98 protein-coding genes (2 of these 98 running past the window's edge) are annotated in these 115343 nt (G+C 73.0%); 71 read left to right on the forward strand and 27 right to left on the reverse strand.

The features are described 5' to 3' along the window. From secY to C1701_RS13420, 14 genes are all read left to right on the forward strand, one after another. Positions 1–180, forward strand: partial view of a preprotein translocase subunit SecY gene (gene secY, locus C1701_RS13355; RefSeq protein WP_026419515.1) — the 3' portion only. 1131 nt of this gene lie to the left of the window's left edge; 180 of the gene's 1311 nt are visible here — the last part of the coding sequence; its start codon lies off the left edge, out of view; its stop codon occupies positions 178–180. After that, complete coding sequence (locus C1701_RS13360; RefSeq protein WP_026419514.1) at positions 180–734, forward strand: adenylate kinase; 555 nt, start codon at positions 180–182, stop codon at positions 732–734. Before secY ends, C1701_RS13360 begins: the two co-directional genes overlap by 1 nt. A gap of 103 nt (positions 735–837) precedes the next feature. Beyond that, complete coding sequence (gene map / locus C1701_RS13365; RefSeq protein ID WP_103055976.1) at positions 838–1632, forward strand: type I methionyl aminopeptidase; 795 nt, start codon at positions 838–840, stop codon at positions 1630–1632. An 85-nt stretch (positions 1633–1717) separates the two neighbouring features. Continuing rightward, positions 1718–2137, forward strand: a complete 420-nt coding sequence (locus tag C1701_RS13370; protein WP_026419512.1) for a DUF1707 domain-containing protein — start codon at positions 1718–1720, stop codon at positions 2135–2137. 246 nt (positions 2138–2383) lie between these two features. Continuing rightward, the gene (locus C1701_RS13375; RefSeq protein WP_026419511.1) at positions 2384–2866 is read left to right on the forward strand and encodes a DUF1707 domain-containing protein; all 483 of its coding nucleotides are present in this window, start codon (positions 2384–2386) and stop codon (positions 2864–2866) included. Between the two features lie 301 nt (positions 2867–3167). Then, a complete protein-coding gene (gene infA, locus C1701_RS13380) occupies positions 3168–3389 on the forward strand; it encodes a translation initiation factor IF-1 (RefSeq protein WP_005166804.1) in 222 nt (73 codons plus the stop codon). 55 nt (positions 3390–3444) lie between these two features. Beyond that, positions 3445–3558: a 50S ribosomal protein L36 gene (rpmJ, locus tag C1701_RS13385; RefSeq protein WP_016698434.1), complete on the forward strand. Its 114-nt coding sequence runs from the start codon at positions 3445–3447 to the stop codon at positions 3556–3558. 199 nt (positions 3559–3757) lie between these two features. Further along, positions 3758–4138: a 30S ribosomal protein S13 gene (rpsM, locus tag C1701_RS13390; RefSeq protein ID WP_026419510.1), complete on the forward strand. Its 381-nt coding sequence runs from the start codon at positions 3758–3760 to the stop codon at positions 4136–4138. A 33-nt stretch (positions 4139–4171) separates the two neighbouring features. After that, on the forward strand, positions 4172–4576 hold the full coding sequence (rpsK, locus tag C1701_RS13395) for a 30S ribosomal protein S11 (protein WP_016698432.1): 405 nt from the start codon (positions 4172–4174) through the stop codon (positions 4574–4576). Positions 4577–4599: 23 nt separating this feature from the next. Continuing rightward, positions 4600–5208 (forward strand): 30S ribosomal protein S4, encoded by a 609-nt coding sequence (gene rpsD, locus C1701_RS13400; RefSeq protein WP_026419509.1) that lies wholly within the window; start codon positions 4600–4602, stop codon positions 5206–5208. A 124-nt stretch (positions 5209–5332) separates the two neighbouring features. Beyond that, positions 5333–6388 (forward strand): DNA-directed RNA polymerase subunit alpha, encoded by a 1056-nt coding sequence (locus tag C1701_RS13405; RefSeq protein ID WP_016698430.1) that lies wholly within the window; start codon positions 5333–5335, stop codon positions 6386–6388. 57 nt (positions 6389–6445) lie between these two features. Next, positions 6446–7012, forward strand: coding sequence for a 50S ribosomal protein L17 (rplQ, locus tag C1701_RS13410; RefSeq protein WP_026419508.1), 567 nt, complete (start codon positions 6446–6448; stop codon positions 7010–7012). Between the two features lie 66 nt (positions 7013–7078). Continuing rightward, the gene (gene truA, locus C1701_RS13415; RefSeq protein ID WP_026419507.1) at positions 7079–7903 is read left to right on the forward strand and encodes a tRNA pseudouridine(38-40) synthase TruA; all 825 of its coding nucleotides are present in this window, start codon (positions 7079–7081) and stop codon (positions 7901–7903) included. A gap of 418 nt (positions 7904–8321) precedes the next feature. Further along, positions 8322–9485, forward strand: a complete 1164-nt coding sequence (locus C1701_RS13420; protein WP_026419506.1) for a S1 family peptidase — start codon at positions 8322–8324, stop codon at positions 9483–9485. Here C1701_RS13420 and C1701_RS13425 read toward each other — a convergent pair. From C1701_RS13425 to C1701_RS13435, 3 genes are read right to left on the reverse strand one after another with little or no spacing between them, the layout of a single operon-like run. Further along, positions 9458–11200, reverse strand: coding sequence for an MDR family MFS transporter (locus C1701_RS13425; RefSeq protein ID WP_026419505.1), 1743 nt, complete (start codon positions 11198–11200; stop codon positions 9458–9460). The two genes, C1701_RS13420 and C1701_RS13425, sit on opposite strands and share 28 nt — an antisense overlap. 53 nt (positions 11201–11253) lie before the next feature. Next, a complete protein-coding gene (locus tag C1701_RS13430; protein WP_337662260.1) occupies positions 11254–12735 on the reverse strand; it encodes a UDP-glucose dehydrogenase family protein in 1482 nt (493 codons plus the stop codon). Positions 12736–12739: 4 nt separating this feature from the next. Then, complete coding sequence (locus C1701_RS13435) at positions 12740–13990, reverse strand: glycosyltransferase (protein WP_081715541.1); 1251 nt, start codon at positions 13988–13990, stop codon at positions 12740–12742. Positions 13991–14308: 318 nt separating this feature from the next. On the opposite strand from C1701_RS13435, the gene C1701_RS13440 reads away from it, so the two are divergent. Beyond that, positions 14309–14986 carry a TetR/AcrR family transcriptional regulator gene (locus C1701_RS13440; RefSeq protein ID WP_051314133.1) on the forward strand — a complete coding sequence of 226 codons (678 nt, stop codon included), beginning with the start codon at positions 14309–14311 and terminating at the stop codon, positions 14984–14986. Between the two features lie 223 nt (positions 14987–15209). On the opposite strand, the gene C1701_RS13445 is transcribed toward C1701_RS13440, so the two are convergent. Both C1701_RS13445 and eccE read right to left on the reverse strand, forming a co-directional pair. Next, positions 15210–15935, reverse strand: a complete 726-nt coding sequence (locus tag C1701_RS13445) for a hypothetical protein (protein ID WP_051314131.1) — start codon at positions 15933–15935, stop codon at positions 15210–15212. Further along, positions 15932–17113 carry a type VII secretion protein EccE gene (gene eccE / locus C1701_RS13450; RefSeq protein WP_026419503.1) on the reverse strand — a complete coding sequence of 394 codons (1182 nt, stop codon included), beginning with the start codon at positions 17111–17113 and terminating at the stop codon, positions 15932–15934. The genes C1701_RS13445 and eccE overlap by 4 nt, the downstream gene beginning before the upstream one ends. Positions 17114–17457: 344 nt before the next feature. On the opposite strand from eccE, the gene eccB reads away from it, so the two are divergent. The 3 genes from eccB to C1701_RS13465 all read left to right on the forward strand — a co-directional run bounded on the left by eccB (position 17458) and on the right by C1701_RS13465 (position 20800). Further along, positions 17458–19062, forward strand: coding sequence for a type VII secretion protein EccB (eccB, locus tag C1701_RS13455; RefSeq protein ID WP_051314129.1), 1605 nt, complete (start codon positions 17458–17460; stop codon positions 19060–19062). Between the two features lie 156 nt (positions 19063–19218). Then, on the forward strand, positions 19219–19539 hold the full coding sequence (locus tag C1701_RS13460) for a hypothetical protein (protein WP_026419502.1): 321 nt from the start codon (positions 19219–19221) through the stop codon (positions 19537–19539). Positions 19540–19558: 19 nt separating this feature from the next. Next, positions 19559–20800 carry a WXG100 family type VII secretion target gene (locus C1701_RS13465; RefSeq protein WP_051314128.1) on the forward strand — a complete coding sequence of 414 codons (1242 nt, stop codon included), beginning with the start codon at positions 19559–19561 and terminating at the stop codon, positions 20798–20800. 23 nt (positions 20801–20823) lie between these two features. Here the strand turns inward: C1701_RS13465 and C1701_RS13470 are convergent, their stop codons facing one another. From C1701_RS13470 to C1701_RS13485, 4 genes are all read right to left on the reverse strand, one after another. Continuing rightward, positions 20824–21903 (reverse strand): alcohol dehydrogenase catalytic domain-containing protein, encoded by a 1080-nt coding sequence (locus tag C1701_RS13470; RefSeq protein WP_103055977.1) that lies wholly within the window; start codon positions 21901–21903, stop codon positions 20824–20826. 116 nt (positions 21904–22019) lie between these two features. Further along, positions 22020–22793, reverse strand: coding sequence for an SDR family NAD(P)-dependent oxidoreductase (locus C1701_RS13475; RefSeq protein WP_026419499.1), 774 nt, complete (start codon positions 22791–22793; stop codon positions 22020–22022). Positions 22794–22882: 89 nt separating this feature from the next. Next, the gene (locus tag C1701_RS13480) at positions 22883–24265 is read right to left on the reverse strand and encodes a GntP family permease (RefSeq protein ID WP_026419498.1); all 1383 of its coding nucleotides are present in this window, start codon (positions 24263–24265) and stop codon (positions 22883–22885) included. Continuing rightward, the gene (locus tag C1701_RS13485; RefSeq protein WP_026419497.1) at positions 24262–24792 is read right to left on the reverse strand and encodes a gluconokinase; all 531 of its coding nucleotides are present in this window, start codon (positions 24790–24792) and stop codon (positions 24262–24264) included. Before C1701_RS13485 ends, C1701_RS13480 begins: the two co-directional genes overlap by 4 nt. Before the next feature lie 161 nt (positions 24793–24953). On the opposite strand from C1701_RS13485, the gene C1701_RS13490 reads away from it, so the two are divergent. Continuing rightward, positions 24954–25649, forward strand: coding sequence for a FadR/GntR family transcriptional regulator (locus C1701_RS13490; RefSeq protein ID WP_026419496.1), 696 nt, complete (start codon positions 24954–24956; stop codon positions 25647–25649). Between the two features lie 232 nt (positions 25650–25881). Here the strand turns inward: C1701_RS13490 and mycP are convergent, their stop codons facing one another. Both mycP and eccD read right to left on the reverse strand, forming a co-directional pair. Beyond that, entirely contained in the window at positions 25882–27534 is a 1653-nt protein-coding gene (mycP, locus tag C1701_RS13495; protein WP_103055978.1) for a type VII secretion-associated serine protease mycosin, read from the reverse strand. A gap of 52 nt (positions 27535–27586) precedes the next feature. Then, complete coding sequence (gene eccD, locus C1701_RS13500; RefSeq protein WP_026419495.1) at positions 27587–28975, reverse strand: type VII secretion integral membrane protein EccD; 1389 nt, start codon at positions 28973–28975, stop codon at positions 27587–27589. 294 nt (positions 28976–29269) lie between these two features. On the opposite strand from eccD, the gene C1701_RS13505 reads away from it, so the two are divergent. The 11 genes from C1701_RS13505 to C1701_RS13555 all read left to right on the forward strand — a co-directional run bounded on the left by C1701_RS13505 (position 29270) and on the right by C1701_RS13555 (position 44505). After that, positions 29270–33259: a type VII secretion protein EccC gene (locus C1701_RS13505; protein WP_026419494.1), complete on the forward strand. Its 3990-nt coding sequence runs from the start codon at positions 29270–29272 to the stop codon at positions 33257–33259. A 264-nt stretch (positions 33260–33523) separates the two neighbouring features. Next, positions 33524–35437, forward strand: a complete 1914-nt coding sequence (locus tag C1701_RS13510) for a type VII secretion-associated protein (protein WP_103055979.1) — start codon at positions 33524–33526, stop codon at positions 35435–35437. Between the two features lie 65 nt (positions 35438–35502). Further along, positions 35503–35880 carry a hypothetical protein gene (locus tag C1701_RS13515; RefSeq protein WP_103055980.1) on the forward strand — a complete coding sequence of 126 codons (378 nt, stop codon included), beginning with the start codon at positions 35503–35505 and terminating at the stop codon, positions 35878–35880. Positions 35881–36014: 134 nt separating this feature from the next. Continuing rightward, complete coding sequence (locus tag C1701_RS13520; RefSeq protein WP_035273667.1) at positions 36015–36326, forward strand: WXG100 family type VII secretion target; 312 nt, start codon at positions 36015–36017, stop codon at positions 36324–36326. Positions 36327–36397: 71 nt separating this feature from the next. Continuing rightward, the gene (locus tag C1701_RS13525; protein ID WP_026419491.1) at positions 36398–36685 is read left to right on the forward strand and encodes a WXG100 family type VII secretion target; all 288 of its coding nucleotides are present in this window, start codon (positions 36398–36400) and stop codon (positions 36683–36685) included. 683 nt (positions 36686–37368) lie between these two features. Next, entirely contained in the window at positions 37369–37812 is a 444-nt protein-coding gene (gene rplM / locus C1701_RS13530) for a 50S ribosomal protein L13 (RefSeq protein ID WP_026419490.1), read from the forward strand. An 89-nt stretch (positions 37813–37901) separates the two neighbouring features. Then, entirely contained in the window at positions 37902–38345 is a 444-nt protein-coding gene (rpsI, locus tag C1701_RS13535; RefSeq protein WP_372493019.1) for a 30S ribosomal protein S9, read from the forward strand. A 180-nt stretch (positions 38346–38525) separates the two neighbouring features. Beyond that, positions 38526–39863 carry a phosphoglucosamine mutase gene (glmM, locus tag C1701_RS13540; RefSeq protein ID WP_026419488.1) on the forward strand — a complete coding sequence of 446 codons (1338 nt, stop codon included), beginning with the start codon at positions 38526–38528 and terminating at the stop codon, positions 39861–39863. Between the two features lie 580 nt (positions 39864–40443). Further along, a complete protein-coding gene (locus C1701_RS27370) occupies positions 40444–40758 on the forward strand; it encodes a hypothetical protein (protein WP_155886199.1) in 315 nt (104 codons plus the stop codon). Further along, positions 40755–43952 (forward strand): WXG100 family type VII secretion target, encoded by a 3198-nt coding sequence (locus tag C1701_RS27375; protein WP_337662261.1) that lies wholly within the window; start codon positions 40755–40757, stop codon positions 43950–43952. The genes C1701_RS27370 and C1701_RS27375 overlap by 4 nt, the downstream gene beginning before the upstream one ends. 46 nt (positions 43953–43998) lie before the next feature. Further along, positions 43999–44505 carry a hypothetical protein gene (locus C1701_RS13555; protein ID WP_030104454.1) on the forward strand — a complete coding sequence of 169 codons (507 nt, stop codon included), beginning with the start codon at positions 43999–44001 and terminating at the stop codon, positions 44503–44505. A 460-nt stretch (positions 44506–44965) separates the two neighbouring features. On the opposite strand, the gene C1701_RS13560 is transcribed toward C1701_RS13555, so the two are convergent. Continuing rightward, complete coding sequence (locus C1701_RS13560; protein WP_035292502.1) at positions 44966–45793, reverse strand: dienelactone hydrolase family protein; 828 nt, start codon at positions 45791–45793, stop codon at positions 44966–44968. Between the two features lie 167 nt (positions 45794–45960). Here C1701_RS13560 and glmS point away from each other — a divergent pair, with 167 nt between their 5' ends. From glmS to tsaE, 5 genes are all read left to right on the forward strand, one after another. Next, the gene (gene glmS, locus C1701_RS13565; RefSeq protein WP_103055982.1) at positions 45961–47832 is read left to right on the forward strand and encodes a glutamine--fructose-6-phosphate transaminase (isomerizing); all 1872 of its coding nucleotides are present in this window, start codon (positions 45961–45963) and stop codon (positions 47830–47832) included. A gap of 188 nt (positions 47833–48020) precedes the next feature. Beyond that, a complete protein-coding gene (locus C1701_RS13570; RefSeq protein ID WP_103055983.1) occupies positions 48021–49496 on the forward strand; it encodes an NAD(P)H-hydrate dehydratase in 1476 nt (491 codons plus the stop codon). A 71-nt stretch (positions 49497–49567) separates the two neighbouring features. Continuing rightward, a complete protein-coding gene (gene alr / locus C1701_RS13575) occupies positions 49568–50755 on the forward strand; it encodes an alanine racemase (RefSeq protein WP_103055984.1) in 1188 nt (395 codons plus the stop codon). Further along, positions 50752–51840, forward strand: a complete 1089-nt coding sequence (locus C1701_RS13580; RefSeq protein WP_103055985.1) for an alpha/beta fold hydrolase — start codon at positions 50752–50754, stop codon at positions 51838–51840. The genes alr and C1701_RS13580 overlap by 4 nt, the downstream gene beginning before the upstream one ends. Before the next feature lie 187 nt (positions 51841–52027). After that, positions 52028–52549, forward strand: a complete 522-nt coding sequence (gene tsaE / locus C1701_RS13590; protein WP_051314125.1) for a tRNA (adenosine(37)-N6)-threonylcarbamoyltransferase complex ATPase subunit type 1 TsaE — start codon at positions 52028–52030, stop codon at positions 52547–52549. A 510-nt stretch (positions 52550–53059) separates the two neighbouring features. Here tsaE and C1701_RS13595 read toward each other — a convergent pair. Further along, positions 53060–53560: a MarR family winged helix-turn-helix transcriptional regulator gene (locus C1701_RS13595; RefSeq protein ID WP_035292498.1), complete on the reverse strand. Its 501-nt coding sequence runs from the start codon at positions 53558–53560 to the stop codon at positions 53060–53062. A gap of 141 nt (positions 53561–53701) precedes the next feature. Here C1701_RS13595 and C1701_RS13600 point away from each other — a divergent pair, with 141 nt between their 5' ends. The 4 genes from C1701_RS13600 (at position 53702) to C1701_RS13615 (ending at position 59107) form a co-directional block, all read left to right on the forward strand. Next, the gene (locus tag C1701_RS13600) at positions 53702–55216 is read left to right on the forward strand and encodes an amidohydrolase family protein (protein WP_103055987.1); all 1515 of its coding nucleotides are present in this window, start codon (positions 53702–53704) and stop codon (positions 55214–55216) included. Between the two features lie 420 nt (positions 55217–55636). Then, positions 55637–56908: a sensor histidine kinase gene (locus C1701_RS13605; RefSeq protein WP_337662262.1), complete on the forward strand. Its 1272-nt coding sequence runs from the start codon at positions 55637–55639 to the stop codon at positions 56906–56908. Beyond that, the gene (locus C1701_RS13610) at positions 56905–57588 is read left to right on the forward strand and encodes a response regulator (RefSeq protein ID WP_026419478.1); all 684 of its coding nucleotides are present in this window, start codon (positions 56905–56907) and stop codon (positions 57586–57588) included. Before C1701_RS13605 ends, C1701_RS13610 begins: the two co-directional genes overlap by 4 nt. Before the next feature lie 337 nt (positions 57589–57925). Further along, positions 57926–59107, forward strand: coding sequence for an alpha/beta hydrolase (locus C1701_RS13615; RefSeq protein ID WP_103055989.1), 1182 nt, complete (start codon positions 57926–57928; stop codon positions 59105–59107). Between the two features lie 424 nt (positions 59108–59531). Here C1701_RS13615 and C1701_RS13620 read toward each other — a convergent pair whose 3' ends face one another. After that, complete coding sequence (locus C1701_RS13620; RefSeq protein ID WP_103055990.1) at positions 59532–60014, reverse strand: hypothetical protein; 483 nt, start codon at positions 60012–60014, stop codon at positions 59532–59534. A 213-nt stretch (positions 60015–60227) separates the two neighbouring features. Here C1701_RS13620 and tsaB point away from each other — a divergent pair, with 213 nt between their 5' ends. The 5 genes from tsaB to groL all read left to right on the forward strand — a co-directional run bounded on the left by tsaB (position 60228) and on the right by groL (position 64879). Continuing rightward, entirely contained in the window at positions 60228–60950 is a 723-nt protein-coding gene (gene tsaB / locus C1701_RS13625) for a tRNA (adenosine(37)-N6)-threonylcarbamoyltransferase complex dimerization subunit type 1 TsaB (protein WP_103055991.1), read from the forward strand. Next, complete coding sequence (gene rimI / locus C1701_RS13630; protein WP_026419476.1) at positions 60947–61522, forward strand: ribosomal protein S18-alanine N-acetyltransferase; 576 nt, start codon at positions 60947–60949, stop codon at positions 61520–61522. The genes tsaB and rimI overlap by 4 nt, the downstream gene beginning before the upstream one ends. Next, positions 61519–62598 (forward strand): tRNA (adenosine(37)-N6)-threonylcarbamoyltransferase complex transferase subunit TsaD, encoded by a 1080-nt coding sequence (tsaD, locus tag C1701_RS13635; protein ID WP_103055992.1) that lies wholly within the window; start codon positions 61519–61521, stop codon positions 62596–62598. Before rimI ends, tsaD begins: the two co-directional genes overlap by 4 nt. Before the next feature lie 237 nt (positions 62599–62835). Next, positions 62836–63132, forward strand: a complete 297-nt coding sequence (gene groES, locus C1701_RS13640) for a co-chaperone GroES (RefSeq protein ID WP_016700712.1) — start codon at positions 62836–62838, stop codon at positions 63130–63132. Between the two features lie 133 nt (positions 63133–63265). Continuing rightward, entirely contained in the window at positions 63266–64879 is a 1614-nt protein-coding gene (gene groL, locus C1701_RS13645; RefSeq protein ID WP_026419474.1) for a chaperonin GroEL, read from the forward strand. Between the two features lie 93 nt (positions 64880–64972). On the opposite strand, the gene C1701_RS13650 is transcribed toward groL, so the two are convergent. Beyond that, positions 64973–65275, reverse strand: coding sequence for a WhiB family transcriptional regulator (locus C1701_RS13650; RefSeq protein WP_026065652.1), 303 nt, complete (start codon positions 65273–65275; stop codon positions 64973–64975). Between the two features lie 323 nt (positions 65276–65598). Between C1701_RS13650 and C1701_RS13655 the strand changes: the two genes are divergently transcribed. From C1701_RS13655 to C1701_RS13670, 4 genes are all read left to right on the forward strand, one after another. Next, positions 65599–66648 (forward strand): MerR family transcriptional regulator, encoded by a 1050-nt coding sequence (locus C1701_RS13655; protein WP_026419473.1) that lies wholly within the window; start codon positions 65599–65601, stop codon positions 66646–66648. Positions 66649–66993: 345 nt separating this feature from the next. After that, positions 66994–67590 carry a response regulator transcription factor gene (locus C1701_RS13660; RefSeq protein WP_026419472.1) on the forward strand — a complete coding sequence of 199 codons (597 nt, stop codon included), beginning with the start codon at positions 66994–66996 and terminating at the stop codon, positions 67588–67590. 625 nt (positions 67591–68215) lie between these two features. After that, positions 68216–68788, forward strand: coding sequence for a sigma-70 family RNA polymerase sigma factor (locus tag C1701_RS13665; protein ID WP_026419471.1), 573 nt, complete (start codon positions 68216–68218; stop codon positions 68786–68788). A gap of 1 nt (position 68789) precedes the next feature. Further along, complete coding sequence (locus C1701_RS13670) at positions 68790–69779, forward strand: anti-sigma-D factor RsdA (RefSeq protein ID WP_051712979.1); 990 nt, start codon at positions 68790–68792, stop codon at positions 69777–69779. A 190-nt stretch (positions 69780–69969) separates the two neighbouring features. Here the strand turns inward: C1701_RS13670 and C1701_RS13675 are convergent, their stop codons facing one another. Continuing rightward, positions 69970–70380, reverse strand: a complete 411-nt coding sequence (locus C1701_RS13675) for a DUF5319 domain-containing protein (RefSeq protein WP_103057047.1) — start codon at positions 70378–70380, stop codon at positions 69970–69972. 174 nt (positions 70381–70554) lie between these two features. On the opposite strand from C1701_RS13675, the gene guaB reads away from it, so the two are divergent. Together guaB and C1701_RS13685 are read left to right on the forward strand one after the other, a co-directional pair. Beyond that, on the forward strand, positions 70555–72099 hold the full coding sequence (gene guaB, locus C1701_RS13680; protein WP_030104435.1) for an IMP dehydrogenase: 1545 nt from the start codon (positions 70555–70557) through the stop codon (positions 72097–72099). Between the two features lie 151 nt (positions 72100–72250). After that, on the forward strand, positions 72251–73381 hold the full coding sequence (locus C1701_RS13685) for a GuaB3 family IMP dehydrogenase-related protein (protein WP_026419469.1): 1131 nt from the start codon (positions 72251–72253) through the stop codon (positions 73379–73381). A gap of 24 nt (positions 73382–73405) precedes the next feature. On the opposite strand, the gene C1701_RS13690 is transcribed toward C1701_RS13685, so the two are convergent. Genes C1701_RS13690 through C1701_RS13700 form a run of 3 tightly spaced genes read right to left on the reverse strand, consistent with a single transcriptional unit; the run spans position 73406 to position 76607 of the window. Continuing rightward, complete coding sequence (locus C1701_RS13690) at positions 73406–74884, reverse strand: aldehyde dehydrogenase family protein (protein ID WP_337662263.1); 1479 nt, start codon at positions 74882–74884, stop codon at positions 73406–73408. Positions 74885–74934: 50 nt separating this feature from the next. Next, entirely contained in the window at positions 74935–75150 is a 216-nt protein-coding gene (locus C1701_RS13695) for a hypothetical protein (RefSeq protein WP_026419468.1), read from the reverse strand. Continuing rightward, on the reverse strand, positions 75147–76607 hold the full coding sequence (locus tag C1701_RS13700; protein WP_103055994.1) for a PspC domain-containing protein: 1461 nt from the start codon (positions 76605–76607) through the stop codon (positions 75147–75149). The genes C1701_RS13695 and C1701_RS13700 overlap by 4 nt, the downstream gene beginning before the upstream one ends. Before the next feature lie 208 nt (positions 76608–76815). On the opposite strand from C1701_RS13700, the gene C1701_RS13705 reads away from it, so the two are divergent. Then, positions 76816–78237, forward strand: coding sequence for an ATP-binding protein (locus C1701_RS13705; RefSeq protein WP_245588882.1), 1422 nt, complete (start codon positions 76816–76818; stop codon positions 78235–78237). A gap of 51 nt (positions 78238–78288) precedes the next feature. Next, a complete protein-coding gene (locus C1701_RS13710; RefSeq protein ID WP_026419466.1) occupies positions 78289–78975 on the forward strand; it encodes a response regulator in 687 nt (228 codons plus the stop codon). A 205-nt stretch (positions 78976–79180) separates the two neighbouring features. Here C1701_RS13710 and C1701_RS13715 read toward each other — a convergent pair whose 3' ends face one another. From C1701_RS13715 to C1701_RS13735, 5 genes are all read right to left on the reverse strand, one after another. Beyond that, positions 79181–80947 (reverse strand): serine/threonine-protein kinase, encoded by a 1767-nt coding sequence (locus C1701_RS13715; protein WP_103055995.1) that lies wholly within the window; start codon positions 80945–80947, stop codon positions 79181–79183. A gap of 160 nt (positions 80948–81107) precedes the next feature. After that, a complete protein-coding gene (locus C1701_RS13720) occupies positions 81108–81839 on the reverse strand; it encodes a hypothetical protein (RefSeq protein WP_103055996.1) in 732 nt (243 codons plus the stop codon). A 157-nt stretch (positions 81840–81996) separates the two neighbouring features. Then, the gene (locus tag C1701_RS13725; protein WP_337662264.1) at positions 81997–82896 is read right to left on the reverse strand and encodes a hypothetical protein; all 900 of its coding nucleotides are present in this window, start codon (positions 82894–82896) and stop codon (positions 81997–81999) included. A 79-nt stretch (positions 82897–82975) separates the two neighbouring features. Next, complete coding sequence (locus C1701_RS13730) at positions 82976–83710, reverse strand: PIG-L deacetylase family protein (RefSeq protein ID WP_051712973.1); 735 nt, start codon at positions 83708–83710, stop codon at positions 82976–82978. A gap of 90 nt (positions 83711–83800) precedes the next feature. Continuing rightward, on the reverse strand, positions 83801–84103 hold the full coding sequence (locus C1701_RS13735) for a hypothetical protein (RefSeq protein ID WP_030104425.1): 303 nt from the start codon (positions 84101–84103) through the stop codon (positions 83801–83803). A 91-nt stretch (positions 84104–84194) separates the two neighbouring features. On the opposite strand from C1701_RS13735, the gene C1701_RS13740 reads away from it, so the two are divergent. After that, the gene (locus C1701_RS13740) at positions 84195–85352 is read left to right on the forward strand and encodes a histone deacetylase (protein ID WP_030226469.1); all 1158 of its coding nucleotides are present in this window, start codon (positions 84195–84197) and stop codon (positions 85350–85352) included. 34 nt (positions 85353–85386) lie between these two features. Here C1701_RS13740 and C1701_RS13745 read toward each other — a convergent pair whose 3' ends face one another. Next, the gene (locus C1701_RS13745) at positions 85387–85689 is read right to left on the reverse strand and encodes a chorismate mutase (protein ID WP_026419459.1); all 303 of its coding nucleotides are present in this window, start codon (positions 85687–85689) and stop codon (positions 85387–85389) included. Positions 85690–86035: 346 nt separating this feature from the next. Between C1701_RS13745 and pcrA the strand changes: the two genes are divergently transcribed. Both pcrA and C1701_RS13755 read left to right on the forward strand, forming a co-directional pair. Then, complete coding sequence (pcrA, locus tag C1701_RS13750; RefSeq protein ID WP_103055998.1) at positions 86036–88537, forward strand: DNA helicase PcrA; 2502 nt, start codon at positions 86036–86038, stop codon at positions 88535–88537. 437 nt (positions 88538–88974) lie between these two features. Next, positions 88975–90321 carry an MFS transporter gene (locus C1701_RS13755; RefSeq protein WP_211237564.1) on the forward strand — a complete coding sequence of 449 codons (1347 nt, stop codon included), beginning with the start codon at positions 88975–88977 and terminating at the stop codon, positions 90319–90321. 591 nt (positions 90322–90912) lie between these two features. On the opposite strand, the gene C1701_RS13760 is transcribed toward C1701_RS13755, so the two are convergent. Further along, positions 90913–91596, reverse strand: coding sequence for a M23 family metallopeptidase (locus C1701_RS13760; RefSeq protein ID WP_026419457.1), 684 nt, complete (start codon positions 91594–91596; stop codon positions 90913–90915). A 955-nt stretch (positions 91597–92551) separates the two neighbouring features. Here C1701_RS13760 and C1701_RS13765 point away from each other — a divergent pair. From C1701_RS13765 to purH, 8 genes are all read left to right on the forward strand, one after another. Continuing rightward, a complete protein-coding gene (locus C1701_RS13765) occupies positions 92552–94258 on the forward strand; it encodes a hypothetical protein (protein WP_051314117.1) in 1707 nt (568 codons plus the stop codon). Positions 94259–94418: 160 nt separating this feature from the next. After that, entirely contained in the window at positions 94419–94826 is a 408-nt protein-coding gene (locus tag C1701_RS13770) for a cobalamin B12-binding domain-containing protein (protein WP_026419456.1), read from the forward strand. A gap of 185 nt (positions 94827–95011) precedes the next feature. Beyond that, complete coding sequence (sucC, locus tag C1701_RS13775; protein ID WP_030104420.1) at positions 95012–96190, forward strand: ADP-forming succinate--CoA ligase subunit beta; 1179 nt, start codon at positions 95012–95014, stop codon at positions 96188–96190. Positions 96191–96198: 8 nt separating this feature from the next. Further along, positions 96199–97089 carry a succinate--CoA ligase subunit alpha gene (sucD, locus tag C1701_RS13780; protein WP_026419454.1) on the forward strand — a complete coding sequence of 297 codons (891 nt, stop codon included), beginning with the start codon at positions 96199–96201 and terminating at the stop codon, positions 97087–97089. A 185-nt stretch (positions 97090–97274) separates the two neighbouring features. Further along, positions 97275–97928: a DUF5336 domain-containing protein gene (locus C1701_RS13785; protein WP_030226463.1), complete on the forward strand. Its 654-nt coding sequence runs from the start codon at positions 97275–97277 to the stop codon at positions 97926–97928. A 180-nt stretch (positions 97929–98108) separates the two neighbouring features. Further along, a complete protein-coding gene (locus C1701_RS13790; RefSeq protein WP_051314116.1) occupies positions 98109–100232 on the forward strand; it encodes a cell division protein PerM in 2124 nt (707 codons plus the stop codon). Between the two features lie 222 nt (positions 100233–100454). Further along, positions 100455–101060 carry a phosphoribosylglycinamide formyltransferase gene (gene purN / locus C1701_RS13795; protein WP_026419452.1) on the forward strand — a complete coding sequence of 202 codons (606 nt, stop codon included), beginning with the start codon at positions 100455–100457 and terminating at the stop codon, positions 101058–101060. After that, positions 101057–102661 (forward strand): bifunctional phosphoribosylaminoimidazolecarboxamide formyltransferase/IMP cyclohydrolase, encoded by a 1605-nt coding sequence (gene purH / locus C1701_RS13800; protein WP_051314114.1) that lies wholly within the window; start codon positions 101057–101059, stop codon positions 102659–102661. The genes purN and purH overlap by 4 nt, the downstream gene beginning before the upstream one ends. A gap of 379 nt (positions 102662–103040) precedes the next feature. Here purH and C1701_RS13805 read toward each other — a convergent pair whose 3' ends face one another. Next, a complete protein-coding gene (locus C1701_RS13805; RefSeq protein ID WP_026419450.1) occupies positions 103041–103790 on the reverse strand; it encodes a hypothetical protein in 750 nt (249 codons plus the stop codon). 276 nt (positions 103791–104066) lie between these two features. Between C1701_RS13805 and C1701_RS13810 the strand changes: the two genes are divergently transcribed. The 8 genes from C1701_RS13810 to C1701_RS13845 all read left to right on the forward strand — a co-directional run. Then, positions 104067–104873 carry a hypothetical protein gene (locus C1701_RS13810; protein WP_245588859.1) on the forward strand — a complete coding sequence of 269 codons (807 nt, stop codon included), beginning with the start codon at positions 104067–104069 and terminating at the stop codon, positions 104871–104873. Between the two features lie 490 nt (positions 104874–105363). Further along, positions 105364–106950, forward strand: a complete 1587-nt coding sequence (locus C1701_RS13815; RefSeq protein ID WP_245588858.1) for a DNA polymerase Y family protein — start codon at positions 105364–105366, stop codon at positions 106948–106950. Positions 106951–107032: 82 nt separating this feature from the next. Continuing rightward, on the forward strand, positions 107033–107752 hold the full coding sequence (locus C1701_RS13820) for a TetR/AcrR family transcriptional regulator (protein ID WP_030104413.1): 720 nt from the start codon (positions 107033–107035) through the stop codon (positions 107750–107752). 126 nt (positions 107753–107878) lie between these two features. Continuing rightward, positions 107879–108790, forward strand: coding sequence for an ABC transporter ATP-binding protein (locus C1701_RS13825; RefSeq protein WP_026419447.1), 912 nt, complete (start codon positions 107879–107881; stop codon positions 108788–108790). After that, positions 108787–110436, forward strand: coding sequence for an ABC transporter permease (locus C1701_RS13830; protein WP_081893373.1), 1650 nt, complete (start codon positions 108787–108789; stop codon positions 110434–110436). Before C1701_RS13825 ends, C1701_RS13830 begins: the two co-directional genes overlap by 4 nt. A 107-nt stretch (positions 110437–110543) precedes the next feature. Further along, positions 110544–113888, forward strand: a complete 3345-nt coding sequence (locus C1701_RS13835) for an error-prone DNA polymerase (protein WP_103055999.1) — start codon at positions 110544–110546, stop codon at positions 113886–113888. A 332-nt stretch (positions 113889–114220) separates the two neighbouring features. Continuing rightward, positions 114221–114877 (forward strand): response regulator transcription factor, encoded by a 657-nt coding sequence (locus C1701_RS13840; RefSeq protein WP_026419444.1) that lies wholly within the window; start codon positions 114221–114223, stop codon positions 114875–114877. Then, positions 114874–115343 carry the beginning of a sensor histidine kinase gene (locus C1701_RS13845; RefSeq protein ID WP_051314113.1) on the forward strand. It continues 763 nt past the right edge of the window, so 470 of the gene's 1233 nt are visible here — the first part of the coding sequence; its start codon is at positions 114874–114876; its stop codon lies off the right edge, out of view. Before C1701_RS13840 ends, C1701_RS13845 begins: the two co-directional genes overlap by 4 nt.

The following is a 115343-nucleotide window of genomic DNA, read 5'->3' on the forward strand; positions in this document are numbered from 1 at the left end:
TACCTGGGTATCGTCGCGGTGCTGCCGAACTTCTTCCTGAGCATCACCGAGGAAGGCGCGAACCAGAACTTCCCGTTCGGCGGTACCGCGGTGCTGATCATGGTGAGCGTCGGTCTTGACACCATGAAGCAGGTGGAGAGCCAGCTCATGCAGCGAAACTACGAAGGGTTCCTCCGGTAGTGCGACTCGTCTTGGTAGGCCCGCCCGGAGCGGGCAAGGGCACGCAGGCAGCCGTCCTCAGCGCGAAGCTGGGCGTCCCCCACGTCTCCACGGGGGACCTGTTCCGCGCGAACATCAGCCAGCGGACGCCGCTGGGGGAGGAGGCCAAGCGCTACCTGGACGAGGGCCAGCTCGTCCCGGACGAGGTCACCAACGGCATGGTCCGGGACCGGCTGCGCCAGGAGGACGCGGTGGGCGGCTTCCTGCTGGACGGGTTCCCCCGCACGGTGGGCCAGGCCGAGGTGCTCACCGAGTTCCTCGGCGGGCAGGGCCACCAGCTGGACGCGGTCCTGGAGTTCCAGGTGCCGGAGGACGAGGTCGTCACCAGGATGTTGGCCCGGGGCCGTGCGGACGACACCGAGGACGTGATCCGGACCCGCCTCGCGGCCTACCGGGGGAGCACGGCCCCGGTGCTGGACTACTACCGGCCGAAGGTCGTGGGGATCGACGCGTTGGGATCCATCGAGGAGATCACCGGGCGGGCGCTGCGGGCGCTCGGGGTGACGGGCTCCTGACGGCGGGGCCGGTCCCGACCGCGGGACCGGCCGCTTCCATGACCGAGTGGTGCCGCCCGACGAGGTCGGGCGGCACGAGTGCGAAGAGTGCGGGGGCCGAGACGTGCTGAAGCGAAGCCGGGGAATCCAGCTCAAGTCGCGTGGCGAGCTGGAGGCGATGCGAGCGGCGGGACTGGTGGTCGCCGGCGCGTTGGCCGCGGTGCGGGCGGCGGTCCGCCCCGGTGCCAGCACCGCCGAACTCGACGAGATCGCCGAGACCCACATCCGGGAGGCTGGCGCCGTCCCGTCCTTCAAGGGCTACCACGGCTTCACCGGCTCGATCTGCGCCTCGGTGAACGAGCAGGTCGTGCACGGCATCCCCACCACAACGCGGGTGCTGGCGGAGGGTGACCTCATCTCCGTCGACTGCGGGGCGATCCTCGAGGGCTGGCACGGCGACTCGGCGGTGACGGTGCCGGTGGGCCAGGTGTCCGAGGCCGACCTCCGGTTGTCCGAGGCGACCCGGTTGTCCATGCTCGCGGGCATCGCCGCCTGCCGCCCGGGGAAGCGGTTGACCGACATCTCGCACGCGATCGAGCTGGAGACCCTGCGGGTGCAGGAGGAGCACGGCGTCGAGTACGGGATCGTCGCGAACTTCGGTGGGCACGGCATCGGCACCGAGATGCACATGGAGCCCTACATCCCCAACTACGGGAAGCCCGGTCGGGGACCCAAGCTCCGGGAGGGGATGGCGCTGGCCATCGAACCGATGTTGACCCTCGGCACGGACGACACCCGTGAACTGTCGGACGGGTGGACGGTGGTCACAGCCGACGGGACCCGGGCGGCGCACTGGGAGCACACGGTCGCGCTGACCTCCGACGGGCCGTGGGTGTTGACGGCGCCGGCCGAGGACTGATCGGCCCACGACGACCGGTTGCGATTCGAGCACCGAGTTCCGCGAACCGCTCCCGGTCGACTCGCGGATGCGGAAGGATGTCAGCGTGAGCGAGCCTATTCGTGCCGACGCCATGCGCGCGTCCGACGCTGACCGCAAGCGGGTCCAGGACCAGTTGCACTGGGCGCACGCCGAGGGCCTGCTCGATCTGTCCGAGTTCGACAGCCGGGTGCGCTCCGCGTGGGACGCGAAGACCACCGGCGAGTTGGACCGGGTCGTCGCGGATCTGCCGTTGCCCCGCCCCAAGGGCCGGCGCCGGGTGTTCGCCCCCGGCGCGGGTGGCACCGCGATGCGGGTGCTGACGACCATCTGGCTGAGCGCCTCGGTGGCGAACATCGTCATCTGGGGCCTGCTCTACATGACGGGCACCGCGGTCTACCCGTGGTGGGTGTGGGTGGCGGTGCCTCCCGGCGCGGTGCTCGGTGCCCTCTACGCCAGCGGGATCGGCCGCCCCCGCAGTTCCTGAGGCCGAGACGCGCCCCGCCCAACCCCGCCGTGGCCTCCTCGGCCGGAGGTGCCGCTTGGCCGGGGGTGCGGCGCCCGCGCCGCGGGCCGTCACCAGGTGCGCACCAGCGGGTGCCGGCCCGGGTGGCCGGCCGGAACGGTGCCACCGCGGTCGCCTCCCACGTACGATGGGCGCACGCGTCTGGTCGCCCCGGGAGGTTGGTGACCCGGTAGTGGCACGGCGGGCGCGTTCCCTGGGGAGGGTGGAGTGGGCGAGCCGGTTTCCTGGAGCGAGATGCGGGCCTCGGACGGCGACCGCCAGCGGGTCGCGGAGCGCCTGGGCGCGGCGCAGGCGGACGGCCGGCTGAGCATGTCGGAGTACGACACCCGCCTGCGGGACGCGCTGGCGGCCAGGACGTACGGGGAGCTGGACCGGCTCACGAAGGACCTGCCGGACCCGACTGGTGGCGCCGCGACCCCGGAGGAGCCGGGTCAGGGCCTGGCGGATCAGCGCGGCGGGGATGTCGCCGAGCGGACCAGCGGGTGCCCGGCCACCCCGCCGAAGTCCGACCTGAGGCGCGCCGCCGAGGCGTGGGCCTCCGTCAGCGCCATCACCTTCACCATCTGGCTCATCGGTTTCGTGACCGGCGGGGGCGCCTCGAACCCGTGGTGGTTGTGGGTGGCGGGCCCGTGGGGAGCGGTGATCCTCGTCATGGCGCTGAGCGGGGCGGGAAAGCGGTACTCGAACTGACGCCGGCACCCCCGTGGCCGGGCCGTGCCGTGCCCCAGGTGGAGCTGACCTGCGCGAAGGGCTACACTGGCTCAACGGCGCACTCCTCGCGCTGACTCCATCGTGCCGTGTGTCGTGCGGCAGGCCGGTTCTCGACGGGCCTGGGGCGGCACTCCCCTTTCGGTGTGATCGACGGTTCCGTCGGTGCGCGTCCGAGTGGCGCGGGAAGCAGTGCGAGTGGTCCGCCGGCATCGGGAGACCGCGTTCGTCCTGGTCATCCCGGTGTGACCGCCAAATGACACCGTCACGAAACGCGGAGGACATGGGCAAGAAAGACGGGGCCATCGAGGTCGAAGGTCGCGTAGTCGAGCCGCTCCCCAACGCGATGTTCCGAGTCGAGCTGGAGAACGGCCACAAAGTCCTGGCCCACATCAGCGGCAAGATGCGGCAGCACTACATCCGCATCCTGCCCGAGGACAGGGTAGTCGTGGAGCTGTCGCCCTACGACCTGTCCCGTGGGCGCATCGTCTACCGCTACAAGTGACCTCCACGGTGCCCGGGCTGGTCCCGGGCACGCGTCCGAGCAGGAGAGCACGACCGTGAAGGTCCAGCCAAGCGTCAAGAAGATCTGCGACAAGTGCCAGGTGATTCGCCGTCACGGGCGGGTCCTGGTGATCTGCGACAACCAGCGTCACAAGCAGCGTCAGGGCTGAGCACCGCCTGACGTGGTGACCGTCGCGTTGTGACGCTTGTCGCGGAGCAGACGACGAGAGAAGAACACATCTCCTCCGACCTGTCGTGCGTGGAGCACGGCTGACCCCCGGACTCCGGGCCGGGGCCCGGGCCGCACTCGCGGCCGCGGGGCGGCGGAGGAGCAGACCTGGAGCGAAGAGACAAAGGAGAACGCGCCGGATGGCACGTGTCGCTGGCGTCGATCTTCCCCGCGACAAGCGGATGGAGATCGCGTTGACCTACATCTACGGCATCGGCCGTACCCGCTCGAAGGAGTTGCTGGCAGCCACCGGGATCAGCCCGGACATGCGGACCGGCGACCTGACCGACGACGACGTGGTGCGTCTGCGGGACCAGATCGAGAACAACTACAAGGTTGAGGGTGACCTCCGCCGCGAGGTGGCCGCCGACATCCGCCGCAAGGTCGAGATCGGCTGCTACGAGGGGCTTCGGCACCGTCGCAGGCTGCCGGTGCGTGGTCAGCGGACCAAGACCAACGCCCGGACCCGCAAGGGCCCGAAGAAGACCGTGGCCGGCAAGAAGAAGGCCGGGCGCAAGTAACCCCTCGCGCGCACTGAGGAGAAGACGAGAGACATGCCACCCAAGACCCGTGGCGCCGGGGTCAAGAAGGTCCGGCGCAAGGAAAAGAAGAATGTCGCGCACGGTCACGCGCACATCAAGAGCACCTTCAACAACACGATCGTGTCGATCACCGACCCGTCCGGCGCGGTGATCGCCTGGGCCTCGGCCGGTCACGTCGGTTTCAAGGGCTCCCGCAAGTCCACCCCGTTCGCCGCGCAGATGGCGGCGGAGAACGCCGCCCGCAAGGCGTCGGAGCACGGCATGCGCAAGGTTGACGTGTTCGTCAAGGGCCCCGGTTCCGGCCGGGAGACCGCGATCCGGTCGCTGCAGGCCGCCGGGCTCGAAGTTGGCAACATCCAGGACGTGACCCCGCAGCCACACAACGGTTGCCGGCCGCCCAAGCGGCGCCGGGTCTGAGGCGCGGGGAGGAGTAAGAACAGATGGCACGCTACACCGGACCCGCGACTCGCAAGTCCCGTCGTCTCAAGGTTGACCTGGTCGGCGGCGACCAGGCCTTCGAGCGCCGCCCCTACCCGCCCGGCCAGCACGGCCGGGCGCGGATCAAGGAGAGCGAGTACCTGCTCCAGCTCCAGGAGAAGCAGAAGGCTCGCTTCACCTACGGGGTCCTGGAGCGCCAGTTCCGCCGTTACTACGAGGAGGCCTCGCGCCGCCAGGGCAAGACGGGTGAGAACCTGCTCCAGCTCCTGGAGGCCCGGCTCGACAACGTGATCTACCGCTCGGGTCTGGCCAGGACCCGGCGTCAGGCGCGTCAGCTCGTCAGCCACGGTCACTTCCTGGTGAACGGCGAGAAGGTGAACATCCCCAGCTTCCAGGTGTCGCGGTTCGACATCATCGACGTGAAGCCGAAGTCGCTGGGCACCACGCCGTTCATCATCGCCAAGGAGACCCTCGGCGACCGGCCCACCCCGGCCTGGCTCCAGGTCGTGCCGTCCACGCTGCGGGTGCTGGTGCACCAGCTGCCGGAGCGGGCACAGATCAACACGCCGGTCCAGGAACAGCTGATCGTCGAGTTCTACTCGAAGAACTGAGGCCTCCACTGGCGAACGGTGGCCGTGCTGGACGCACGGTCACCGTGGTGGATCGACCAGACCGTGGCGATCCACATCCACTCGGCGTCAAATAGCGGGCGCCGCTGGGAAAGGACAAGACGAAGTGCTCATCTCGCAACGACCGACACTGACCGAGGAGACGGTCTCCGAGACCCGTTCCCGGTTCGTCATCGAGCCGCTTGAGCCCGGCTTCGGCTACACGCTCGGTAACTCGCTGCGGCGGACGCTGCTGTCCTCGATTCCGGGGGCCGCGGTCACCAGTATCCGCATCGACGGTGTCCTGCACGAGTTCACCACGATTCCCGGGGTGAAGGAGGACGTCACCGACGTCATCCTGAACCTCAAGGAGCTCGTGGTGAGTTCGGAGGAGGACGAGCCGGTGACCATGTACCTGCGCAAGCAGGGACCTGGTCCGGTCACCGCCGGGGACATAGTTCCCCCGGCCGGTGTCACCGTGCACACCCCCGACCTGCACATCGCCACTCTCAACGGCAAGGGCAAGCTCGAGATCGAGCTGGTCGTGGAGCGCGGTCGCGGTTACGTCCCCGCCGTGCAGAACAAGCAGGCCGGCGCGGAGATCGGCCGGATCCCGGTCGACTCCATCTACTCGCCGGTGCTGAAGGTGACCTACAAGGTCGAGGCGACCCGTGTCGAGCAGCGGACCGACTTCGACAAGCTGACTCTCGACATCGAGACGAAGCCGTCGATCACGCCGCGTGACGCGGTGGCGTCCGCCGGCAAGACGCTGGTGGAGCTGTTCGGGCTGGCCCGGGAGCTGAACTCGGACGCCGAGGGCATCGAGATCGGCCCGTCTCCTTCCGAGGCGGACACCATCGCGGCCTTCGCGATGCCGATCGAGGACCTCGACCTCACGGTGCGTTCCTACAACTGCCTCAAGCGGGAAGGGATTCACACCGTCGGCGAGCTGGTCTCGCGCAGCGAGGCCGACCTGCTCGACATTCGCAACTTCGGGGCGAAGTCGATCGACGAGGTCAAGATGAAGCTGGCCGGCCTTGGCCTGGCGCTCAAGGACAGCCCGCCCGGGTTCGACCCCTCCGCCGCCGCCGCCGACTACCCCAGCGAGGGGTGGTCCAGCAACGGCGACGGTGGTGACGGTCACGACGACGGTCAGGACTACGCAGAGACTGAGCAGCTCTGATCCACCGCCCGCTCTCCCGAGCGCGGTGGATGCGAGGACGCAACCGAGGAGCAACCGATGCCCACCCCAACCAAGGGTCGCCGTCTCGGCGGGTCCCCGGCCCATGAGCGGCTGATGATGGCCAACCTGGCCACGTCGCTGTTCACGCACGGCCGGATCAAGACCACCCAGGCGAAGGCGAAACGGCTCCGGCCGTTCGCCGAGCGGCTGATCAGCAAGGCCAAGCGCGGTGACCTGCACAACCGCCGTGAGGTGCTGCGGGTCATCCGGGACAAGGATGTGCTGCACAAGCTGTTCGCCGAGATCGGCCCCTTCTTCGGCGACCGCGACGGCGGTTACACCCGGATCATCAAGGCGATGCCCCGCAAGGGTGACAACGCCCCGATGGCCGTCATCGAGCTGGTGAACGAGAAGACGGTCACCGCGGAGGCCGAGGCCGCCCGGAAGACCACCTTCGCCGACAGCACGGCGTCCGAGGCCGAGGAGACCAAGGCCGAGGACACCACGACGGAGGCTCCCGCCGAGGAGACCAAGGCGGAGGCCCCCGCCGAGGACACCGCGGCCGAGGCCGACGAGGCCAAGGCCTCCGAGGCGGAGGACAAGTCCGACGAGAAGAAGGACTGAGTCCTGAGCCACCCGACACCACCGAGCGAGCCCGCCACTCCCGCACAGGGTGGCGGGCTCGCTCGCGTGCGCCTCGACATCAGCTACGACGGCGGGGAGTTCTCCGGCTGGGCTCGGCAGCCCGGCCGCCGCACCGTGTGCGGGGTGCTGGAGGACTCGCTGTCGATGATCCTTCGTCTCGACGTGCGATTGACCGTGGCGGGCCGGACCGACGCGGGCGTTCACGCCACCGGCCAGGTCGCCCACTGCGACCTGCCGGCGGAGGTCGATCCCGGCCAGCTGGCGCGGCGGGTCAACCGGCTGTTGCCGCCGGACGTGCGCGTGCTGGGCGCCCGTGCCGTCTCGCCCGACTTCGACGCGCGGTTCTCCGCGCTGTGCCGGCACTACGTGTACCGCCTGACCGACTCGCCCGTCGGCGGTGACCCCCTGACCCGCCGGCACGTGCTCGCCTGGACCCGCCCGTTGGACGTGGCCGCGATGAACGAGGCGTCGGCGCGGCTGCTCGGGGAACACGACTTCGCCGCCTACTGCCGGCGGCGGGAGGGCGCTACCACCGTCCGCGCCCTGCAACGTCTCCGGTGGGACCGGTTGGGAGGACCGGGGACCGCCGCGCACCACCTGATCGAGGTCAGGGTGAGTGCGGACGCCTTCTGTCACTCGATGGTGCGAAGCCTGGTCGGCGCGTTGCTGGCGGTTGGTGACGGTCGCAGGCCGGTGGAGTGGCCCGGCGCGCTGTTGTCCCGGTCCAGCCGTGTCGACGACGTCGTGGTGGCGCCCGCGCACGGGTTGGCGTTGACCGGGGTCGACTACCCGGACGACGCCGAACTGGCGGCGCGCGCGGAACGGACCCGTCGGCTGCGGGTGCCGGGACAGGCCACCTCCCCGGGCTGAGCGCCGCCCTCCGCGTCCGTCCTGGTCGCCGTCCACCCGGTGCGGGGCGGTCCTCCCGGAACGGTTCGGCGGGCCGTCCGGCCCGGTCGCCCGTACCGGTCGCCCGTTCGCCGAGGCGCCACTCGCTCCTCCGCGGCGATGTCCGATTTCTTTGACCGCTCCCGTGCTGTGCTCGGCGCAGGCGGTGATGCGTCCTTCAGAGGTACTTCGCCGGTGGAATCCGAATAGTGTCAGATCCAGGTTGACCCGCCGTTCGTCCTGCTCAGGGCGGGTGTGGTCGTGCCGGTCGTCCGGCGCTCCCACCAACCGGCGGTTCTCCCCGGCCCGTTGGCCGGCGGCGCCGTCGCCGTTTCAGTCCCTCTCTCCCGCCGGTCGGCCGTTCCGGTCGACCGTCCCGCACGTACGAAGGAGATGACTGATGAGACCTGTTCGCCTGACCGGCCTGGTCGCCACCGCTGCCGTGGTGACCGCGACCCTCACCGGAGTGGGGGCCGCCTCCGCCGGAGAACGCCCCGCCGATGGCCCCGACCGCCAGGACTACTCGCCCGGCCTGCTGACGAGCATGGCCGACGAGTTCGGCATCACCCCGCTCGAGGCGGAGACGCGGCTGGGTCAGGAGTTCGCCGCGATGGACGCGGTGGACCCGGCGGAGGAGGCCGCCGGCTCCGCCTACGCGGGGGCCTGGTTCGACGCCGAGCGAGGGGCGCTGGTCGTGGGCGTGACCGATGCCGGGGCCGCCGACGCCGTCCGAGCGGCGGCCGAGGTGGACGTCGAGGTCGTCGAGCACAGCGCCGCCGTCCTCGACGGGGTGGTGGCCGAGTTGAACGCCGTCGCGGAGGAGGAGGCTCCGCCGGCGGACGTGACCAGTTGGTACGTCGACCCGGCCGCGAACGAGGTCGTCGTCACCGTCCTCGCCGGCGCCGACGACTCGACAACCGCCGCCTTCCTCGCCGAGGCGCGGGCCCTGGGGCCGGTCACGGTGACCGAGGTGAGCGAGCGGCCCGAGACCTTCGCGGCGGGCACGGTGGGCGGAGACCCCTACTACATCAACAGCAACACCCGTTGTTCGATCGGGTTCTCCGTGCACGGTGGTTTCGTGACGGCCGGGCACTGCGGTGGCGCGGGCAGCACCGTGCACGGGTGGGACTGGTCGCTGATGGGCAACGTCGCGGCCGCGAGCTTCCCCGGCAACGACCACGGTTGGGTTCGCATCGGTCACGGCTGGTGGACCGAGCCGGTGGTCCTCGGCTGGGGAACCGTGCACGACGTCCTCGTGCGGGGTTCCTCGGTGGCGCCCGTCGGGTCCTCGATCTGCCGCTCGGGATCGACGACCGGCTGGCGGTGCGGCACCGTGGAGGCGTTGAACGTGACGGTGAACTACCAGCAGGGGCCGGTCTACGGAACGACGCAGACCAGTGCCTGTGCGCAGGGTGGTGACTCCGGTGGCTCCTTCATCACCGGAGACCAGGCGCAGGGCGTCACCTCCGGCGGTTCTGGCAACTGCGCGACCGGCGGTCGGACCTTCTTCGCGCCGGTGAACCCGATCCTGTCCGCCTATGGCCTCTCCCTCGTGCTGGCCTGATCGTCGGGGCGACCGGCGACCTCGGTCTCCGGCGTGACCGGGTCGGTCACGGCGTCGACCCCGGCTACCGGGGTGGTTGGCGGGTCCTCGCGACCCGCCAACCGCGCGTCCGGGACCAGCAACGCGACCAGGAACGCCAGGACCGCGGCCACCGCGCCCACCAGGAAGGCGGTGGCGGCGGCCGAGGCGAAGGCCGCCAGCACGGGGGCGGCCAGCACCGGGTCCACGGTGGCCAGGAACTCCGTGTTGTCCAGGTCGAGCAGCAGCCGGCCGTCCTCGGTCACCGCGTCGAGCACCGGGCGGTTGTCCGGGTCCCCGGTGACGGCTGGCTCGGTGAGGTGCCGGGCGAAGTCCGGGTCGGCGCGCGCTGCCGCGAACGAGTCCTCCAGCCTTCCGCCGACCAGCCCGAAGAGGACCGAGAGCAGGACGGCCGTTCCGGCGGAACCCCCGATCTGGCGGAAGAAGTGGCTGGAGGAGGTGGCGGACCCGAGATCCGCCCGTGGCGCGCCGATCTGCACGATGAGCGTGAGCGTCTGCATGGCGACACCGACGCCGACGCCGAGGAGCAGCGCGTGGAGGCCGACCAGGGCGAGGGGGGTGTCGGTGCGCACCGTGCTCAGCAGCGCCAGCGCGAGGGCGCTGGTCGCGGAGCCGAACACGGCGAAGCGGCGTACCCGGCCCGTCGCGGTGATCAGGTGTCCCACGATGATCGTGGCCACCACGTTCCCGAGTGTCTGGGGGAGGAGCAGCAGCCCGGCGACCATCGCCGAGTGACCACGCACGATCTGGAGGTAGAGGGGAAGCACGGCGAGGCTCCCGAACATCGCCATGCCCACCAGGACGTTGAGCACGTTGCCCAGGACGAAGGTGCGGATGCGGAAGAGGTGCGGTGGCAGGAGCGCGACGTCGCGGGAGCGTCGTTCCACCAGGACGAAGGCGAGGAGGCCGAACCCGGCCACCAGGTACAGCAGGACGGACGTGGGGGAGCCCCACCCCCACTCCCGTCCGTGGGAGGCGACGGTGAGCAGGGGGACGACGGCCACCACCAGGGCCACCGCGCCGAGGTAGTCCACCCGTCCGCCACCGCCGGGAACGGGTAGGTCGAGCACCCGGTGGACGACGAGGACGGCGACGATCCCGATGGGCACGTTGATGAGGAAGATCCATCGCCATCCCGCGAGGCCGAGGAAGTCCGGGGCACCCGCGAAGAGGCCGCCGACCACGGGGCCGAGCAGGCTGGCCGACCCGAAGACCGCCATGAAGTAGGCCTGGTACCGGCCCCGTTCCCTGGGGGGCACCAGGTCGGAGACGATGACGAACGCCAGGGAGAACAGCCCGCCTCCGCCGAGCCCCTGCACGGCGCGGAAGGCGGCCAGCTGGGGCATGGAGGCGGCCAGGCCGCAGAGCAGCGAACCGAGCAGGAAGATGCCGATGGCCGCGAGGTAGACCGGTCGGCGTCCGTAGAGGTCCGACAGCTTGCCGTACAGCGGGGTGGCGACGGTGGCGGTGACGAGGTAGGCGGTGGTCGCCCACGCCTGGATCGTCTGACCGTGCAGCTCGTCGGCGATGGTGCGCATCGCGGTCGCCACCACGGTCTGGTCCAGCGCGGACAGGAACATCCCGATCAGCAGGCCGGAGAGCACCCGCAACACCTGGCGGTGGTCGTACTGGTGCCCTGGTCGCGGGCTGGTGGCGGGTCGCGCCGTGTCGGCCACGCGCTCACACCTCCTTCCGGTCCGGTTCGGGCTGACGGAGTGGGTGGCGCTCGTCACGTCTCCCGAGCGGCACCCCTCACCGTCGGGCTGCCCGCCCCGCCGTGGTGCCCGGTTCCGATGGCGCGGCGGTGCTGGAGGGACCCGGGCGCCGGGCTGCCCGGATGGCGGGGACGCCCGAGGGAACGCACCGACCAACCAGCCCTGGTCCAGTGATCCCGGTCGAGGGTGTTCCTGGCGTCGAGCAGCGTCGGCCGGCGCACGAGGCGCCGCAGCCGGTCCGGGTCGAGCGCCGCGTACTCGGGCCACTCGGTGAGGTGCAGGACGATGTCGGCCCCGGTCGCCGCCTCGTACGCGGAGTCCGCGTAGTCGACCGTGGGCAGCTCCCGTCGCGCGTTGGTCAACGCGTGCGGGTCGTGCACCGCGACCCGGGCTCCGTGCAGGTGCAGATCGGCGGCGACGGTGAGCGCGGGCGAGTCGCGGACGTCGTCCGAGTGGGGTTTGAAGGCCGCTCCCAGCACGGCGACCCTGGCGTCGGTGACCTCCCCACCCAGCTCCTCGCGCACGAGGGCGACGGTCCGGCTCCGGCGCTCCACGTTGATCTGGTCGACCGCCTGGAGCAGTTCCACCCCCCGGCCCGCTCCGAGCTGTTCGGCGCGGGCCGTGAACGCCCGGAGGTCCTTCGGCAGGCACCCGCCCCCGTAACCCAGTCCCGCCCCGAGGAAGCGGTCGCCGATGCGGGGGTCGAGCCCGAGGGCGCGGGTGAGGGGGACGACGTCGGCTCCGCTGGCCTCGCAGACGTCGGCGACGAGGTTGACGAAGGACAGCCGGGTGGCGAGGTACGCGTTGGCCGCGACCTTCACCAACTCCGCGGTCGGGAGGTCGCAGACCACGACGGGAGTCGCCGGGCGTTCGGGGGTGTCGGCCAGCAGCGGCGCGTACACGCGACGCAGCGCCCGTTCCGCCACGTCGTCGGTGACGCCGAAGACGAGGCGGTCGGGTCGAAGGGTGTCCTGGATCCCGTGGCCCTCGCGCAGGAACTCCGGGTTCCAGGCGAGCCTGGCGTGCTCACCGACGGGGGACAGCTCGGCGAGGCGGCGGGCGAGCGGTTCGGCGGTCCCGACGGGGACCGTCGACTTGCCGACCACGAGGCACGGACGCGTGAGCAGGGGACCCAGCATCTCGATCACGGTGACGACCTGGGACAGGTCCGCCCCGTACCCGCGGGGGAGTTCCGGGGTGCCCACGCACACGAAGTGCGTGTCACCGAACTCGGCCGCCAGTGCGAGGGAGGTGGTGAACCGGAGTCGTCCCTCCGCGACCTGCGTGGAGAGCAACTCGGGCAGCCCCGGTTCGTGGAAGGGCACCTCGCCGCGGCCGAGCCGGTCGACCCGCTCGGAGTCGACGTCGACGCCGAGGACCTGGAAGCCGAGTGCCGCCATGCAGGCGGCGTGGGTGGCGCCGAGGTAACCGGCGCCGATCACGGTGATCCGGGGTGGCTGGCCCTGGTCGTCGGGCGGTGTGCTGGTGCGCGTCACGCCCTCACCCCCTGCCGGCGCCGACGGCGGTGTCGGCCTGGTCGGCGGCGTGGACCTGACCGGCCCCGGCTGCGATCTCCTCGAGGCGGCGGACGACCTGGTCGACGTGGGGTAGCGCCAGCATCTCCCGCTGCGCGGCTCGCACCGTGCCGGTGGTGGTGCGGTCGGTGAGGAGGTCGGAACAGGCGGAGGCGACGCCGTCGGCGGTCTGCTCGACCACGTGGCGACCGAGACCGAGTTCCGCGACGCGGTCGGCGTTCACCGGCTGGTCGCCGAACTGCGGGACGACGGCCATGGGCACGCCGGCCCGCAACGACTCCCGGATGCTGTTGTAACCGCCGTGGGTCACGAAGAGGTCCGCGCACTGGAGGAGCAGCGGCTGCGCGATCCCGGTGACGACGTGGACGTTGGACGGGTGGGGGATGTCCGGGAGCGGCACACCTCCGGTGGACACGATCGCGGCGCAGTCGAGCCGTCCCAGCCCCTCGATGATGGCGCGCAGCCCCTCGGCGGGATCGCGCATGGGGGGCGTGTCCTCGAGGCCGGGTTGGGGCGGAGCGTCGAGGACCATCGAGAGCGCCGTGCCGACCGCTCCGAACACCAGTGGGCGGGTGGGGTCGAGTTCGGACACCCAGCTGGGCAGCGCCTCCCGGTCGGCGACGGTGTCGGGCTGCCGGTAGGCGATCGCGGGCGGCACGTCATGGGTGTTGAAGGTGTAGCGGTGGGGGACGCAGTCCAGCCGGCCGTGCCGGTAGAGCGCGTCCGGGCCCTGCTCGGGCAGGTGGATCTCCCGGCGCCGCCGGTTGAGGTGGTCGACGAGGCCGACCGGGTCGACCAGGTTGCCCCCTCCGCTGGGGACGGACACCTGGGGCACGCCCAGCGCCTCGGCCACCAGCATCCCGGCGCACTCGGTGCCGTCCCGGAGCACCAGGTCCGGGCGGAACTCCCGCGCGATCGGCAGGATGGTGCCGACGTTGCGGGTGACCTGGGGTCCGCCGACGAACTCCCGGATCATGACCGTGGCGTCCGTCAGCTGGTCAAGGGTCAGTTCACCGCTGGCGAGCTGATCCCGCAGGATGTCCTCGATCGGCCCCAGGACCGCCCTGACCGGGAAGTTCTCGCCCGCGAACACGTGGGTGAGCGCGGCGGGAACCACCGCCAGCACCTGGTGGCCGGCTCTGGCCACCGCGCTGGCCACCGGGAGCATGGCTCGGGCGTGGGAGGGGGAACCGGTGACGCTGCACAGCACTCGCACGGAACGGTCCTTTCCTGAGGCGGTCGGCGGCGGTCGGTACGCGGGCAGGGGAGGTCCCCGGGCCGAGATCACGGCCCGGCGGCACGGTTGTTGTGGCGTCGAGCTGGCTCGGTCCGTCCCGGCTCGGCAGGATCGGTGCGGGGAACGCGTCGGTTGGGTGTCCAAGGCGTCGAGGACCGGTCAGCGATCGGTCAGCCAGAAGTCAGCAACGGATTACTTCACTGAACGTATCCAGTCGGATGCTGACGGTCAATACGCTGAACCCGCGCCGGGGGAGATGTGGATCACATGCCGACATCGTGACGGGAGGGCTCGCGGGTGGCGCAGGAGGAACCGGGTGCCGAGGTGGGACGAGGTGTCCCGCCTCGCCGGAAGGACGCCGACGCCACCAGGTCGGCCTTGTTGATGGCGGCGGTCCTCCGGTTCGCGCGGGACGGCTACGACCGGACGAGCGTCCGGGAGGTCGCCGCCGACGTGGGAGTGAACCAGGCGCTCGTCTACCGCTACTTCGGGTCGAAGGATGCCCTGTTCGAGGAGGTCTCCGCGCACACCTCGGCGATCGGTGAGCTGCTCGCCGGCCCACTCGACGCCATCGGCCCCGGTCTGGGTGACCTGTTGTCGCGTGAGGGGGACCAGGGCGCCCCCGGGTTGGTGGCGCTGCTGCGCTCGCCGGGGAGCGCGGCGGCGATGGAACGGTTGCGCCAGCTGGTCACCGACGACTTCACCCTCGGTCTCGCGCGCCGGCTGCCAGGCGAGGACGGGAGGTTGCGCGCGGAGCTGGTCGCCGCGCTGCTGGTCGGGGTCGGCCTGCTCCAGGCGGTCGTCCGGACACCGCAGCTCGGTGGTGGGAACCCCGAACGGGTGCGTGGGTTGGCGGCGGCGCTCGTGCGCCCGCTGGTGGCTCCCGTTGACCGGGCCGCCGGGGGAGGCGCGGAACGACCGGCTCCGGGAGCGGGCTCCCCAGGCAGCGCGGCGGATGCCGGTCCGTCGCGCTGAGGTGCTGGCCGTGCGAGTGGGGGGCGTGTCCAGGGCGTGGCGGGCCACCTCCGGCCACCCGCTCGTCTCCGCGCGGGTCGGGGCATCACCCGCCGCTGGCCGGCCGCCCACCCGCCACGAGCCAGGAGGGCGCGGCGTCGAGGCATGAGCTCCCGCTGCCCGCCGCCGGACCGGAACGGCGTCCCGTCGCCGGATGGGAGGCGGGTCCCCGGCGGGGAGGGCCTCAGTCGCCCCGGCGGACCGGGCCGAGGATCTCCTGCTCCTTCTTGGTGGTGATCAGGCGGAAGGGGCGCCACAGGTTGCGCCCGAGGGCGATCACCCCGTCGTCCTTGAGGTTCGCCAGCTGGTTGATCATGGGGGGAGGGAGGCGCCACATCCGGGCGGCCAGCTGCGCCTGGCCCACCGGCAGCCGTTGCATCAGCACGAGGTCCGCCGCGTTCGCCGTACCGGCGGCCTGGGGGTGCAGGTACGGCAGCACGTACATGGTCGTCTGCCAGGGAGACCTGGGTGGGAAGAGCTCCTGGGGGACGTGCCCGCCGTCGTGGACCACCAGGAGCGGGCCGTCGTCGGTGGGGCGGGGCAGCTCGACCGGCGACAGCCGTCGCACCTGGACCAGTGGTACGGGACGACCGTCCGGGCCCTGCCCGGCGGCGCGCGCCACCGACTGCCAGGCCGCGGGACGCCCGGTCGCGATCACCACCCATGCTCCGGTCGCCATCGCGCGGAGCGCGACCTGTCGTGCCAGGTACAACCCTCCGACCAGCACGATCCGAGTCGGTGCCGGCCGTAGGACGGAGATGGTCAGCGGCTCGTTCTTCATGCCGGAACCGAGCACCATGCCGCCCCGGTCGCCGGCCGGGCTGACCGCGTCGAGCAGTTCGGGTGACACCACGAACTCCGGTGCGACCCCCCGACCGGAGGGGCCGTAGGCCAGGCGGCTGCTAGTCATGCCGATCCTCCCAGTGGCAGGGTCGCGGCGAGCCCGGCCACCTGGAGGCCTCGCAGCGGGGTGAGCGTGATGTCCAGCTTCTCGCCGAGGGTGTTCAGCTTCCCGTCGGCCGCCTCCAGTTCGGACGGTGTCCTGGCGCTGACGCGGACCAGTCCCCGCAGACCCACCTTGCCGTCCTCCTCGCTGGGCGAGATGGACAGGGTCACCGTGGAGGACAGGGCCCGGACACCGGTGAGGGCGTTGATGTTCCTCATCCCGCCCTTGCCGGGCCACCGCGTGATGGCGTAGCTCGCGTGCCCCACCCCGCCGGCCGTCACCCCGGTCCAGCGTTCGCGCAGCCCGACCTTCTTGTTGGCACCCGCCACCGACTGGAGGTTGGCCGCGGAGATCCCGGAACGCAGCACCTCGTCCACATCGAGCGGCCGGGTGGACACCCCGTGCCGTTCCAGGGCGGAACGGATGCGGGAGAGCGCGCCGATCAATGCCCGGTGCGCGCCGACCACACCTCCTCCTCGCTCGGTGATGGCCTGCTGGCAGCGCCTCGGGTCGAGCCGGACGGCGACCCAGGTGGTGCGGCGGGCGGCGGCCGGCAACGGGCCGAGCACCTCCAGGTACGAGTTCAGGGCCGGCGAGTTGGGCGGCAGGGCGGCGCTGCCCGGGTAGCAGTGCCAGATCACCTTGATGGAGTCGAGGATGACGCCTCGGTCCTCCAGGCAGGGGGTCAGGGCGCCCAGCGGCAGGTTCGGTGCCGCGCCGACGTGGGTGACCAGCGCGGGGGGCGGCTCGACGAGCAGCACCGCCGTCCACGTTCCGTCGTGCATCGCCAACCCGACCTGACCGCGTTCGTGGTCGGTGCCCTGCGCCACCACCAGGTCGGGCAGGGCGAGGCGGAGCAACGACACCCGGGCGTCCTCGGGGCCCGTCACGGGCTTGTCGTCGAGTTGGACCTCCTCGTCGTCCGCCCGGGCCGGTGGGTGGGCCACCCTGGTGTGCGAGCGGGCGGCGTAGCCGAGGGTCAGCTTCGTCCACTGGGTCAGCCAGCGTCCCTTCCAGCGGGTGAAGGCCACCACCAACGCGACGAGCAGCACCGCGGCGGAAGCCGGCCAGAGACTGGTGCTGACGGCCAGCAACAGCAGTCCCACGGCCAGCCCGACCTCCAGGACCACGACGTTGGTCACCGGCAGCGGGCCGAGGCTGGCGCCCGTCGCCCGCCGTCGCGCGCTGCCGACCCGTGCCGTCGGCGGTGCCGCTGGCGGCGACGGTTGGGGCCGCCGGGGCTGGGCAGGGCTGGGTGTGGTCACGCTCATCCGTTCGGTCTCTCCCCCTCGCTGATGCAAGACGGCGGATCGTCGGCGGGGGCACGCACCCGCCTGGCGCCCTTATCGGGAAACGGCGCCACAGTCGTGCTGCTGCCCGCTATCCTGCCGAACGGTACCGTGGACTAGGGAGCTATAGGCCGCAAATGCCCTCAACACCTACCACCAAGTCCCAGGTTCAGGCTTACCGCTTCGTCCTCAGGCGAATGCAGTCGGCGCTGGTCCGCAAGGACGCGGTGATGCTGCACGATCCGATGCGCACCCACCAGCGCTCCGTGGTGGCGGGGATGGCGCTCGCCGCCGTGGCGCTGTTGGGTTTTCTGATCTTCGGTGTCATCTCGCCCAAGGCGAGTCCGCCGAGCGCGGGCGAGATCGTGATGGCGCAGCCTTCTGGCGGCATCTACGTCGCCGTGGAGCAGAACAACGCGCTCCAGCTGATCCCCATGATGAACATGGCCTCGGCGCAGCTGCTCCAGATGCGGATGCAGGGCGGCGCGTCCGCCGGGCTGCCCGAACCCTCGTTCGTCAGTGACGACGTGCTGGCCGACATCACCATCGGCAGCCAGCTGACCGGGATCCCCGGGGCGCCGGAGAAGATGCCCAGTTCCGAACGGCGAATCGATCCGGTGTGGACGGTGTGCGACTGGGCGTCCTTCGACGACAGCCTGGCGAACCCGGCGGCCTCGGCGTCGGCGGAGACCTCGGTGCTCGCCGGCGTCCACGACCTGCCGGGCCGCGCGCTCGCCGAGGACGAGGTGGTCGTCGCCCGTTCCGAGGCCGACGGCGAGATGTGGGCGATCTACCGCCCGGATGACACCCGCGCCGGGTCGCGTGCCGTGGTCCGCGCCTGGGTCGACCCCAACCACCAGGTCAACCAGGCGACGCTGGCCTCGGGGCTGCGTGAGCCGCACCTGATGACCGAGGCGTTGCTGAACAGCATCCCCACCGTCGACGACTACGCGGCCCCGGACATCCCGGACCAGGGGCTCCCCGCCGACCGGGAACTCGTGCTGCCCGACGGCAACGCGGCGGGGATCGGCACCGTGGTGGCCGCGTTGGACGCGTCCGGGCAGGGCCGGGACTACTACGTCGTGCTCAACAGCGGGTACCAGGACATCCCCGAGGGCGTCGCGGAGCTCATCCGCTGGTCGCAGGGACAGGCCCAGGCGGAGGTGCCGCTGGTCGAACGGGTGGACATCACCCGGCTCGGCGCGGCCGCGGATGCCGACCTCGTCGAGATCCGCGACCTGCCGAGCCGTCCGCTGCGACCGGTCCCCTACATGGAGAACCCGGTGACCTGCTTCGCGTGGAACGGTTCGGACGACCGGGAGCGCACCGAGCTGCGGGTCGGCGAGGACATCGAGTTGCGGGGCGCGGACGCGTCGGACGACGACCCGCTGTTGGAGCGGGTGCGGCTGGGTGCCGACAACGCGGCCGACTACTTCTTCATGCCGCCGGGGAACGCCGCCGTCGTCCGCAGCACGACGTCCGAGGGCAGCTTCCAGAGCGGCCCGATCCACTTCGTGTCCGACCGGGGTGTCCGGTACGCCATCCCGGACATGCGGCACGTCACGGCGCTGGGGCTGTTGCCGGAGAACAGCACGCTGCCGCCAGCCCCGGAACCGATCCTGCGCCTGCTGCCGGCGGGCCCTCGGCTGGACCAGAACAATGCCGACCTGGTGTTCGACTACGTCCCCTTCGACGAGAGCGGTGACCGTCGACTCGACGTCGAGGAGGGCGCCGGCGAGTACGTCCCCGACCCGGACGGCGTCGGGGACGGGTGGTTCGAGGGCTTCCCCCAGGACGGCTGACGGCGAGTGGGATGACGGATGGCGGCGGCCCGGGAACCCCCGGGCCGCCGCCGGCGTCTCATCGGCCGAACGGCCTCGTCCGGAGGTGCGCGCCGCGCCACGGCCGGACACCACCCACGGCCGTCGTGCTGACGACGAGCATCCAGGGAGCCCGACGTGGCGGACATCAGCATCGACCCGGAGTGGGTCACCGACTACGCGCGTCGGCTGGAACGCGCCTCCGAGGACCTCGGCGAGGTAGGCCAGTCCGTCCACGTCGACGGGGTGGGCGCGGAGACGTTCGGCGAGCTGGGCGTCGAGGTCGGCACCGACACGGCGTACGCCGAGGTGCGTGACCACCTCGACACCCAGCTGGCCCGGGGCCGCGAGGTGCTGCTGGCCGCCTCGGTGGCGCTGCGGAACGTGGCCCGTGTCCACCTGGCCCACGACGAGGACAGCGCGGCGGAACTGAACCGCTCCGGCGCCGATCCGGCCTGAACCGCACAGGGAGTCGCCCGTGTTCCCCGACCGCTACCCAGCCGACCCCACCGTCGTACCAGGTGGCGTGGCCTTCGACCGCTCCCCGGGGTTCGGGGGCACCAGCCGGCCCGCGTCGACGGCGAGCGAGGCCGCCCCCGCCGCCCCGGCGGGGGCGGTGACCGCGTCCGAGCCGGCTGCCCGTCCACCGTGGCTCCCCCAGGAGGGGGCCGTCGGCGGCCCGGACGGTGACCGGCTGGCCGGGGACGCCGCCGGCCATCTGGGCTTCCTGTCCTGGATCTCCGACCAGCTCGGGGTTCCGGACCCGGTGCACGAGTACTTCGGCCCGGTGGTGGGGCGCTGGAGCGACATGCACGAACAGGCCGAGCACTGGCGGGCCGCCGCCAGGCGGGTCGAGGAGCTGTCGGAGGAGGTCGCCGGTCCGCTCGGTGGCCTGGACGAGGCCTGGACCGGGGACGACGCCGACTCGTTCGTCGAACACGTCCAGGAGGTGACCCGCGCCGCGAACGCGATGGCGGACACCATGACCGCCGTCGCTGACGCGTTGGACGTCACGGCGGACGCCATCCGGCAGCTCGTGCGGGACATGGTCGAGGTGCTCGCGGGCAGCGCTGACTCGGTGTCGGAGGCGTTGACGCTCCCGGTGGCGGGTGAGGAGCGGGCCCGCGACCACCTGGCCACGATGCGCGAGCCGCTGCTGGAGCTCTTCGAGGCGGTCCGGGAGGTGCTGCGCGCGCTGGTCGGCCTGTGCTCGGGGCTGGGTGGTGACACCGTCTTCTCCGACCTGCGCATGGCGCACGTGTTCCCCGAGGACGACTGGTCCTTCGACGTGCCCTCCGTCCCGGGCGGCGGCGGCCCCGGCGGGGTCGACGTGGCGGGTGCGGGCACCGGCGGGGGTGCGCCCGGCGGCGGAGGCGGTGCCGGCGGCGTCCCCTCGGGTGGTGGTGGCCCCGGCGCCGGCTCGGCGGGGGCGGCGCCCGAGTCCGAGCAGCCGGTCCGGGCCGGGGGCACCAGCGGTGTCGCCGCCGCCCCCGGCGACGCGGTGGCCGGTCAGCAGGGCGCCTCGACCGGGCAGGCCACCCAGGGCGGCCGGGGGATGGGCGGTGGCGCCATGATGGGTGGCGGGATGATGGGCGGCGGGGCCCAGCAGAACCAGGGTGACCAGGAGCGGAAGAACCAGTCCCGCATCATGTCCGACGCCTCGGAGCTGTTCGGTGAGCCGGAGGCCACGGTGGCGCCGGTCATCGGGGAGGACGGCTGACAGCGCTCCTGACCTGGCCGGGCTCAGCCGGCGTCCGGCTCGGTGAAGTCGAGCAGGACCTTTCCTGACCCGGCGGCGTCGGCCGCCGTCGTCAGGGCCGCCGCCAGCTCGTGGACCGGGATGACGTGCGAGACGACGCCCTCCGTCGCCAGCGAGCCGTCGGCGAGGGCGGCGAGCACCGCGGCCATCTCGTCGTGGAACCGGAAGGACCCCGCCACCGTGATCTCCCGGCTGATGAGGCCGGCGACGGGGGCGGGGATGTCGCCGGCGGGCACCAGCCCGAGCAGCGTGAGGTGCCCGCCCCTGCGCAGGCCGGCGGCGGCCGCGGCCAACCCGGCCGGACTTCCCGAGGACTCGACGGCGACGTCGACGCCAAGCGCGGCCACCGAGGCGGCGTCCGTCGCCACGATCGTCCTGGTGGCTCCCAGCCCCTCGGCGACTCGGAGCGGGCGGTCGTGCAGGTCGGTGACGACGATCTCGGCCGCACCGGCCCGGGCCAGGACGGCCACGACCAGCGCGCCGATCGGACCGGCGCCGGTGACGAGCACGCGCCGCCCCCGGACCTCCCCGCTGCGGGCCACCGCGTGCCAGGCGACGGCGGCCGGCTCGGCGAGGGCCGCGGCGCGCGGCGGGAGGCCGGCGGGGAGGGGGAGCAGCCGGGTGGCCGGCAGGACGCGCAGCGCGGCGAAACCGCCGTCGGTGTGGGGGTGGCGGGCGGCGCTGCCGAGGTAGGTCGTCCTGGGGCAGATGTTCTCCCTGCCCTCGGCGCACCGGTCGCAGGTCCCGCAGGGGTTCGCGGGGTGAACGGCCACCGGGGTACCGGCGGCCGGCCCGCTGCCGTCCGCCGCGGCACGCTCGACGTGGCCGACGACCTCGTGACCCAGCACCATGGGGGAGCGCAGCACGGACTCACCGGCCGCGCCGTGCCGCCAGTAGTGCAGGTCCGAGCCGCAGATGCCGCCGTAGGCGATGCGGACGACCGCCTCGGCCGGCGTGGGTTCGGGAAGCGGTACCCGGTCCAGGCGCACGTCACCCGCGGCGTGGGCGACCACGGCGAGCGTGTCCTGGGGGGCGGGGGCGGACGGCGACGGGGCGCGGGACACGGGTGAGTACCTTCCTTCCGGACGGAGGGGAGAGCCTGGTCGGGTGGCGGCGGTCCGGGCGACCTGGTGGGGCGTTCCGGCCGCTGGTCCGGCCGGGACGGCTCGCCACCGGGAGATCAGACGACGGCGGTCATGCCCCCGTCGACGAAGATCACCTGCCCGTTGACGAAGTCGGACCCGGAACCGGCCAGCCACACGGCAGGGCCCACCAGGTCCTCGATGCGGCCCCACCGGCCGGCCGGGGTGCGCCCGGTGATCCACCCGGTGAACGCCTCGTCCGCCACCAGCGGGGCGGTCAGCTCCGTCTCCACGTAGCCGGGGGCGAGGCCGTTCACCTGGATGTCGTACCCCGCCCACTCCGCGCACATGGCCCGTGTGAGCCCGGCCAGGCCCGCCTTCGCCGCCGCGTAGGGGGCGATCGACGGCCTGGCCAGCGCGGTCTGGACGGAGCAGATGTTGACGATCTTGCCGCGACGGCGGGCCACCATGCGGCTGGCGACGGACCGTCCGACGAGGAAGGCGCTGGTCAGGTCGGTCCGCAGCACCGCGTCCCAGTCCTGGGGGGCGAGTTCGAGCATGGGCTGCCTGTGCTGGAAACCCGCGTTGTTCACGAGGATGTCCAGCGGCCCGATCTCGGATTCCACCGCCCCCACCGCCTCGTCCACCGCCGACGGGTCGGTGACGTCGAAGGCACTCGTCCTGACCCGGTCCGCCCCGACGCGCGACCGCAGTTCCGCCGCGGTCGAGGAGAGGCGCTCGCTGTTCCGCCCGTTGAGCACCACGGTGGCCCCGGCCTCGGCCAGGCCGGTCGCCACGGCTCGTCCGATGCCTCGACTGGACCCCGTGACCAGCGCGATCCGGCCGGTCAGGTCGAACAGGGCGTGGGACATCGACGTCTCCTCGGTCGTGGGTCGTGGGTCGTGGGTCGTGGTGGGCGGTGGGGACGGCCCTCGGAGCACCGTCCCCGCCGTCGGGTGGGTTATGCGATCAGGTAGATCGCGTAGGCGAAGCCGAACCCGATGAAGGCCATCAGGGTCTGGATCACGGTCCACGTCTTCAGGGTCGTCTTGACGTCCATGCCCATGAACTTCCCGACCAGCCAGAAGCCGGAGTCGTTGACGTGGCTGGCGATGACGGAGCCGGCCGCCAACGCCAGCACCAGGGCCGCCAGTTGCACGGAGCTGAGGTCGGTCATCGTGGCCACCACCGGTTGGACGATGCTGGCCGCGGTGGTCAGGGCGACCGTCGCCGAACCCTGCGCGATCCGCAGCGCGCTGGCGATGACGAAGCCGGCGAGGATCACCGGCATCCCGAGCCCCTCCAGGCTCTCCGCCAGGGCGTCGCCCGTTCCACTCGCCCGGAGCACGGCGCCGAACATCCCGCCGGCGCCGGTGATGAGGATGATCGAGCAGATGGGGCCGAAGGCGCTGTCGACGATGCCCTCGGTCTCCCGGCCGGGCCTGCGGCGTCGGACGCGCAGCAGGTAGATGGCCAGGAGCACGGTGATGAGCAGGGCGACCGGGGTCTGCCCGACGGCCCGCGCGGCCAGGACCCAGCCCGCCTCGGGATCGACGAAGCCGGCGACGCCGAGGGCGTCCAGGCCGGTGTTCGCGAAGATGAGGGCCAGTGGGAGCAGCAGCAGGAGCAGGATCGTCCACAGGGCCGGCGGGTCGGCCTCGTCCTCCTCGGAGGCTGTCCCGAGGATGTCCGGGACGGGCAGGACCAGGCGCTGACCCATGATGCGGCCGTAGAGGTATCCCGCCAGGTACCAGGTGGGGATCGCGATGGCGAGCCCGAACAACAGCACCAGGCCGATGTCGGCCTCCAGGAAGCCGGTGGCGGCCACCGGGCCGGGGTGCGGCGGGACGAAGATGTGCATCACCGAGAACGCGGTGGCGGCCGGGAGCCCGTAGAGCAGCACCGACCCGCCCAACCGGCGGGCGACGGTGAAGATCACCGGCAGCATGACGACGAAGCCGGCGTCGAAGAAGATCGGGAAGCCGAAGAGCAGCGAGGCGACGCTCAACGCGAGGGGCGCGCGGTTCTCGCCGAAGAGGCGGAGGAGCCGGTCCGCGAGCACCTTGGCCCCGCCACTGGTCTCCAGGAGCCGGCCGAGTACCGCGCCGAGGCCGACGAGGAGCGCGACGGAACCGAGCGTGGAACCGAAGCCCTCCGTCATGGTCGGCACGACCTCGCCCGCCGGGATACCGGTGGCCACGGCGGTCACGAGGCTGACCAGCACCAGGGCGAGGAAGGCGTGCAACCGGACCTTCATGATGAGGAACAGCAGCAGCGCCACCGCCGCGAGCGACACCAGCAGCAGGGAGCCGGTGGACAGGGCGGGGGTGAAGTCGGTGTTCACCGGCGGCCTCCTTCCTCGGCGGTGATGGCCTCGGTCGCCCGCTCGACGAGGTCCGCCGGGGGCGCGCCGATGTCCAGCACGACCCCGCCCTCGTCCGCGCCGAGCGGTTCCAGCGCGGCGTACTGCGAGTCGAGGAGGGACGGCGGCATGTACTCGTGGCTGCGGGCGGCGACCCGCTCGGCCACCAGGGACCGCTCGCCGGCCAGGTGGACGAGGAACAGGTCCGGGGCGTAGTCGCGCAACACGTCCCGGTAGTCACGTCGCAGGGCCGAGCACGCGACGACCGGGGGCTCGCCCGCGTTGACGCCCTCGGCGACGCGAGCGCCGATCACGCGCAGCCAGGGAAGCCGGTCCTCGTCGGTCAGGGGCTGGCCGGTGGCCATCTTCTCGATGTTCGCTGCCGGGTGCAGCGAGTCGGAGTCGACGAAGGGCCGGTGCAGCCGCTCGGCCAGCAGTGCGCCGACCGTCGACTTGCCCGACCCCGAGACCCCGATGACCAGCACTGGTCGCGGCGCCGTTGCCGTCATTGCCTACTCCTATGCTGAGTGGCCTGGGTGGACCTACATCGGATGAGTAGCGCAGAGACTAGGCATTAAATCTGATGTAAACAACTCCCTGTGTGAAATAAGTCAGACGAAAACCGTGGGTGTTGATCGGGTCACCGGCGGCACCGGGAAAGGGCGACGGCGTGGCCTGGGTGAGCCTGCACGACCGGCTGTTGGAGGAACTGGGGCTGGCGGTGACCGGCGGAACGCTCGCGGCCGGGGACCGGGTGCTGCTCGACGAGCTCGCCGACCGGTTCGACGTCTCGCGATCGGTCATCCGCGAGGTCGTGCGGGTCCTGGAGGCGCTGTCACTCGTGTCCTCCCGGCGACGGGTCGGGGTCGTGGTCCTCCCGGCGAGCGAGTGGAACCTCTACGACCCGAGGGTCATCCGCTGGCGCCTGGCCGGCGACCAGCGGGCCGACCAGCTCCGCTCCCTCTCACAGCTCCGGGCGGCGGTCGAACCGGCGGCGGCGGCGCTCGCCGCGCACAACGCCAGCATCGAGGTCGCCGCCGAGCTCATGTCGGTGGCCGGGCGGCTGCGCGGGCTCGGGCGGTCCGGCGACCTCGAGGCCTTCCTCGTGGTCGACATCGCCTTCCACCAGATGGTCCTCCTCGGCAGCGGAAACGAGATGTTCGCGCAGCTCTCGGACGTCGTGGCCGAGGTCCTGACCGGCCGGACCCAGTACGGGCTGATGCCCCGCTACCCGGCGGCCGAGGCACTCCAGTTGCACATCGACGTGGCCGACGCCGTCCAGCGCGGTGACGCCGCCGGCGCGCAGTCGGCGATGCTGCGCATCGTCGACCAGGCGGTCGAGGAGCTCGCGCCGATCTGGCGGTAGCACTCGCGGCGCACCGGCTGACGTCCCGAGGGGCCACCGCCCGTCGTTCGCCGGGTGACCGACCAGGCGGTCGTACCGGTGCCCGCCCGGCCAGGAGCGTGAGCCGTGAGCCTGAGGTCGGGACGCGGCACGACGTCCATGCCAGGGGGCGGGCGCCCAGTCGCCGGGTGCGGGACCGGGTGGGCGTCCGTGCCCGGCGTCGATCCCACCGCGGCGCGGTGGACCCGCTCCCTCAGCCGTCCTCGGCGAGCTGGCGGTCCCGTTCCCGGGTGTGGCGCAGCGTCCTGGTGATGAAGACGGTCAGCAGGAGCAGCCCGATCCCGCCGCCGGCGCCGGCCACGGCGACGATGGTCGGGGTCCAGTCCCGTTCCTCCAGGTGGTGGACACCGCCGTGGAACAGGGCGTCCGCCCTCGGCTCCTCCTCCGGGAGAGTGCGCGTCAGCGCGGCCACCGGGTCCACCACCCCGGTCCCCCACCCGAAGGCGACGCCGTTGACCCCGCCGGTCTGTTGCGCGGTCCGCTTGATGCGGTCCACGACCTGCGTCGCCGACAGGTTGGGGAAACGCTCGCGCACCAGCGCGGCGGTGCCGGCGACGTAGGGGGCGGCGAAGCTGGTCCCCTGGATGGGTTCGAGGCCGTTGCCCTGGATGTCGAGCATGTTGGCCAGGCCCTCGCCACCCGGCGCGGGATCCACCGAGGTGACCTCGGTGCCCGGTGCCGCGATGTCGACCCACCAGCCCTGCACCGAGAACTCGGCCAGCGCGCCAGTGCGGTCGGTGGCACCCACGGCCAGCACCTCGGGGAACGCGCCGGGCAGCGTCATGTGGGTGACGTTGTCGGCGGTGTTCGTGGAGCAGCCGTCCGCCCCGTTGCCGGAGGCGGCGACCACCACGACGTCCCGCTCGTGGACCGCGTACTTGACGGCCGCGTGTAGCCGCTGGACGTAGGGGGACTCGACGTCGGTGATGGGCTGGCAGGAGGACTGGGAGAGGTTGATCACGTCCACGCCCTGGTTCGCCGCCTGCACGATGGCCCGCGCCATGATGTCGGTGTTGCCGGCGCCGGCGACCTTCTCCTCCTCGGGGATCTCGTCGTCGGCGGTCTGGTAGTAGTTGGAGACATTGCGGATGCCGACGAGCTCCACCCCCGGGGCGATGCCCCGGAACCGGGAGTCGTTGCCGAAGGGAGCCGCCCCGATCAGTCCGGCGACGATCGTCCCGTGCCCCTCGCAGTCGAAGGTCCCGTCCCGGCCGTCCCGACCGTCGATGTAGTCGCCCGCCCCGCTGAGCCGGTCACCGAAGGACGGGTGCCGGTTCACCCCGGTGTCGACGACGGCGACCCGCTGCCCTGACCCGGTCGCGCCCATCCGGGCCAGCTCGTCGAACCGCAGGTAGTCGTGCGCCCAGGACTGCGGTGGCAGCGACCCGCTCGTGCTCGCGCCCGGGGTGATGCAGGCCGTGCGGTGCTCGAACAACGCCCAGTCACCGCCGGTGGGCGGCACGCCGGGTGGCGCGGCGGGATCGACGTCGGGGAACGTCGGGACGTTGCCGTTGAGCCGCCGGTCGGCCTCGGACCTCGGGCGGTCGGGGTCGTCGGCGGTCTCGTCCCCCGGGGCGTCGCCCTCGGGGGACTCCGGGTCAGCCCCGTCCTCCGCGCCAGCCCCGTCCTCCGCGCCGGGGTCCCCCTGGTCGCCGAGGTCCTCGCCCCCGCCGCCCTGACCGGGGTCCTCGGGACTCCCCTCGTCCTGCTGGTCCTCCTGCGCCACCGCCACGCCCGTCAGCGCCGGAGCGGCGCTCAGGCTCGGGCCGACGAGCGTCACCACCGCGACCGTCGCCCCCGCGGCGAGCCGCCGGACCGCGCCACCCGAACGTCGGCTGGCAGCCATCGTCATGTCCTTTCGCCGCACCCGCGATGCCCTCCCGTCGGAGTCGCGGCCGTCACCACTCGATCTGGATCAACTGGCGGAAGGTCGTGTACAGCTCCATCACGGCCAGCGCCACCGGGATGACCGCCGCGATCATCACGGCCTCGAAGATGTCGACCGACCGGCGGAGCACCGGCGAGAACTTCTGGTCGGGGAACACCACCCCGAGGACGAACGCGGCCACCGCCAACACCATGAGCGTCCCGAAGACGCCCAACAGCATCACCAGCTGGTCGTCGGTCGCGGTCATCCACCCCACCACGAGGCCGGCCGCGGTGAGCATGCCGCACATCAGCAGCGCGATCGCCTGCGTCCCGTTGGCGTAGGTGCGGGAACGCAGCAGCAGGACGATCGAGACGACGACCCCGAGCACCGGACCCCAGAAGTTGTCCGACCCGGCCGCGATCACCGCACCGATCGCGGCGACCACGCCGCACCCGATGATCATGCCGGTCATGTACTCGTGCGCCAGTCCCGAGCGCTGCTCGATGATCGCGTAGTCCGGGAAGCCGGTGTCCTCCTTGAGGTCCTCGGCGCTACCGGGGACCTGGGGGAGGGGCAGCTTCGCCAGGTAGATCGTGAGCCGGGGCAGGATGGACAGCGCGGCGAGCGAGACGGCGGCCGCCCCGGCCGCGATCCCCGACGGGGGGTGGTCGACGAAGGTGCCCACCAGGAAGGTCAGCGCGCCCAGCGCGCCGGCGGCCCCGGCGGCGACGAAGACGACGACGCCCTGGCCCAACAACATCACGCTCGCCGACGCGAAGACGGTGACGAGCGCGGACCCGAGCAGGAACGACGGTGCGAGCTCACCGCCGGGAACCAGGTACAGCCCGCCGACGAAAGCCATCGGGAGCCCGCCGGCGGCGGCGATCAGCAGGCCGGTCCTCGGTGCCCGGTACGCGCGGGTGACCACCGCGCCGGCCGCGACGGCGACCACCGCGGTGACCGTGGCCGTGATCGCCGACCCGAGGCTCCGACCCGAGACGAACAGCGCGACGGCCGCGACCACCAGCGCCAGCACTCCCGCGATGTGGCCCAGGCGGTGGGCGGTCTCCTTGGTCCACGGCCGGAAACTGAGCGGGTCGGAGTCGGAGATCGCGTCGACCACGTCGTCGTACAGCGGTGGTGGCGGGTTCTCCGAGCGGCGGCGCAGTTGCACGATCTCGCCGTCCAGCACCCCGAGGGAGGCCAGTGTCCTGCTCGGGTCGAGCGGCCCCTCACCCATCTTCGCCAGGCACCAGCCGCCATGCCGGGCGCCGCCGTCCGGAGTGGCCTCCTTGGACATCTCCAGCAGCATCGGAAGCAGGTCGGCCACTGCGACGTCGGCGGGCAGAGCGAGGTCGATGCGTGTCTTCGGCGCAACCACCGTCACTCGGCTGAACACCGTCGTACCGGTCGCCACTGCGCCCCCTAATGTCATGTCGTCGGTTGCTTCTCGGGCCGCCCCCGTGGCGGGCGGGCGTCCCCGTGGACCGGGTTCACCGAATCCGTCCCGCCGTCGCGGTGAGCGCCCTTAGTATGGCCGCACCGAGTTGGGCGAGTCCGTGGGTTTGGCGTAACCGAACCAGAACGTCGGCCGGAATGCCTCGGGAACGGGAAAATCAGCGGACTCCCCCGGACCCGAGCGTGAACCGCCACCGCGTCGCCGACGTCCGCCGACCGTCCCGTGATGTCGAGTGCGAGAGGTGCCTGTTCGGTGAGCACGCTGAAGTTCAAGCGGTCGCCGCGGCTGTCCGCCCCCCGGCCGCCCGGTGGTGAGGTGCATCTCGAACCACCGCCCGAGGTGCCGAGGCCGATACCCGGCAACATCATCCAGAAGCTGCTTCCGGTGATCATGATCGTGGCGTCGATCGGGATGATGGCGCTGATGTTCACCATGCGCCGCAACCCGATGATGCTCATGTTCGGCGGCATGTTCCTCATCTCGACCATCGGGATGATGGTCGGCGGTGGTGGCAAGGGCAACGCCCAGAAGAAGGCCGAGATGGACGAGGACCGCAAGGACTACCTGCGGTACCTCGGCCAGATGCGGGACCGGGCGCGCGAGGCCGTCGCCGAGCAGCGGGCCTCCCGCGAGTGGCACCACCCGGACCCGCAGGCGTTGTGGTCGATGGCCACCAGCCGCCGCATGTGGGAACGGCGGCAGAACGACTCCGACTTCTGCCACCTCCGGGTGGGCCGGGGTTCGCAGCGGCTCGACACCAGGTTGGTCCCGCCGCAGACCGGGCCGGTCGACGAGCTGGAGCCGTTGACCACCCTCGCGCTCCGCCGGTTCGTCCGGGCGCACTCGATCGTGCCCGACCTGCCCATCGTGATCGCGCTGCGGGGCTTCGCCGCGGTGGGGATCGAGGGGGAGGCCAAGCACGGCCGGGCGTTGGCACGGGCGATGATCTCCCAGCTCGCCACCTTCCACACCCCCGAGGACGTGCTCATCGCCGTCGTCACCTCGGGCCGGGCGAAGCAGGAGTGGGAGTGGGCCAAGTGGCTGCCCCACGTCCAGCACCCCACGATCAACGACGGCATCGGCTCGCTGCGGATGATGGCCGGCTCCCTCGGCCAGGTCGAGTCGTTCCTCGCCGACCACCTGCGGGACCGGCAGCGGTTCAGCCGGAACGCGCCGCCGCAGCCGGACCAGCCGCACATCGTCATCGTCATCGACGAGGGCGAGGTCACCCGTGAGGAGTACATCCTCATGGAGGAGGGGCTGATGGGCGTCACGCTCCTCGACCTCTCCAACTCCCTGGGCAAACTCACCGCGCGGCGGGGACTCCGCCTCGTCGTCGACGAGAAGCGGGTCGGCGCGCGGAGCGCGAGCGGGGTGGAGTGGTTCGGCTCGCCGGACGACCTGAGCCTCGCCGAGGCGGAGGCCCTGTCCCGCAAGCTGTCCCCCTACCGGCTCGGCGCGGCCTCGCAGGAGCAGAGCGAGGAGGAGCCGCTGCTGTCCAACCCGGGCGTGCTGGAGATGGCCGGTATCGCCGGCGACGAGATGACCTTCGACGTCCAGGAGGCCTGGCGACCCCGTCCCGTCCGCGACCGCTACAAGGTCGCCTTCGGTGTCGGGGAGCATGGCCAGCTCGTCGAGCTGGACATCAAGGAGGCCGCCGTCGGCGGGATGGGCCCGCACGGGCTGTGCATCGGCGCGACCGGGTCCGGCAAGTCGGAGTTCCTGCGGACCCTGGTGCTCGGCCTGCTGGCCACGCACTCGTCGACCGCGTTGAACATGATCCTCGTCGACTTCAAGGGCGGCGCGACGTTCCTCGGCCTGGACAAGGCCCCCCACGTCGCCGCGACGATCACCAACCTCTCCGGTGACCTCACGCTGGTGGACCGGATGAAGGACGCCATCTCCGGCGAGGTGTCCCGGCGGCAGGAGATCCTGGCCAAGGGGAACTTCAAGAACGTCTGGGACTACCAGAAGGCGCGGGAGAACGGGGCCGACCTCGACCCGCTCCCGGCGTTGTTCATCTGCATCGACGAGTTCTCCGAGATGCTGACCGCCAAACCGGACTTCATCGACATCTTCCTCCAGATCGGCCGGGTGGGCCGTTCGTTGCAGATCCACATGCTGCTGGCCTCGCAGCGGCTGGAGGAGGGCAAACTGCGCGGACTGGACACCTTCCTGTCCTACCGGATCGGTCTGAAGACGTTCTCCGCCTCGGAGTCCCGGGCCGCGATCGGCGTGCCCGACGCCTACGAGCTGCCGCCCGTGCCCGGCTCCGGGTACCTGAAGTTCGACACCACGAGCCTGGTCCGGTTCAAGGCCTCCTACGTCTCCGGCCCGTACCGGCCGGCCGGTGTCCAGGTCGGACCGACCTCGGCCCCGGTCACCGCCGACCGGCGGCCGAAGCTGTTCGTCCCGGACTACGTCGAGATCCCGAAGGAACCGGAGAAACCGGCCCAACCGGCTCCGGCCCAGAAGAAGAAGGAGGAGGAGGCCAACGAGCCCAGCGAGCTGGACGTGCTGATCAGCCGGCTCGTCGGCCAGGGGCCGCCCGCGCACGAGGTGTGGCTGCCGCCGCTGCGGGAGTCCTCCCCGCTCGACCTGCTCATGCCGCCGCTGGCGCCCGCCGAGGACCGGGGGCTCTCCCCAGCCGGCTTCTTCGCCAACGGTCGGCTCCAGGTGCCCATCGGCCTCGTCGACAAGCCCTTCGAACAGCGCAGGGACCTCCTCTGGGCGGACCTCGCCGGCGCGAAGGGGCATGCCGCGGTCGTGGGTGGCCCGCAGACCGGCAAGTCGATGGCGCTGCGGACGCTGATCATGTCGATGGCGTTGACCCACACCCCGGAGGAGGCCAACTTCTACTGCCTCGACTTCGGTGGTGGCACGTTGCAGAGCCTCTCCGGGCTGCCCCACGTCGGCGCGGTGGCGGCCAGGCGCGATCCCGACACCGTTCGACGGACCATCGCCGAGATCAGCGGGCTGATCGCGCAGCGGGAGGCCCTGTTCGGCAGGCTGGGTGTCGACTCGATGGCCGACTACCGGGTGCGCAAGCGCCGGGGCGAGGCCAAGGAGGACCCCTTCGGCGACGTCTTCCTGGTCATCGACGGCTGGCTCAACTTCAAGACGGAGTTCGAGCCGATGGAGAAGCAGGTCCAGAACCTCGCCGGGCAGGGCCTGAGCTACGGCGTGCACCTGGTGCTGACCGCCAACCGGTGGGCCGAGATCCGACCCGCGCTCAAGGACCTGCTCGGGACGCGGTTCGAACTCCGGCTCGGTGACCCGACGGAGTCCGAGGTGGACCGGCGGGTCGCGGTGAACGTGCCCCAGGGCGCGCCTGGGCGGGGCCTGTCCCCGGAGAAGCTGCACTTCCTCATCGGCCTCCCCAGGATCGACGGTTCGTCGAACTCGGAGGACATCGCCAACGGAGTGGGCGACGCGGTGGCGAAGGTGTCGGGCGCCTGGCGCGGCCCGCACGCACCCAAGGTGCGGTTGCTCCCGGAGCGGCTGCCGATCGAGCAGATGCCCCGCCTGGAGATGCCGGCCGGCAAGAAACTGGTCCCCATCGGCGTCGACGAGAACGAGCTCGCACCGGTCGCGTTGGACTTCGACTCCGATCCGCACTTCATGGCCTTCGGCGAGCGCGAGTCGGGCAAGACCAACCTGCTGCGCACGATCATCGAGGGCATCACGAAGGTCTACACGCCGCGTGAGGCGCTGATCCTGCTGGTCGACTACCGGCGCACGATGCTCGGTTTCCTCCAGACACCGCACCTGCTGGAGTACGCGGTGTCGGCGAACCAGCTGAAGGGCTACGTCGGCGACATCAAGAACTCGCTGGCCAAGCGGATGCCCGGCCCGAACGTGACGCAGGAGGAACTGCGGAACCGGTCCTGGTGGAAGGGACCCGACCTGTTCGTCATCGTCGACGACTACGAGTTGGTGGCCCCGCAGGGGGCGAACCCCCTCCAGCCGCTCGCCGAGTTCATCCCCCAGGCCAAGGACGTCGGTCTGCACGTGATCACCGCCAGGAACATCGCCGGCGGCTCGCGGTCCTCCTTCGAGCCGGTGATCGGCAAGATGAAGGAGGTGTCGACGCCGGGCATCATCATGAGCGGGCCCAAGGAGGAGGCGAACATCCTCGGCAACATCAAGCCGACCGCGATGCCACCTGGTCGGGGCACCGTCGTCAGCCGGCGGGTCGGCCAGCAGCTGATGCAGATCGCGTGGCTGGAGCCGAACTTCTGACGAATCGTCACGGCTCCTCGTCGAGCGGGGGAGGGGGCTGTCGAGTGGGACGGCCCCCTCCCCCGCGTCCGGGCGTGCCCCTCGCCGTGCGGTCACCGCGTCGGACCGGGACCAGCGGTGTCGCGGGCTCCCCCGGAACGGTGGCTACCCTGACTGCCAAGAAGGTCGGGAGGCGGTCGGTATCGCCTGTCGTGGCCGGGTGCCCCGGGCCGACGGGTGGGCCGGTGCCGGCGGCCGGCGGGGTCCGGTTTGAGGGGCGTTGACGTGAGCTTGCGCGTGGCGGTCGACTTCGGGACGTCCAGCACCTGCGTGGTCGCCTCGGTCGACGGGCGTGAGCCGCAGGTCGTCGTGGTCGACGGACAGCCCCTGATGCCCTCCGCCGTCTTCGCGGCCGAGGACGGGACCCTCTTCGTGGGCGCCGAGGCGGAGCGGCAGGCCGCGATCGACCCCGCCCGCTACGAGCCTTACCCGAAACGGCGGGTCGACGAGGGCGAGCTGCTGCTCGGCACCACGGTGCTGCCGGTGTCGAACGTGGTCCACGCCGTCCTCCGGCGGGCGGTGGACGAGGCCAGGCACCTCGCGGACCGCGCCGTCGTCGACCTCCTCGTGCTCACCCACCCCGCCGAATGGGGCGCGACGCGAACCCGGCTGCTGCGGCAGGCCGCGCACGGCCTGGCCCGCGAGTTCGTCCTGGTGCCCGAACCGGTGGCGGCGGCGGTCTTCCACAGCACCCTCCAGGCGGAGCAGGCGGCGGCGGACGGACCCGCCGAACCGGTCGCGGTCCTCGACCTCGGTGGGGGGACGGTCGACGTCAGCGTGGTCCGCCGCGCCGGAACGGGTTTCGAGGTGCTGGCGACGCGCGGCAACCCCGGATTCGGCGGTGCCGACATCGACCAGGCGCTGCTCGACCACGTGGGTGGAACCGCCTCGGCGGTCGACCCGGCCGGGTGGCAGGAGTTGACCGGAGGACGTGACCTCCCCGACCGCCGCCGTCGACGGGTGCTGTTCCAGGACGTGCGGGGCGCCAAGGAGACGTTGTCCCGCCACAGCTACACCGACATCCCGCTCCCGCCGCCGTTCGCCGACGCGCTCGTCACCAGGAGCGACCTGGAGGCGCTCATCCACGACAGGATCGCGGAGGCGGCGGACCTGGTGGGCCGGGCGGCCCGGGACGCCGGAGTGGAGCCTGGCCGACTCGGCGCCGTCTTCCTGGTCGGCGGTTCGAGCCGCATCCCGCTCGTGGCGCGACTGGTGCACGAGCGGGTGGGAGTGGTGCCCACCACCCTCGACCAGCCCGAGACTGTGGTGGCGAGGGGCGCCCTGCGGGCGGTGGCCCTCGACCCGGAGCGGACCAGCGGGGTCGCCGCCGTCCGGGCACCCTCGGGAACCCCGGCCCGGGGGCTCCGGGGTCCGGTCGCGGCACCCGTGCCTCCGGCGGTCCGCTCGGGGAGCGGCACGCCTCCACCGGGTTTCCCGCCCGCCGGGCCCCCCGTCGCGGCGCCCCCGGGGCACTACGGCCCGCCCGGCCCCGCCCCGCTCGCCGGCGGTCCGTTCCCGCCGCGTGGTGGCGGTCCGGTGGTCGGCCCCCCACCCCGTCCCGCGCACGGTCCGCCGCCGCTGGGGAAGGGTCGCGGGCGGCGGGACCAACGCCGGTGGTGGCTCCTCGGCGGTGCTCTCGTCGCTGCCCTCGCGGTCGCGGCGGCGCTGGTGGTCTTCGTCCTCCCCCGGAGCGACCGGGAGATCGCGCTCTACGACTACCGCTTCGCCTACCCGGCCGACTGGGAGCAGAGCGGCGGCGACGCCGCCCAGCGCAAGGTCCAGATCAGACCGGAGGGCGCGGCCGAGGACACGGACCTGGTCGTCGTGCAGGAATGGCGGCTGGACTACGACAGCGACGCCGACCGGGAGCGGGCGGCGAGCGAGCTGCGTCAGAGCTACGAGGAGCGGAACGGGTCGGTCGGTGGTTCCACCTTCGCCGGTTTCGACGTGGGCGCGGAGTACGCCGGCCGGGACGTCGTCTACTACCGGCAGGACCGGGCGGACGGGCGGACCGTGGACTGGTACCACCTGTTCGACGGCAGGCTCCAGGTCGCGGTCGGCTGCCAGTACACGCCCCAGGGGGCCGAGCGGGTGGCCCAGGCCTGCGAGCGCGTGGTGGACAGCCTCCGGATCGGTTAGCCGGCGGCCCGCTCGGCCGGTGCCCGCGAGCGGCCCGACGATCCGGTGACAAGCGAGGGAGGACCATGAGTCAGGCAGCGGACGCGCTCACCCGTCTCCGGCAGCAGGTGGCCGGAGCGGTGACCAGGGGGGCTCGCGCGGCGGCCGAGGCGAGGGAACGGACGGCGGGTTTCCGCGAGTCGACCCGGGCGCTCGCCGAGCAGGCCCGCGAACGTCCACAGCGGACCGGGCGCGGCGACCTCACCGACGGCGAGCTGAGCCGGGAGTCGACGGCCTTCCGCGCCGCCGCCGGCCTCCCGGTGGCCGAGTTCCCGTCCGAGGAGGACCCCCGCCCCGCCGGGACGGCGGGCCCCGAGGCGCGGGACGAACCGTTCCCGCGACGGGGGGCCGATGTGGACGACGGCGACGACGAGGACTTTTCGCAACAGCGAATCCTGTGTTGACCTGCGAGAACACGGGGTCGCGTTAACGGCAGCAACTACTTGGGGGAACTTCGGGACAAAGGGGAACCGCTGCTGGCAGGGTTTGCGTCGCATGAACGTTCCATCGGATTGATCCTGAAGGGGGACTCCTCCAGATGAGCAGCTACGAGGTCACGCCGGAAGAGATGGCGCAGGCCGCTCACGACGTCTTCAACACCAACGACGAGATCCAGGGCGTGCTCAGCAGCCTCCAGAGCACCTGCGGCAACGTCGCCGGCTTCTGGTCGGGTGGTGCGGCCACCGCGTTCCAGAACCTCATGGAGCGGCTGGACCAGGGCGGCCAGAAGGTCAACGAGGCGCTGCGGGAGATCGGCGACCAGCTCAAGGGCTCGGGCGAGGAGTACGCGCGCCTGGAAGAGGAAGAGGCCGCCTCGATGAGCTCCATCGACAGCCGCCTGAACTTCTGAGCCGTCACGGCGCTTGAGTTCTTCCGTACCGACGTCTTTTCCCCGACCCGAGAACTGAGAGGGCACTCGCCATGAGCGGGATCAAGGTTACGTTCGCCGAAATCCAGAACGCCTCCGCGGAGGTGACCAGCGCGGGCAACCAGCTCGAGGAGACGCAGAACGCGCTCAAGAGCCGGCTGGCCCCGATCGAGTCGAGCTGGTCCGGTGAGGCCATGGACGCGTGGCACGCGTCGCAGGCCAAGTGGGACCAGGGTGCCGAGGAGATCCGCACCACCATCGCCGCGATCGGCACCGCGCTGAGCCAGGCCGCCGACAACTACCAGGCTGGTGAGAAGGCGAACGCCGCGCGCTTCGCCTGATCGGCCGTCCAGCCGTGTGTGGCCCCGGAGCTCCGGCCCCGGGGCCACGGGTGTGTCCGGGGCGAGGAGGCGGGCCGGGTGCTCGCCGCCGCTCCGCGTGCCGCCTCCCGGCCCGGGCTGGGTCCGCGACCAGGTGCCGTCGGTGGGAGGGACCCGTCCCCCGGCGACCCCGTCGGTGGCGCCTCCGCCCCTCCCGCCGCACCGCGCCGCCGTCGAGGGGGACCGGGCGGCGCCCCCTGCGCGCCGCCCGGTGGGCGGGTGCGCCGATGTGTTCCTCGTCATGCCCCTCCGGAGGGGGTGGGCGTTCGTGCCGTCCCCACCAGCGCCTCGCCGCAGCTCAACGAGCCGAATCCGCCGTGGCCACCCACCCGGGTGAGACACCTCCGCCCGGGGATGCGATGATGTCGGAAGCCAGGTCGCGGAACCCTTCGGCGGTCCTGGCGGGAGTTGCGCGGTGGACCTGCGGATCGGGTCCGCGGCCAGTACCGGGGTCCTGGTGAGGACCCGTTTTGACCCTTCCAGGCAGCGGCGGGTATGTTCTTCCGTTGTTGTGCGGTGTCCGGTGCGGGCTGCTACCCGCGTCCCTCGGTGCAGGACCCTGAATCACGGGCTGACCAGTCGAGGGCGACCGCCGCAGTAACATCCCGCAGCCAACCCGATGCGAACGACGACGAGGTAATCCTGTGCGCACGTACAGCCCGAAGCCCGGCGAGGTGGAGCGCGCCTGGCATGTGATCGATGCCGAGGATGTCGTGCTCGGCAGGCTCGCCACCCAGGCAGCCACCCTGCTGCGCGGCAAGCACAAGCCGATCTACGCCCCGCACATGGACACCGGCGACTTCGTTGTCGTCGTCAACGCCGAGAAGGTGGCGCTGACCGGCCACAAGCGCGACCAGAGCTTCGTGTACCGCCACAGCGGCCACCCTGGTGGTCTGCGCAAGCGCTCCTTCGGCGAGATGCTGGAGAAGCAGCCGGAGCGTCTCCTGGAGAAGTCCATCAAGGGCATGCTCCCGAAGAACCGGTTGGGCCGGGCGATGGCCCGCAAGCTCAAGGTGTACGCGGGCCCGCAGCACCCGCACGCTGCGCAGCAGCCGCAGCCCTTCCAGATCGGCAAGGTGGAGAAGTGACGACGGCGAACGAGCACCCCGAGAACGAGCTGGCCCCGGAGGTCGAGGTCCCGGTCGAGGACCAGGACCAGGCTCTGGCTGACTTCGACGTGGCCGTGGACGACGAGCCGGAGGCCTACGACGAGGTGGCTGCTGCGCCGCTCGTGGCTGGCCCGGTGCAGACCGTCGGCCGCCGCAAGGAGGCCGTGGTTCGCGTGCGCCTGGTGCCCGGCACCGGCGGTTTCACCCTCAACGGCAAGAGCCTCGAGCAGTACTTCCCGAACAAGGTCCACCAGCAGATCATCAAGGAACCGCTGGTGACGGCCGACAAGGTCGAGTCCTTCGACATCTTCGGCAACCTGCGTGGCGGTGGCCCCTCCGGCCAGGCCGGGGCGCTGCGCCTCGCCATCGCGCGTGCCCTCGTCGAGGCCGACGCGGACGACCGCCCGGCCCTGAAGAAGGCCGGCTTCCTGACCCGGGACGCCCGGGCCAAGGAGCGGAAGAAGTACGGCCTGAAGAAGGCCCGCAAGGCTCCGCAGTACAGCAAGCGCTGACCTCGACCCGGTCAGCTCAACGCGCGGGAGCGGCTGTGCGTCCTCACACTGAGAACGCCGGCTGCTCCCGTCGCTGTTTCCGGAGGTCCCCCGGCCGACCGGACGCAGGGTCGGCGGAGCTCGGTCCCGTGGCGGGCCGAGGCGCGAGGACGGTCTCAGCAGCAGAAAGGTGCATCGACCATGGGCCGTTTGTTCGGGACCGACGGGCTGCGTGGCCTGGCCAACGCGGAACTCTCCCCGGAGCTGGCCATGTCCTTGGCGGTGGCGGCGGCCGACGTCCTGTTCGAGCAGGCTGAGGGTGCCCGCCCCACGGCGGTGCTGGGTCGTGACCCGAGGGCGAGCGGCGAGATGCTGGAGGCGGCCGTGGCCGCCGGCCTCGCCTCGGCCGGCGCCGACGTGCTGCGGGTCGGTGTCCTGCCCACCCCGGCCGTCGCGCACCTGGTCTCCGACCTGGGCGCCAGCTGCGGGGTGATGATCTCCGCCTCCCACAACCCCATGCCGGACAACGGCATCAAGCTCTTCGCCGCCGGTGGCGCGAAGCTCCCCGACGAGGTCGAGGACCGGATCGCGGCCAGGATGGCGGAGGGCGGCGGTGACCGTCCCGTCGGCGACCGGATCGGTCGGATCCAGGACGTGCCGGGAGCGCTGGACCGCTACCTCGACCACCTGCTGCTGGCCACGCCGCAGCGGCTGGAGGGCCTGCGGGTCGTGGTGGACTGCGCGCACGGTGCCGCCTCCACGGTGGCGCCCGAGGTGTACGAACGGGCCGGCGCCGAGGTGATCGCGGTGAACGCGGACCCCGACGGCCTGAACATCAACGACGGGTGCGGCTCGACCCACATCGAGGTGGTGCGGGACGCCGTGCTCGAGTACGGCGCGGACCTGGGCATCGCCCACGACGGTGACGCCGATCGCTGCCTGGCGGTGGACGCCGACGGCCAGGTCGTCGACGGCGACCAGATCATGGCCATCCTGGCCGTGGCGATGGGCGAGTCCGGTGAGCTCGTCGACAACGTGCTGGTCACGACGGTCATGAGCAACCTCGGCCTGCACCTGGCGATGCGGGAGCAGGGCATCGACGTCCGCACCACGGCCGTCGGCGACCGCTACGTACTGGCCGAGCTGCGGGCGGGCGGCTACGCCCTGGGAGGCGAGCAGTCCGGGCACGTCGTGCTCCCGGCCCACGCGACCACGGGCGACGGTCTGCTGACGGCCCTCCGGCTGATGGCCAGGGTGGTGGCGACCGGACAACCGCTGTCGAAGCTGGCCGGCGTGATGCGTCGGCTGCCCCAGGTGCTGGTCAACGTGCCGGTGGGGGACAAGGCGACGGTCGCGGCCTCCTCCTCCGTCGCCGAGGCCGTCGCCGAGGTCCAGCGCGAGCTCGGCGAGACGGGGCGGGTGCTGCTCCGCCCCTCCGGCACCGAGCAGTTGGTGCGGGTGATGGTGGAGGCACCCAGCCACGAGACCGCCGAGGAGGCGGCCCACCGGCTCGCGGGCGTCGTCGCCGCCGCCGGCTGACTGACCCGGTCCGCCGGGTCCGGCACCGCTGAGTCCGTGCCGGGTCGGACGAGGTGGCCCCTGCTCGGCCCGAGCACCGCCGGCGTGACGAGCCGGTCCCGCGACGGGCGGCCTGAACCTCGGCGCGCCACTCCGGCGGCCGGGTCGCCCCGCCCCCGCGCCCCACGGTCCCGAGCGCGGTCGTTCGCTACCGCGAGCCTGGACGCCGTTGCGGGTCGTCCGAGGGAGCGTGCCAGCGCCCGGCAGGCCCTTCGGGCTCCGGATCGACCGGGCCCGGCCGCCGGGCGGCCCTCGTCCACGACGCCACCCCGAGCTGCCACGGGCATTCGCGGCCCTCCGGGCGCCGCTCCGCCTGGCGCGGCGGTCGAGGCGAGCGAACTCCCTGGTGGTGGCCACCGGCGCCGGTGAGGCTCACGCGGTGTTCACACCTGCAAGGAGTAGCGGTAAGTCCACCCTGTGGTGCTGATCGGTCTGACACGATCGGGAACCAGGGAATGTTCACGCGCGTCGCACGTCACGCGGTGGTGCCGGACACCGACAGCGAGGCAGCAGGGGCTCCGGCAGGAGACAGGGGAGGCTGGTGCCAGTGGCCGCGGGCTACGGGACCGATACGGAAGCGATGTCGCGGGCAGCGCGGGGGATCGAGAGCGCGGCTGACGACGCGGAGTCGGTGCTGGAGGACACCGGGCCGGCGCAGGCCAGCGGGTTCGGCGTGGTCCACGTCGACCCGCCGCAACCCTACGCGGAGGGAGTGGGCGTCCTCGCCGAGAGCGGGGCTGCCTTCGTCGGGGTGCTGCGCGCCTTCGCCATGAACATCTCCGCGTCCGCCGAGGGGTACGCCGCCGACGACGCCGCCAACACCTCCACCGTCACCAACGCCGGAGGCAACCTGTGAGCGGGAACCGCGACTGGGCCGAGACCAAGGCCATCCTCGACGACCCCAACGTCGACCACGAGACCAAGCAGCTGCTGCTCCGGTCCTACGTGGCCCATCGACAGGCCTACCCCGGTGCCGAGGACGTCTGCTACGCGAACGAGCCGGAGGAGCTGGACCGGTACCTCGCCGAGCACGACGTCAGCGGGTTTCCGCCCTGGTTCCTGGCCGACCAGCTCGACTCGGTGATGGACGAGGCCCGCAGGCAGCAGGACGACCGCGGATACCAGGAGCGACAGGCGCGGGAAGCCATCAGCGAGGGGCAGCGCGATCTCGACCGGATCACGCCTCCGGGGCAGGCTGGTGGGGTGGACACCTCGGACGAGGTGCTCGACCCCGGTGAGGCCGGCCTCCGCTTCTTCGACACCTTCGGGCAGCTCCTCGCGCAGTGCCCGGCCGACACCATCCCCTACAGCCTGCCGGGCGGGAACCCCTACCCGGAGATCCTGGAGCGCTACCGGGAGCAGAACGGCATCCAGTTCGGCAAGATGCGGGAGGACGCCGAACGGCTCTCCGCGTCCCAGGCGGCGGTGGACGACGCCCTGTCGACCGTGGACCGGAAGTTGGAGACCCTGTTCGGCACCTGGGACGGGGAGGCCGCCGACACCGCTCGCCAGCACCACGCCGACAAGATCAAACCGAACGGCGTCGAGCTGTCCGAGGCGCTCGGCGGAGGCGCCGAGCTGTTGACCACCTCGATGGACACGGTGCACGGCCTGGTCGTCGACAAGGCGCAGTACGCCCTGGACAGCCACACCGACACGATGGGCGAGGCCACCCACTGGATGGCCGAGAACATCATCACGATCGCGGCGAAGGACACCGATCGAATCACCGAGGACGAGGCCAAGGTCGTCGCCGGCTGGCTGGACCAGCAGACCGGTTCTGACATCAGCGGTACCTTCGGTGGTTGCAGCTGGGGGTACGAGGCGAAGGACTACACGCAGCGGGAGTGCCGGCGCTGGATCCGGGAGTCCTTCACCGCCGAGTACGAGACGCTCTACTCGAGCTTCCTGGAGTACTGCGACACGGTCCGGGACTCGGTCGATGACTCCTGGCGGGCCCTGACCGACTACCTGGCCGACTTCGAGAACCCGTTCCAGGACGTCGAGGCCATGCCCTTCACCCCGGACGGCTTCCCCGGCGGGGACGGGACGCCCGGCGACCCGGGAGGGATGCCCGGCGGGATGCCGCCCGGGGGGATGCCGGGCGGCGGGGGCGGCTCGGAGGGCGGCGGCATGCCGCCGATCCCGGAGATGCCCGGTGGTGGCGGAAGCCCACCGGACATGCCCGAGATGCCGGAACCACCGGAGATGCCGGAGATCCCCGAGGTGCCGGAGGACCCGCTGGGTCTGGAGGACGGGGCGCCGGATCCCGAGGACCCGCTGGGTTTCGGGGGCGGCATCTACCCGGAACCGGTGGAGGTGACCCCGGAGGAACCCGGCGGACGCGTCACCCTGCCCGAACCGAACGAGGGGCTCTCCCTCCAGCCGGGCGAGGACGGCACCGTGCACCTGGAGGTCGAGGGCGAGGACGGGCAGTCCACCGAGTACGTCGTCGACTTCGGGGACGACGGCACGCCCCAGCTCACCCCCCTGCCGGCCGAACTGGGCGATGAGGGTCGTCCCGAGGTCGAGAACCAGCCGTACGGCCCTGGCGGCCCGGGCACGACCCCGCCCGGCCAGCCCATCCCGTTGCGCCCAGGGCCGGACGGGGTGGCGACCATCGAGCACGGGGGCGGCACCGTCACGGTGGAACGGGTCGAGGGCGAGGACGGGCGCTTCGACGTCACGGTGGTGGGGCCCGACGGCTCCCGGGAGTCCTACGCGGTGCACTTCGACCCGAGCTCGTCGGATGGCGGTGCGGGCGGCGGCGCCGCCGGTACCTCCCTGCCGGGAGCACCGTCGCGACCGGGACCCGGTGAGGGCGGGGACGGCTTCCGGACGATGCCGGCGGAGGCGGAGTTCCGGACTCCGGGTGAGCCCGGCGAGGGGATGCGGACGATGCCGGCCGAAGGGGGACTTCGGGCACCGACCGCCGAAACCCTGCCCGCCTCCGCCCCGGGCTTCGGCGGTGCGGGTCAGTGGACCAGCCCCGACTCGGCTCCGGCCGCCGCGGCTCCCTGGGGGCCGGCCGACCAGGGGCACACCGGGGTGGGCACCGGTGCCGTTCCGGGTGCTCCGCCGGCCGGTGGTTTCGTCGGAGGACCGACCCCTGGCGGCCCACCTCCCTCCTTCGGCGGGGTGCCGGGGCACGACCCGTCGATCGGCAACCACCCGACACCGGGCGCGCCGCCCGGGGGCGGCTGGGGGCAGGAACCGGGACGCTTCGGCGGCGGACCCGCCCCCGCTGGCGGTGGTTGGGAGCCGGGCTCGCCGGGCGGCGGTTCCGGGCCGGGCGCGGTCTCCCCGGCGGGAGCCGGCGGCGGTTCCGCTCCCGGCGGCTGGGGACCAGGCCAGTACGGCCCACCGGGTGGCGGGTACGGCCCGCAGGAGGGCTTCGGCCCCGGTTCGGGCCCCGGCGGTCCGGGTGCTCCTGCCGGTGGTCCCCCTTCCGTCAGCCCGCAGGGACTGATGGGCGGGATGAGCGGTGGCCCCGCTGGTGGACCCGACGGGCCGTTCGCCTTCGGCCCCGGTTCGGATGGTGGTCACGGTTCGTGGGGGGCTCAGCCCCACCAGGCCGGCAACCAGCCCTGGCAGGGGCCGGGTTCGGACTCCTGGCAGCACGGGCAGGGCGACCAGTACCGGGGCGGCCTGCCCAACACCTCGACGCCGCAGGCGAGTGGGCCCGCCGGCGCCGGTTTCGCGGCCATGCCGGACGGTGGTCAACCGGGCCAGGCCGGGCAGACCGGCCAGCAGGGCGCGGGCCAGTTCGGCCCACAGGGCCAGCCTGGTTACGGCCAGCAGGCGCACGCCGCTGGCCCCTTCGGGCCGGCGGGCCAGGGCGGTGGCGGAGCCGGCGGCCAGGGCGGCGGGATGGGCATGATGGGCGGCGGCATGATGGGCGGCGGCGGTCAGGGGGGCCAGGGCGGCCAGGACCAGGAACGTGGGCCCAGCCAGTGGCGGGTCCAGCACCAGGACGTTTTCGACGCCAACGAGGCCGCGGAGAAGGCGAGCCGGATGCGGTCGCTGTTCGACGGGGAGGACAAGCGATGAACGACGGGGACCACCGTGTCGCGGTCGGTGGGAGCGGGGGAGCCGGATGAGCGCGGCGGAGCGGTTGGCGGCGGCCAAGGGCCGCCTGGCCGGGATCACGAAGGAGCACGGTGACCGGCGTGCCCTCCTCGAACGTCGGGTGACGGAGAGCCGGAAGAAGCTGCGGGAGCAGACCCAGCAGCGTTTCGCGCACGCGGCGGCCGTGGCCAAGCGGCTGCACGAGAGCGCGGTGCGGCGGAAGGAGGCCGGCGGCTGGGACACCTCCGCCGCGACCCAGCGGGGCGGTGGCGGGGAGTTCGCCTTCGGCCCGGAGGACGAGGAACCCACGTCGGACCAGTACGGCGGGGCGCCCGTCGGGCACCCGCCGGCGCGTCCGGCCGCCGAGCCGGCCCCGGCTCCGGAGCCCCGGCGGCCGGACGTCCCGGTCGCCGGCCCGGCCGCGCCGTCACCCGGTGCCCCCCGGCCAGGCCTGGGCGGGCCGCCCCTGACGTCCCGGCGGCGGCGTGACGACGACGAGGACGAGGACTACTCGGAGGGCGGCTGGCTGCACTGATCGGCCAGGCCGGGGCGCGCTGGTGTCCCGGCCGTCCCGCCGGGGCCGGGTCCCGGTCGTGCGGTGTCGGGACGTCGGGTGGCCGCCGGGGAACCCGGCGAGCTGTGGCAGGGGCGCCCTCGGCGCCCCACCCGACATGGCCGGGGTGGTCTCCCGCCCATCGCCGTGGTGGGCGGTCCGTGGGAGTGCCCGGCGAGCGGCGGCCGCCGTCCCGGCGCCCCGCCCTGCCCCTGGGAGCTCGGGCGGAGGTCGGTGGTCCCCGCCCACCACCGGGAACCGTCGCCCACGGGTGCCGGCGTCAGGGACCACAGCCGCCCGCCCCGGCGCCGGGCCGGTCGGCACCCGTCAGTCACGTACCCGTGCCCCGCGCCCGTCAGGCGCCCCGCGATGGCGCGAGCCCGGCTGGGAGGTGGAGCCCTTCCCGGTCCGGCCCGCCCGGCTGGGCGGCGGTGGAGGCGGGTCAGGCGGGGAGACGGCCCCGGTCCTGCCGCCGGCCACGGCTGTAGTCGAGGGTCGCGCCCTTCACCTCGGTCTCCAACAGCGTGTCGTAGCGCCGGTCGTCGGTGAGCACGCGGAGCAGGAAGGCGGTGGTCAGGGCCTTCACCAGGTCCGCGTGTTGGCGCCGGGGCCGGCCGTCCATCAACAGGTCCGTCCAGTGGCGGCCCTCGGCGAAGGTCAGGTGGTTGGCCTTGCGCACGGTGCGTAGCTGCACCGGGCCCTTCCAGCCGTGCGAGACGGGCTCGGCCATCGCCACAGGGGGAGCGATCCGGTCCTCCTCGGCGGCCAGGTGCAGCGCCGGCGCCCCGCAGTCCCGCGCCGCGTTGATCGCCGAGGGCCGCGTCTCGGTGACGGCCAGGGTGACGACGGCCCTGATCTCCGGCCAGTTCGCCGCCGCGAGCACGGCCGCGCCCGCGCCGAACGAGTGCCCCACCACTCCCATCCGGTCGGGGTCGACGCTGATGTCCCCGGTGCCCAGCCGCACCTTCGCGCACACCTCCAGCGCGGTGTGGAGGTCGGCGGCGAAGAGCCGGTGCGAGGGCAGCAATCCCTGGTGGGTGGCGGGGGCGGCGACCACGAAGCCCCAGGAGGCCAGGTGGCGGAGCAGGTCGCGGTAGCGGCGGGTCGGCTGCATCCACCCGTGCCCGAAGGCGACCGCCGGAAGGCCCAGCCCCTGCCGTGGTGTGACGACCGTCCCCGGCAGTCCGACCAGCGCGAGGTCCCCGCGCAGCACGCCGTGCGGTCCTGGCTGGCTGAGTTCGGCGATCAGCTTCTTGGCAAAGCGGGCCATGAGGGGCGACGGTAGTCGATGATCGACGCTTCCGGGCAGTCGCGCCCCACCTGACCGCCACCTCACTCGATCCGAGGCACCGCGGCGGCGGGTCGGCGACGCGAGCGCCGTCACCCGAGGGGCTGACCGGTCCGGTGACGGAGTGTTGGCTAGCTACCCTGTTCGGCGTGTGCGGAATCGTGGGATACGTCGGGAACAAGCAGGCGCTTGACGTGGTGCTCGACGGCTTGCGCCGTCTCGAGTACCGCGGTTACGACTCGTCCGGGGTCGCGGTGCTTGACGGGGCCGGCGGCCTGGCGGTCGAGCGGCGAGCCGGCCAGCTGGGCAACCTGGAGGCCCGGCTCGACGAGGTCGGGCGGGACAGCCTGCGCGGGACCGCCGGCATGGGCCACACCCGGTGGGCCACGCACGGCGCCCCCACCGACCGCAACGCCCACCCCCACGTCGACACCACCGGTCGGGTGGCGGTGGTGCACAACGGCATCATCGAGAACTTCGGCATGCTCCGTGCCGAGCTGGAGCGGTCCGGTGTCGAGCTGGCCAGTGACACCGACACCGAGACGACCGCGCACCTCATCGCCAGGGCGTACGACGGCGTCGACGACCACGGCACGGCGGGTGACCTGTCGGCCAGCGTCCGCGCCGTCTGCCGCCGGTTGGAGGGCGCCTTCACCCTCGTCGTGACGCACGCCGACGTGCCGGGACGCGTCATCGCGGCCCGGCGGTCCTCCCCGCTGGTGGTGGGCGTGGGGGAGGGCGAGACCTTCGTGGCCTCCGACGTGGCCGCCTTCATCGAACACACGCGGGACGCCGTCGAGCTGGGCCAGGACCAGGTGGTGGAGATCGACGACGCGGGGTACCGGGTCACCGACTTCCACGGCGTGGACGTCGAGACCCGCCCCTTCCACGTCGACTGGGACATGGACGCCGCCGAGAAGGGCGGCCACGAGTACTTCATGCTCAAGGAGATCGAGGAGCAGCCCGAGGCGCTCGCCAACACCCTGCGCGGCCACTTCGTGGACGGCAGGGTCGTGCTGGACGAGCAGCGGCTCGCCGACCAGGACCTCCGCGACATCGACAAGGTGTTCGTCGTGGCCTGCGGCTCCGCGTACCACTCCGGGCTGGTCGCCAAGTACGCCATCGAGCACTGGTGCCGCTTGCCGGTCGAGGTCGAGCTGGCCAGCGAGTTCCGCTACCGGGACCCGGTGCTCGACCGGGACACCCTGGTCGTCGCCGTCTCCCAGTCGGGTGAAACCGCCGACACCCTGGAGGCGATCCGCCACGCCCGGGAGCAGAAGGCCCGGGTGCTCGCGGTGTGCAACACCAACGGCGCCCAGATCCCCCGGGAGTCCGACGCGGTGCTGTACACGCACGCGGGCCCGGAGATCGGCGTGGCCTCCACGAAGGCCTTCCTCGCGCAGGTCGCCGCCAACTACCTCGTGGGTCTGGCCCTGGCCTCGGCACGCGGGACCAAGTACCCGGACGAGGTCGCGCGGGAGTTCGCGGAGCTGGAGGCCATGCCCCAGGCGGTGTCCACGGTGCTGGGCACCGCTCCCCAGGTGCGGGAGCTGGCGCGGGACCTGGCCACCGCGAAGGCCGTCCTCTTCCTCGGGAGGCACGTCGGCTACCCGGTGGCCCTGGAGGGCGCGCTCAAGCTCAAGGAACTCGCCTACATGCACGCGGAGGGCTTCGCGGCCGGGGAACTGAAGCACGGCCCCATCGCCCTGATCGAGGAGGGGCTTCCCGTCGTCGTGGTCATGCCCTCCCCCAAGGGGCGGGCGGTGCTGCACTCGAAGCTGCTGTCGAACATCCGCGAGATCCAGGCGCGGGGGGCGCGCACGATCGTCATCGCGGAGGAGGGCGACGACACCGTGCGCCCCTTCGCCGACCACCTCATCGAGATCCCGGCCGTGCCGACCCTCCTCCAGCCGTTGGTGTCGACGATCCCGCTCCAGGTGCTGGCGGCGGAGATCGCCCGCGCCAAGGGGTACGACGTCGACAAGCCCCGCAACCTCGCGAAGTCGGTCACCGTGGAGTGACCTCGCGCTCGGTGGGTCGCGGGGGCGCCCGGCGGGGCTGGCCCGATCCCCTCGCCCTGCGCGAGGCTGGACGCGGTGGGTGAGGACGGTGGTGCGCGGGTAGCCCCCGACCGGGGCGGTCCACGGGGGCGCTCCCCCACCTCGGCCGGGCCGTCCGGTCCGCCGAACTGCGGCCAGCGGGAGGGCAAGTGCGGGGTGCGTGGACGACGACGCGGGTTCGGGACGCCGAGGACCGGTTGCTGCGCCGGGTGCCGTCCGCCCGGCTGATGCGGCGCGCGGCGTACGGGGTCGCGGTGGAGGCGGCCGTGATGTTGCGGGCGCACACCGGAGGTACCAGCGGTCGACGTGTCGTGCTCCTCGTGGGTGCGGGCAACAACGGCGGGGACGCGCTGTGGGCCGGCGCCTTCCTCCGCCGCCGTGGGGTGGACGTCACGGCGCTGCTGCTGGCTCCCGGCCGGGCCCACCCGGAAGGGCTGGCCGCCCTGCGCCGGACCGGCGGCCGAGTGGTGGAGGTCGGGGACCACGACGAGGTGACCGCCGTGGCCCCCCGCCTGGCCGCCGCCGATCTGGCGGTGGACGGGATCGTCGGGATCTCCGCGTCCGGGCCGTTGCGACCGGTCGCCGCCGAGGTGGTCTCGCGGCTGTCCTGCCCGGTCCTCGCGGTCGACCTCCCCAGCGGCGTCGACCCGGACACCGGAGCGGTGCCCGGGCCCGCGGTGCGGGCCACCGCCACCGTCACCTTCGGTGCGCGCAAACCCCTGCACCTCCTCGGCCCGGGAAGCGAACACGTCGGGGAGCTGCGGGTCGTCGACATCGGTCTCGGCCCGGAGCTGGGTGAGCCGGACCTCCGGGCGCTCGACCGGCACGACGTGGGGCTGGGCTGGCCGGTGCCCGGGCCGGCCGACGACAAGTACACGCAGGGCGTCGTCGGGGTGGCCGCCGGCTCCTCGGTGTTCCCCGGGGCGGCGGTGCTGGCGACGGGAGCGGCCGTCGCGGCGACCTCGGGCATGGTGCGCTACGCCGGACCGGCCGCGGACGCCGTGCGTTCCACCTGGCCGGAGGTGGTGGTCACCGGGTCGGTGGAGGACGCGGGGCGGGTGCAGGCCTGGGCCGCCGGACCGGGCATCGGGGTCGGTGAGACCGGGCGGAGGGTGTTGGAACAGGTCCTCGCGGCGGGGCTGCCGACGTGCCTGGACGCCGACGCGATCACGCTCCTGGCGCGGCACGAGGAACTGTGGGACCTCCACGACCCCGACACGACGTGGGTCCTGACCCCGCACGAGGGCGAGTTCACCCGCCTGGTCGGCGAGGTCGGCACGGACCGGGTGGACGCCGTCCGCCGGGCTGCGCGCCGGTTCCGCTGCGTGGTCCTGCTCAAGGGGAACACCACGGTCGTCGCGGACCCGGACGGCCACGTCCTGGTGAACCGCTCGACCTCGTCCTGGGTCTCGACCGCGGGGTCGGGGGACGTGCTGACCGGGATGATCGGTGCCCTGCTGGCCTCGGGGGCGGAACCGGCGCTCGCCGCCGCCTGGGCGGCCAGCGCCCACGAACTGGCCGGGGAACTCGCGGCGCGAGGAGCGCCGATCGGGGCGTCCGCGCTGGTCCCCTCGGTGTCCGAGGCGATCCGGGTGCTGCGGCGTTCCGCCGGACTGCTGCCGTGACACCAGCGGTCGCCCCGAACCCGGCCCGCCTGCCGGGACCCGGCTCCTCGTCGTGACACCATGGAGTCGTCATGAGCGCAGAACAGGACGCGCCACTGTCCCGGGCGGACGTGGTGGTGGACACGACGGCCATCCAGCACAACGTCGAGTTGCTGGTCGCCATCGCGGCCCGGTCGGGCGCCGGGACCATGGCCGTGGTCAAGGCCGACGGGTACGGGCACGGCGCGGTCGCGGCGGCGCGGGCGGCCCTGCGCGGTGGGGCTGGCTGGCTGGGTGTGCGGTCCCAGGACGAGGCCCTGCACCTGCGGGCGCATGGCCTGACGGCCCCGGTGCTGTGCTGGCTGCACCTGCCCGGGGAGACGTTCACCGAGGCCGTCCGGGCCGACATCGACCTGTCCGTGGCCACCCTCGACACCCTGCGGTCGGTGATCGCCGCCGCCGCGGAGGTGGGTGGCGCGGCCCGCATCCACCTCAAGATCGACACCGGGTTGTCCCGGGGTGGTGCCACCGAGGAGGACTGGCCGGCCCTCGTGGGCGCGGCGGCGGACGCCGAACGCGCGGGCCTGGTCCGGGTCGTGGCCGTCTGGTCGCACCTCGCCTGCGCGGACGAACCCCACCACCCCTCCATCGACCGCCAGGCGGAACGGTTCCAGGACGCGTACCGAACGGCCAGGGCCGCCGGGCTCGACCCCATCCGGCACCTGGCGAACTCCCCAGCGACGTTGACCCGGCCCGACCTGCACTTCGAGCTCGTGCGCCCCGGGATCGCGATCTACGGTCTCAACCCGGTGCCCGAGGCCGCGACACCTCCGCTGCGGCCGGCGATGACCTTCCGGTCGGTGGTGGCCCTGGTCAAACGGGTCCGGGCCGGGGAGTCGGTGTCCTACGGGCACACGTGGACCGCCGAGCGGGACACGACGCTGGCCCTCGTCCCGGTCGGGTACGCCGACGGCGTGCCCAGGGCGATCTCCGGGCGGATGTCGGTGTGGCTGGCCGGCAGACGTCGCCCCATCGCGGGTCGGGTCTGCATGGACCAGTTCGTGGTCGACTGCGGTGACGACGCGGTGTCCGAGGGAACCGAGGTGGTGCTCTTCGGGCCGGGGGACCACGGAGAACCCACCGCGAGTGAGTGGGCGGACGCCATCGGCACCATCAACTACGAGATCGTGACCGGGATGTACCGGCCGCGAGGCCACCGGTTCGAGGTCACCGGCGCCCCGCACCCGGTGCGGGCCGTCCGCGAGGAGCGTCGCCGGTGAGGCCCTGGCAGGTGGTCGGCATGGTCGGCGGCGTGATCGGTGCCGCCCTCGGCGGTGCGGTGGTGGGCGCCGCCGCCCAGAGCGCCAGGTTCGCCGCGTTGCGGGAACGCGGTGAGCTCGCCGAGCTCGGGGTGTCGCCGGCCGACCGCGAGTACACCGTCGCCGCCGACGACGGGCTGCCACTGGCGGTCGAGGAGATCGACCCGGTCGGTGGCGGGGCCGAGGTCACCGTGGTCCTCGTGCACGGGTACGTGGTCGACCGCCGGTGTTGGCACTTCCAGCGGCGGGACCTGCCGGAGTCGGAGTCACCGAGGGTGCGGCTGGTGCTCTACGACCAGCGCAGCCACGGCCGCTCCGGCCGGGGTCGCCGAGACTCCGCCACCATCGAGCAGCTGGGCAGGGACCTGGCCGCGGTGCTGCGGGTCGCGGCGCCCACCGGTCCGGTGGTCCTGGTGGGCCACTCGATGGGCGGCATGACGGTGATGGCCCTGGCCGAACAGCAACCGGAACTCTTCGGGGAACTGGTCAGGGGGGTGGCCCTGGTGGGCACCGCGGCCGGGGACGTGGGCAAGAGCGGCCTGCCGAGGACCTTGCTCTCCCGCCGCAACCCGGTGACCCGGGGCCTCGGGAGGTTCGCCGACTGGCAGCCCGAGCTGTTGGAGGCGGCCCGTCGGGCCGGCAACCACCTCACCTGGGGAGCGACCCGCGCGGTGGCCTTCGGCGACAAGTCGGTGGACCCCGCGCTGGTGAACCTGATGTACGACATGATCCAGGCGACGCCGATGCGGGTGTTCGCCGACTTCGTGGACACCTTCACCACCCACGACCGGGTGGCGGCCCTCGGCGGCCTGGCGCACTGCGAGACCCTCGTGCTGGCCGGGGACGCCGACCGGGTGACGCCCTTCTCCCACTCGGAGATCATCGCCGCGGAACTGCCGGACGCCGAGTTCGTCAGCGTCGCCGGTGCCGGCCACATGGTCATGTTGGAGCGCTCCGACCTGACCACCGAGGCGTTGCGCGGGTTGATCCGCCGGGTGGTGGAGAACCGGGAGTCGCACCGCGGCCGGCAGCGGAGCGGTCGGTGACCCGGGCGCGGTGGGGTCCCGGGACCCGGTGGCTGTTGGAACGGGGGACATCGCTGGCGCGGCGTTCACCACGGCGGCATGGTGGGTTCCACCGGATCGCCGACCACGACCGGCCGGCCCGGGCGTGGGCCCACCACCGGTACGGGACGGGCACACCTCTCGACCAGCACGAGGCACGGGAAGGCTGATGAGCGACACGACGGGGACACGGACCGGCCACTGGTCGGTCGACCTGCCCACGCCCGAGGACACCGAGCGGCTGGGGCGACGCGTCGGCGAGGTGGCGCTGGCCGGCGACCTGATCCTGCTCGACGGGCCGCTGGGCGCCGGCAAGACCGTGTTCGCCCGTGGCGTCGCGGCGGCCCTCGGGGTGACGGGCCGGGTCACCTCGCCGACGTTCGTCATCGCCAGGGTGCACCGCCCGACCCCCGAGGGACGCGGGGTGCAGCTGGTCCACGTCGACGCCTACCGGCTGGGAGGGCTCGCCGAGCTGGAGGACCTGGACCTCGTCAGCGACCTCTCCGACAGCCTCGTCGTCGTGGAGTGGGGCGCCGGGACGGCGGAGCAGCTCGCCGAGGAGCACCTGCTGGTGCGGCTGCGGCGGCGGGACGACGACGTCCGACTGGCCACGCTGGTCCCGCACGGGGAGAGCTGGCAGCGTCGGCTGGCCGACCTGAATCCGCCCGACGGCAGCGGCCAGCGGAGCTGACTCCCGGTACCCCGTGTCCCGGGGGCGCGGTCGGATGGGCGGCCGGGGTGGACGCGCCCCGGTTGACGCCGCGGCTCCGCCCTGCCGGCGGTTGTCGTCTCGGGCTGCCCTGGCGTCCTCGGGGTCGTCGTGAAGCCCGGGCCGTGGGGGCGCCCCGGGCCGTCGAGGTCCGGGTGGGGTGCGTGCGACACGCCGGGCCGGCGGGGGCTGGCCGGTGGCACGCGCCGAGGACGTCCAACTCGGGCGGCGGTGCCGGGGGCTCGGGGACGGCGTTCTGACCGCCGGAATCGACCTCCGCGTGCGCAGGGGCGGTGCGATGGGCGCATCTGCCTCCGGTGCGGGCTGACGACCGGTCGCAGGAGTCACCCAGGGGCGGGTGCGCCGCCGTCGAGCACCCACGCCCACGATCGACCGGAGCACTGGGCGCGGGTCCCGGGGGCGCGGGCGGCGGGACCGCCGAGCCGGTCGGCCGTCCGGCGTTCCGCTCGCGGGGCGGCCCGGACCTCGGCCTCACCCCCGCTCGGTGGCGGGCAGGGGGTCGGCGCCCTCGTCGGGCGCCCCGTCCAGCACGGCGAGGACGGTTTCGGAGATCTCGGCCACGGCGTCGAGCTGCGCGGGAGTCAGCAGGTCGACGAAGTGCCGTCGCACGTCGGCCACGTGCAGCGGCGCCGCCGACACGATGGCGTCCCTGCCGGCCTCGCTGAGAGCGACCACGGAGCCCCTGGGGTGTTCGGGGCAGGGCTCTCGCACGACCAGGCCCCGGTCCACCATCCGCCCGAGCTGGTGGTGCAACCGGCTCTTCTCCCACTGGGTGACCGTCGCGAGCTGGAAGGCCCGCAGCCGACCTCCCGGCGCCTCGGACAGGGCCACCAGCACGGCGTAGTCGGCCTCGGAGAGGCCGGAATGCCGCTGGAGGCGCTGGTTGAGCCGGCGGCGGAGGTGTCGCTGCATCGTGTAGAAGCCCCGCCAGGCCCGTTGCTCCCGCTCGTCCAACCACTCCTCGTTCGACATCACCGCATCCTAGGCAGCGGCGTCGAGGTCAGTTGACATGTCATCTCGGCGGCTCCTAGGTTCGGATCACGATCACCACCACGAGCCACCGCCGGCCGCGTGGGCGCGCGGCCGCGCACCAGGACGAGGAGAGGCGGACGCATGCGGGACCAGCGGGATGGCCGGCGCTCGAACCAGGTCAGCAGGAGGTCGCTGCTCGGAGGCGCGGCCGCCGCGGCGGGCGTGGCGGGCGTGGCGACGGGCGCGGCCGTGGTGGGCGGGGCCGCCACCGCGCACGCCGTCGAACCTCCGGCGGCCGAACGGTTCCGCCCGGGCCGCCCGATCGTCCTCCGCGGCGCCACCGTGGTCACGATGGACGACGAACTCGGTGTGCTGGCCGACGCGGACGTGCTGGTCGTGGGGACGAGGATCGAGGCGGTGGGCCACGCGCTGCCCACGCCACCGGGCACCGCCGTCGTCGAGACCGGCGGCGGGCTGCTCACCCCGGGGTTCGTCGACACCCACCGGCACGTGTGGCAGACGGCGTTGCGGGGGGTGGGGGTGGAGTGGACCCTCGCCGAGTACATGGAGCGGATGTTCGGCCGCTGGGGGCTCGCCTACCGGCCGGAGGACCTCGCGGCTGGCAACCGGATGGGCATGGTCGAGGCACTCGACGCGGGGGTGACGACCGTCCTGGACTGGTCCCACAACCTGCGGACCCCCGAGCACGCCGACGCCGCCGTGGACGGACTGCTCGCCGTGCCCGCCCGCGCCAGGTTCGGCATCGGCAACGCCTTCGCCGACTCGGCGGGCTGGATCCACGGCGGCGAGGTCGACCGCCTGCTGGACAGCAGGTTCCCCAGCAGGGACCAGTTGGTCACCCCGCAGATCGCCTACGACATCGTGCCCCCGGACGAGGAACTGCTCCCCGCCCTGCGCTTCGCCAGGGACCGGGGCCTCCAGTGGACCTCGCACGGCGGGATCGTCGGTTACGCGGCCGACGAGACCATCACCTTCCTCGCCGACAACGGCTTCCTCTCCCCGGACATCACCCTCGTGCACGGTGGCGCCTACGGCGAGGACGGGTACCGGCGGCTCGCCGACGCCGGAGCCTTCCTGAGCATCGCGGCCGAGAGCGAGCTGAACGCGGGGCAGGGCTACCCGCCGAGCCACCGCGCCCGGGAGTTCGGTGTCCGGATGTCCCTGTCGATGGACACGGTGGTCTGGTGGAGCGGGGACATGTTCTCCGCCATGCGCGCCACCCTCAACGCGGACCGCGGCCTGGCGCACCTCCGCGCCCACGAGCGCGGCGAGGTGCTCCAGTCGAACGCCCTGCGTTCCGCCGAGGTGCTGGAGTGGGCGACGATGGGGGGTGCCCGGGCGCTCGGGATGGAGGCCGAGATCGGCTCGATCACCCCGGGCAAGCTGGCCGACCTCGTGCTGCTGCGGACCGACACCACCGTCATGAGCCCGCTCAGCAACCCCGTCGGGCACCTCGTCTTCCAGGCCGGGCGTGCCGACGTGGACACCGTGGTGGTCAACGGCCGGGTGGTCAAGCACCGGGGCGAGCTGGTGGGCGTGGACGTCGCGGGCGCCCGGCGCGAGGTCGAGGCGTCCCTGGAGCACCTGCGCGCCGAGATCGGTGACCAGGAGTGGGAGGCGGCGAGCCACGGGTGACGGGACGGCCAGCCCGCTCCCGGCCCGCCCGCCTGTGATCGTGTGCGCCGTGCTCGACCGGGCTGGGGTGGCGGGAACCCGCCGTCGAGCGAGGAGGGACACCGCCCGGCCGGGGGCGGTGGTGACCTCGGCGGAGGGAGCGGGCCGGAGTCGACCGGGCGCCGGCGAGGCGGCCGTCGTCGAGACGCGGGGGTGCGGCCCTGTCCTCGGCCGGGTCGCGGACCGCCCGCCGGTCACCCGCGCCACGCGGCGCACGGACGCGAGCCGGGCGACGAGCCGGCGTGGGCCGAAGCCCCCGCACGTCCCGGCGACCGCCCCCGCGACCAGCCGCCGCCGGGCCGGAGGTCGTACCAGGGGGTGAGGGGCGACTCGGACCCCGAGGTGATGCGCCCCGGGCGGCGCCCGGCATAGCGTGGCCGGGTGCCACCCCCGCCCGCCCCGGACCGCCAGCCGCCGCACCTCCGCTTCCCCGTGCACCGGAACAGCCCGGTCGCCCTGCTGCACGGCTGGCGGCTGGCGACGGTCGGGCTCGCCCTGCTGGTCCTCCTCCTGATCACCCTGCCCAGCGGGGCCATCCAGCTCGCCGAGAACTACGCCGTCGGCGGCGGTCTCGCCGTCGCCCTCCAGACCTTCCAGACCCTGCCCCTGGTGCTGAGCCTGGTCCAGCCGGTCGCGGCCTGGGCGATCTCCCTGGCGGCCGGAACGGCGATCGCCCTGGTCTCCACACCGGGCGGCGAACCGTGGCCGTGGCCGGCGGCCGGTCTGATAGCCCACCTCGGGGTCCTGCTGGTGCTCGTGGGCTGTTGCCGGTGGTGGACGCTGCTCCTCGCCGCGCTGGCGGAGCCGCTCGCCGTCGCGGCGATCTCGTGGCTCGTTCCCGACGAACGCCAACCCGATGCGCTCGTTCCGCTGGTGGTCATCTTCGTGGTGCTGTTGGTGGTCGGCGTCGTCTGGTCGTTGCGCCGTGACCTCCGCCGACGACTGCGGGAGCACCAGCGGCTGGCCGAGGAGGAACGGGCCCGCCGCACCGTGCTGGAGGAGCGAGCGCGGATCGCCAGGGAGATGCACGACGTGGTGGCGCACCACATGTCGGTGGTGACGGTGCAGGCGGAAACCGCTCCCTACCGGATCGCGGACCTCCCCGACGCGGCCACCGAGGAGTTCGCCTCCATCGCCGCCTCGGCACGCCGGTCGCTCGCCGAGATGCGCCAGCTCCTCGGAGTGCTCCGTTCCGACTCGGGGTCGTCCGCACGCGCCCCGCAACCCGCGCTGGACTCCCTCCCCGAACTGGCGGACCTCACCAGGGGCAGCGGTGTCCCGGTCACCCTGCGGCCGCTTCCCGACGAGGTGGTCCGAGAGCTGCCCGGGACGGTGCAGTTGGCCTGCTACCGGATCGTGCAGGAGGCGCTGAGCAACGTGGTGCGGCACGCGCCAGGAGCGGCGACGACGGTGGACCTGGCGTACGCGTCCGGTCGGGTGGCCGTGGAGGTGACGAACGAGGCACCGCGCACTTCGGGGCGCCCGCCCCTGGAGCGGGTCGGTACCGGGCACGGTATGACGGGCATGCGGCAACGGGTGGACGCGCTGGGAGGCGACCTGGAGGCCGGACCGCTGCCCGGCGGCGGGTTCCGGGTGGTGGCCCGCCTGCCCGTGGGAGGAAGCGTCCCGGACGGAGGAGACGAACGCGGATGACCACGCGACTCGTGATCGTCGACGACCAGGCCATGGTGCGGGCCGGTTTCGCCGCGTTGCTGGCGGCCCAACCCGACGTCGAGGTGGTGGGGGAGGCCTCCGACGGCGCGGAGGCGGTGGCACTCGTCGGCAGGCTTCGCCCGGACCTGGTGCTGATGGACGTCCGGATGCCCGTGATGGACGGCCTGGCGGCCGCTCGCACCATGCTGGACCCGGTTCGGGTCGCCCGGGCCGGGCACCAGCCCCGGGTGCTGATGCTGACCACCTTCGACGTCGACGACTACGTGTACGACGCCCTCCGGGCTGGAGCCAGCGGTTTCATCCTCAAGGACGCTCCGGCCAGTGACCTGATCGCCGCCGTCCGGGTCGTCGCCGGGGGAGACGCGTTGTTGGCCCCCACGGTCACCCGCCGACTGATCGCCGAGTTCGCCCGCCGGCGTCCCGTCGTCTCCCGGGCGTCGAGCAGGCTCGCCGCGCTGACCGAACGGGAGACGGAGGTGCTGCGACTGGTCGCGCGGGGGCTGTCCAACCAGGAGATCGCGGCGCACCTGGTCGTGGCGGAGCAGACCGTGAAGAGCCACTTCGGCCGTGTCCTCGCCAAACTCGACCTGCGGGACCGGGCGCAGGCCGTGGTCTTCGCCTACGAGAGCGGCCTGGTGACGGCCGGAGGGCACGACTAGCCCAGGGTCGACGGTCCCGGCCCGCCGCACGGGCCAGCGGTCCCCCGTGCGCGGTGCGCCTCGACTCCCGGTCGTTCCTCGGTGTGGCGGACGTGCTCCGCCGGCCCGGTCGGGTACCAGCAGTCGGCACGTGGGCACGCCCGCGGCCCCGGCCCGAGGGCACTCCCGTCGCGGACGGGACCCACCCGACCTCGTCCCCAGGGGGCACTCGAGGACGCGATCCCCCTCCCCGGTGTGACGCGGAGGTGGCGACTCCGGAGTGACGACCGCGAACCCACCTCGTTCGCACACTCCCCCTGTCAGATCGAGAACGGCTTCGGCGGCGGGAGAACTGGTGATGGGGCGGCTGCGTTCGTTGTTCGGCACGATGGTGGTGGCCGCCGCCGCGGTGGGGTCGAGCTCCGCGCTCGACGCCACCCCTACCGGGGACCTGGTGGCTCCCCCGCCGGGGACCGTGGAGTGGGCGGCCGAGCGCACCGAGGCCGGCGACAGGACACCAGCGCCGGGTGCGGGCACCCCCTCCGAGGTGTCGGAGTTCTTCGCGCGCCTCGACGGCGACGAGACCGATCGGTTGGCGCGTGAGCACCCCGGTGTGGTCGGCAACCTCGACGGCGTGCCCGTCGACGTGCGCCTGGACGCCAACGAACGGGCGCTGCGGCAGGCCCTCTCCGAGGTCGAGGCCCGGGCCTCCGACGGCGAGCTGATCGGGGAGCGGCGACGCGAGGCGGCCGACCGCGCCGAGGTCTACCGCGACCTGCTGGCCGGCGACCGGCGGTTCCTCGTCTTCGACCCCCGAGGGCGGGGCCTGGTCGCCGAGGTGTTCGGTGATGTGGAGGACGCGGACTCGGTCACGGTGCTCGTTCCCGGCAACGACAGCGACCTCGACGGCTTCGACCAGCCGACGGCCCCGACGCGGTCCGCCGCCCGCGCGGGCGAGGCGCTGTTCACCGAGCAGCGCGCCCGGCACCCGGAGGTCAGGACGGCCGTCATCGCGTGGAGCGGCTACGTCAGCCCGCGCGGACTGGGGCTCGACGCGGCCACCGCCACGCTCGCCGAGGCGGGCGCGGTCCGCCTGGAGCGGTTGCTCGCCGGCCTCGCCACCCTGGGGCGTGACGCGGGCACCCCGCCGACCGCGCACCTCGTCTGCCACAGCTACGGAAGCGTGGTGTGCTCGCTGGCCGCGCGGCGCGGCGACCTCGACGTCGGCTCGTTGGTGGCGGTCGGGTCGCCCGGTCTCCGCGCCGAGACCGCCGCCGAGCTGTCCGGGGCGAACCAGGTCTGGGCCACGCGCGCGGACGACGACTGGATCGGCTGGGTGGCGGGCCTCTCCCTCGGAGGGCTCGGTCACGGCACCGACCCCACCGAGCCGTCCTTCGGTGCCCGCCTCATCCCGACGGGGACCGCCAGCGGCCACGACGGCTACTTCGTCCCCGGCACCGAATCCCTGGGGCGGCTCGCGGAGATCACCGTGGCGCACGGCGTCGGGGTGCCAGGGCGGACCACGCCCGACGCGCCCTGACCCCGGGGGCGTCACGACGGGGCCGAAACGACAGGGCCGACCCTGGCGTCCCGCTCCGCCGGGTCCGTGCGAAGCCGGGTTCGAGGGAGTTCGCGCCGGTAGGGCCGAGGGGTGCTGGCTCGGCCGGAGATCACCGGCCGCAGCCCGCTGAGCCCGGTGTGGGAGCCGGGGTCCGCCCAGGGGGAGCGGGACCGCCAGGGTGGACGACACGGAGCCGTGCTGCTCCCGCCGCCGGTGGCCCGCTGACCGAGGAGGGTCGTCCGGCGCGGTCGGGGAAACTCGATCCTGAGCACTTCACTCGAACGAGTGGGACGGACCGGTGGACGGTCCGTCGAGTCGGCGCCCCCCGCCACTGGCCTCGGAACAGGCCGATCCCGCGGGGTGGCGAGACGCCGCTCGACCGGAGCCCCAGCACCAGCTCGGTTCAGCGGCGGGCACCCCGGCCGAGGAACCAGCCGAGCAGCCCACCGACGAGGCCCACGCCTACGCACAGTGCCAGCTCGGTCGGTGGGAGTGACGCCGTCGATGAGCCAGCCGCGTCGAGGTTGGCTCGCAGCACTACCGGGTAGACCATCCCGAACAACCCGCCGAGCGCCCAGGAAAGGGCGATGGTGAAGCGAGGGCTGTTCGCTTGCCTGGTTCCGAGCCCCGACTTCTTCCTGCGGCCGAAGGGCTTCGCGACCACGCTGCCGAAGCTGATCGCCATCAGCAGCCCCATTCCGACCATCATCAGCAACATGGAGGGACGGCTCATCGAGTTGGTGACGCCATCCGTTCCGAACCGGGTGGCCAGTTCCTCGGGCAGCTCGTTCCAGGAACTCAGCAGTAAAGCGATTCCCGGGACCGCGCCCAGCACGGGCGGTAACGCAGCGAGCATGGTCCGGCCGGTCGTGCCGCCACCTGTCATGTGGCCTCCCCAGTCGTGGTTGGTTATCTGTTCTATGCCCACTCAAGCAGATTTCATGGGTGTGGGAAACACCTCGGGGTACGCGGAAACCGTGCGCTACCGCTCGGTGCCGGGTACCAGAACCCGCCGGCACCGCTGCTCCTCACCGCCGCCCAGGTTCGGTGGGCGGGGCGGGGCGGCCGCGCCCGTTCGGCGGCTCGTAGGCTCGGGGACGTGCTGCTACTGGCCATCGACACCGCCACTCCGGCCATCGTCTCCGGCGTCGTCGAACTCGAGGACGCCGGGCCGCCCCGCGTGCTCGCCGACGAGCCGGTCTTCGCCGCCCGGTCCCACGCCGAGTTGCTGACCCCGAGACTCCGCGCGGCCGCCACGGCGGCGGGCGTGGAGTTCGGGGAGGTGGACGCCCTCGTCTGCGGCGTCGGCCCGGGGCCCTTCACCGGGCTGAGGGTCGGCATGGTCACCGCGGCGGCCCTGGGACACGCGCTCGGCAGGCCGGTCCACCCGGTGGGCACGTTGGACGGCGTCGCGGCCGGCGTGGTGAGCCCTGGTCCGTTCCTGGTGGTCTCCGATGCCCGACGGCGGGAGGTGTACTGGAGCGCGCACACCTCGGACGGCGCCCGCGTCGAGGGGCCCGGTGTCGCCCGGCCCGACGAGCTGCGAGAACAGCTCGCGGCCATGCCCTCGGCGACCCGTCCGACGCACCTCGTCGGGAACCTCAGACCTCCGGGGGACGCCCGGGGCGAGGGCATGGCGGAACTCGCGGACCAGCTCGGCCTCCCCCTGCTCGGCACGGCGTTCCCCACGCCCGACGGTCTGGTCGCCGCCGCCTCGGCGGAGTTGCGCGCCGGGCGGCCGCCCGCCCCGCTCGTCCCTCGCTACCTCCGGCAACCGGACGCGGCCGAACCACGGTCCCCGAAGCGGGTGAGCACGCCATGACGGTGGCGATCAGGCGGCTTCGCCGGATCGACGCCGGCCGGTGCGCCGAGCTCGAGCGGGAGTTGTTCCCGGGGGACGACCCCTGGAGCGAGCGGGCGTTCCTGGCCGAGATGGCCGCCGGCCACCGGTACGTCGGCGCGTACGCTGCGCCGCAGGAACCGGCCGACGCGGGGAAGGCGGGTCGGACCGCCGGTCCCTGGCGGCCGGTGGACACCGAGGGGCCGCTGGTCGGTTACGGCGGGCTCGCGGTGCTGGGGCGCTCCCCCGACCTCGAGGCGGAGGTGCACACCATCGCCGTCGACCCCGCCTGGCAGGGGAGGGGTGTGGGAACCGCGCTGCTGCGGTCCCTGCTGGCCCACGCCGACAGCCTGCGCGCGCCCACCTTCCTGGAGGTGCGCACCGACAACGACTCGGCGATCCGGCTGTACGAACGGCACGGCTTCGTGCGGGTCGGTCTGCGCCGGCGCTACTACCAGCCGTCGGGAGCGGACGCCTACACGATGCGGCGGGGACCCGCCGAGGTGGCGGCGCCGACCGGCGGACCAGAGCGAGACGAAGGGGAACCACGGTGACCGGAGCCAGTGCGGAGGCCTCCGCCCTCGTGCTCGGGATCGAGACCTCCTGCGACGAGACCGGAGCCGGCCTCGTCGAGGTGTTCGGCGACGGGCGGGTCCGGTTGGTGGCCGACGTGGTCGCGTCCAGCGTCGAACAGCACGCGAGGTTCGGCGGTGTGGTGCCGGAGATCGCGAGCAGGGCCCACCTGGAGGCGCTGACCCCCACGGTGCGGCGCGCGCTGGACGACGCGGGCTGCCGGCTCCGCGACGTGGACGCGATCGCCGTCACCGCGGGTCCGGGGCTCGCCGGGGCGTTGATGGTCGGGGTGGCGGCGGCCAAGGCCTACGCGGCCGCGGCGGACAAGCCGCTCTACGGGGTGAACCACCTGGCCGGTCACGTGGCGGTGGACGCCCTGGAGCACGGCCCGCTGCCCAAGCCGTGCCTGGCGCTGCTGGTCTCCGGTGGGCACACCCAGCTCCTGCTCGTGGAGGACGTGGCGAGTTCGGTCCGTGAGATCGGTTCCACCATCGACGACGCCGCCGGCGAGGCGTACGACAAGGTCGCCAGGTTGCTCGACCTCCCCTACCCGGGCGGCCCACCCATCGACCGGTTGGCCAGGGCGGCCGGTGCGGCCGCGCGGGACTCGATCGCCTTCCCCCGCGGGTTGACCGGGCCGAGGGACAGCCGGCACGACTTCTCCTTCTCCGGGCTCAAGACCGCGGTGGCCCGGTGGGTGGAGGGGCGGCGGGCCGCCGGCGAGCCGGTCGACGTGGCGTCGGTCGCCGCGTCCTTCCAGGAGGCCGTCGCCGACGTGCTCACGGCCAAGGCCGTTCGCGCCGCGGCGGAGCTGGGCGTGGACACCTTGGTGGTCTCGGGTGGGGTCGCCGCCAACTCCCGGCTCGGCGAGTTGGCCGCCGAGCGGTGCGCGCGCGCCGGCATCCGGCTCCGGGTGCCCCCACCTCGGCTGTGCACGGACAACGGGGCGATGATCGCGGCGCTCGGAGCGCACCTGGTCGCCGCCGGGGCGCCGCCGTCAGCCCCGGGTTTCGGGGCGGATCCGGCGCTGCCGGTGGGGACGGTCGTGGTGGAATGACGGTCGTCGCCGCGACGGGGGCCGTACCGCCCGGTCGGCCACCAGCTGACGGTTTCGCTCCTGGCGGACGGGTTTTCCGGGCCCTCGGGGCACCCCGAACTTGAGAATTAGCACTCTCAACGCTAGAGTGCCAAGAGTAAACGGCACCCGCCTCACCCGGCACCCGCGACGACGGGACGGCAGGAGCCGTCGGAATCTGCCAACGCTTCGAAGGCCCCAGAAGGTGGAGGTCACACCGTGGCGAGCGTGAACGTCAAGCCGCTCGAGGACAAGATCCTCGTCCAGGCAAGCGAAGCCGAGACGACGACGGCGTCCGGCATCGTTATCCCGGACACCGCCAAGGAGAAGCCCCAGGAGGGCAAGGTTCTGGCCGTCGGCCCGGGCCGGGTGGACGACAAGGGCAACCGCATCCCCGTGGATGTGGCTGTCGGCGACGTCGTCATCTACTCCAAGTACGGCGGTACCGAGGTCAAGTACAACGGCGAGGAGTACCTGATCCTCTCCGCGCGCGATGTGCTGGCCGTGGTGAACTGACAAACCGGTTCACCGGCGATACCTCACCGCCCCGGCGGCCCAGGACCACTGGGGGCGCCGGGGCGGTTTCGCGTCTTCCGGGGGTTCCCGCCGGATCCCCGCTCCCGTCAAGAACCTTGGAGAAGAGGCCACGATGGCCAAAGAGATCAAGTTCGACCAGCACGCCAGGGGCGCGCTGGAGCGCGGCGTCAACCAGCTCGCCGACGCCGTCAAGGTGACCCTCGGCCCGCGCGGCCGGCACGTGGTCCTCGACAAGAAGTTCGGGTCCCCGGTCGTCACCAACGACGGTGTGACGATCGCCAGGGAGATCGAGCTGGAGGATCCCTACGAGAACCTCGGCGCCCAGCTGGCCAAGAACGTCGCCACCAAGACCAACGACGTCGCGGGTGACGGAACCACCACCGCGACCGTGCTGGCCCAGGCCCTGGTCAAGGAGGGGCTGCGCAACCTCGCCGCCGGTGCCAACCCGTCAGCCCTCGGGCGGGGCATCCAGGCCGCGGCCGACGCCGTGGTCGAGGTCCTCAGGACCAAGGCCACCCCGGTCAAGGGCCGCGACAACATCGCCCAGGTGGGCACCGTGTCCTCCCGCGACGAGACGATCGGCGCGCTGTGCGGCGAGGCCATCGAGCGGGTCGGCGAGGACGGCGTGATCACGGTCGAGGAGGCCTCCACGCTCTCCACGTGGCTGGAGGTCACCGAGGGCGTCCAGTTCGACAAGGGCTTCGTCTCGCCGCACTTCGTCACCGACGCGGAGCGGCAGGAGGCCGTGCTGGAGGACGCGCTCGTCCTGCTGCACCGGGACAAGATCTCCGCGCTCAACGACTTCCTGCCCTTGCTGGAGAAGGTCGTCCAGGCGGGCAAGCCGCTGCTGGTCATCGCCGAGGACGTCGAGGGTGAGGCGCTCTCCACGCTGACCGTCAACGCCATCCGCAAGACCGTCAAGGTCGTCGCGGTGAAGGCGCCGTACTTCGGGGACCGGCGCAAGGCGTTCCTCGACGACCTCGCCGTCGTCACCGGCGCGAAGGTCATCGCGCCCGAGCTCGGCCTGAAGCTGTCCGAGTCCGGGCTGGACGTCCTGGGCAAGGTCCGCCGGGTCACGGTGACCAAGGACGACACCACGATTGTCGACGGCGGTGGCGGCAAGGCCGACATCGACGCCCGCGCGGAGCAGATCCGGCGGGAGATCGACGCCACCGACTCCGACTGGGACCGGGAGAAGCTGCAGGAGCGGCTGGCCAAGCTGTCCGGCGGTGTCGCGGTCATCAAGGTCGGGGCGGCCACCGAGACCGAGATGAAGGAGCGCAAGCACCGCATCGAGGACGCGGTCGCCTCCACCAGGGCGGCCGTCGAGGAGGGCGTCATCCCCGGTGGCGGCGCCAGCCTGGTGCACGCCGGCAACCAGCTGGAGGGTGACCTCGGCCTGACCGGTGACGAGGCGACCGGCGTCCGCGCGGTTCGTCGCGCGCTGTCGGCGCCGCTGCACTGGATCGTGGCCAACGCCGGTCTCGAGGGGCCGGTCGTCGTGGCCAAGGTGTCCGAGCTGGAGTGGGGCAACGGGTTCGACGCTGGCACGCTGGAGTACCGCGACCTGCTGGACGCCGGTGTCGTGGACCCGGTCAAGGTGACCCGGTCCGCCGTGTCCAACGCCGCCTCCATCGCCAGGATGGTGCTCACCACCGAGAGCGCCGTCGTGGAGAAGAAGGAGGAGGAGCCCGCGGGCGCCGCGGGCCACGGTCACGGCCACTGACCTCCGGCCGAACCACCCTTTCGGGTGAACGTGAAGGGGCGGCGCCCAACTCGGGCGCCGCCCCTTCCACCGTGAGCGTCCGATGCCTCCCCGTCAGCCGCCCACGGCGGCGAGCTGCCGCTTGCTCGCCTTGATGATGGCGATCCGTTCCGCCTCCGAGAGCCCTCCCCAGATCCCGTACGGCTCCTGGACCGCCAACGCGTGCGCCCGGCACTGTTGCATCACCGGGCAGCTCTGGCACACCTCCTTCGCGCGCGCTTCCCGCCTGGCCCGTGCCGGCCCCCGCTCCCCGTCGGGGTGGAAGAAGAACGCGCTGTCCATCCCGCGGCAGGACCCCTTGAGCTGCCAGTCCCACAGATCCGCGTTCGGCCCCGGAAGTCGCCGAGTATCGGCCATAGTGACCTCGCCTCCCCGCTGTTGGTGGCCGCCGCCCGCGACGGCGGTCCCACACCCCCGTGTGTAGGGACCTACGCTAAAACCGCTTCAATGGTTGTTCAAGACATTCGCTCCATAAGTTGTTCACACTTATGGGCGCTATCCTTGTTCCGACACCCAGACGACCGGCCGCGCGGGCGGTCGAAATCGAGATCACGTGAACGGACGTTGGCCCGGTGACGACGCAGCCAGCCCCTGGTGACGGTGACGACTGCGATCACGGCCAGGTCGACCCGGTCGGTGAGGTCGACACCCTGGCCGACAGCAGGAGCCCGGAACCGTTGTTGACGGTCGCCGCCGTCGCCCGCCGGCTCGGCGTGGCACCGGCGACCCTGCGGACCTGGGACCGCCGCTACGGGCTGGGCCCGAGCGGTCACACCGCCGGCCGTCACCGCCGCTACGGCCCGCTCGACCTGGCCCGGCTCGAACTGATGCAGCACGCCCTGCTGCGTGGGGCCTCCCCCCGGGAGGCGGCCCGGTACGCACTGGCCTCGGCGCTGCCGATCCAGGCCGCGGCGGACGCCGGTCGCGACGCGCGGGAGGATCCCGCCGGGTCTGGCGGAGGCTCCCGGGCCGCCACCGTGAGCCGGCGGTCCGCGCCGGCCCCGCCCACCGACCACCGCGCGGGACCCGGCGCGATGCTGGTGTCCGGGCAGGTCGTGGTGCCGGAGTTCGCCGAAAGGGTCAGGGTCGGCGGCAAGGGCCTCCGGCTCCCGGGTGCCTCGCGGCGGGCACGAGGGCTGGGACGGGCGGTCCTGGCGATGGACCTGTGGTCGGTCAACCGCCTCCTGCTGGAGGGGATCGAGTCGGACGGTGTGCTCACGACGTGGCGTGAGGTCGCGGCGCCGGTCCTCGCGGCGCTCCAGGAGCGTCGGGAGCACACCGGGGAGGGGATCGAGGCGTCGCGGTTGCTCTCCACCTGTGTCATCAGCACCGTGAGCACGGTCATCGCCCGGGCGCAGCCCCCCCGGAACCCCAGGGCGGTGCTGCTGGCGGGAGCGCCGGGTGAGCCGGACGCCCTGCCCCTCTTCCTCATCACGGCCGAACTCTCCTCCCGACGGATCGGGACCCAGCTCCTCGGCGCGGACCTGCCGCTGGACGGGCTGGTCGCGGCGGTGCGCCGCACCGCGCCAGCCGTGGCGGTGGTCTGGGCGACCATGCCCCGTTGCGGGGATCCCGAGCTCTTCACGGCGGTGCCGAGGACCCGGCAGCCGGTGCGGCTGTTCGCGGGTGGCGCGGGGTGGGAGGAGTCCTCACTGCCGCCCCGGGTCCGGTTGGTGAGCGGCGTCCAGGAGACGGTGGACGCCGTCGAGCGGGTGGTGGGCGGCTCCTGAGGGCAGCGCGCGGTTGGGGGAGGAGCGGTGCGCGGCGCCGGCTCCTCCGCCGCGTCGAGGCACTCGGACGGGCTCGGGGCCTTCACTCGAAAAACCCGGTTACGACATCGTCGCCACCCGACTGGGAGATCCGTGGCGGCCTTTGTTCACGCAAAGACGCTTGCTTTACGCCCTCTGCGTCGTCAGTGTGACTAGGTAGCCTGACGTTCGTCCAATCCGGTGAACGGATGGGCAGACTGTTAGGAGCAATTTCTTGACGGATTAAGTACCGGATCGGGTCAAGGTTTGGCGCTCGGCGTCCGATAGGGGATGTGGAACGTCACTCGGCTGCAGGAAGGAGTTCCCGTGACGACGGTCTTGATCTGCGATGACCGGCGCAGCGTCCGGGAAGGGCTCACTCGCGTGATGTCGGCTGTCCCCGGTGTGAGCCGGATCGACTGCGTTGCTCACGGGGACGAGCTGCTCGCTCGGTTCTCGCGGCAGGCTGTCGACGTGGTACTGGTCGGCACCCAGCGCGCGGTCCCGACAGGGGTGGAGGCGACCAGGAGGTTGATGGCCGCCCATCCCCAGGCGAACGTCATCGTCTTCGGTGCCCCGGACGACGCCGGCAGCATCGCGGCCGCCATCGCTGGCGGGGCCCGCGGTTACCTCCGGTGGGACGCCTCCCGACCCGAACTGGTCGCCGCGCTGGCCCACACCCTCGCCAGCACCGCCGTTCCCGCTCCTCGTCAGCCCTCCGACCCCGGAGTGCAGCTGACCGAGCGGGAGCTCCAGGTGCTCAGGGGGATGAGCCAGGGCAAGAGCAACGGGCAGATCGGACGCGAGCTGTACCTCTCGGAGGACACCGTGAAGACGCACGCCCGGCGGTTGTTCCGCAAGCTGGGTGTGCGGGACAGGGCACAGGCGGTCGCGCACGGATTCCGGCGCGGCCTGGTGTCCTGACCGGTGGCACCCCACCGGAAAGCGGACGGCGGCGCGCCGGGCAGCGACATGCCCGGCGCCACCGCGTGAGCCGTCCGCGTGGAAAGGGGCATCCCGGGTTCCGGCGCGACACCGGAACGAGGTTCGGCGGCCCGGTCGCCGTGTCACGAGGATGCCCATCCCCGGCAGTCCAGCAGAGTTCGCGCCTGACGCGGCACCGCCGTTGGTGTGTTCCCGGAGCCCGTCCTCCCGGCGGCTCGGTCGAGCGTCGCGGGCGCCCCCGCACCCCTCCCCGCGTGCCGCCGCCCAGTGGCGGGGCGCCCGCTCCCCGGGCGTGTCCCGCTGCTCCGCCCGGGTGTGAGGTTCTTCACGGATGGCCTGGTAGGGGCCTCGGAGAAGCACCAGTTGATCCGCTCGTCACGGAGTTTTGCCATACTGCTGGTTTGGTGGCCCGCCCACGCCGGGCGCCCACTACGACGTTCGAGCTCACCTGCACGTGGGAAGAGGAGTCGAGTGGTGATCACGACCAGCACACGGTCCGAACGAGTGTCCCCGGTACGGTGGACACGATCGGCGCGCTGAGTCGTGGGTTACTCACTGTCGACATTCACGTTCGCCTACCGTAACGCCAGGGCTGTTTTCTGCGATGACTAACTTGGGGGACGGGCTGGAAGCCGTCGTCGGCGACGCCGTCCGCGGCGATCGCCAGGCGATCGATCGCCTGTTGGCGACCATTCGTCCCCTGGTGGTGCGGTACTGCCGCGCCAGGGTTGGCAGGCAGGAGCGCTCCTTCGCCTCCGCTGACGACGTGGCTCAGGAGGTGTGTCTCGCCGTGCTGACGGCCTTGCCCAACTACCGGGACCAGGGGCGGCCGTTCCTTGCCTTCGTGTACGGGATCGCCGCGCACAAGGTCGCCGACGCCCACCGTTCCGCCGCGCGTAACAAGTCGGAGCCCGTCTCCGAAGTTCCAGACGCACCGGAACGTGAGGCGGGTCCCGAGCAGCGCGCCATGCAGGACGAGCTGTCCGAGCGGATGGGGCAGCTGCTCCGGGTCCTGCCAGCCAAGCAGCGGGAGATCCTCCTGCTGCGGGTGGTGGTCGGCCTGTCGGCGGAGGAGACGGCCGAAGCGGTCGACTCCACCCCCGGCGCGGTTCGGGTCGCCCAGCACCGCGCGCTGGCTCGGCTGAGGAAGACACTCGCCACTGAGGAGGTGGTCTGAAGTGGGTGAACTGGACGGTCAGGGTGATGACGAGGCCGAGCGCCAACGTCGGTCCCCGGACGACGCCCAGCCCCCGAAGGAGTCCATCAACGAGGGTGCGGAGCACATCGACCTGGCCGCGGTTCAGGACGACGACGCGCTGATCGACGCGTTGAACCGCGGGGAGACCGAAGTCGCGGGGCAGCCGATCGCCGAGCGGGAGCTGGGTGCGCTCCTGATGGCGTGGCGCCAGGACCTCGACACCGATCCGCTCCCCGAGACCTCTCGGGAGAGCATCGAGACCGCCGTGGCCGAGTGGCCGACCTCACTCGGGACGCGCCGCCGACGACCCATGCTGGTGCCACTGGCCACCGCGGCCGCGGTGTTGGCCATCGCCTTCACCGGGGTGGGCGTCGCCGCGAGGGACGCCCGTCCCGGCGACACGCTCTGGGGTCTGACCAGGGTGCTGTACTCGGAGCAGGCCGCGTCGGTGGAAGCGGCCACGACGGCGCGCAGCCACCTCGACCTCGCTCAGGCGGCGCTGCGGGCCGGCGAGTTCTCGCAGGCGAAGGAGGCGCTGGAACAGGCGCGGCTGTCCTTCGACGGGATTGGCGCCGGCGAGGACAAGGCGACGCTGCTCGCCCTCCACGAGCGCCTGCTCGGCGAGCTCAACGACCCGGACGACGGCGACGGGGGACCTCCCACCGGCAGCGGGGACACCAGCGGGAACGAGCCGCCGCCCCACATCGCCGAATCCAGCGAGGAGTCGGCGTCGGAGGAAGAGCCGCCGGTGTCGGTCGTCACGACGACGCCGGAGACCACCACTCCCAGCGCCCCGGAACCGTCCGACCCGTCACCGACGACGCCTCCGTCCTCGCCGCCGGACGCCAGCGACCCAGACCCGACGGACAGCAGCGCCCCGGACGGTTCCCGCAGCGACGAGGAGAGCCCGAGCGTGGGCAACAGGATCTCGATCGTCCCCGGTGCCTCTCCGGAGGACGCCACCTCCTGAGACCGCTCCCCAGTGGCCAGTGTCACCCGATGGCACTGGCCACTGGTGTGCCCGGGGCGGGTGGCGATCCACCGGCCCGTTCACGCGGACCGCGAGGGTCGACGGCCGACCGGCACCGGACCAGCCGGGCGCGGGTCCGGCCGGAGGGCTGACGGGGAGGAGCCTCGCGCTCCGGGGCCGGGACGCCGACTCAGTGACCGGGGACGTGCGGCGTACCCGAGTGCTCCTCGCGCGCCGCCATGCCGTCCGCGTACCCCCGGCAGTACTCCCAGGTCACGTAGTTCGTGGGGTCCGGGTCGAACGCGGGCTCGTGCGGCCGCATCCGCCCGTCGGACAGCAGCTGCCCGAGGCTGGACCGCAGCAGCTCCCAGTCGTGGAAGTGGGGCTCGGCGCAGTCGCCGCAGTCCACCACGATCCCCCGAACCCCACGGGGTTCGAGGAGGTCCTGGTAGACGGCGAGGTCAGCGAGATCGGCGAGGATCTCGGCGCTCTCGTGCTCGTCCAGCGGACGGGCGGGTTCGTCGGTCGGATCGCTCAGCGCGCGAGCCGGGTCCTCCGGGTCGCCGGCGAACGGGTCTGGCGGCAAAGCATCATGCGACACGTGCCGCACAGTACCGCGCGCACCGCCGTGTTCGGCGTGGATACCATGGACGGCACCGCTCTACCAGGCCCGTGTTCCGCCCGGCGCCGTCGCGGTACCGAACTCGGGCGTGGCTTGCGGTTCTCCGATCGACACCGCACCGCGCCAGTGCTCCAGGAAGGCATCGCACCAGTTATGACCAGTGACTCGATTGCGACCCGGGGCTCCGTCGGGCTTCCGGGCGACGACCAGGGAGTCCCGGCGAAATTCGCCATGCTCGGCCTGACCTTCGACGACGTGCTGCTCCTGCCGGCGGAATCCGAGGTCATCCCCAGCGGCGTGGACACCGCCGCCCAGCTCTCCAGGAACGTCCGGCTCCGGGTTCCCCTCGCCTCCTCGGCGATGGACACCGTGACGGAGGCGCGGATGGCCATCGCGATGGCCAGGCAGGGCGGCATCGGGGTGCTCCACCGCAACCTCGCGGTCGAGGAGCAGGCAGCTCAGGTCGAGGTCGTGAAGCGGTCAGAGGCCGGCATGGTCACCGACCCGGTGACCTGCTCGCCGCTCGACACGCTGGCCGAGGTCGACGCGCTGTGCGCCCGGTTCCGGATCTCCGGTGTCCCGGTCACCGATCCCGACGGGACCCTGGTGGGCGTCATCACGAACCGGGACATGCGGTTCGAGGTCGACCACACCCGCCAGGTGCGCGAGGTGATGACGAAGGCGCCGTTGGTGACCGCCGAGGTCGGGGTGACCGCCGAGGCCGCCCTCGGGCTGCTGCGCCGCCACAAGGTCGAGAAGCTCCCGATCGTGGACGGCGCGGGTCGGCTGCGTGGCCTGATCACGGTGAAGGACTTCGTCAAGACCGAGCAGTACCCCAACGCGACCAAGGACCCGGACGGGCGCCTGCTCTGCGGTGCCGCCGTCGGGGTCGGACCGGACGCCCGGGAACGGGCGATGGCCCTGGTCGACGCCGGGGTGGACGTGATCATGGTCGACACCGCGCACGGGCACGCCAGGGCCGTGGTGGAGACGGTCACCGCCCTGAAGAAGGAACTCGGTGACGCCGTCGACGTGGTCGGCGGCAACGTGGCCACGAGGGCGGGGGCCCAGGCCCTGGTCGACGCCGGCGCCGACGGCGTCAAGGTGGGGGTCGGCCCCGGGTCGATCTGCACCACCCGGGTCGTGGCCGGAGTCGGTGTCCCCCAGATCACGGCCATCTACGAGGCCAACCTGGCGTGTCGCCCCGCGGGCGTCCCGGTGATCGGCGACGGGGGCATCCAGTACTCCGGCGACATCGCGAAGGCCATCGCCGCGGGCGCCAGCACGGTCATGCTCGGAAGTCTCCTGAGCGGCACGGCCGAATCCCCCGGTGACCTCATCCTGGTGAACGGCAAGCAGTTCAAGACCTACCGGGGCATGGGTTCGCTCGCCGCAATGGAGAGCCGGGGACAGGCCCGGTCCTTCTCCAAGGACCGGTACTTCCAGGACGACGTCCTCTCGGACGACAAGCTCGTCCCGGAGGGCATCGAGGGTCGCGTCCCGTTCCGGGGCCCCCTGGCCCAGGTGGTCCACCAGCTGGTGGGCGGCCTGCGGGCGGCGATGGGCTACACGGGGTCCAACACGATCGCCGAGCTGAACGACGCCTCCCTGGTGCGCATCACCGCCGCCGGGCTCAAGGAGAGCCACCCGCACGACATCACGATGACGGTGGAAGCCCCCAACTACACGACGCGCTGACGGCGCTGGGGCGCGTCGGGCCCGGTTCCGACGCGCCCCACCCGCCCCCCGCGACCGCCCGAGCCCGGCGACCGACGACCCACTGTTGGACGCCGGAACCGGCCGAACCACAATGTAGGGTCCGGTACGGAGGATGGTGTAGGGAGTTGACGTGCGGGATCAGGTGGAGATAGGCAGGGGGCGCACCGCCATGCGCGCCTACGACCTCGACGACGTCGAGATCGTCCCCTCACGGCGGACCAGGTCGTCGAAGGACGTGTCGCTGTCCTGGCAGATCGACGCGTACCGCTTCGACATCCCGCTCATGACCCATCCGACCGACGCCGTGGTGTCCCCGGCGACCGCGGTGCGGATCGGTGAGCTCGGCGGTCTCGCGGTGCTGAACGCGGAGGGCCTGTGGGCCAGGCACGCGGACGTGGAGGACGCGATCTTCCGGCTGGTGACCGCGGCCGAGGAGGCCGAGGACGCCAGCTCAGCGGTGTCGCTGCTCCAGGAACTGCACGCGGCCCCGGTGCGGGTCGACCTGCTCTCCGCCGCGATCAAGCAGATGCGCGAGTCGGGCGTGACGGTCGCTGCCAGGGTGAGCCCGCAGCACGCCGAGGAGCTGACCCCGGACCTGCTCGCCGCCGGCGTCGAGATCCTGGTGGTGCAGGGCACCATCATCTCCGCCGAGCACGTGGAGCGGGACGGCGAGCCGTTGAACCTGAAGCGGTTCATCGGCGACCTCGACGTCCCGGTGATCGCGGGCGGCGTCGGCGACTACCGCACGGCGATGCACCTGATGCGCACGGGCGCGGCTGGGGTGATCGTCGGGTTCGGCGACTCCTCCGCGACCACCACCACCCAGACGCTGGGCATCGGGGTTCCGATGGCCACCGCCATCGCGGACGCCGCGTCGGCTCGGCGGGACTACCTGGACGAGACCGGCGGCCGGTACGTGCACGTGCTCGCCGACGGCGGCATCCGCACCTCGGGTGACATCGCCAAGGCCATCGCCTGCGGTGCGGACGCCGTCGTGCTGGGTGAGTCCTTGGCCACCGCCTCCGAGTCCCCGGCGCAGGGCTACTACTGGACGGCGGCGGGCGCGCACCCGTCGCTGCCCCGGAGCGACCTCTACCCGTCGCTGAACCCGCCGCACGATCTGGAGACCCTGCTGTTCGGGCCGTCCTCGGAGCCCTACGGGACCGTGAACCTCTTCGGTGCGCTCCGCCGCGCGATGGCGAAGACCGGCTACTCCGACCTCAAGGAGTTCCAGAAGGTCGGTCTGACCGTTCGTCGCTGACCGGGTGGGGACCCGGTGCGGTGGTCAGCCGAGCCACCCACCGGCCCCGCCCCGGAGGACCAGGCGGCGTTCCACGGTGAGGGCCTCGACCGCGGCGTCCAGCGCGGCCCGCGCCGCCGCCGCCGCGGCGTCGAAGGCGGCGAGTGGCCACACGGACGGAAGCCCACCGACCACGACCTCCGCCGCCGGCCCCCGCGTGAGCGCGGTGAGGGCCGGACCGAGCCGGCGGGTGAACACCGCCAGCCGACCGGCAGCGGAGCTGGCCACGGCACGCGTGGCGGCCGTGTCGTCGGTGGCCTCGGTGACCAGCAACACCGGGCCGAGCGGGGCTGGCTCGGTCCACGCGGCGGCATCGGCTGGCACGGAGGTGAGGACGGTGGGTTCGAGGACGCTGCCGTCACGGTGACCGCCGGCCCGCAGCACGGCTCCCGCCGACACGGCGCGTTCGACCCAGCGCAGGGCGGCCCGGGCCGCCAGCTCGTCGCCGAGCGGGCCCACCTCCACGGCTGGATCATGAGGACTGCCCGTGGTGAGTGCTCGGGTCGTGGTCAGGATGCGGCTCACGAGGTCCTCGGCGGTGGCTGCGGGCACGACCACCCGTCGGACCGACGCGGCGGACCTACCGGCCTGGGCCATCGCGCCGTCCACCACGAGCCTGGCCACCACGTCGAGGTCGGACGGGGACGACCAGTCCGCCGCCACCAGCACCGCGGTGTCCCCCGGGCCGTCGGGGCGGGCCGGGCCGAGACGCGGGGAACCTCCCCCGTCGGGGACCGGGGGCGCCAGGACGCGCACGTGCTCGTCCCATCCGAGTTCGGGGAGCCGGGCCGGTTCGAGGGGGAGTACGGACAGCTCACCCCTCGGGAGTTCGGTGGAGGCGAACAGCTCACCGACCAGCAGGGCGGACAGCGGTGTCGCCGGAGGGGGAGCGAGCAGGACCGGTGCTCCCACGACGACCGCCGCCGTCACCCAGGTGACCGAACTCAGCAGCGGATCGTCCGAGGACACCAGCCCGAGCGCCGGGCCGGCGGCGAGCCGTCGGCGGACCACCACCTCGCCGCTGCCGTGCCACCGGGACCCGGCCCCCGGCGTTCCGTAGGTGGCGGCGGCGCTGGCGGCCGACCCGGCCCATAGCACGGCGACGGCGTGTTCCACCTCGGCCCTGGACCAGGTCAACGGCTTGCCGCTCTCGGCGGTGATGGTCTCGGCGATGTCCTCGGCCTCGGAGACCAGTCGCCGGGCGACCCGATCCAGCACCGCGGCCCGCTCACCCGGGCCGAAGGCGTGCGACCGGTCGTGGGCCGCGGCGGCCTGGCTGACCGCCGTCCGCAGTTGCGCGCCGTCCGGGATCGAGACCGTCGCGACCTCACTGCCGTCGTAGGGGTGCGACACCACCTCGACGCCCGCCCGCCCCGGTTCCTCCTCCCCGGCGAGCCAGCACCCCCGGGGAGTGGGGGTGCTGGCCGGCGACTCGGGGTCGGGGAACGAATCCGTGTTGCTCACGCCCACACGGTAACGGCACCATCACGGGGTGTCCTGCGGCGCGCTGCCGGTCAGCCCCGTCCGCGCCGGGAACGCAGCGACAGCGCCAGGATCAGGACCCCGATGAACACCGCCACCGCCGCCAGGCCCACGCGCAGGTCGTTGGCTCCCAGGTACCCGGCGGCGCCGTCGGCCACGTAGCCCGCCACCCCCAGCGTCGCCAGGCCGGCGAGCAGCGTGCCCAGATCCACTCCCCGCCGCCGGGCGTTCTTCCCGTTCCCGCTCATCGCACGACCTCCACGGCTCCCATGCCGACGTGGACCTCGAGCTCGAGGACGCCGGACTCCAGTTCGTCGGCCTGGCCGACGCTGTCCACTCGCTCGACCAGGTCACTGCCGCTGGACTCGGTGCCAAGGCAGGAGTTGTCGCCGAGGTTGACGCTGCAGGTGACGTCGACGGGCAGGTCCGGGGGCAGGACGACCAGGGACTTCCCGACGACACCGACCTCGACCCTCGCGCTGGCCGTCTCCCCCTCGGGGATCGTGAGCTCGGACAGGTCGAGGTGGAGCTGACCGGCCGACACCTGGTACTCGTCGCGGAGCTGGCTGACGTCGGAGACCGTCCAGACGTGGCTCCCGATGCCCTGCCAGCCGGTCGGCGGGGCGACGGCGCTGAGCAGCAGCGTGATCGCGGCGAGGGGCCCGGCCACCCAGAACAGCCCCCGCCCGCCCCGGACGAAGGCACCGATGATCATGCCGATGCCGAGGACACCGAGCACGAGGGCGGGGATCTCCAACCAGCCCAGGCCGACGCGGGTGCCGTCCAGCAGGGCGATGGCCAGGACGACCAGCGCGACGGCCAGGGTGATCGGGGTGACCTTGGACCGCCTGGTTGGTTCGGCGGGCGGTTCCTCCTCACGGTCGACGAGACCAGTGCCGGGATCCGGGAGGTCCCAGGCGAACGGAGCGACGCCCAACGGGTCCCACTCGGGGGGGCCGTCGTGGGCGGCGCCCGAGCCGGGGACCGGGTCCGGACCGGAGGTCGACGGCGCACCCGGTTCGTAGACCGCGGTGGTCTCGGCGGGGGTGGCCGGCGTCGAGGTGTCCGCCGTGGCCGCACCCGCCGGGCTCGCGCTCGTCGCGGACCAGGAACGCCAGCCCGGGTCGGTGGCGGCGACGCCGAGGGTGGTGGCCGGCTGGCGTTCGTCCAACGGGCGCTGGCGGTGGAGCAGGAACAGCGCGCCGCCCCCCAGGACGAGCCCGGTGAAGAGGGTCAGCGTGCTGTTGTTGAGCATGATGATCACGCTGATCACGATCAGCGCGCCCAGGGCGATCGGCATACCGGGGGAGGTACTGGTGGAGCCACGGCCGACCAGCGCCTCCGCGGGGGCGGACTCGTCACCCTCCTGCGCGAGCATGAGCCAACCCAGGAGGTAGAGGATCAGGCCAGCCCCACCTATCGTGGCGAGCACGACGAACCCGACCCGGGCCAGGATCGGGTCGATCTGGTAGCGGCGGGCGATCCCCGAGGCGACACCCGCGATCTTGCGGTTGTCCACCGGTCGAGCCGGTCGGGTCCGCCACATCTCCCGCAGGGTCTCCTCGACGCCCTGGTCGCCGCGCCTGGGCGGCCGGGCGCCCGAGGACCCCCCGAACGCATGGGTGAACTGGGCCGCCCCTCGGGCGCCGTCACCCGTGCTGGGTCCACCGGGGTGTCCCCCCGGCCCCCGCTCGGAGTCGTTCACTGGAATGCACCGTCCCCTCGTTCGCTGCCGCCGGGTGGGTCGCACGGGAGCACCCGGCCCCGCTGACGTCGTGCCTGCCCGCCGTTGGGTCCATGGTCGCCCGGGGGGTACCGCGAACACATCAGGGTGCCCCCTGAAAGGTTCCCGGAGAGCCCGGGGTGGGAACGGGGGTGCACCCCCGATGACCGGCGGGAGCCTCGGTGTGACGATGGGTCCCGTGGCCGCTCAGCTGAACAGCAACCCGGACGTTCGACCGGACGCCGCGGACGAACCGCGCGCCCACCGCGCCGCGTCCCACCCGCCGCACCGGGGTGCCCCTTCCAGCAGGGAGAACCTCGGGAGCAGGGTGCCGCTACGTCGGAGACGGTCCGCGCGGGCACTCGCCGGCGTCGCGGGCGGGGTCGCCGACCACCTCGGGGTCAAGGTGCTCTGGGTGCGGGCCTTCTTCGCGCTGCTCACGGTGTGGAACGGCGTCGGCCTGCTCGCCTACGCCCTGCTGTGGGCCTTCGTTCCGCAGCGGCCGGTGGACACCGGGAAGGACCCGTCGTCCAGCGAGCGCCAGCAGACCATCGCCGTCGTCATGCTGGGCATCGGCGCGTTGGTGGCCGCCGGCTCCTTCGGCAGCATGTTCGTGGTCCCGTTGCTGGTCGTGCTCGTCGGCGCCGCCGTGGTGTGGCGGGAGGCCGACGACGCGCAGCGCCGGCGCTGGGCGGCCGGCGCGCGTTCGGGGATGCGGGGGGTCTTCGTCGGGCAGGGGGGCCGCTCCGCCCTGGCCCGGACCCTGGCCGGGGCGGCGCTGGTGGTCACCGGCATCGCGCTGTTCCTGGTCGGCAGCCTCGACCTCAGCCAACTCCAGTTCGGTCTTCTCGCGGTGATCGCCACCCTCGCCGGGGCGGCCGTGCTCACCGTGCCCTGGTGGTTGCGGACGGTGCGGGCGCTGGACGAGGAGCGGCGGGCGCGGATCCGGTCCCAGGAACGGGCCGAGATCGCGGCCCACCTGCACGACTCGGTGCTCCAGACCCTGGCGTTGATCCAGAAGCAGGCCGAGGACACCAAGGAGGTGCGTCGGCTCGCCCGCAGCCAGGAACGGCAGCTCCGCGGCTGGTTGTACGGGCCCTCGGGCTACGGACGCGGGGGCGGCGGCGCGGCGGCGGGGCCGCAGGGGCCGGCCGGTCCGCCGCCCGCCGCCGACCCCACCGACAGCGGTTCGGTGGCTCCCCACAGTCCCGTCGGCCGGTCGCTGTCGGAGGTCATCGCGGAGGCCTGCGGCGAGGTGGAGGACACCTTCGCCATCAAGGTGCAGCAGGTGGTGGTCGGCGACTGCGTGGTGGACGAGCGCATCGCGGCCGCCGTCTCCGCCACCAGGGAGGCCGTCGTCAACGCGGCGAAGCACGCCGAGGTCGGTGAGGTCAGCGTGTACGTGGAGATCGAGCCCACCCAGGTGGAGTTCTTCGTGCGGGACCGGGGCAAGGGCTTCGACCAGGAGGCGGTGCCGACGGACCGGCACGGCGTCGCCGACTCGATCCGGGGCAGGATGGAGCGCAACGGCGGGAGCGCCAGGATCCGAACCGCGCCCGGGGAGGGCACGGAGGTCCAACTGCGGGTGCCCCGGGACGCGAACAGGCAGTGAACGCGGTGCCGCCGGCGTTGACGGCGGGCCGGGGAGGTGGAGGCGAACCACATGAACAGCAGCGAACAGACGCCGACCGGTGGACGTGATCCCGTCCGGGTCTTCCTGGTCGACGACCACGCGCTGTTCCGCACCGGGGTGCGGGCCGAACTGGAGCGGGCCGGCGACGCCGTCACGGTGGTGGGGGAGGCGGGCTCGGTGGCCGAGGCGGTGGCCGGTGTCGCGCACTACCAACCGGACGTCGTGCTGCTGGACGTGCACATGCCCGACGGCGGCGGCGCGGAGGTCCTGCGCAGGGTGCGTTCCACGCGCTCCTCCGTCGTGTTCCTCGCCCTGTCGGTCTCGGACGCGGCCGAGGACGTCATCGCCGTGATCCGAGCGGGGGCCAGGGGCTACGTCACGAAGACGATCTCGGCGAGGGAGCTGGTGGACGCGGTGGTGCGGGTCCGCAACGGTGACGCCGTCTTCTCACCCCGGCTGGCGGGATTCGTGCTGGACGCGTTCGCCGACCGCCCCGGCGCGCCGCCGATCAGCGACCCCGAGCTGGACCTGCTGACACCCCGCGAACGTGAGGTGCTGAGGCTGTTGGCGCGGGGGTACGCCTACAAGGAGATCGCGTCGGAGTTGTTCATCTCGGTCAAGACCGTCGAGACCCACGTGTCCAGCGTCCTGCGCAAGACCCAGTTGTCCAACCGCTACGAGCTGTCCCGGTGGGCGAGTGACCGCCGGCTGATCTGACCCGGCGGACCCGGGGGGCCCGACGGACCGGTGCGGTACGAGGAGGCGGAGCCGGTACCTCCGGGCGGGACGGCCCCACGCGGGCGGTGGGCGGGGGAGTGGCTGCCGGCCGCGTCCCCGCCGGGCAGCCGTGGTGACGTGCGGTGGTCCCCCCGGTGCCGTCCACCGCGAGCCGGGACACCCGGCGCCCCCGGCGCACGCCGCGTCACACGGGGTGCGAGTCGGCGATCAACAACCGCCCGTCGATCTCCTCGAAGTACAGGCGCACGGTCTCGTTCGACCGCCGACCGTCCTCCTTCATCTCGTACCGCACCTTGATGTCGACGGTGCCGTCGCCGTTGTACCGGGGGTTGCCCCGGACGTCGACGTCCTCCACCGAGCCCCACCAGTTCCGGTAGCTCTCGGGGTCGTTCTGGGCGGAGGGGGCGAGCAGCAGCCAGGCGTCCTCGACGTCGTCGGGCAGCATGTCGTAGTAGTCCTCGGCGGCGTCCTCGTACCGCTCGGCGGTGTCCTCCGGGTCCTCCTGCTCCTCGGTCTCCTCGACGCGTTCCGCCTCCGTCGTCGGCGGGGGTTCCGGAGTCGTCTCCTCGGTGGTCGTCTCCTCCGTGGTCTCCGGCGGTGCCTCTGGTTCGGCCCGTTCCGAGGTGTCGGAGACCTCCAGGGAGGTCTCCGCGCCGGTGAGCCGGCCGCCGGTACCGGCGTCGATCGAGTCCCCGCTGTTGTCGAAGATCACGCTCGCGAGCAGCACGCCGATGAGGGCGGCGGCCACCACGGCGATCCCGGTCAGAGCCATCGCCCTGCGGCGGGACGTGACCTCCTGGGGCGGGGCGGCGCCCTGGTTGGACGGGGCGTGCGGCGGGCCGGAGCGAGCCTGGTGCGCCTGGTGCGCCCGGTCGCGGGGCGGACCTCCGTGCGGGGCGTGCTGCGCGGGCGGCGGTGGGTCGTCGGCGAACGGGTTCGGCCCCACCCTGGTCGGCTCGGGACGACTGGCCGGCCTCGGCGGTTCGGGGCGGGGCCCCTGCTGACCGTTCGCGGGCGGGACGGGGGTGGTCGCCGCGGCGGCGATCGGTCCCGGCGGCCGGGCGGGGCCCCCGTTCCCGGTGGTCGCGCCGGGTGGGGAGGGGGGCATCGCCGTCGCCGGCACCGGCTGGCCGGTGGCGACGGCGTGCAGACCTTCCCGAACCTGGGCCATCGTCGGCCGCTCGATCGGTTCCGCGCGGAGCAGCCGCATCATCAGCGCGGTCAGCGGCCCCGCGTGGCGCGGTGGGTTCACGCGTCCGGCGGCGACCATGTGGAGCAGGGCGAGGGTGTTCTCGTGCACCCCGAAGGGCGGCTCGCCCTCCACCGCCGCGTAGAGCGTCGCCCCGAGGGAGAACACGTCGGCCGCGAACCCGGGGTCGTACCCCTTGGCCACCTCGGGAGCGAGGTAGGCGGGCGTGCCGGCCAGCATCCCCGTCTTCGTGACCGTGACGTCGCCGGTCGCGCGGGAGATGCCGAAGTCGGTGATCTTGACGACGCCGTGCTCGCCGAGCAGGATGTTGCCCGGTTTGATGTCCCGGTGCACGATGCCGGCGGCGTGGGCGGCGGCGAGCGCCGCGGCCACCTGCTCGCCGACGCGGGCGACCTCCCTCGGGGGGAGGGTCCCCTGTTCCGAGAGGACGGCGGCGAGGCTGCTGGAGGGCAGGTACTCCATGATCAGGCAGGGCTGCCCCTCGGAGTCCTCCGCGACGTCGTAGACGGCGATGGCGTTCTGGTGCTGGAGACGAGCCGCGATCCGGCCCTCACGCATGGCGCGCTGTCGCGCCTCCTCCGCCTCGGAGGGGCTCAGACCGCCCTGGGGAAGTAACTGCTTGATCGCGATGACCCGGCCGAGCCGCTCGTCCGCGCCCTTCCAGACGACGCCCATCGCGCCGCTGCCGATGCGCTTCTCCAGCCGGTACCGTCCAGCGACCAGGCGACCCTCGTCGCTCACTGGCAGCTCCCATTCCTGCTCACTCCGCCACCGGGGACTCGCGTCCCGCTGGTCGCGCCGTCATCCCGAGGTCGGTGAGCGTTCGTGTTCCATCCGTGCGTCCGCGTCCGAACCGGTGGCCGCTCGGACCACCTGGCCGGAGAGGACACCCGGTGCGACTCTAACCCTGTTGGGCTGACACCAGTTCGACCTGAATGATCCGCCAAGGAGCCGACCCGCTCAACGAGACGAGGTGTTGGGCACGGAACCGGCCACCGTCGGGGTGCTCGATCGCGACGGTCGCCAGCACCCGCTGGCCACCCCGGCGCACGGCGCTCAGCACTTCGACCGAGGATACGGCCCGCCACGCGCTGACCAGCCGACCGGGGTCGGGGTTGGACAGTTCGGGGGCCAGCAGGCCCACCGCCCGGTCCGGGTCCTCGTCGAGGAGCCGGTAGAAGAGGCGGACCAGTTCGTCCCCGCTCCGGGGGCGTTGGGTGGACGCGCGCGGGTTGACGGTCGGTTCCGAGGACGACGCGGACCGTGCCGCGAGGTCCTCCTCCCCCCGTTCGCGGGCCGCCGGGTCGGAGGGGGTGGGCGTGGGGGTGGTGCTGTCCGGGGGAGTCCCGGTGAGCAGGGCGGAAACCTGGCCGGGATCCAGCGCTCCCTGCCCGACCAGCCTGCGGGGTACGGCCGGGTCGGACTCGTTCGGCGGACGCAGGTTGGTGGTGGCGTCGGTGGCGACGACGGCTCCGAACAGGACGAGCGCCCCCGCCACGGTCGCCAGTCCGTGCCGCCGCCCGGGCCGGTCCGGCACCGCCTCGACGGGGGAGGGCACGCCGTCGGGGTTGGCCTCGACGGCCGGCCCCTGGCCGGGGGTGGCGGTGTGGAGGCTGGAGCTCGAACGCCGCACGACCCCGTCCTCGTCCTCGGATACCTGTCTCCCGACCGCACCGCACATGGGCGCACCGGTGGGACAGCTCTACCGCGACGGGCCGACGCGTGGCCAGGGTTCCTCCCCAGACTCACCCGGTCGTGGTGCCCGCGTGGCCGGTGCGGCGGCCTGGGGGTCAACCGGCGGGTTTCGCCACCACCTGGTCGTCCTCGATGCGCAGGCCGCCCACGTCGCGGAACCGCAGCTGGCGGTACTCCTTGGTCTGGCTGCCGTCCGGGCGGGTCACGACCAGGGTCGACACCGTCGTGGCGTTGGCCGGATCGATCAGGATGTGCTCGATCGAGATGTCCCGCACGTCCTCGTACCGGTCCCGCAGCGCTGGCAGGCCCGCCGCTCGCAGTCGGCCCCCCAACAACGCGTAGGCGGCCGGGAGGTCGTGCACCACCGAGTCGAGGAAGGCCACCGTCTGGTGCTTGTACTCGTCGGTGGGCACCTCGCTCGCCTGTTCGGGGCGGGCCGCCGTGGCCGTGGGCCCCAGGGTGCTGATCTCGGGCTCGGACCCCGGGGACCCCCCGCCCTCGCCCGGTGTGGTGCCAGGGGGCTCCTCGGCGTCCTCGGCCTGCCCACCGGCCGCGTCGCCGTCGGGACCGTCCGCCTGGGTGCCCTGCCCCCAGCGGGGGGACGCGGAGCCCTCGTGCTCCGACTGGTCCGCCACCGCCGTCGGCGGGGAGGGGAAGGTCTCCCGGTCCGGACCGGGCACCAGTTCCAGCCGAGGCATCGGCTGCCCGGTGGGGACCGCGGGCAGCGAGTCGATCGAGAACTCGGGACGGGGGCTGAACAGGGCGACGCTCATGCCGACGAGGCCGGTCAACGCGGCCGCCGTGGCGATGCCGGTGAACCAGGCGGCTCGCCGCCAGGTGCGCGGCGGCGTGACGGAGGCGGGTACCAGGCCCAGGTCGAACTTCTGGAGGCCATGTGGCCCGGGGGCGTCCTCGTCCGGCGGGGCCTGGGACGGCCGTTCCTGGCCGGGACGCCCGCACGGCGAACCCGCCCCCCGCGCGCGACGTCCGGCCACACCCGGCCTGAGCCGATGCCGACCGCCGCCTGGATCAACCTCACCGCCCATGTCCTCGCCGCCCCTCTCGTTGCCCGGTTCAGCCGACGTCGACCAGCTGGAACACCTCCGCGAGCTGGTCGGCGCCGAGCCCGTGGGCCCGGCCGTTGGCCGCGAGCTCGGCGCGGAGCCACTCCTCCAGGTCGGCCAGGTGGCCGGTCTGGGAGGCGTGCGCGCGCAACGCGGCCATCTTGTGGGGGAAGGTCTCGGTGATGTCGACGGCGTGGTTGACCCGCTCCGGGGGAGCCTCGGACAACCACAGCTCCCGGACCTTCCACGCCGCGAGCCCGGCCGAGGCCAGCTCGGGGTGCGCGTACTGGTTCCGGGAGTCGGGGTAGACGGCGGCGACGGTGGCCTCACCGACGGCGCGGTGGTCCGGGTGCGACACGGCGAGTCGAGCCCAGTTGATCTCCGGCGAGTGGGTCAGGACCCGGTCCGGGCGCACGGTCCGGATCACGCGGGTGATGTCCCGGCGGAGCGCGAGGCTCGGGGTCACCGTGCCGTCGTGGTAGCCCAGGAAGGTCACGTCGGTGACCCCGACCTCGGCCGCCGCGGCGCGTTGTTCACGCTCGCGGAGCGCGGGTACCTGGGCGCGGGGCAGGTCGGCCACCTCGCCGGCCTGCCCCGAGGTGCAGACGCAGTAGGAGACCTCGACGCCCGCCGCGCGCCAGGCCGCGACGGTGCCGGCGGCCCCGAAGTCGACGTCGTCCGGGTGTGCCGTGACGACGAGCACCCGGGCGACCCTCGCCCCCGCTGTTCTCGTCCCGGTGCTCACCTGAGCAAGGGTACGACGGGCGCGGTGGGACTCCGGAGAGGGGTCGGTCGACTACTCACGGCCACGCCCCGGATGTCGTGGCGCCGCCGCTCAGGTGCGGTAGCGTTCGCGGACGGCGGTCAGCTGCTTCGTCGCGGCGAGGCCGGTTCCGGCGCCGACGATGATGGCCAGCACGTCCACGAACCCACCTCCCGTGCTGAACAGGAGTCCGAGGAGGCCGGCCCCGACCAGGCCACCGGCCATCGGCATGCGGCTGCGCACGAACTCCGCGACCGGGCCACCGCCGGCCCGCTTCTTGGCCGCCGACCCGAGCAGGGCCAGGTAGCCACCATGGGCGATGGCGGCCAACAGGCCGACCAGCGCCACCACACCAGCAATCACATCCAGGACCATGGTGACCAGTCTGCCTGCCCGGTGCCCCGGGAGGCCATCAGTGATGTCCCCGAGATCGCGGGAGCGGGCCGGTAGGACGGACGGGAGGCGGATGACCGAGACGTGGGCAACGGCCCGGGGCGGGCTGGACCTCTTCTGGGACGACGCGTGCCTGGACCACGACCCCGGCGTCGGGCTGTGGGAGCACGCGGAGGTCCCGCCCTGGATCGACGTGCCCGAGCCCCACCCCGAGTCCTCGGCCCGGTTGCGGACCTTCCGGGCGGCCCTGACCCGCGGCCCGCTCTCCGACCGGCTCCGCTGGTACCCGGGCCGGCCCGCCACGGTGACCGAGCTGCTCGCCGTGCACGAGGCGGACTACCTGCGGCTGCTGCGGGAGGCCACCAACGGCCCGGAGCCCACCTCGCTGGAACCCAACACCACCGTGGGGCCCGGTTCCTGGCCGGCGGCCCTGGCCGCGGCCGGCTGCGCGATCGAGGCCGCCAGGTCAGCCGTGCTGCGGGGACGACCCGCCTACGCGTTGGTCCGCCCGCCCGGGCACCACGCCCAGCCGGACCAGGCGGACGGCTACTGCCTGCTGAACAACCCCGCGCTCGCCGCGCGGGCCGCCCTCGACCTCGGGCTCACCCGGGTGGCGGTGCTGGACTGGGACGTCCACCACGGCAACGGGACCCAGGAGATCTTCTACCGCAGCCCGGACGTCCTCACCGTCTCGCTGCACATGAGGCACGGTGCCTGGGGGCCCAGCCACCCCCAGCGGGGAACCCCCGACGAGACCGGCGCCGGGAGGGGCGCCGGTCACAACGCCAACATCGAACTGTCGTTGGGGGCGGGCGACGCCGCCTACCTGCTCGCGTTCGACGAGCTGGTGGAGCCGTTGTTGCGGGAGTTCCGGCCGGACGCCCTGGTGTGCGCCTCCGGGTTCGACGGGTCCGCGTTCGACCCGAACGGCCGGCACAACCTCACCCCCGCTGGGTACCGGGAGATCGGCCTGCGGGTGGGACGGCTGGCCGCCGAGCTCGTCGGTGGCCGCCTGGTGCTCACCCAGGAGGGGGGTTACCTGCGCGGTTACGCGGCCCTGTGCCTCCATGCCCTGGTCGAGGGGCTGCTGGGGGAGCGAGGTGCCCTGGTGGACGACCCGCTGAGCTACCTGCCGGACGACCACGAGAGCAACCCGGAGCGGACGGAACGTGATCTGGACGCGGTCCGCGCCGCCCTGGGTGACCACTGGCCGGTGTTGCGCGGGGGGTGACGGGCCCGCGAGCCCGGTCAGAACGCGCGCGCGGTCAGCTGGACCGCCCGAGGTGGCCGCGGCCCATGCGCAGCAGCGCCATCGCCAGCTCCCGCCCGTCCGGCCCGAGCTCGCGGTAACGGGCGAGCACCGCCATCTCCCGGTTGTGGACGATGCGCGGGCCGCCGGCGGCCATCCTGGCGCGTCCGATGGTCTTGGAGACCTCCGCCCGCCGCTGGGCGAGTCGGAGGATCTCGGCGTCGAGCCGGTCGATCTCCAACCGCAGGTCGGCGACCTCGTCCTCGGTGGGGACGCGGTCGGGGCGTTCTGGCGTGCTGGCCGGTACCGAGTTGTTCACGGGACTCCTCCAGGGAAAGGGTGTGGGCCCGGATCCGGAGCGCGCGAAGCCCCGGGTCCTGGGACTCCGGGGGCTGCGTGGTGGGGGTGCTGGCAGGTCACACGACCACGGGCGCCGGAGTCCGGTGCCCGTAGCTAAAGTAGGAGAAGACCTGCCGCACGTCGACGAGTCTGCCACAGGCTGGGACGGCGGTGGGCCGACGGGCGAGCTCCATCGCCTGATCGGGAGCGGGTTTCCCCCGGTCAGCCGCTGACCGTGACCAGTTCCGCCCGTCGGCGCCGGGGCGGAACGCACTGGGATCCGTGGTGTCCGGCCGCGGAGGGTGTGGGAGTACGGTGGCTGACTGATGAGCGCGCTCTTCGACCTCTCCCCGGATGCTCCCGCCCACCACGGCCACGACCCCGCCGCCGTCCCGGAGGACCTGCTGGCAGGCCTCAACGCCCAGCAGCGGGTGGCGGTGACCCACACCGGCGCGCCCCTGCTCGTGGTTGCGGGCGCCGGGTCGGGCAAGACCAGGGTGCTGACCACCAGGATCGCGTACCTGATGGCCGCCAGGGGAGCGCACCCGGGCCAGGTGTTGGCCATCACCTTCACCAACAAGGCCGCCGCCGAGATGAAGGAACGGGTGGCCGCGCTGGTCGGGCGCCGGGCGAACCTCATGTGGGTGTCGACCTTTCACTCCATGTGCGCCCGCCTGCTGCGCCGGGAGGCGCGCGGCCTACGCGAGCTGCTGGAGGCGGAGGCAGCCGAGGCCGGCCTCGCCGAGGTGTCGCTCAACTCGAACTTCTCGATCTACGACGGCGACGACTCCCGCCGGCTCATCACCCAGGTCAGCCGGGACCTGGACCTGGACGCCAAGCGCTACCCACCGCGGACCCTGGCGGTCGGGATCTCCAACCTCAAGAACGAACTGGTGACGCCGGAGGAGGCCGAGGAGGCGGCCGGCACCGACCTGGAACGGAAGGTCGCCGACGTGTACGCGGCCTACCAGCGGCGGCTGCTGGTGGGCAACGCCCTCGACTTCGACGACCTGATCCTGCGCACGGTCCAGCTGCTCCAGCGGTTCCCCGCGATCGCCGAGTACTACCACCGGCGCTTCCGGCACGTGCTCGTCGACGAGTACCAGGACACCAACCACGCCCAGTACGTCCTGGTCCGGGAGCTGGTCGGCGGTGCGGCGGCCGGGGTCGACCCCTCCCGGCGGGGAGAGCCGGGGGAGGGGGAGGACGGACATCCCACCGTCCCGCCCGCGGAACTGTGCGTGGTCGGCGACGCCGACCAGTCCATCTACGCGTTCCGGGGCGCCACGATCCGCAACATCGAGGAGTTCGAGCGGGACTACCCCGACGCCGACACCGTCCTGCTGGAGCAGAACTACCGGTCCACCCAGACCATCCTGTCGGCGGCCAACGCCGTCATCGCGCGGAACGCGGAGCGGCGGGACAAACGGCTGTGGACCGACGCCGGCGAGGGCGAGCGCATCGTCGGGTACGTCGCCGACAACGAGCACGACGAGGCGGCGTTCGTCGCGGGTGAGATCGACCGGCTGGTGGACGCGGGGGACGCCGCCAACGGGGACATCGCCGTCTTCTACCGGACGAACAACCAGTCCCGGGTCTTCGAGGAGATCTTCATCCGGCTGGGGCTGCCCTACCGGGTCGTGGGCGGGGTGCGGTTCTACGAGCGGCGCGAGGTCCGGGACGTCCTGGCCTACCTGCGCGTGCTGGACAACCCCGACGACGCGGTGAGCCTGCGGCGGGTGCTGAACGTGCCCAAGCGCGGGATCGGGGACCGCACCCAGGAACTGGTGGCCCAGCACGCCGACCGCGAACGCGTCGGCTTCTCCGCCGCGCTCCGAGCCGCGGCGCGGGGAGAGGTCGCCGACGTCAAACCGCGTTCGCGACGGCCGATCGCCGAGTTCGTGGACCTGCTCGACGAACTGCGCGCCAGCCTGGACGCGGGTGCGGACATCGCCGAGGTGACCGAGCGGATCCTCGGCTCGACCGGTTACCGGGCGGAGCTGGAGGAGAGCGACGACCCCCAGGACGCCTCCCGGCTGGACAACCTGAACGAGTTCGTCACGGTGGCGCGGGAGTTCGTCGAACAGGCCGGGGCGGCGGTCACCGAGGACGAGGGCGAGGACGGGGGCGAGCCCGACGGGCCGGCGCCCGGATCGCTCGCCGCGTTCCTGGAGCGGGTCGCGCTGGTCGCCGACACCGACTCCGTACCGGAGCACGGCGAGGGCGTCGTCACCCTGATGACCCTCCACACCGCCAAGGGGCTGGAGTTCCCGGTGGTCTTCTGCACCGGCATGGAGGACGGGGTGTTCCCCCACCTGCGGGCTTTGGGCGACCCGACGGAACTGGCGGAGGAACGGCGCCTGGCCTACGTGGGCATCACCCGGGCACGGCAGCGCCTCTACGTGTCGCGGGCACTGGTCCGCTCCGCGTGGGGGCAGCCCATGACCAACCCCGCGTCGAGATTCCTCGCGGAGATGCCCGCGGAGCTGCTGGACTGGCGTCGCACCGAGCCGGAGCGGTCCGCCCCCGGCGCCGTCACCAGGTGGAGTCGTGGCTCCGACCGGGGAGGTTCCGACTCCGCGCAGGCGGGTCTGGCCGCCGGTGGCACCAGGACCACCGGGTTCGGCGGGTGGAGGCGGAGCAGCGCGAGTTCCACGGTGCCGCTCGCGCTCGACGTCGGTGACCGGGTGAGCCACGACAAGTACGGGCTCGGGACGGTCGTCGACACCGACGGCAGCGGTCCGAGGGCGACCGCCACCATCGACTTCGGCAGCGCCGGGAAGGTGCGCCTGATGTTGATGGGCGGCGTGCCCATGACGAAGCTCTGAGCGGCGGCGTGGCCGCCCCGCCCCGGCGCTGGGTGCGGGCGGGTCCCGCCGGCGCGCGAGCCCGGCTCACGTCGTGCCGGGCGGTCGTCGCGAGGAGGGCGCGTCTCCGGGGAGACGGGAGGCGCGGTGCGGCGGTGCGGACCTCGTCCGCCACGGGGCCGTTCCGGACGGCACCGGAGCGCGAGTTCGCGCGGAGGACCCGGTCGCGGGAACCCCGCGGCCTCCCCGACCCGCCCGGGCGGGTACGGGCCGGCGGATTCGGCCGAGCGGAGGAGTGCCGTTAGGGCGATCTAGGGATCGCCAAGGTGTCCGTGCCGGGGATAGTTTGGCGCGATGCTCCGTTCTGCTCCTGCCGCCACCGCGACGCCCACGGTCCGAGCACCCGTTCACCGGTCCGGACCGCCGTCCTCCTCGGCCGGGTGGGCTGGGCCGGCGGCGTGCTGACACGTCGGAGCGGCCTGGGCGGCCGGTTCTGGAGCCTGTTCGCGTCGAGCACGATCTCCAACCTCGGGGACGGCATTGGCCGGGTGGGTTTCCCGCTGCTGGCCGCGACCCTGACCAGGGACCCGGTGCTCATCGCGAGCTTCACCACGTTCGCGTTCCTGCCGTGGTTGTTGTTCGCGCTGGTCAGCGGCGCTCTGGTTGACCGCCTGGACCGCAGGCGGGTGATGATCTCCGCCAACCTGTTCCGGGCGGTCGTGGTGGGGGCGCTCGCCGCGTCGGTGCTGGCGGGCGAGGCGCGGATCTGGATGCTCTACGTCGCGGCCTTCCTGCTCGGCACCGCCGAGACGCTGTACGACAGCGCGGCCAGGGCCATCCTGCCGCAGGTGGTTCGGCGGGATCAGCTGGAGGCGGGCAACGGGCGGCTGGAGGCGTCCGAGATCGCCTGCCAGAGCTTCCTGGGCGCGCCGGTGGGCAGTGCGCTCTTCGTGGTGGCCGCGGCGGGCCCCTTCCTGGCGAACTCGGCGGGCTTCCTCATCGCCGCGGTACTGCTCTTCCTCGTGCCCGGTGTCTACCGGGTGCGCGGGGAGGGGGCGGGTGTGGCCGCGACCGGGGCGGCTCCGCGCGCGAACCTGCGGCGGGAGATCGGCGAGGGCCTGCGCTGGCTGTGGCGGCACCGGTTCCTCCGGTCCCTCATGGTGCTGGTCAGCCTGGTCGGGATGGCGCAGGAAGCCGTCATGGCCCTGCTGGTGCTGTACGTGCTGGAGGAACTGGCGCTGGGGGAGGCGGCCCTCGGGTTCTTCCTGGTGGGTGCCGGGGCCGGCGGTCTGGTGGGGGGCCTGCTCTCGGAGCGCCTGGTGCGCGGGATCTCCCGCAGCAGGATCATCCCGCTCACCATCCTGGTGAGCGGGTGCGCCTTCGCCATCACCGGGCTGGTGGTGGTGCCGGCGACCTTGGCCGTGGGGCTGCTCGTGGGTGCCGCCGCCGTGACGGTGTTCAACGTGACGACGATGGTGTTGCGGCAGGCACTCATCCCGCAGGAGATGTTCGGCCGGGTGCAGGGCGCCTGGCGCACCCTGGTCTGGGGGATGCTCCCGGTCGGCGCGTTGCTGGGCGGGGTGGCGGCGGCCCAGTTCGGCGTGCGAGCCCTCTACCTGGGGAGCGGGGTGCTTCAACTCGGTCTGGCGCTCGCGCTGTGGGCCGTCCTGCGGGGGCACCGACGACTGGTCGACGGCCTGGACGAGCAGGGGGAGACGGCGAGGCCCACCCCGCCGTCCGGCGAGGCGTCGTCCGGCCAGGACGACGCCTCGCGCCGGCACGGGGCCGCCGGCACCGGGAGCTGACCGGCGACCCCCGGATACCGGACCCGGGCGTGGGGGCAGCCCCGGCGGCTGCTCTTTTCGGGTGAATTGGGTGCCGCCCTCGAACCTCTGTTCGATTTGTGTCGGGGGCCCCGGGTTGACTGTGCGTTGGTTGGGTAAGCGAGTGGCCAGGAACGGGATGCGGGTGTTCGGTCGTCGGCGTGGTGGATGTGGGTGGCGGCGGATCGGGGTCCGCTGGCGCTCGACATCGGGGAAGCGTCCAGCGCGTCGGCGACGGCTCCGGTGTCGGTCGTGGGGCGTCGGGGGTCCCGCGGCCGGCACGCGGGGCCTGTACCCCGCGTCCGCCGGTGTGAGTGGCGGAGCGCCGCGCCTCCGGGTCGCCGGGCGGTTCGGGGGTGCCCGTCCGGCTCGCCTGGACGAGGCCGTTCGCTCGGCACCGGCTCGCGCGGTGGTGGCGCCGGGGGCGCCGGGACGGCGAGTCCGGGCGGACCTGGTGGCGGGTCGCGGCCCGCTTCTCGTGGCTCCCTCAGTGGCTCGGGCGCCCAGGCGGCCGGCCCGCCGCTCGTGGTCCGCACCGGCGCGCCCGTGGTGGCGCGCCGGCGGAAGTGGGGCTCAGAGGTAGAGGCCGCGCTCGTTCAGCCACGGCTCGGGGTTGATCTTCCGTCCCGCCGGGTCCCAGACCTCGAAGTGGAGGTGCGGGCCGGTGGAGAAGCCCCGGTTGCCCATCTCGGCGATCTGCTCGCCCGCCTTGACCTTCTGCCCGGGGTAGACCGAGTAGGTGTTGATGTGGCCGTAGACGGTGATGGTGCCGTCGTCGGCCTGCACGCGCACCCAGAGGCCGAAGCCGCTCGCCGGCCCGGCCTCGATCACGGTGCCGTCGTGCGCGGCGCGGATCGGGGTGCCGATGGCGTTGGCGACGTCGATGCCGTAGTGGGTGGTGCCCCAGCGGGCGCCGAACCCGGAGGTGTAGCGGCCCTCGGCCGGCAGCCAGAACTTGGGGCGGGCCAGCTCGGCTTCGTACGCCGCGATCTCCTGCTCGATCTGCTGGCTCTTGACGATGTTGTTGACCTCGTCCGACTGGTCCGAGGTGCGGGTGACGGGGAGCACCTCGGGGGCCGGTGCGGTACCGCCAACTCCGGTGAACTGCTGGTGGTGTCCCGCGGCGGCCGCTCCGCCGGCCGCCGCCAGCGGTACGACTCCGTCCGCCGTGGACTCGTGGTTGTTGCCGTCTGGTTGGTGCAACTGCATCGTCTGGCCCGCGGCGACGAATGCGCCGGCGGCCACGGCGGCCACCATGATGCGACCGCGAAGCGCGGACGGCGGCGGGGGAAGCCGGTGCGCTCCCTTCGGCCGATTGGAGGGTTCGCCTTCGAGCGCGTCCTCAACGACCTGGGAGCTTGCGCCGCCAGGTGAGCGGTGTCGAGCCAATGCCTGCCCTTCCGTCTTCGGGGAGTCTGGTCGAGGCACCGGGCGGGGGATCCCGGTTCGCGGGTCGGGGTAACCAGCGACGCGTCCTGTTCGTGACCAGACCGTGACAACGGACCGGGGGACAGTAACGGGGGCCGACCCCTAAGGGCAAATCCCTGGGGCCCCGAATGGACCACGGGATCGGTGACCGGGGTCACTGGCTTCCAAGTTGTCACCGGCAGTGCCGTTGACATTTGCGTGATCACCGTTCTCGGTATGGAACCCCTGGGTCGAACGGTGGGGCGACGGCGCCGGTTTTCTTACGGCGAGTGGAGTAACCGTCGCTCGGATGGCCGGTACTGGTGCGTCGATCGGGCGGGACCTCGGGGTGAAACGTGATATATGTCACCCGAACGAGGGGAAGTGGTGGCGAATTTTCCTGATGTGCCACTGAATTCGTCACTTCCTTGCAGGTCAGCGACGGTCGTGATGGCACTGTGGACAGCGCTCGGATGGGCGGGTGCCGGGGGCCGGCACCGGGGTCGTCGCTGCCGGGCCCGTCGCGCTCGGTAGCCGCCCGCTGCGACGGACAGGCGATCCGGGAAGATCAACCAACACGGCCGCCTGCTCCGGCGATTCAGCCCGTGACCTTGTTAGCTTCACCCAGGGCTCGCTCCCGGGCGCGGGAAGGGCCCGGAAACGACGCCGCCACCCGACATCGACCGAGGCGGCCCGGAGAACCGGACCGGCCGGGCGCGGTGGGGGCTGGGCGCCGAGGGGACCACGGAGCCCGCCGGCAGCCGACTCGCCGCCGACGTGGACAGCACGGGAGGTCAGCACACTGATGAGGCTGCGTGTCGCACTGGTGGTCGCCGCGGCGGGCGGGGTGCTCGTGGCACTGGCGCCGGTCGTCGGGGTCACCGACGGGGGCCACGCTCCCGCCTACGCCTCGTGGCCGTGGATGGCGTTGGTCGGCCTCCTCGCCCCGGCGGTGGGCCTGCTGCTGATCACCCGGGGGCGGCCGGTGGCCGCCAGGTGGGTGCTGCTGGGGCCGGCCCTCGTCGCCCTCGGCCGCCTGGTCCTCGACGTGCAGGTCGCCGTCGAGCCTGCCCTGGCCGCGCGGCCGGAGCTGTTCCTCCTGGACACCCTGGACCCGGTCTCGCCATCGGTGGGGCTCGTGCTCTCGCTCGTGGGCTCACTGCTCGTCCTGCTGGCGGGGCTCCTCGCCCTGTCCGAACCGACCGGCGGCGACGGCGGGGCCCGGCTCGTCGACGGGTTCGGCGGCGAGAACCGCGCCACCTCGGGCTCACCCGGGTTGCTGGCGCTGGTGCTGTGCGTCTCGGTCGCGGCCGCGGCGGGGGTCCTCACGCGACCGTTCGAGTCCGAGACGCCCTACCTCCTCCCGAGCGGGGCGCTGGAGGGGGCGGGCTGGGAACGCCTCGGCCTCGTCGTCGTCGCGGTCGCCGTCGTGCTGGCCGCGACCTTCGCCGCCACCTCCTCCTCCGGGGAGTCCGTGCTCGGCGGCCTGGTGGGCGCCGCGCTCGCGTTGGCGTGGTTCGAGGTGCCCGTGTTGCTGGCTGGCCTGCTCGGCGCGGACCTGCGCGCGGGCTGGGGGCCCGTGGTGGCGTTGCTCGCCGCTGCCCTGCTGGCCGCGCTCGGGCTGGTGACCGGTCTGCGCGCGGCCCGGCCCAGCGAGCGGCGCCCCGATGCGGACACCGTGGTGCTGCCCGGCTCCGCGCGGCTGCGGCGGGCGGCGGGACTGGCGGGGCTGGCGGCCGGTGTCGCGGCGGTCCTCGCCGCCACCGGGCGGCAGCTGGTCGTCGTGACGGGTGCCGACCAGCCGCCCGAGTACCCCGCCCGGCTCCTGGTTCCCGCTGGGCTCCTGGTGGTCGGGCTGTCGGTCGCGATGCTGGTGCCCCGCTGGTCGGTCGCGGTCCGCCCCGCCTTCGTCGTCGGCTGGACAGCCGTTCCGCTGGCCGTGACGAGCGCGTTGGAGCCCGTCCTCATGACGCTGGACTACCCGGGCGTCGAACTCGGGGCGGGGGCCTGGGCGTCGATGGCCTCGGTTCCGCTGGCCGTGCTCGCCGGCGTGCTCGCCCTGGTCGCCGGGGCGGGGGAACGGGACGACGTCGACCTCAGCGAGCGCACCGTCAACCAGGTGCTGGCGGTACCGGTGGCCATGACGTTGCTCTGGTCGGTCGGGGCCTTCGGGCTCCCGGTGCTCACCGGTCGGGACTTCGCGGCCGCCGGCCTGTGGAACGACTTCCGGGTGGCCTCGCTTGGCCTGGTCGTGGTCCTGATCGCCGTTGTCGTGGCCGCCGCGCTCGCGCCGTTCTCCCGGCCGGGCCAGGCGGTGGGGCTCCTGCTGGGAGCGGCCGCCCTCCTCGCGCTGCGGATGCTCGAACTCCCGCTCACGGTGGCGAGGGTGGCGGACGGCGCTCCCGGGGCCGGGCTGTGGCTGGCCGGGTGCTGCCTGGTGTCCCTCGTGGTCGGCGCGGTGCTCGCCGCCCGGTCGCGGCGGGGCGCGGCGACGTTCCAGGGCAGCCGTTAGTCTCTCGGCGGATGGTGGCGGATGGTGATGGAGAACACCTCGCGCGGTGGGTGGCGGTTCGTGTGACATGACCCCGAGGACAACGTCGTCCCGTGGGCGACAGCGGTTCGCCAGCGATCCTGGCCACCGCCTGTGCCCGTGTGCGCCCCAGGAGGAAACCGTGAGCGGTCGGATTCGAGTCGTCGTCGCCAAGCCGGGTCTTGATGGCCACGACCGCGGCGCCAAGGTCGTGGCCAGGGCACTGCGGGACGCGGGGATGGAGGTCATCTACACCGGCCTGCACCAGACCCCGGAGCAGGTGGTGGCGACCGTCCTGCAGGAGGACGCGGACGCGGTGGGGCTCTCGGTGCTCTCCGGTGCCCACATGACGTTGTTCGCCAGGGTCATCGAGCTGTTGCGGGAACAGGGTGCCGAGGACGTCGTCGTGTTCGGCGGCGGGATCATCCCCGACGAGGACCTGCCGAGGCTGGCCGAACTCGGTGTCGCCCGGATCTTCACCCCGGGAGCGCCCACGCACGAGATCGTCGACTGGGTGCGCGGGAACGTGGCCCAGGGGGCCGGTGCGTGACCTCGGGCCGGGGTCCGTTCGCGTCCGCGTGGAGCCGGCGGTCAGACGACGCGGACGCCCTCTCCCCGGCCGGCGGTGCGATGCGTCTCACTGCCGTGATTGACCTCACCGCCAGCGATTTCCCGTGCGTCCCCGCAGGTCGCTAGGGTCTGCTGAGTCCGACACCGACGTCGCAGGAGACTCGAGTGGACCTGTACGAATACCAAGCGAAGGACATCTTCGCTAACTATGGTGTGCCGGTGTTGCCGGGCGCCGTGGCCGCCACTGCCGACGAGGCCAGGGCCGCCGCCGAGGAACTCGGCGTCCCCGTCGTCGTCAAAGCCCAGGTGAAGACCGGTGGGCGTGGCAAGGCCGGTGGCGTCAAGCTCGCCGACAACCCCGACGAAACCCAGGAGAAGGCCGAGGGCATCCTCGGCCTCGACATCAAGGGGCACGTCGTCCGCCGGGTGCTGGTGACCCCAGCCTCGGACATCGCGGAGGAGTACTACTTCTCCTTCCTGCTGGACCGTGCCAACCGCACCTTCCTCGCCATGGCCTCCGTCGAGGGCGGCATGGACATCGAGGAGGTCGCGGCCACCAAGCCCGAGGCGCTGGCCAAGGTGCCCGTCGACGCCATCAACGGCGTCGACCTGGCCAAGGCCCAGGAGATCGTCAAGGCCGCCAACTTCCCGGCCGAGGTCGCCGACCAGGTCGCCGACGTCATCGTGAAGCTGTGGGACGGCTTCGTCGGTGAGGACGCGACGCTGGTCGAGGTCAACCCGCTGGTCCGCGACCCGCAGGGCAAGATCATCGCGCTCGACGGCAAGGTGACGTTGGACGACAACGCCGCCTTCCGCCACGAGGCGCACGCGGACCTCGTCGACAAGGGCGCCGAGGACCCGCTGGAGGCCGCGGCCAAGGCCAAGGACCTCAACTACGTCAAGTTGGACGGCCAGGTCGGCATCATCGGCAACGGCGCCGGCCTCGTCATGTCGACCCTGGACGTCGTCGCCTACGCGGGCGAGCGGCACGGGGGCGCCAAGCCGGCCAACTTCCTCGACATCGGTGGTGGTGCCTCCGCCGAGGTGATGGCGAACGGCCTGGAGATCATCCTTTCCGACGCCGACGTGAAGTCCGTGTTCGTCAACGTCTTCGGCGGCATCACCGCCTGCGACGCGGTGGCCAACGGCATCGTCAGCGCCTTCCAGCTGCTGGAGAGCCGGGGGGAGGCCGTGACCCGGCCGATCGTCGTCCGCCTCGACGGCAACAACGCCGAGGAGGGCCGGCGCATCCTCACCGAGGCGGCGCTGCCCGGGCTGGTCCAGGTGAAGACCATGGATGAGGCGGCGGACAAGGCCGCCGAACTCGCCGCGCAGGGGGCGTGAGACCAGAGATGGCTATCTTCCTCAACGAGAACAGCAAGGTCATCGTCCAGGGGATCACCGGGTCCGAGGGCAGCAAGCACACCCGTCGGATGCTCGCCGCCGGTACTCAGATCGTGGGCGGCGTGAACCCCCGCAAGGCTGGGCAGAAGGTCGAGTTCGACGGTCAGGCGCTGCCGGTCTTCGCGACGGTCGCCGAGGCGATGGAGGCCACCGGCGCTGACGTGACGGTGATCTTCGTTCCGCCGAAGTTCGCCAAGTCCGCGGTGTTCGAGGCGATCGACGCCGGAATCGGCCTCGCCGTGGTCATCACCGAGGGCATCCCGGTGCACGACACCGCCGCCTTCTGGGCGCACGCCGTCGCCACCGGCGGCAAGACCCGGATCGTCGGCCCGAACTGCCCCGGCGTCATCTCCCCCGGCAAGTCGAACGCCGGCATCATCCCCGCCGACATCACCGGCCCCGGCCGGATCGGTCTGGTGTCCAAGTCGGGCACGCTGACCTACCAGATGATGTACGAGCTGCGGGACATCGGCTTCTCCACGGCCGTCGGCATCGGCGGCGACCCGGTCATCGGGACGACGCACATCGACGCGCTGGCCGCCTTCCAGGAGGACCCGGAGACCGACCTCATCGTGCTCATCGGTGAGATCGGCGGGGACGCCGAGGAGCGGGCCGCCGCCTACATCAAGGAGAACATCACCAAGCCGGTGGTGGGCTACGTCGCGGGCTTCACCGCCCCCGAGGGCAAGACGATGGGGCACGCCGGTGCCATCGTCTCCGGCTCGGCGGGCACCGCCGCCGCCAAGCAGGAGGCGCTGGAGGCCGTGGGCGTGCGGGTCGGCAAGACCCCGAGCGAGACCGCGCAGCTCGCACGCGAGGTGTTCCAGAACCTCGGCTGAGCGCGTGAACGCCGGTGACCGGGCGGTCACCGGGAGCAGAGTGGGGCCGGACTCCGCGGGGCGGAGACCGGCCCCACTCTGCTCTTCGTGTGGAACGCGACCGGGCATCGGTCCGTCCAAGCCCGGTATCGGTTAGCGTTTGGAGCCGATCAGCCGGTTCACGTCCTAGTGGAGGAGACCCCGCCATGTCCGCCCCGTACGGTGCCCAGCCCCCGCAGGCCGGAGGCCCGGCCCCCACAAGCGGAGGGCTCAACCTCCAACTCGTCCTCACCCTCGCCGGGGCCGGTCTGGCCCTGGTCGTCTACCTGCTCGCCTTCGCTGAGGACCTGGGCGGCGTCTACCTGGACATCACCGGCACGGGCGCGTCGCTGACCGCGATGCTGCTCGCCGGTGTGCTCGCGGGCCTCACCCTGCTGCCGGACATGGGTCGGCTGCTGCTGCCGGCGGCCCTCCTCTCCGTGCTGGGTGCCCTCACCTTCCTCCAGGTCATCGTGCACCGTTCCGGGGACATGGAGGCCGTCCCGGTCATCGCCCTCATCGTCGGACTGCTCCAGGCCGCGACCCTGGTCGTGGCGTGGCTGCTGGAGCAGAAGATCATCAAGCTGACGCCGAAGCCCGCCTACCCGCAGGGTGGCTGGAACCCCGCCAGCGGCGGGTTCCCGCAGCAGGGGCAGCCCCAGCCCGGTCAGTACGGGCAGGAGCAGCAGTACGGCCAGGCCCCCGGGCAGTACGGCCAGCCGGGCCAGTACGGCCAGGCCCCCGGCCAGTACGGCCAGCAGCCGCAGCAGCCCGGCCAGTACGGCCAGCCCGGGACTCCCCCCGGCGGCAGCGGGGCCTGACGCCCCAGACCTGGCCGACGACGCCCACCGACGCGGGGACCGGTGGACCACCAGGACGGCCGGACGACAACCGAACAACGTGACCAGGGGAACGGCGGGCCTCGGCCCGCCGTTTTTCTCACCCGAAAGAGCTAGTCTCGTTGGGCTGATCGGAGCACCTTCTCTGTCAGTCTGGCAGACATGATCACGATGCAGACGGCTCGCGCCCGACGCTCCGAGGACGATCAGGCCACCACCCCGGAGGCGGCGAAGCCCGCCGGGCGGTGGGAACGGGTCCGGATCGTGTTCGCCGCCACGAGCGGGTGTCTGGTGCTCGGCTACCTCGGGGTCGCCGCCGTCATCGCCCTGGTGCTCTCGCTGGCCGGCGCGCCGGAGCTGTCGCTGCCGTCGGTGCTGGGTGCGGCCGGTGCCGGCTGGCTGGCGGCCTTCCAGGTGCCGCTCCTCATCGCCGACCACCCGCTGGGAATGCTGCCGCTCCTGCCGACCGCCCTGCTGGTCGCGTTGGTCGCCTCGGCGGCGGGGGCCGCCTGCCGGCGGGTTGGTGGCGCGGGTCGCGCGGTGTGGTGGATCGTCGGATCGACCGCGCTGGCGCACTCGACGGTGGCTCTCGCCCTCAGCCTCGCACCCGGCTCGGGGCCGGTGGTGGTCTCGGTCCTCACCGCCACGCTCCACCCTGGTCTGCTGGCGGGAGCGGGTGCGCTGGTGGGCACCGCCCTCGTCGACGGCTGGCACCGCCGGCTGTTCACCGAAGCGGAGGCCCACGTCACCCTCGGCTTCCGGGGCGCGGCCCTCGCGCTCTCGGCAGTGGCGGCCGGTGCCGCCGCCGTCCTCGTCGTCGCCCTCGGGTTCGCGGCAGGGCGCGCCGCCGAGTTGTTCACCACCGAGGGAGGCGCGGGTGCGGCGCTGGGCCTCCTGTTGCTCTCCCTCGCCTACCTCCCGAACATGCTCCTGGCCGTCGCCGCCTTCTGCACCGGTGTACCGGTGTCGCTCGGCCAGCTCGAGCTGTCGTTGTTCTGGCTGGAGTCCGCGTCCGTCCCGGACGTCCCACTGCTGGCGGCGGTTCCCGGGACGGGGCCGCACCTGGCGTGGGCGCCGGTGGTGCTCGGCCCCCTGGCCGGCGGTCTGCTGGTCGGCTGGCGATGCCGGGGCGACGCCGCCAACCCCGTCGCCCGGCTGCGGCCGGTCGCGGTGTCGGCGGCCGTCGCCGCGACCGGAGCGTTCGCGGCCGCGTTGCTCGCGGGTGGCCAACTCGCCGACGGGCCCTTCGGCGCGATGCGCGTCCCCGCCGGCGAGTTCGCCAGCGCGGTCTTCTGCTGGGTCGCCGTGCCCGGCGCGCTCCTCGCCTGGTTCCTCGGCCCCCGTCGGCCCGCCTCGACGGCCGCCGGTGCCGCCGACCACTCGGTGACCGACCCCTCGGCATCGGTCACCGGCCCGGCGGGTGGCGCCCCGACGCCGGGCGAGGGCCACGACGGGCACCCCGGCCGGGACGCCGACGACCCGACACCGCCGGACGACGTGGAGGTGGCCGACGCGTCGGATGACGAGGCTGACGGCGCTTCCCCGGATGAGCGGAGGGAGGAACGCGAGGACCAGGCCGACGGGCCGGGTCCGGCGGCGACCGTCGAGGACCAGGTGGCGGGGCACGAAGGCGTCCACGGTGGAACGGTCGCGGCGGCGGACGGGACTGGCGGCGAGTGGCCCGGGGATGCCCAGGCCACTCAGGACGTCCGGGATCCGGCTTCCTCGGCGGTCCCCGGGCCTCGGTGGTCCGGGGACGCCGGGCGGGCCCCGGAGGCCCCCGTGGTCGACACCTCGTCGTCCGGGTCCCCCTCGCGGGCCGACCGGGTCCCCGGCGGCGCCGTCCCGGAACCAGGGGATGGCACCCCCCGCCCCCGAAATCGGGAGGGCCGCGGTCGACGGGGGCGGGGCGGGCGCGGGGAGACGTCGGGCGGCGGTCGGGGCGCGCCAGGGCGGCGTTCCCGCGCCGGTCGTCCGAGGACGACCCCAGGCACCCGGGCCGACGAAAGCCTCCCCGGCGAGGGACACGGCGCGGAGCCCGGCCCGCCCGCTCCCCGCGAGGCCGACGGCCACGACGACCGCCCCGGCTCGGACGGCTGGCGGACGAGCGCGGAGTCCTGGTCCTGGGCGGCGGGCGGGGGGCGCGGGACGCGAACCCCTGCCCCGGTTCCGGCCGAGTCGGAGGACGACGTCCCACGGATCCCACCCCCCGGGCCGGCCGGCGACGGGGCGACGAACCGGCCGGGCGAGCGGGAGCCGGTGTGGCCCCGGGGGGACGAGGAGTGACCGGTGGTTCTCCGCGTCGTGCCCGGGGTCCCCTCACGCCCGGCGCGGGACGGTCCGCTACTACGCTGGGGGCGCTCCTCCTGGGTGGGCGACCGTCGCTGATCAGCCGCGACCCCTGCCCGGGACGGCTCACTGTCCCGCCTCCGGCCGAGCGATCAGGAGAACACGCTGAGCTCCCCCAACTCGGATGTCGACCCCGCGTCCGTCCGGCTCGCACTACCGGTGCCCGCCAGGGTCGTCGTGCTGGTGTCGGGTTCCGGCAGCCTGTTGCAGGCCCTGATCGACGCCACCGGGACCCCCGGCTTCCCGGTGACCCTCGCGGCGGTGGGCGCTGACCGCCCAGCCATCCGAGGGCTCGCTCGTGCCGAGGGCGCCGGCCTCCCGACCTTCACCGTCCGGCTGGGGGACCACCCGGACCGGGAAGCCTGGGACACGGCGCTCACGGAGGCGGTGGACGCCCACCGGCCGGACCTGGTCGTCTCGGCTGGTTTCATGAAGATCCTCGGGCCCAGGTTCCTCGGCCGGTTCGAGGGACGGGTGCTCAACACCCACCCCGCCCTGCTGCCGGCGTTCCCCGGGGCGCACGCCGTCGCGGACGCGTTGCGCTACGGGGTCAAGGTCACCGGGTCCACCGTGCACCTGGTCGACGGCGGGGTGGACACGGGCCCCATCGTGGGCCAGGAGGCGGTGCCGGTGCTGCCGGGGGACACCGAGGACAGCCTGCACGAGCGAATCAAGACGGTGGAGCGTCGGCTGTTGGTCGACACGGTCGCCCGGCTGGCCCGGGAAGGCTGCACCGTGACCGGACGAGAGGTGAACATCCCGTGACCGCTGGCCACACCGAGACCGCCGACCAGGACGCAGACCGGCGGCCGATCCGCCGCGCGCTGGTCGCGGTCTCCGACAAGCACGGCCTGCTCGAACTGGCCACCGGTCTGCACGCGGCGGGCGTGGAGATCGTCTCCACCGGTGGTACGGCGGCCCGCATCGCCGACGCCGGGGTGCCGGTGACCCCGGTGGAGAAGCTCACGGGCTTCCCGGAGTGCCTGGACGGCCGGGTCAAGACCCTGCATCCGAGGGTCCACGCGGGTCTGCTCGCCGACGTGCGCCGGGAGTCGCACCGGGAGCAGCTGGACAGGCTGGGCATCGCGCCCTTCGACCTGTTGGTGATCAACCTCTACCCGTTCCGGGAGACGGTCGCCTCCGGCGCGGACTCCGAGGAGTGCGTGGAGCAGATCGACATCGGGGGACCGGCGATGCTGCGCGCCTCCGCCAAGAACCACGCCAACGTGACGGTGGTGGTGGACCCCTCGCGGTACGACTGGCTGTTGGAGCGGGTTCGCGCGGGCGGAACCTCCCTGGCGGAGCGGCGGGCGCTGGCCGTCGACGCGTTCCGCCACACCGCGTCCTACGACACGGCGGTCGCCTCGTGGATGGGCGGCGAACTCGCCCCCGACGACGAGGGCAGTGGTTTTCCCGGGTGGACCGGGCAGACCTGGAACCGGGCGGCCGTGCTGCGCTACGGCGAGAACCCGCACCAGCGGGCGGCGCTCTACGCCACCGAGGGCGCCGAGGGGCTGGCCACGGCGGAGCAGCTGCACGGCAAGGAGATGTCGTACAACAACTACGTGGACGCGGACGCCGCCTGGCGGGCGGCCCACGACCACGAGTCGCCCTGCGTCGCGATCATCAAGCACGCCAACCCGTGTGGCATCGCGGTGTCCGAACTGGCGGGGGCGGCCGCGGTGGCCGACGCGCACCGCAAGGCGCACGCCTGCGACCCGGTGAGCGCCTACGGCGGGGTCATCGCGGTGAACCGGCCGGTCACCGTCGAGATGGCCGAGCAGGTGGCCGACATCTTCACCGAGGTCGTGGTGGCCCCCGGTTACGAGGAGGGTGCCGTCGAGGTCCTCGCGGGGAAGAAGAACATCCGCATCCTGGTGGCGGGCGCTCCGACGCGGGGCGGCCTGGAGACCAGGGCCGTCTCCGGGGGTCTGCTCGTGCAGACCTCGGACGCGATCGACGCGGACGGCGACGACCCGGCGAACTGGACCCTGGCGACCGGTGCGCCCGCCGACGGGGCCACGCTGGCCGACCTCGCCTTCGTCTGGCGGGCCTGCCGGGCGGTGAAGTCCAACGCGATCCTGCTCGCCAACGAGGGCGCCACCGTCGGCGCCGGCATGGGGCAGGTGAACCGGGTCGACGCGGCCCGGCTGGCGGTGTCGAGGGCGGGGGACCGGGCCCGGGGTTCGGTCGCGGCGTCCGACGCCTTCTTCCCGTTCCCCGACGGCCTGGAGGTGCTGCTGGAGGCCGGGGTCCGGGCGGTGGTCCAGCCGGGCGGATCCGTGCGCGACCCCCAGGTGATCGCGGCCGCGGAGCGGGCCGGCGTCACGCTCTACCTGACCGGCACCCGGCACTTCGCCCACTGAGCCCGGGGCGTGAGCTGGTTCCGACCAGCCGCGTCGGCACGCCTCCCGCTGGGCCGCCGGCGGGAGGTCACCGGTGCCCCCGGTGGGGACAGCGCTCCCGGTGGCGTGCCGACCGTGCCCCGCCGGCCATTCGGGTAGGCGTGATGGCACCCGGGAGTGTTGGTACCCGGTGGACGGGCACGTCGCGACCTGACGAGGTCGGTCACAGGGACAGCTGGGTGGCTCGCGGGCCAGCTCGCCCGGTGCGTCGTCAACCCGCGAGAACGGCACTGATCGAGTGGCCAGGGACGGGTGAGCGCGACGTTCATCGCTGCCCGGCCTCCACCCCGTGGGCCGGATGGCCGGTGCCACCGGGGAGGGCGCGCGTGGGACCGGGTGTTCAGCCCGAACGGCTGGCGAGCGCGGTCAGCACCTCCCTGGCGACGTGTTCGGCGATCCGGCTGGCGTGGGTGGCGTCGGCGCCGTCCTGGTCCGGTCGGTGACCGACGCTGTGGACGACCTGCACGACGAGGTCGGCGGCCCGGGCGACGGCATGGGCCTCGACGTCCTGGTCGTACCGGGTCCTCGTGCGGATGACGGCCTCGTCCCCGAGATCGGGCAGCGTCCGGAACCCGTCCTCGCCGGACGGCCCGTCCCGCCGGAGTTGTGCCAGCCAGTCGGCGGCCTCCGCGTCGGCCCTACCGGGGGACTCGCTCCGGTGGCGCTCGAAGGTGACCGCGAGGCTGTTCCCCGGGGCTCCTCCCGTGGCGCCGACCGGCGGTCCCCAGTAGCAGAAGGCCGTGCCGTCCACCAACTGGCCGGGTGGTGGGCCGTTCGACCCGGGAGGGGAGAACGGCTGGAAGTCGGGGGTGCCCGCCGCTCGCAGCGACTCCTCGCTGACCAGGGCGCAGTGGTCCAGCGCCGCCCTGGAGGTCGGGGGCGGTATCGGGGCCGCTTCGGGTTCGGCGGGACGGGAGAGGTACCAGGCCACGCCTCCGCCGCCGGCCAGCAGGACCGCGAGGCCACCGGTCAGCGCGACCGCTCCTCGGAGGCGGCCGCGAGGACGGCCAGGTCTGGGGACCGCGATGGCTCCCCGGGGTGGCGGGACGGCCCTGTCGTGGTTCTCCGGTGGTGGGGGCGGCTGGCTCACGTCACGATCCCCTTCTCCTGGGCGCTGCGGTCCGGCCGGTGTTCACGGTATCGCTCGAGTGATGTCGGGGGCGCCCCTTGACGTCTGCCCCGGTAATGGGTTTACTGGAGCGTGTTCGAACATGCGTTCGAACAACTGGTTGGGGTGCCCGTCGTGGGGTGCACCGACCCATGTCCGCCGGCTTCCCCCCGGTGGCGGTCTCGCGGCCGGAGCACCAGCTCGGCCGCCCACCAGTCGTGTCCGTCTGGTGGAGACAGTCGCCCGGCACGGAAGGGGATGCTGGTGGTCGCCGCATCAGTGGCCTCGTTGAGCGCGATGGACGGGGTGGCCACGGCGTCGGGGATGGCCGTGGGCGCTGGTCCGGGGGCTCCGCGTGTGTTGCCGGTGCGAACGGAACTGGCCGCCCTGCTTCCGTGGGGTGGTCTGCGCAGGGGCAGCACGGTGGCGGTGCGCGGGTCCACCGCGCTGCTCCTGTCGCTGCTCGCCGAGGCGACGACCGCTGGCTCCTGGGCCGCGGTGGTCGGGATGCCGGCCGTCGGAGTGCTGGCCGCCGCCGAGGCGGGGGTGGCCGTGCGCCGGATGCCGCTGGTCCCTGACCCCGGGCCCGACCTGCCCGGTGTGGTGGGCGCGTTGCTGGACGGCATCGAGCTGGTGGTGGTCGCGGGTTTCGCGGGTGTGGGGGAGACCCGGCTCCGGCGGTTGAGCGCCAGGGCACGCCAGCGGTCGGCCGTGTTGCTCCCGGTGGTGGGGCGGGAGCCCTGGCCGGGAGCCGACCTCGAACTGAGCTGCGCGGAGGCGACCTGGCAGGGGCCGGGGCGGGGCGATGGTCGTCTCCTGGAGCGAACGGTGTCCGTGCGGGCGAGGGGTCGGGGTGCCGCGGCGAGACCCCGACGGGTTCGCCTGACGTTGCCGGCCGGTTCGTCCACCCCGGAGGACGCGGCCGGCCGGAACGCCGATGTCCCGGGTGTGAGCCGCGTCCTCGCCGGGAGCGAGGACGCGGAGCTCCTCCTGGCCGGGGGCGGCCAGTGGGCGGGCGGCCAGGCCCGGGTCGTCGGCCCGGGAACGGGGCTGACCGGTGTGTGACCAGGCCCTGGGTGGGCTGGGCGGACGACGGGACCACCCGGCGGGTGGTCCCGCCCCCTCCACCGCGGCCGAGTGGTCCCGGGCGGGCGGTGTGGCCCCACCCGCCCTCCCCGGCGGCTCGGGGGCGCGAGGCTCCCGGCGTTCGCCGACGTCACCCCCGAGTGGAGTCGAGGACCCGGGGGTGGCTGCCGGAGCCGGTGGGCGGCACCCCGAGCGGGGGGGCGGTGCGGTGCCGGACGGTGCTGGTCCCGGGGGAGCGCCCTCGGCGGCCGACTCCGGCCAGGGGAGCGAGGATTCCGGTCCCCCGCCCGGGGCGGCGTCACTGGGAGGTGCGCCGCCGGCCGGTGTGGCCGGCGCCGGGGTGGGTTCTCGCGCCGGGGCTGGCGATGGGTCCCCAGGGGACCGCCCTGGCGTTCCGCCGGGAGGCGGCCGTCGCCGTTCTGACGCTCCGCCTCGGCTGCTCGTGCTGTGGTGCCCGGACTGGCCGGTGGTGGCCGCCGCACGGGATCTGGGGCTGTCCCCGCTGGACCCGGTCGCGGTGTTCTCCGCGAACCGGGTGCGGGCCTGTTCGTCGGCCGCCAGGGCCGCCGGGATCCGCCGGGGGCTCCGGCGGCGGGAGGCGCAGGCGCGGTGCGCCGACCTGGTCGTGGTCGCCGACGACCAGGGCCGGGACGCCCGGGAGTTCGAGGCGGTGGCGGTGGCCGTCGAGCGGGTGGCGGTCGGGGTGGAGGTGGTGCGCCCCGGCCTGCTCACCCTGCCCGTCAGCGGCCCGGCCTCCTACTTCGGGGGTGAGGACCGGGCGGGTGAGCGGATCGTCGACGCGGTGGCGATCGACACCGGCCTGGAGTGCCAGGTGGGAGTGGCCGACGGGCTGTTCGCCGCCGCGCTGGCGGCCCGGCGCGGCACGGTGGTGCCGGTGGGGGAGAGCGGGAGCTTCCTCGCGCCGCTGCCCATCGCCGAACTGGCCAGGGTCACCGAGCTGACCGGGGTCGGGTCGGACGGTTCCTGGACCGCGTTGGTGGACCTGCTGCGCCGGCTGGGCCTGCGCACCGTCGGTGACTTCGCGGCACTCCCGTCCGACCGGGTCTCCTCGCGGTTCGGTGCGGAGGCGACGCGTGTCCACCGGCTGGCCAGGGGGCAGGAGGAACGGCCACCCTCGCCGAGGCGACCACCGGCGGACCTCGCCATCGAGGAGGAACTGGACCCGCCGGTGGACCGGGTGGACACCGCGGCCTTCGTCGCCAGGACGTTGGCGGAGCGGTTGCACCTCGGCTTGACCGCCCACGGGCTGGCCTGCACCCGGCTGGCCATCACCGCGGTCACCGAGAACGGCGAGGAACTGACCAGGACGTGGCGCTGCGCGGAGCCCCTCACGGTGGCCGGTACCGCTGATCGGGTCCGCTGGCAGCTGGACGGCTGGTTGCGCGCTCCACCCGGGGAGCGCCCCACCGCCGGCGTGCGGCTGTTGCGGCTGGCCCCGGACGAGACGTCCCCCGCCGGGGAGTTCCCCCGTGAGTTGTGGGATGTCGGGGGTGGGAGCCGGCAGCTCGACGAGCGGGCGGAGCGGGCGCTGGTCCGGGTGCGGGGGATGGTGGGGCCGGACGGTGTGCTGGCGGCGGTGCTCGGTGGCGGACGCGGACCGGCCGAGAGGGTGCGTCTCGTTCCGTGGGGCGATCCGCTCGAACCCCGTCATGATCCGGGTGCCCCCTGGCCCGGGCGGCTTCCGCCGCCCTCGCCGACGGTGGTGCCGGTGCCTCCGACGCCGGCCGGGCTCCGCGCCGAGGGCGGCGAGCCGGTCGGAGTGACGGGGAGGTACGTCCTGACCGGAGCGCCCGCCGTGCTGGTGGTCGAGGGGGAGCGGGAACGCGAGGTCGTGGGATGGGCCGGCCCGTGGCCGGTGGAGCAGCGGTGGTGGTCCGCCGACGGTGGTCGGGAGGCCCGGCTCCAGCTCGTCACCCTCGCGCCGGCGGGGAATGGCGCGGGGTCGTCGAACGACCAGGGGGCCGGGGAGGACCAGGAGGCGTTCCTCCTGGTCAGGTCGGGTGGTTCCTGGTTCGTCGAGGGGCGGTACGAGTGAGCCGGGGCTGGCCACCCTCGTGTCGGGAGGGACGGCGACCGGGGTTTGCGCACGGGCTGAACATGTGGTTAGTCTACTGAACATGCGTTCAGGCACATCGGGTGAGCACTCGAAACGTGGCCAGGTGCCACCGGAGGACCTCACCACCAGGGCACGGATCCGGGACACGGCGATCCGGTTGTTCGGGCGCTCCGGCTTCGGGGTGGGAGTCCGGGCGATCGCCACCGAGGCGGGGGTCAGCCCCGCGTTGGTGGTCCACCACTTCGGTTCCAAGGACGGCCTGCGGGAGGAGTGCGACCGGTACGTCCTCCGAGTGGTGCGGGAGGCCAAGTCCACCGCGGTCGAGACCGGGGCGTCGGGGACGCACCTGCTCTCGAACCTCGCCATGGTCGACGACTACGCGCCGACCGCCGCCTACATCGTCCGCAGCCTGGCGGTGGGCGGGGGCCTGGCGAGCCAGTTCTTCGACCAGATGGTCCAGGACGCCGAGGAGTACGTGGCCGCCGGCGTCGAGGCGGGCATCATCCCGCCCAGCAGGGACCCCGCCGCCAGAGCGCGGTTCCTGACGCTCTCCGGGGTCGGGATGCTCCTGCTGGAGGCCAACCTTCGAGGACCGGACGTCGACATCGGCGAGGTGTTCCGGGACTTCGCCGCGTGGTCCACGCTGCCGTCCCTGGAGGTCTACACCGAGGGGTTGTTCGCCAACCGGACGTTCCTCGACTCCTACCTGTCCGCCTTCCCCAACGAACGGGACAAAACGGCCACCGACGGCGGGGGCGAACCCGGTGCCGGTGCCGGGTGAGAACACCCGGCCGGGCCGGACGGACCGCTTCCCGCCTCCCCCCGCGCCAGGACCACGTCAGCGCCCGAACTCCGGCGCGGCCCTCGGGCGCCCACGACCAGAACCAGCGGAGAACAGGGTGACGCCATGACCACCGCCATCGACATCCACCGGCTCAGCAAGTCCTTCGGGGCCGTGCGGGCCCTCGACGAACTGGAGATGACGGTCCGTCCCGGCGAGGTGGCCGGCTTCCTCGGCCCCAACGGGGCCGGCAAGTCCACCACCATCCGGGTCCTGCTCGGGCTGCTGCGCGCCGACTCCGGCCGGGTCCGGGTGCTCGGCGCCGACCCGTGGGCCGACGCCGTCGAACTGCACCGCCGCATCGCCTACGTCCCCGGTGACGTGAACCTCTGGCCCGGCCTGACCGGGGGAGAGGCGATCGACCTGTTCTGCCGGCTGCGGGGCGGCGTCGACCCCCGACGCCGCGCCGCGCTGGTCGAACGGTTCGAACTGGACCCGACCAAGAAGGGGCGGACCTACTCCAAGGGCAATCGGCAGAAGGTGGCGCTGGTGGCCGCGTTGGCCTCCGACGCCGAACTGCTCGTCCTCGACGAGCCGACCTCCGGTCTGGACCCGCTGATGGAGGTCGTCTTCCAGCAGTGCGTCGCCGAGGCCAAGGCCGAGGGGCGGACCGTGCTCCTCTCCAGCCACATCCTCGCCGAGGTCGAGAAGCTCTGCGACACGGTGACGATCATCAGGGCCGGTCGGACCGTGCGGAGCGGGACGCTCACCGAACTCCGCCACCTGACCAGGACCTCGATCACGGTGGCCACCGAACACGACGGCACCTCGGTGGCCGCCCTCAGCGGAGTGCACGACCTGCGGGAGCGCTCGGGCACGCTCGTGTTCGACGTCGACAACGACGACCTCGACCGGGTGATGCGACATCTGGCGGGGCTCGGCATCCGCAGTCTCGTCAGCAGCCCGCCCTCGTTGGAGGAGCTGTTCCTGCGGCACTACGGCGACGAGGCCGCCCTCGCCGGAGGAGGCCGCCGATGAGCACCGGAGCGGTACTGGCCGCCGGCCGGTCTCCCCGCACCCAGGTCGGCGCGTTCGTCGGCACCTCGACGCTGACCCGGTTCACCCTGCGGTTGGACCGCGTCCGGATCCTCGTGTGGGCCCTCGTGCTCGGCGTCCTGCCGGCGTCCTTCCTCCCCGCGTTGGAGGACCTGATGCCCACCCAGGAGGACCGGCAACTCCGCGCCGAGCTGATCCGCGGCCCGGCGGCGGTGGTGATGAGCGGACCGGGGTACGGGCTGGACGACTACACCTACGGAGCGATGGTCGCCAACGAGATCGGCCTGCTCGCCGTGGTCGCCGCTGCGATCATGAGCATCCTGCTGGTGGTGCGGCACACCAGGACCGAGGAGGAGACCGGGCGGGCCGAACTCGTGCGGGCCAACGTCGTGGGCCGGCGGGCCGGGCTCACCTCGGCCCTGATCAGCGCCGTGGTCGCCAACCTCGCGGTCGGGCTGCTCCTCACGGTGGGGCTGACCGCGGGTGGCCTGGGCGCGGTCGACTCCCTGGCCTTCGGCGCCGGGGTCGCCGCCGTCGGGCTCGTCTTCGCCGGTGTCGCCGCGCTCACGGCGCAGCTCAGCGAGCACGCCAGGGCCTCGACCGGCCTGGCGATGGCCTTCCTCGGTGTCTCCTTCGCCCTCCGGGCCGTCGGCGATGTCACCGAGCTGGAGAGCGGCAGCCCGCTGACCTGGCTCTCCCCCCTGGGGTGGGCGCAGGCCACCCGGGTCTTCGTCGACCTCCGGTGGTGGCCGCTGGCGCTGTGCCTGGGGCTGGCGGTCCTCACCACCGCCCTCGCCTTCCTGCTGCTCGGCCGCCGGGACGTGGGGGCGGGACTGGTGCGCCCCCGGCCGGGCCGCGCCGCCGGGCACCCGCTGCTGGCGGGGCCGTTCGCCCTCACCTTCCGACTGCACCGGGCCGGCCTGACCGCCTGGGGCGTCGCGGTGCTCCTCGCCGGCCTGGCCTTCGGGGCGTTGACCGACTCCGTGGCAGAGGCGCTGGTGGACAACGAACTGCTCGCCAGGACCGTCATGGCCGGGGGCGGCGACGACCTCGTCGACGGGTTCCTCGCGGCGATGCTCGGCTACCTGGCGATGGCGGTGGGCGCCTACGCGGTGTCCTCGGTGCTGCGGCTGCGCGCGGAGGAGACCTCGGGGCGGCTGGAGCCGCTGCTCGCCGCGCCGGTCTCCCGGTGGCGGTGGCTGGGAGCTGGCCTGGCGGTGAGCGCGCTGAACTGCGTGGTGCTCCTGGCCCTGGCCGGACTCGGCACCGGGGTGTCCTCGGCCGTCGTCACCGGTGACGCCGGACTGGTACCAGCGCTGCTGGGGGCCGCGCTGGCCTTCCTGCCGGCGGTCCTGCTCATCGCGGGGGTAGCGGCCCTCCTCCTCGGGCTGGCCCCGAAGGCGCTCGGCCTGGCCTGGCTGGTGGTGGCGTACGCGCTCCTGGTCGGGCTGCTCGGACCGTTGCTGAACCTGCCGGCGGCGGCGGCCGACCTCTCGCCGTTCAGCCACGTCCCGGCACTGCCGGCCGTTGAGCTGGCCCTGGCTCCCCTGGTCTGGCTCACCGGGCTGGCCCTGGTGTCGCTGCTCGCCGGGATGGCGGGTTTCCGACGGCGGGACGTGCCCGCCTAGGGCCGGACGTGCCCGGGTGCCCGGTCAAGGGGGAGCGGGCACCCGGGACTGCGAGTGGCCGGGGCTGACGCCCGGCGTGCGGAACGGATCGAGGGAGGAGGACGAGGATGAGCTGGCACAACCCACCGATGCCGTGGCCGGAGCTGGAACGGCGCCTGTCCGGCAGGTTCACCGAGGACGAGCTGGCCCCGGACGGGCGAGACGATCCGGCCCGGGCACGCCGGCACCCCCGGGTGGAACGGGAGCGCCCGCCCACCCGGTCGGCCGTCCCCCACCCCTACGCCGAGCTGCACTGCCACTCGAACTTCAGCTTCCTCGACGGCGCCAGCCACCCGGAGGAACTGGTGGCGGAAGCCGTCAGGCTCGGGTTGGAGGCGTTGGCCGTCACCGACCACGACGGTCTGTACGGGGTGGTGCGGTTCGCCGAGGCGGCGGCCGCCGCCGGGTTGCGCACCGTCTTCGGGGCGGAACTCAGCCTGGGGCTCACCCAACCCGGCGGCGGTGTGCCCGATCCCGACGGCCAGCACCTGTTGGTGCTGGCCAACGGCCCCGAGGGGTACCGGCGGTTGTCCTCGGCCATCACCGAAGCCCACCTGGCCGGCGGGCGGAAGGGGCGACCGGTCTACGACCTCGACCAGCTGGCCGAGGCCGCCGGCGGCCACTGGACCGTGCTCACCGGGTGCAGGAAGGGCTCGGTCCGGTCCGCCCTGACCGGGGAGGGCGTCCCGGCGGCCGACCGGGAACTGGGGAGGCTGGCCGAACTCTTCGGCGCCGACCGGGTCGCCGTCGAACTGTTCGACCACGGTGGCCCGGCCGACACCGCCCACAACGACGCCCTGGTCTCGCTGGCCGAGCGGCGTGGCCTGCGGGCGGTGGCCACCAACGCGGTGCACTACGCCACCCCGTCCCGGTGGCCGTTGGCCGCCGCCACGGCGGCGATCCGCGCCCGGCGGACCCTCGACGAGATGGACGGCTGGCTGCCCCCCGCCGGCACCGCGCACCTGCGGTCCGGGGCGGAGATGGCCGCCCGGTTCGCCCGGTACCCCTGGGTCGTGCGTGGCGCCGCCGAGCTGGCCGCCGAGTCCGCCTTCGACCTGAGCCTCGTCGCCCCCCGGTTGCCCCCGTTCGACGTGCCGCCCGGCCACGACGAGGACAGCTGGCTCCGGGAACTGGTCCACAGGGGAGCGGCGCGCAGGTTCGGCACCAGGCAGGAGGCGCCGGAGGCGTACCGCCAGATCGAGCACGAACTCGGCGTGATCGCCACGCTCGGGTTCCCCGGGTACTTCCTCGTGGTCCACGACATCGTCTCGTTCTGCCGGGACAACGACATCCTCTGCCAGGGCCGGGGGTCCGCCGCGACCTCGGCGGTCTGCTACGCGCTGGGTATCACCAATGTGGACGCCGTCCGCTACCAGCTGCTGTTCGAACGTTTCCTCTCCCCGGAACGGGAGGGGCCGCCCGACATCGACCTGGACATCGAGTCCGACCGCCGCGAGGAGGTCATCCAGTACGTCTACCGCCGGTACGGCCGACGGCACGCCGCGCAGGTGGCCAACGTCATCACCTACCGGGTGCGGTCCGCCGTCCGGGATTCGGCCCGCGCGCTGGGTTTCTCCCCCGGGCAGCAGGACGCCTGGAGCAAACAGCTCGACCGGTGGGGTTCGGTCCGCGACGCGGCTCGGGAGACCGACTTGCCCGAACGGGTGCTCGACCTGGCCACCCAGCTGGAGGGGTTCCCCCGCCACCTCGGCATCCACTCCGGCGGCATGGTCATCTGCGACCGGCCGGTGGGGGAGGTGTGCCCGGTGGAGTGGGCGAGCATGGCGGACCGGACGGTGCTCCAGTGGGACAAGGACGACTGCGCCGCCGTCGGGCTGGTCAAGTTCGACCTGCTCGGCCTCGGCATGCTCTCCGCGTTGCACTACGCGATCGACCTGGTCGAGGCCCACCACGGGGTTCGGGTCGACCTGGGGGCCCTGGACCTGGCGGACCCCGCCGTCTACGACATGCTGTGCCGGGCCGACTCGGTCGGGGTCTTCCAGGTGGAGAGCCGGGCGCAGATGGCGACGCTGCCCCGCCTGCGACCCCGGGAGTTCTACGACCTCGTCGTCGAGGTGGCGTTGATCCGGCCGGGACCGATCCAGGGCGGTTCGGTGCACCCCTACATCCGCCGTCGCAACGGCGAGGAGGACTGGGACTACGAACATCCGCTGCTGGAACCAGCCCTGCGCAAGACCTTGGGGGTTCCCCTGTTCCAGGAACAGCTGATGCGGATCGCGGTGGACGTGGCGGGGTTCTCCGCCGCCGAGGCGGACGAGCTGCGGCGGGCGTTGGGCGCGAAACGGTCCGAAGCCAGGATGGCCAGGCTCCGCGACCGGCTCTTCGAGGGCATGGCCGTCAACGGGATCACCGGGGAACTCGCCGAGCGGATCTACCAGCGACTGCTCGCCTTCGCCAACTTCGGTTTCCCCGAGAGCCACTCGTTGAGCTTCGCGCACCTCGTCTTCGCCAGCGCCTGGTTCAAGCTGTACTACCCGGCGGCGTTCTGCGCGGCCCTGCTGCGGGCCCAACCCATGGGTTTCTACTCGCCGCAGTCCCTGGTGGCCGACGCCCGCCGGCACGGGGTGCGGGTGTTGGGGCCGGACATCAACGCCAGCCTCCCGCACGCCTCCCTGGAGGGAGGGCGCCGGGAAGCGGAGCCCAGCACCGAGGGAGCCGGCCCGGACCCGACCACCGGGCCGGCACAGGGGCCCGCCGTCCGCCTCGGGCTCGCCTCGGTGCGGACCATCGGGCAGGAACTGGCGGAACGGATCCACGCGGAACGGGACGCCCGCGGCCCCTACCGTTCCCTGTCCGACCTGGGGAGGCGGGTGCGGCTGACGGCCCCCCAACTGGAGGCCCTGGCGACGTCGGGGGCGGCGGGCTGCTTCGGGGTGGACCGCCGGCAGGCGTTGTGGTCGGCGGGGGCGGCGGCGGGCGAACGCCCGGGCCAGTTGCCCGGGCTGGCCGGCGGGGTGGACGCGCCAGCGCTGCCGGGGATGGACGAGGTCGACCTGGCCGTCGCCGACGTGTGGGCGACCGGGGTGTCCCCGGACAGCTACCCGGTCCAGTTCGTCCGCGAACACCTGACCGGGCTGGGCGCGCTGCCGACCGGCGGGTTGTCGGACGTGGAGTCCGGGACCCGCGTGCTGGTGGGCGGGGCGGTGACCCACCGGCAGCGGCCCGCGACGGCCGGCGGGGTGACCTTCCTGAACCTGGAGGACGAGAGCGGGATGGTCAACGTGGTGTGCTCACCCGGGCTGTGGTCCCGGTACCGGAAGGTCGCGGTGACCAGTCCCGCGATGCTGGTGCGGGGGGTGGTGGAGAACGCCAACGGAGTGGTCACCCTCCAGGCGGACCGGCTCCAGCCGCTCATCCTGCGGGTGCCGTCCACCTCCCGCGACTTCCACTGAGGGCCACGCCGGGCCCACTCGTCGCGCGGCGGGTGGTCGATGACCGGCCGGTGACCACGACGTGGCGGCACCTGCCCGGGGGTGGGGCGGGTCGGGTCCCGGACAGCCGTCCTCGACCTCCCCGCCCCGACGGGGACCACCTCCCCGACCACGATCGAAGGGCCTCCGTTCCCACCGCCGCGCGGGCCACGGCGCCTCCCCCGGCGACCGAGGCGACGATGCCGGGATCGCACCACGGCCGTAACGTCGGTGAAACGCCGGGCGGGGATAACGTCCGGACCGTCGTCGGTCCCCCGTGGTGGTGGGGCCGCCCGGTCGGGAGGACGTCGCGGATGCGGGTGTTGGTGGTGGAGGACGAGCCGATGCTCGCCCAGGTCGTCGCGGCGGCACTGCGGCGGGACCACGTCGTCGCCGACGTGGTCGGCGACGGGGCGAGCGCGCAGGAGCGCCTGGTGGTCAACGACTACGACGTCGTGGTGCTCGACCGCGATCTGCCGCTGGTCCACGGGGACGAGGTGTGCCGGGACCTCGTGGCCTCCGGCGCGACCACCCGGGTGCTGATGCTCACCGCCTCGGCCGAGGTTCCGGACCGGGTCGCCGGTCTGGCGCTCGGCGCCGACGACTACCTCGTCAAACCCTTCGCGCTCGCCGAACTCGTGGCCAGGGTGCGAGCCCTGGGACGGCGCAGCCGTCCCGCCGCGCCCCCGGTGCTGTCGCGCGCCGGCATCGAGCTCGACCCCGGCCTGCGCGAGGTCCGCCGGGCGGGCGAACTCGTGGCACTCTCGCCCAAGCAGTTCACCCTCCTGGAGGAACTCCTCCGCGCCGATGGCGCGTTCGTCAGCGCCGAACACCTGCTGGAGAAGGCATGGGACGAACACGTCGATCCGTTCACGGGAGTCGTACGACTCACGGTGCTCCGCCTCCGGCGAGCCCTCGGGGAGCCCGACGTGATCGAGACGACCCCAGGAGTCGGCTACCGGATCCGGTGAGGTCCAGGCCGCGTCTCCTGCTGCCGGACGTCAGCGTCCGCACCCGGCTGACCGCCTGGTACGGGCTCGTCTTCTTCGTCAGCGGCGCGTCGCTGGTGGCGATCAACCACGCCCTGACCGAACGCGGCCTGCGCACGCACCTGGCGGACACCGCGTTCAGCCAGGTCGTCCACCAGCACTGGCGGTCGACCGAGGTGGACGGGGTGGTGCGCAGCGAGTCGCGAGGTGTCTCCGTCGAACCCGTGGACGACCGGCTGGCCTCGGAGATCGCGGAGGCCACCCAGCGGGCGCGGGAGGCCGCCCTCGCGGACCTGCTCGACCAGTCCCTCGTCGCGCTGGCCGTCGCCGGTGTCCTCGCGGTGGCGATCGGCTGGCTGATGGCCGGACGTGCCCTGCGACCGCTCAGCAAGGTCACCGCGCACGCGAGACGCGTGGCCGAGCGGAGCCTGCACGAGCGCGTGGCGCT

The organism is Actinoalloteichus sp. AHMU CJ021, assembly GCF_002895405.1.
Lineage (GTDB): Bacteria > Actinomycetota > Actinomycetes > Mycobacteriales > Pseudonocardiaceae > Actinoalloteichus_B > Actinoalloteichus_B caeruleus.

Bases quoted from the DNA above. Each gene is read 5' to 3' on its own strand.
- C1701_RS13760 (WP_026419457.1), bottom strand. From the start codon at position 91,596: ATGGTGGCCGCCGTGGCCGCCGGCGCATTCGTCGCCGCGGGCCAGACG.
- rpsM (WP_026419510.1), top strand. From the start codon at position 3,758: ATGGCACGTGTCGCTGGCGTCGATCTTCCCCGCGACAAGCGGATGGAG.
- eccB (WP_051314129.1), top strand. From the start codon at position 17,458: ATGCAGTCGGCGCTGGTCCGCAAGGACGCGGTGATGCTGCACGATCCG.
- C1701_RS13740 (WP_030226469.1), top strand. From the start codon at position 84,195: ATGACCGAGACGTGGGCAACGGCCCGGGGCGGGCTGGACCTCTTCTGG.
- C1701_RS13555 (WP_030104454.1), top strand. From the start codon at position 43,999: ATGAGCGCGGCGGAGCGGTTGGCGGCGGCCAAGGGCCGCCTGGCCGGG.
- C1701_RS13620 (WP_103055990.1), bottom strand. From the start codon at position 60,014: ATGACAGGTGGCGGCACGACCGGCCGGACCATGCTCGCTGCGTTACCG.
- pcrA (WP_103055998.1), top strand. From the start codon at position 86,036: ATGAGCGCGCTCTTCGACCTCTCCCCGGATGCTCCCGCCCACCACGGC.
- sucD (WP_026419454.1), top strand. From the start codon at position 96,199: ATGGCTATCTTCCTCAACGAGAACAGCAAGGTCATCGTCCAGGGGATC.
- mycP (WP_103055978.1), bottom strand. From the start codon at position 27,534: ATGGCTGCCAGCCGACGTTCGGGTGGCGCGGTCCGGCGGCTCGCCGCG.
- C1701_RS13595 (WP_035292498.1), bottom strand. From the start codon at position 53,560: ATGTCGAACGAGGAGTGGTTGGACGAGCGGGAGCAACGGGCCTGGCGG.
- C1701_RS13445 (WP_051314131.1), bottom strand. From the start codon at position 15,935: ATGACTAGCAGCCGCCTGGCCTACGGCCCCTCCGGTCGGGGGGTCGCA.
- C1701_RS13525 (WP_026419491.1), top strand. From the start codon at position 36,398: ATGAGCGGGATCAAGGTTACGTTCGCCGAAATCCAGAACGCCTCCGCG.
- C1701_RS13665 (WP_026419471.1), top strand. From the start codon at position 68,216: ATGACTAACTTGGGGGACGGGCTGGAAGCCGTCGTCGGCGACGCCGTC.
- C1701_RS13785 (WP_030226463.1), top strand. From the start codon at position 97,275: ATGTCCGCCCCGTACGGTGCCCAGCCCCCGCAGGCCGGAGGCCCGGCC.
- C1701_RS13710 (WP_026419466.1), top strand. From the start codon at position 78,289: ATGAACAGCAGCGAACAGACGCCGACCGGTGGACGTGATCCCGTCCGG.
- guaB (WP_030104435.1), top strand. From the start codon at position 70,555: ATGACCAGTGACTCGATTGCGACCCGGGGCTCCGTCGGGCTTCCGGGC.
- C1701_RS13600 (WP_103055987.1), top strand. From the start codon at position 53,702: ATGCGGGACCAGCGGGATGGCCGGCGCTCGAACCAGGTCAGCAGGAGG.
- C1701_RS13610 (WP_026419478.1), top strand. From the start codon at position 56,905: ATGACCACGCGACTCGTGATCGTCGACGACCAGGCCATGGTGCGGGCC.
- C1701_RS13475 (WP_026419499.1), bottom strand. From the start codon at position 22,793: ATGTCCCACGCCCTGTTCGACCTGACCGGCCGGATCGCGCTGGTCACG.
- rimI (WP_026419476.1), top strand. From the start codon at position 60,947: ATGACGGTGGCGATCAGGCGGCTTCGCCGGATCGACGCCGGCCGGTGC.
- rpsK (WP_016698432.1), top strand. From the start codon at position 4,172: ATGCCACCCAAGACCCGTGGCGCCGGGGTCAAGAAGGTCCGGCGCAAG.
- rpsD (WP_026419509.1), top strand. From the start codon at position 4,600: ATGGCACGCTACACCGGACCCGCGACTCGCAAGTCCCGTCGTCTCAAG.
- tsaE (WP_051314125.1), top strand. From the start codon at position 52,028: ATGAGCGACACGACGGGGACACGGACCGGCCACTGGTCGGTCGACCTG.
- C1701_RS13735 (WP_030104425.1), bottom strand. From the start codon at position 84,103: ATGGTCCTGGATGTGATTGCTGGTGTGGTGGCGCTGGTCGGCCTGTTG.
- C1701_RS13810 (WP_245588859.1), top strand. From the start codon at position 104,067: ATGCTGGTGGTCGCCGCATCAGTGGCCTCGTTGAGCGCGATGGACGGG.
- C1701_RS13765 (WP_051314117.1), top strand. From the start codon at position 92,552: ATGAGGCTGCGTGTCGCACTGGTGGTCGCCGCGGCGGGCGGGGTGCTC.
- C1701_RS13820 (WP_030104413.1), top strand. From the start codon at position 107,033: ATGCGTTCAGGCACATCGGGTGAGCACTCGAAACGTGGCCAGGTGCCA.
- C1701_RS13825 (WP_026419447.1), top strand. From the start codon at position 107,879: ATGACCACCGCCATCGACATCCACCGGCTCAGCAAGTCCTTCGGGGCC.
- C1701_RS13420 (WP_026419506.1), top strand. From the start codon at position 8,322: ATGAGACCTGTTCGCCTGACCGGCCTGGTCGCCACCGCTGCCGTGGTG.
- C1701_RS13515 (WP_103055980.1), top strand. From the start codon at position 35,503: ATGAGTCAGGCAGCGGACGCGCTCACCCGTCTCCGGCAGCAGGTGGCC.
- C1701_RS13695 (WP_026419468.1), bottom strand. From the start codon at position 75,150: ATGAGCGGGAACGGGAAGAACGCCCGGCGGCGGGGAGTGGATCTGGGC.
- C1701_RS13790 (WP_051314116.1), top strand. From the start codon at position 98,109: ATGATCACGATGCAGACGGCTCGCGCCCGACGCTCCGAGGACGATCAG.
- C1701_RS13705 (WP_245588882.1), top strand. From the start codon at position 76,816: ATGGGTCCCGTGGCCGCTCAGCTGAACAGCAACCCGGACGTTCGACCG.
- glmM (WP_026419488.1), top strand. From the start codon at position 38,526: ATGGGCCGTTTGTTCGGGACCGACGGGCTGCGTGGCCTGGCCAACGCG.
- rplQ (WP_026419508.1), top strand. From the start codon at position 6,446: ATGCCCACCCCAACCAAGGGTCGCCGTCTCGGCGGGTCCCCGGCCCAT.
- C1701_RS13650 (WP_026065652.1), bottom strand. From the start codon at position 65,275: ATGGCCGATACTCGGCGACTTCCGGGGCCGAACGCGGATCTGTGGGAC.
- C1701_RS13485 (WP_026419497.1), bottom strand. From the start codon at position 24,792: ATGACGGCAACGGCGCCGCGACCAGTGCTGGTCATCGGGGTCTCGGGG.
- C1701_RS13615 (WP_103055989.1), top strand. From the start codon at position 57,926: ATGGGGCGGCTGCGTTCGTTGTTCGGCACGATGGTGGTGGCCGCCGCC.
- infA (WP_005166804.1), top strand. From the start codon at position 3,168: ATGGGCAAGAAAGACGGGGCCATCGAGGTCGAAGGTCGCGTAGTCGAG.
- alr (WP_103055984.1), top strand. From the start codon at position 49,568: ATGAGCGCAGAACAGGACGCGCCACTGTCCCGGGCGGACGTGGTGGTG.
- C1701_RS13840 (WP_026419444.1), top strand. From the start codon at position 114,221: ATGCGGGTGTTGGTGGTGGAGGACGAGCCGATGCTCGCCCAGGTCGTC.
- C1701_RS13560 (WP_035292502.1), bottom strand. From the start codon at position 45,793: ATGGCCCGCTTTGCCAAGAAGCTGATCGCCGAACTCAGCCAGCCAGGA.
- C1701_RS13830 (WP_081893373.1), top strand. From the start codon at position 108,787: ATGAGCACCGGAGCGGTACTGGCCGCCGGCCGGTCTCCCCGCACCCAG.
- C1701_RS13835 (WP_103055999.1), top strand. From the start codon at position 110,544: ATGAGCTGGCACAACCCACCGATGCCGTGGCCGGAGCTGGAACGGCGC.
- C1701_RS13520 (WP_035273667.1), top strand. From the start codon at position 36,015: ATGAGCAGCTACGAGGTCACGCCGGAAGAGATGGCGCAGGCCGCTCAC.
- groL (WP_026419474.1), top strand. From the start codon at position 63,266: ATGGCCAAAGAGATCAAGTTCGACCAGCACGCCAGGGGCGCGCTGGAG.